Genomic DNA, 115,343 nt, shown 5'->3' on the forward strand with positions numbered 1-115,343 from the left:
TAGAAGATAATGATAACGCACCGACTATTGCTAGTGTGACTAGCGAATCAGAGACCGAAGGCACTGACTTAGTGCATACGGTTACCTTAAGTAATGGGAGTTCAAGTATCACTAACTTCCCGTTTAGCATTACTGATGTTACGGCTACAGTGACAGCTGATTATGATACCCCACCTACTTTTAGTAATGGTGTAACACTTAATGTTGCCGGAGATGGAGTTATTATCCCAACTGGAGTAACGAGCTTTACAGTAACGAATGGCGGAGAAGAAGATACCATTGATGAGGCTGATGAGACCTATACCCTCAGTGTTGGGGGAACAACAGGTACCGGAACGATAGAAGATAATGATAATGCACCGACTATTGCCAGTGTGACTAGCGAATCAGAGACCGAAGGTACTGACTTAGTACATACGGTTACTTTAAGTAATGGGAGTTCAAGTGTGACTAACTTCCCGTTTAGCATTACAGATGTTACGGCTACAGTGACAGCTGATTATGATACCCCACCTACTTTTAGTAATGGTGTAACACTTAATGTTGCCGGAGATGGAGTTATTATCCCAACTGGAGTAACGAGCTTTACAGTAACGAATGGCGGAGAAGAAGATACCATTGATGAGGCTGATGAGACCTATACCCTCAGTGTTGGGGGAACAACAGGTACCGGAACGATAGAAGATAATGATAATGCACCGACTATTGCCAGTGTGACTAGCGAATCAGAGACCGAAGGTACTGACTTAGTACATACGGTTACTTTAAGTAATGGGAGTTCAAGTGTGACTAACTTCCCGTTTAGCATTACAGATGTTACGGCTACAGTGACAGCTGATTATGATACTCCACCTACTTTTAGTAATGGTGTAACACTTAATGTTGCCGGAGATGGAGTTATTATCCCAACTGGAGTAACGAGCTTTACAGTAACGAATGGCGGAGAAGAAGATACCATTGATGAGGCTGATGAGACCTATACCCTCAGTGTTGGGGGTACAACCGGTACCGGAACGATAGAAGATAATGATGGAGTTCCAACCATTGCCAGTGTGACTAGCGAATCAGAGACGGAAGGCACTGACTTAGTGCATACCGTTACTTTAAGTAATGGGAGTTCAAGTGTGACTAACTTCCCGTTTAGCATTACTGATGTTACGGCTACTGTGACTGCAGATTACGATACTCCACCTACTTTTAGTAATGGAGTAACACTCAATGTTGCCGGAGATGGCGTTATTATCCCAGCCGGGGTAACGAGCTTTACAGTAACGAATGGCGGAGAAGAGGATACCATTGATGAGGCTGATGAGACCTATACCCTCAGTGTTGGGGGTACAACAGGTACCGGAACGATAATAGATAATGATGAAACATCTTCATTGTCTCTAATAAAAACAGCGATAACAGATGGGTTTTTAGCAGGGGATGTGATTACATATACATTTACTGTAAGAAATACCGGAAATACTATAATAAGTAATATAGTTATTGATGATGTTTTGACACAAAGTGTAAATCTGCCGGTTGTACCAAGTACATTAGCTCCTAATGAAATAGGAGTGGTAACCGCAACTTATGCAATTACTCAAGCTGATATTAATTTAGGAGAGGTAATTAATAGTGCCACGGTAATTGGACAAAACCCAAGTAATGATGATGTTGTAGATGTATCAGATAGTGGAGATGAAACTATTGATGAAGATGGGGATGGTGATCCGACAAATGATCCAACAATTACCATAATAGAACAATTACCAAACCTTGCATTAACTAAGTTAGGAGTATATGTAGATGCAAATGATGATGAAGTACCTAATGTTGGAGATGAAATCAGATATACATTTACTGTAGAAAATACTGGAAATGTGGACATTAATAATATAATATTAGAAGATCCATTACCAGGAGTGGTGATAGAAGGAGGACCGATTGACTTATCAGTGGGGCAAGCACCAGATACAGCTACTTTTACAGGAGTATATATTCTAACAGAAGAGGATATCTTAAATGGGAGTGTGACAAATCAGGCAACTGTAACAGGGCAAGATATAAATGGTAATGATGTCATAGATGCTTCTGATGATCCATTAAATGATACTGATATTGACTTAGATAATGATGGGGATGCAGAAGATGAAACTATTACTCCGATTGGTGATATATTCGATTTGGAAGACGATATTGTAATATATACCGGAATTAGTCCTAATGGGGATAGTGTTAATGACGAATTTAGAATAATTGGCTTAGAGGATTTCCCAAAAAACACATTACAAATATTTAACCGTTGGGGAGTTAAGGTGTTTGAACGCGATGGCTATGAACAACCAGGTGTTAGTTATTTTGTTGGTATTAGTGAAGGAAGAACAACAATAAGAGAAAAAGAAGAACTGCCTGTTGGAACCTATTATTATGTGCTACAGTATGAAAATAATAATGGAATAAGTAAGTCTAAAGCGGGTTACCTTTATATAAATAAATAAATGTATTTGGAATATTATATATTTGTTATTCCCTAAATCGAATTAAATACTTATGAATAAACTATTAACAATATGTATACTGGTGGCTTTTGGTTTCTCCATGACTACCGTTAGTGCTCAACAAGATGCACAATATACACAGTATATGTACAATACTATTAGTGTTAATCCTGCATACGCAGGTAGCCGAGGTGTACTTAGTATAATGGGATTGCATAGAAGTCAATGGGTAGGTTTAGACGGTGCCCCACGTACACAAACCTTAACTCTCAATACTCCAATTGGAGACAGCGAACGTTTAGGTCTGGGGTTATCTATAGTAAACGATGAAATTGGACCAACTGATGAAACATATTTTGATATTGACTTTTCTTATACAATACCAACATCAGATACTGGTAAACTAAGTTTTGGAATAAAAGCAGGAGGTCATCTTTTAAATGTAGATTTTCAGCGATTAACGCAGTTTAATGGTAATGATGCTTTGTTTGAGAATAATATAGACAATAAATTTAGTCCTAATGTAGGGGCTGGAGTTTACTATCATACAGATCGTTTTTATGTTGGTTTAAGTGCTCCAAACCTTTTAGAAACAGATCACTTTGACGAGAGTACAACAGATAGTAATAGTACTGCGGTAAGTTTCTTAGCCGAGGAAAGAATAAATTATTATTTAATAGCAGGTCATGTTTTTGATATAAATCCAGATGTTAAGTTTAAACCGGCTGTTTTAACTAAATTAGTCTTTGGAGCGCCATTACAAGTAGATCTTTCTGCTAATTTTTTATTGTATGATCGTTTAACCTTAGGAGCAGCATATCGATGGAGTGCTGCAGTAACAGGTACAATTGGTTTCCAAATATCTGACTCAATGATGATAGGTTTTGCATACGATAGAGAAACTACACAGTTAGGGCAAACACAGTTTAATGATGGAAGTTATGAAGTTATGTTGCGATTCGAGCTCTTTAAAAAATACAATAGAATGTTAACCCCACGTTTCTTTTAATGACGTTTTAAATGTAAATAGTAAATCATGGTCAAATATTTACTTAAACCAATATTGGTTTTTATATTTCTTTTTTTTGTGAGTAATACTCTTATTTCTCAGGAGAAAAAAATGCAAAAAGCCAAAAGTCAATATGATAGATATCAATATATTGATGCTCAGCAAACATATCTTAAAGTTGTTAAAAAAGGATATAGAAGCGCAGATCTTTTTATGAATCTAGGTGATAGCTATTATTTCAATAGTCAATTTGAAGAAGCATTAAAATGGTATGGAGAGTTAGTCGATTCTTATCCAGACCAGGTAGAACCAGAATATTACTTTAGATATGCACAAACCTTAAAAAGTGTAGAAAGATATACAGACTCAGATAAATATATGCAAAAATTTACTGAGCTTAGTGATACTGATCTTCGTGCTGAGTTGTTTAGAAATGGATCAGATTATCTGGAAAAAATTGAATTTCAATCTGGAAGATATGAGATAGAAAACTCATCTGTTAATTCCTTGTTTTCTGATTTTGGAGTTGCTTTTTTTGGTAAAAAGATAGTATTTAGCTCTTCTAGAGATACTTTAGTTTTTAATAAAAATGTTCATCAATGGAATGATCAGGCTTTTCTGGATTTGTTTGAAGCAGAATACGATTCTGTAAATAATACACTTTCTGAAGCAAAAAAGTTCGGAGGAAAATTGAATTCGAAATTTCATGAGTCAACACCAGTTTTTACAAAAGATGGGCGAACTATTTATTTTACAAGAAACAATTTTGAAAAAGGTAGGTTTGGAAGAGATCAAAAAGGAACGAATAAATTAAAAATCTATCGTTCATATAAAAATTCAAACGGAGGATGGACTACCCCACAAAATTTACCATTTAATAGTGATGAGTATTCTGTTGCTCACCCAACTTTAAGTTTGGATGAAAAGACATTATATTTTTCTTCTGACATGCCAGGAGGTAAAGGATTGTCTGATTTGTATAAAGTTGATATTAATGCAGATGGTAGCTTTGGTACTCCAGAAAACTTAGGAGAAAGAATAAATACAGAAGGTAAAGAAACATTTCCTTTTATTAGTGTAAACGATGATTTCTACTTTTCATCAAATGGACATCTTGGTTTAGGTGGTTTGGATATATTTGTTACACGTCTTAACCCAGAAACTAAAGAAGAAAAACTAGTAGTTAATATAGGAAAACCTGTAAATGGTTCAAAAGATGATTTCACCTTTATTGTCAATGATATTTCAAAAAGAGGGTATTTTGCATCTAATCGTCAGGGAGGAAAAGGAGGAGATGATATCTATAGTTTTGTACAGACAGAGGATTTAAAAGATTTTTGTGAGATTACTATAGCAGGGTTAGTTACTGATAAGGATACTAATGAATTGTTACCAGGGACTAAAGTTTCTATTTATGATAATAACAACACACTTATTGAAAGTTTTGTGGTTGGTGATGATGCAGCTTATTCACAAATTGTAAAATGTACATCTAAATATTTTGTACGAGCCGAGAAAGAAGAATATGTGACTTTAGAGAAACTTGTGAATACTTTGGATAAAACACAGACTTTGGATACCCCACTTGCTTTAGAAAAGAAGATCAAATCGGCTGATATTGGCGATGATTTAGCAAAAGTCTTATCTCTGAAACCTATTTATTTTGATTTTGATGGAGACTATGTACGAGAGGATGCCGCGATCGAACTGGCAAAGGTTATAGAAGTCATGAATCAATATCCAGAGATGAAAATAGAAGTAAGATCACATACAGACAGTCATGGTGATGATGCATACAATTTGGATTTATCAGAAAGAAGAGCAAAATCAACAGTGAAGTATATGATCAGTAAAGGAATATCATCTGATCGATTAGACGGTAAAGGATATGGTGAAACCAAACCAATTAATGATTGTGGTAATGATACTAATTGTAAAAAAGAAGAATATCAGTTAAATAGACGAAGTGAATTTATTATTGTAAAATAATTTATAACTTTTATCCTATTGTTTGTAATATAAACGTCTTACTATTGTAAGGCGTTTTTTATATTGTATATCAATTATCAAATTAGGTTTGATATATCATATAGATTATGAATTACAGGTATGATTTCGTAATTTTGGGGTAATAAAATACAATGAAAGAAGAAGAAAAAGTTATTTTAGTTAACGAAAATGACGAGCAAATTGGGTTGATGCCCAAATTAGAAGCGCATCAAAAAGCAGTATTACACAGAGCTTTTTCAGTGTTTATTATTAATGATAATAATGAATTAATGCTTCAGCAAAGAGCTCTTCATAAATATCACTCACCTGGACTATGGACAAATACATGTTGTAGTCATCAAAGGAACGGTGAAAGTAATATCGAAGCAGGAATACGGCGATTGCAAGAAGAAATGGGATTTACTACAGCGTTAAAAGATTCTGTTTCATTTATATATAAAGCGCCTTTCGATAATGGATTAACAGAACATGAATACGATCATGTACTAATCGGAAAATATAAAGATGATCCTATTATTAATCCAGATGAAGTTGCGGATTGGAAGTGGATGCCTATTGAAGCCATAAAACATGATATTTCAGAACATCCTGAAGTATACACAGAATGGTTTAAAATTATTTTCGAAAAATTTTACTCACATATAACCTTATGAGGATTAAAGCATGTAGAAAAGCGCATTTTAATGCAGCACATCGACTGTATAGAAAAGATTGGAGTGATGAAAAAAACCTTGAAGTATTTGGTAAATGCAGTAATCCAAGATACCACGGTCATAATTATGAACTTATTGTAGCATTAATAGGTGACATTGATCCAGAAACAGGGTATTTGATGGATCTTAAGATTCTTAAAGATTATATCAAAACAGAGGTTGAAGAGTATATGGATCATAAAAATCTTAATGAAGAAGTAGAAGAGTTTAAAGATACAAACCCTACCGTAGAAAATATTGCTGTTGTAATATGGAATAGACTACGAAACAAGATTAATTTAGTATATGATTTGGAAGTTACATTATATGAAACTCCTCGTAATTTTGTAATATATGATGGTAAATAATTATGGGGTTAAAAGTAGGGGATAAGGTTCCAGAATTTAGTGCAGTTAGAGATAATGGAGAAGATTTTCAGAGTTCTGACATAATAGGTAAAGAAGCTGTAGTGATTTATTTTTATCCAAAAAACTTCACTCCAGGTTGTACAAAGGAGGCTTGTGATTTTAGGGATAGTTATGCCGATTTTAAATCATTGGGAGCAGAAGTAATTGGAGTTAGCTCTGATGGAATAAAATCACATACAAGGTTTAAGAAAAAATATAATCTTCCTTATACTTTTTTATCAGATTCGAAAGGAAAATTAAAAAGACTTTTTGGAGTTAAATCAGAATTATTAGGTCTGTTACCCGGAAGAGAAACTTATGTTATAGATAAAGAAGGAATAGTACAATTAAAATTTAATAGCATGAATGCTTCCAAGCATTTGGGTAAAGCAATTGCCAAAATTAAAGAAATCATGGCAGTGTAGTCCATAAAAGAGATAATTTAATCACTAAAGGAGTTTTTACAAACTGATATTAAATTGAAAACACTAATTTTGCATAAAACAAATTTGAAATGGCAAACAAAAGAGATCTTAAGAAAGATATAAACTACGTTTTAGGAGATATTATAGAAGAAGTTTATGTGTGGGAACTAAATAACCCTGGAAAAGACAATGCATCAGGAGAGGCTATTATTGATGAAGCAATAACGTCATTTGATGGATTTATGGCAAGAGCAAACGAACGTAAACTTGAAAATCCAGCAAAACATTTTAAATCGCTTCGAGAAGATTTAGAAAAAACAGCTAAGGCTCTGGTAGAAAAAGTAAATTCTTTATAAAATTTTATTAAAAAATATTTGTAAAAACGGTTGTAGAAATTATATTTGCAACCGTTTTTGCCGATATAGCTCAGCTGGCTAGAGCAGCTGATTTGTAATCAGCAGGTCGTGGGTTCGAGTCCCTCTATCGGCTCTATAAAGTTCTAAATGTAAAAGTTTAGAACTTTTTTATTAATAAACTATCCGCTTTTGAGGACGAGAAGTCTATCCTGAGCATAGTCGAAGGGTTAGTTCTATATAAAAAAGTCCTGAATATATGTATTCAGGACTTTTTTTATCCGATTGATCTTTAGATTTCTCTGTTTTAGGAAAACTCAATGTTAAAAAAACAAAGTGAAATTCTAAACATTTTTTAAATACAGCAACCGTTTGATGCGTGATATGAACACCCTGGAGTATAAGTAGCTCCACAACTAGGGTTGTTTAATGCAACATGAGTTGTTGTACAGCATTGTAATGCCGGGTCACAACATCTTCGAAGTATTGGTCTAAGACCTCCATTAATGGCTTTTTGCTGATCCTTTTTCAGTTTTTTTGTTCCTTCTAAATTTAAAATGGTTTTTAACATGATTCTTAGGTTTTAAGTTTCAATGTTAAATTAAGAAAAAAAGTGATCAATGAGATACTGGAATACCTCAATTAACAATTTATAACAAAGACTTATAAAATTTACTTAAAAAAAGGTTTCAGAAATTAAATTGGATTATTATTTTAATGAATCGTTTTGAGCTTCAATCAATGCTTCTTTTGCTTTTCGATCTTTGATATATTTGATCAATTGCTTCCCATAAAGTGATTTCTTTACTTTTGGACTTAGTGATTTTGCAATAGTATCCAAGAATTTTATATTAGCATCATAAACCTCATTAAGCGTTATATAAGGAGCTACTTCTAGTTTTCTGTTGTTTACAGCAAAATTAATGGTATATAGATACTTTTGGCGTACTAACTTTTTGTATGCCTCATCATTTTCCATTAGTTTTTCCTCGTCTTTTTGCTTACTAGCTTCAAAATCCTCTTTAATTAGCCTTAGATTTCGTTCATTAAATCGTTTAAGCATTTTTTTATACTCAAGAAATTTCATCTGATTTTTACCACCAGTTATTTTTATATCATTTTCAAAATCATTGAGAGAAGTAGTAATGGTAATCTCTCCAGGTTCTGCAAAGAAATCAATACGGTCATTATATTGTGCTCCATCATCTTTGTCAAGATATAGATAATGAATTTCTGGTTCTTCTATTTCAGATGTAAACATAAACTCAGAATTTCCTTCTATTACAATAGAATCTATATTTACTAAAATTGTATCCTGGATTCTCTGTAAGTAAATAGTACCTTTTTTTAACCCTTTTATATTACCTGTAATGGTAACGTTTCCTTTTTTAGGAGAACTACAATTCATTAAGAAAATGAATGAAAATAATATGATCGAAAAATACTTCATTTATAATTTTTTGGTTTTTTTAATTGGGATCACAAATATGCTACAATTTAGATTGAAATACTAACTTCCAGAAGCGATTTGCATCAATATTGTACATAAAATAGCACCATAAGTACCTACTACATATCCAAAAACTGCTAATAGTACACCAACAGTTGCTAATGAAGGATGAAATGCAGCGGCAACTACTGGAGCAGAAGCGGCTCCTCCCACGTTAGCCTGACTACCAACTGCAAGGAAAAAGTAGGGAGCTTTTATCAATTTGGCTACACCTATAAGTAATACAGCATGAATAGTCATCCACACTAAACCAATGGCAATAAGTCCTGGGTTTTCGAAAATCATACCTAAATCCATTTTCATACCAATTGTAGCTACCAAAATATAAATACAAATACTACCTAATTTACTAGCTCCTGCACCTTCATATTCCTTGGCTTTGGTAAATGATAATACAATACCAATAGCCGTTGCAATTGTAATCATCCAGAAAAATTTAGAAGTGAATGATGCTAATGCAGAGGTTCTATCATTAAAGATTTCAAAGTTATTAGATAAGAGATTAGATATTCCGTCAGCTCCCCAGTGTGCTAGTCCTACAGTCACAAATGCTATAGAAAGCATAATCATATAATCCGTTAAGGATGGGTTTCTTGTAATACTATCAGCATAAGTTGATACTTTTTGTTTAAGAGCTTCAATAGCACTATTGTCTGCCTTTAACCAACGATCTATGCGATTACTTTTTCCGATACCAATTAATAGAATAGCCATCCATATATTAGCTACCACAATATCTACTAATACCATACCTCCATACTTGTCGGGATTGTATTCATAAATTTCTAGCATTGCCGCTTGGTTAGCACCACCACCAATCCAACTGCCAGCAAGCGTAGATAAACCTCTCCACACTGCATCAAATCCTGCTCCACCTACAGTTTCTGGAGAGAATATAGAGATGAGTAGTATAGCCAAAGGGCCTCCAATGATAATACCAATTGTTCCTGTAAAGAACATAATTAATGCTTTTGGACCTAAGTTAAAGATACTTTTAAGATCTATACTTAATGTCATTAATACCAATGAAGCAGGGAGCAAATATCTACTGGCGATGTAGTATACATTAGAAGACTTTTCGACTAAACCTCCATTTGCATCTAATTCCTTCCAGTCTGGAGAGATGATACCTAATGAATTAAAAATTGCAGGAAGTAAATAACATAATAGCACTGTAGGAACAAATTTATAGAATATGGTCCAGAATTTTGTTTTAATAGAAGAGGTGTAAAATACCAACCCTAAACAAAGCATTATAATTCCAAAAACAATAGTGTCATCTGTAAAAAAAGGTGAATTCTCCATTATGAGGTATTTAATTTTAAATGATATTGTTTATGAAACAGATTAATTTAGAAATTATAACTTTTAGTCATTAATCCATTTCTTTAATACTATTTTTTGTTGTTCAGAAGCGTTTGGGTTGAGCTCAATTATAATTTTTTCTACAGTAGGTTCGATTACTTTGGATTTAAGAATTATGACCTCCTCATTCCTTTTGATCTTAAACGTTATTTGATCCCCTATTTTCCATTTATTAGAATCACCAAATAAGTCATAGATATTCTTAAGCTTATATTTTTTCTTATTAATACTTAGTAAAACATCGCCTTGAGTAACTCCAAGCCCTTTTAAAAAACTATTAAAAGGGGTGTCTGAAGTAAAAATAACTTCCTTGGTCGCTTCCAATCCTGTTACAAATGGCTGTTGTTCAAAGATGAAATAGGAAGATGGGATATTTCTTATTCCGTATTTTACCCCAGCTTTTTTCAAATAGAATTCATAATCAATAGGAGTGTTTCCCACAACGTGTTGCTGTAAAAATGTACTAATTTCTGGGTAAGATACTTTTTCTATGGTTTTGATCAATTCATCATCATCAAATGGAACATCAATACCATATGTAGTCGATAGACTTTTGATCAAATCTAATATACCATAAGAACCATTACTTTTTTCGCGCATGATAATATCAATACACATAGAGATTAATGCGCCTTTTTCATATACATTCCTATAATTTTTCCGATACGGATCTTTAAGAATGTTTTTACTCATTGTAGTAAAAGACATGGTGTTGTCAAATGCTTTAGAAGCTTCTATTTTCTCATAGATCCTTTCAAAAAAGTCTTCTTTGGAGATCAGGCCTTGCGAAATTTGAAATAATAGGGAGAAGTATTCTGTGGTGCCCTCGTATAGCCATAAATGTTTAGACATTTTAGGTGTATTATAATCAAAATCACGAATTTCCTTAGAATGTATAGTCAAAGGTGTTACAATATGAAAAAACTCATGTGACACGACATCGGTAAGGGATTTATTAAGTCTATCATATGAAAGCGACTCAGGAAGGACAACCACTGTAGATGTATTGTGTTCTAATGCTCCAAAACCTCTCGCATCATTTGATTTTGAAGAAGAAAGATACAGTAAAATACTATATTTTTGGGTCGAATTAATATTGCCAAGAAAATTCTTTTGTGCCCTGATCACACGTTCGATCTGGGGCATTAATCTCTCTGCTTTATGAGTCGAATTATTAGAGTAGACGCTTAGTAATACGTTTATTCCATTTACAGTAAATGTAACTGTATTCTCTGCATTAGAATACATAATTGGATGATCTGCAACTTCTGCATATCGGTCAAAACTAAAGAAATCAATCTTATCTGAAGCTGGGTTAGCTTCAGCATTTTTTATGATGTTTTTTTCAAGTGAAGTAGAAGCCTTTAAAGATTCAGGGTGTTTTATAAATAAATTGTATTTGTTTTCTTTCATTCCATCAAAATAACCAATGAATGCGTACAGATTTAAAATGAAATTTTTGTCTTTCAAAATATTAGAACCTGTAGGCGAGAAAACATCGTGAGTAGTTTCAGAATCAAAAGTATCATTGACCCAATATGTTATTTTGCTAAGTTTACTTGCATTATTTATTTTCCAACGATTATCACCAAATTTTTGTGTATATATTGGATTACCTAAAGCATCATAGGCTTTGAAATCTTCAACATATTTTCCATAGCTATTATTTTGATAAGTCCCGGGAACGATTTTTGGAAGATAGTAGCTTAAAGTATCTGCATCCAGATTGTTTACTTTGATTTCTACTTTTACTTTATCATCTACTACATTAATAAGATCTATTGAAGCAATAATGGGCAAAGTATTTATTTGGGCTATAGGCTGCTCTGTTGTTTTACAGCCCGAGGACAGGTTAAATATAGCAAATGCAAATACTAGTGTTGTTATTTTTTCAATCGTTCTTTGCACAGTTATAGAATATTTTTTTTAATATAGGTTGCTACTCCATCTTCTTTTCCAGAAAGGGTAATACTATCTGCTATTTGTAATGTTTCTGGTTTTGCATTTGCCACAGCCACACCAGTACCTACTGCTTTAAGCATAGCAATATCATTATAATTATCTCCAAATGCAACTGTATCTGCGATAGGGATATTAAAATGAGAGTTGAGCAAAATTTCAATTGCTGTTAGTTTTGAAATACTTTTATGTGCTATTTCAATGTATGTAGCTTTAGAACGATAGAGATGTAATATATCTCCAAAATTTTGTTCTAAAAACAAATACGCTTCGTCAATGTAAGTTTCTTCACCCATACACATAATTTTATGTGCGCCTATATTACGATCTTTCCATTCCCGAATTACACTTTTTGTAGGTTTTACAGTGGGATTGACTTTTGTATTATTTGCTTCTCGATTAGCCCAAAAATCCATTTTTGGAACATACCAATCGTCATTGTGATATAAACTAATATGAAATTTTTGCTCGCTATTAAAATCATTAAGCTTTTCAATAATATCTGGTGTGATAAAAGTTGAATGAATAGGTTTATGATCAACTAAGATTAAACCACCATTATAGCATATTATAGGTTCTGTTGTAATATCTAATTCTTGTTGTAGGTGAATCATTGCGCTGGGCATACGAGAAGAAATCAGTATTACAGGTATTGTGTCTTTAATTCTTTTAATTTCTGAAATCGTGAATTCTGAAAGTTCTCTTTCAGCGTTTAATAACGTTCCATCAATATCAGAGAATACAATGCGATGTGGCATTAAGCGTTTTGGGATTTGGTTAAATAATTTTCTAATACACTATTGATTTACAAAGTTAGCGATACTGCTGATAACTTCGGGCATAATTTTTCGCCAGGATTCATTATAAGATTTATGATTTTCTAATCTATTTCCTTTAATTTCTTTTAAAATATGATTCATGTTCTCTACAATAGTATACTCTGCCTGGGGAGCAGATTCTTTTAATTTTTCTGCTTGTGATAATTCTACTTGTATATCTTTATCTCCATGAATAATTAATATTGGTATTTCTAATTTTGAAATTTCCTCTGACGGATCATATTGTATCCATGATCTCATAAAAGGTTGTAGATTATATCCAAAAATAGATTCTAGAGCAGGATCATAACCTGTAGCTCTTCCGTTTTCTTTTAATTGCTTAAATGCTACAGATGCACTTTTATCTAATCCAGGTGCTTGTCTTGCTATTTGTTCTATAATTACCTGATCGATAGATAAAGCATTACCAGCAATCGAAATGAAACCATCAACATTAGTTTGAGCAGCTATCATTCCTACTAGTGAACCTTGACCATGACCCAAAAGAATAATTTTCTTATAGTTCTTGTTTTTGGTAAAATAGTTCACCACAGATTTAGCATCTTCAATATAATGATCAAGAGAGATTTCATGCTCCCGGATGCCTAGAGCGTCTATTCTAAAAAGTCTTTTGTCATATCGATAGGTTGCTATTCCTGACTTAGCTAATTCATACGCCAATCGCTTAAATGTATCATTTTTAGACATTCTATCGTTGCCATCTCTATTAATAGCACCAGAATCCATTATAAAAATAACCAAGGGGACATCCTGATCAGAATAGGGGGTTACCAAAGAACCTTCTAAAAACTTGTTTATTTTAACTATTGCAGAATTAAATTCTTTCTCTTGAGCCATGCAGGTAAAGGTCATCAGGATAAGAAATAGAAAGACTTTGTTTTTCATGGTTCCATAGATTTATTATGAGGTAAATAAGAAATAAGTGTTTATTATAATTGACACTAATAAATGAAACGATAAACTGGGTGGCATATTTTGATTTGGGTAAATTGCTTTTTTATAGTTTTCAATTCTAAGAGTTATTATCTCATTATTTTTTAACGTAACACTAACATACCCTTTTTTATCTTTGCTTCAAAATTATAAATAATGAAATGAGTATGGATGTGATTTTTTGAGGTTTCGAAAATAATTTCTATACAAATTATCCTATCAAAGAACTAAAAACAATAAACAATACATGAAACATCAATATAAGATACTTCTTATTCTATTAATAATTACTACTTCTGGATTTTCTGCAGAATATGATTGGGGTAAAAAAGGACATCGAGCTACAGGTCAGATTGCAGAAAAATATTTAAGTAAGAAAGCAAAACGCAATATAAATAAGCTTCTAAAAGGACAAAGTTTAGCTTTGGTTTCTAATTTTGCAGATGATATTAAAAGTGATAAGAAATATAAAGGATATAGCCCATGGCATTATGTCAATTTTTCTTTTGATAAAAAATACGGAGAAGATACCCCTAGCGAATTTGGAGATTTAGTACAAGGAATAGAAAAATGTATTATGGTACTTAAAGATGAACAATCATCTGAAGCAGATGCAGCATTTCATTTGAAAATGTTAGTGCATTTTATTGGAGATTTACATCAACCTCTTCATGTAGGTAGAGGAGAAGATAAGGGTGGAAATGATATTCAGGTGCGTTGGTTTAGAGATGGATCCAACTTGCATCGGGTTTGGGACAGCGAGATGATAGAGCATTACGGGATGAGTTATACAGAATTATCTGTTAATACAGATATGTTGTCTAAAACTCAATTAGAAGCGATTCGGGATGGTTCGGTTTTGGATTGGGTTCATGAATCGCAAGCGTTAGCAAAACAAGTATATAACTCAGCAGAAGTAGGTGAAAAGTTAGGATATCAGTACATGTATAACTATTTCCCATTGGCACGTAAACAACTACAAAAAGGAGGAATACGATTAGCAAAGGTTCTAAATGAAATTTTTGGTTAGAGAACACAAAAAGAAACAATAAGAGTTTGTGTTGATCACTAGCTAATAGTGATTTCTTTACGATATTGTTTTGGGGACATAGAAAAATGTTTCTTGAAGGTCTTAGTAAGGTGACTCTCATCCGTATATCCTAATTGATATGCAATTTCTGCAATGGTAAATTCGGTATGTTGTAAACGATATTCTACCAATTTCATTTTATATTTTGTCACATACTGATGGATAGACTCTCCTGTTTTTCTTTTAAAATAAGTGCTAATAGAGCTTTGGGACATGTTAAATTTATCAGCCAGAAAACCTATCTTAGTAAGATCATTATCATAAACATGTTGTCTGATATGACTTAAGATTAAATCAATTTTGCTATGTCCAACAGGAACATCTCTATGATTAGAATTATATTTTTCAGAAATATTACGAACAATTATGCTTAAAATAGTACTTATTGCATTTGAGATAATCTCTTGGTAATATATTTTTTCATTTTTAAATTCTTCCAAAACAACATTATGAATATCCCAAATAATGCTTCTGTCTTCTTCATGAGATATAACATCTCCGGGAATGATGTTAGGATGATGAAGCAGTTGTTCAATACGCTGTAACCAATATTTTCTATCGGGTAAGTTGATTTTACCAGAAAATAAAAGCTCAGTGAATTTAAAATATGTGAAATTAGTACGTTTTTCGATTTCGAAGTGATGAGTATCTTCTGGAGCTAATAAAAAAATATCATTTTCTTTATATGAAAATCTAATATCATTAATGGTATGGTAGCCATTTCCTTTATCGATAAAAATGATTTCAAAATAATTATGATTATGAGGTTCTGCTTCCCATTCATCAATAGAATATTGATGTACCACAAAAGTCTCATGCAAGGTATAACGGTTCATAACATTTTTTTAACATTTTAAAGTTACAAAAATAAAATCAATAAAATCAGAATTCTTTTTTACTTGTATTTTATAACGAAAACGTTGGAGTGTGTTGATAACTAGTGAGTTGTTGGCGCTTTGTACAAGTTATAAATAAAATTATACAAGTATGAAAATTGAATTAGAATCTAAATTTGCATTTTAAAATTTAACACAAATCCGCATGAAACATAAAATTTTTATATATCATGTTATCAGGGTAGCTTTTGGAATGTTTTTGGTCTTGTATAGTATATATAATGTGATCAAATATTCAGAATTTTTAGAGCGATTAGATCGATACTTTAGTAATGTTACCGTATTTGATACGACTATAATAGAGAGTTTGGCTCCATTAGTTCCTTTTGAAGAGTTTATTATTGGATTTTTTATCACTCTAGGAATCTTTACAAGAAAAGCTCTAATGGCGGCTATTATTTTATTTGGGTTTTTTGCACTGTTTTTGCTCGATGCAAATTATATAAATTGTGCAACTGTTCATTTATTATTTAGTCTATTAGCTATACTACTATTAAAGAAAGATAATTATGATTTAAATACTGTGAATTTTGATAAAGATTCACATCAAATTATACAATAATATAAAGATATTAGCCTCGTTGCAGCGAGGTATTTCATAAATTGATTTTGTTTGAACGTAAAAAACCTTGTTGCCGCGAGGTTTTTTTTATTTAATTACTCTAAAGGTAATATTGATTCTAGGACGAATGACTTTTTTTGTTTTTGGTATCTGATGAAGCCAATATTCTTGTGTTTTTCCTTTCATTAAGAGCAGGCTCCCATGCTGTAATTTGATTTTGTGTTTTTGGTTTTTATCTTTTTTATTTTTAAAATGAAGCCATCGTTCTTCACCTAAACTTACAGAACCTATAACAGGGTGTTTTCCAAGTTCTTTTTCATTATCAGAATGCCATCCATTACTATCTTGTCCATTACGATATAAATTAAGTAAACAAGTAGTGAATGTAATCTGACTTATAGGTTCAATTTTTTCCTTTATCAAAACTAACTCCTTAGTAAATGGTTTGGGATACATAGTGATGTTAGAATAACTATAGGATTGATCATTGTTAGAGTAAAGAGCTGTAAGACGTGGTTGAGGATATGTTTTTCCAAAAACAGTAATATTGTCTTGTTGCCAGCCTATTGTTTTTAATAAGGTTTCAAAAAGGACGTCAGATTGATTACGGCTAAAGAGTTCAGGATAATATACCACATCTGCATCTGGTATATCTAGCTTTATGAAATCGTTTTCTGCAGAAAATAAATCTAAATTCATCGAATTAAAGGAGAAAAACTAAAGATAGGAATATACCCAATAAATCAACACAAATTGAAGTAATAATCTAAAGATTAAAACAGGTTTTGGAAGATTTAATCCAGCTTTTTTGTTGATAAGCATATGAATATGTACAGGAAAAAATAAAACTAGCATTATGATGATACTCCAAATAGAAATCGTTCTGGTTTGTTCAAATAATACTCCAATACCTACAAGAATTTCGGCAATACCACTTAAATAAACGAGGAGCTTGTGATAAGGGATATACAGAGGCATTATTCTCATAAATGCTTTTGGACGAACTAAATGAAAAATTCCTACTAGACTAAAGATAAAGGATACGATATATAAGTGCCAACTCATTAAACTCCAGATGTTTTTTCTTTACCCGCTTCGCTAAGTGCAAAATCTTTACTACGGGTCATTTTTTTAATAAAACTCACTTTTCTAAAACGCAAAGCAGACCAATCATTATCTATAGAAACTTGTCGAACAGGTTCTAAATTATAATCCCCGAGAACCCCCCAGCCATAATCACGATTAATTTCTGAAGTATATTTTTTAGAGGTTTTCTTTGGATAAGCAAACCACAGAATTGCATCCCCAACAAGTTTGGGATATACAGTTTCTATGCGATTTTCAATTTGTGTTTTTTGAGTAACAAAAACAAGTGCAAAATCAACCTCTGAAACCTGAATAAGTGATTCTTTGATGATAACATCCTTAAGGCAATCTAATTCTTTACAAAACCCTTCAGGTTCATTTAAGATCAATATCTCATCCAATAAAGGCGGTAGCTGTAATTTTTTAAAAAGCGGAGTCATGAGAAAGAGTATTTAGAGAAAAAAATGTGCCTCTTAAAGATACAAAAAAAAGCTGTCACTTAAAGAGTATAAAATTTAAAAGATAGAATTTGTCTTTTCAAACTCTACTTTGAATAAATAATCTAAGATGTAAATATTTGTTTGAAATATTGACTTTTTAGATCCAGGTATTTTTGAAGATTAGAATTCGATACACCCAAAAAGAATAATTGTTTTTACCTAAAACAATAAAAACCAAAATACTACAGTTAACACTATTACAAACTTAAATATATTAATTATGAAAACAACTTTTAGAAGCTCTCTAGTAGGGGCTTTAGCATTTGCTGCGTGCATGACATTCACCTCGTGTGAAGATGAGCAATTAGACAATTCTCAGGAACAATTAGATAATCAATTAGTCACAGGAAAAGACTTCCTTCAGGAAGTAGCTTACCCTGACACTACAGGAAAATTGGTTACAATCCAACTTAACGGGGAATCTGTCGAAGTAGAAAAAATTGGAGATGAATATATCATGCAGGGAGATATGCATGTTATCCCTGATGATATGTTACCAAAAGACGCAAAAAGTACAGGGCGTACTACGCGTCGTTGGCCAAATAACACGGTATATTATGATATACAAAGTAGTTTGCCTAATCAAGCAAGGGTTACGAATGCAATTGCGCATTGGGAGGCAAATACAGACCTTACCTTTGTAAGAAGAACAAACCAAACTGCTTATATCTATTTTAGGACAGGTAGTGGATGTTCATCTTCTGTGGGGCGTACAGGAGGAAGACAAAACATTAATCTTGCTAATGGGTGTTCTACAGGAAATACAATTCACGAAATAGGTCATGCGGTTGGATTATGGCATGAACAAAGTAGAAAAGATAGAGATCAGTATATCACTATTAATTTTCAGAATATACAATCAAATAGAGCATTTAACTTTCAAACTTATGTGCAACAGGGTATTGATGGAGATGAGTATACTAATGCATTAGATTTCAACTCTATTATGTTATATGGCTCTTTTGCTTTTTCGGCAAATGGACAACCAACAATTGTAAGAAAAAATGGATCTACGTATAACGCACAAAGAAATGGACTTTCTGCTGGAGATATTTCTGGAATTAGTGTTATGTATCCAGGCAATGGTGGAGGAGGTAATGATATCTGTGAAGGAGTTGCTCCTTGGTCTAGTTCACAAAGTTATCAGCCTGGAGATCGTGTAACCTATAGAGGTTATTTATTTGAGCGTACTACATCTGGTTGGACTAGAATAGGACAATGTGGTACTTCTAAATCTGCATCAACTCAAGATTTACCAGATCTTAATGATGTAGCAAAGAATTAGTAAATCTAAATCTAATTTGGATGTAATTAATAGATATTAGAAATTAAAATCCCTCTAAAATTCTTAGAGGGATTTTTATATTTTCTAATGACTATAAACATCAAAGCATAATCTCTTTAGCGTTTTCTGGAGTCTCAAATATTGTACCTTCATCTTCGAGAAAAGTAATATCAGTAAGGGTAGCTTCCCCAATTTTATCAGTGGAACCTTTTTCTTCAGACCATCCATAGAACTCCCACTTGGTTGCGAATGGAATCCCATCTATTATTTTGAACTTTTTATACTGAATTATATGAGGATCCCCTTCTGCTTTTGATGTATCATCTTGATTTCCAAAAGTAACAATATAAGCAGCTGCTTTTAAAGTATGATCATTAGGATCAGAATAGATAATATACCAATCTTCTGATGAATCACCTATTCCTTTTTCAAAAGTAAGCTTTGCCGTTTGATGTTCTACTTCATTCAAAGTCTTAACGTTTTGTAGCTCCCATTGAGTACCCGGGTCATCTAATTTATATGGAAATCCAAAGAAATACGTCCATGTAAACATATCAAAACGTGCTCCTTTATCATTTGCCTCTTTAGGGCACAAATAAACCTTTTGATTTGTATAGATTAATTTGCTATCATCTTTTTTATCAATTCTGATTTTGGTAGCATTGGTTAGCATTGTAATTTTTCCATCTAAGCGTTGTTTTCCTCCAAAATAAATATCTATATTAAAACTAACAGCTTTATGTTTTAGAAATGCTGTTTTTTGATGTGCTTTTTCAATTTGTAGAATATAATTATCCATTATAGATAGAGCGCCATCACCAATACCACCATCTGGTTCTACAGGAATAGCCTCTGGAGTATTATCCTTAGGATCGATAGATTCATTTTCTTTTTTTGTGCTTTTATTACAGCCAAGAATAGTAATTGTTATAATTAAAATCCATAAATTTTTCATATAAAATAGTTTGTGTTACGAATGTTAAAATTACTAAAACCAAATGCATGAAAAACAATAATTATGAAAACTTAACAGATACAGAACTATGTGCTGAGCTCTATAATATGCTATATGGCTCAGCGCATAGTTCAAATAAATTTTATTTTTTTCGCTTTGCAGGTATCTTTTGACCTCCTTGATGTAAAATAACACTGGTGGCTTTGCCGTTTTCTTTTATGAATTCTAGTGCTGCTGGAAATTCTTTAACAAAGAATTTAGTTTCTGTCTCTGGATGTATTTCAAAAACTTCTTGTCCCGTAGCTTGAGAAATTAGTTTTCCATTTTTTAATGTTATATTAAGATCAAATCCAGGTTTGATTTCGTAAATACCAACATATTGTTTCAAGATTTCTTCTTTGATTTTGATTTCGACCTTTTCAACTGGAATTGGTTTGTTTGTCTTTATTCCTTTAGAGATTCTATTTGAGTCTCGATCTGTAAATATCACTTTTACAGAGTCGTTAGAGATATCGAATTCATATTCAGAAAAATTATCTTCAAAGAAAAATGAAGTCTTGTTTTTAGGAAAAATTTTAAAAGCAGTACTTCCTTGTCGTTTACTGTATAATTGATTGTCTTTTAGTGTGATAATTCTAATTACTTTGTCTTCGAATTCATAAACACCAACAAATTTTTCTAATTCTTTTGGAGATATATTAGTATTTTTTTTAGAAGTTTTATACGGTTTTCCAATTGCCATTGCTGCAATTTTTTTAGTAGGATTACCAGGGCTATTGCAATTGCAATTAGTAAGCGTGGCTACATAAACATCTTCTTCGGGAATATATATTGCATAAGAAGTATATCCAAAAATACCTCCACCGTGTTGAATAGCAGGTACTCCATTAACATCATATGTTAACCAACCATATCCATAATTAGTATACTCACCATTTGCAATAGGATAGTTAGTATGTGCTTTTTGTAATGTTTCTTTTTTAATTAAAATATTTTGATTTAATGCAGTTTGCCATTTAAATAAATCCTCTGTAGTACTCATTAAAGAACCAGCAGCATATGGTAAAGTCATACTGATACGATCAGAATTGATATAACCTTCTCGAGTTTGATATCCCGCTGCGCGATTCATAATTATTTCGTTTTTATGGCCATATCGAGAGTTGTCCATTTTTAATTTTTTAAAAATATGTTGCTCTATAAAATCTTCATAAGTTTGTGAAGAAACTTTCTCTATAATATGTCCTAAAATGATATATCCAGAATTATTATATTTCCATTGTTGTCCTGGATCAAAATCCATGGGTTCATTTTTAAAGTAATTAATCAATTCTATCGGAGTCATATCTTTTGATTTGATCTCTGAAAGATTCATTTCAGTGTAACTTTTGATTCCAGAAGTGTGATTTAAAAGATGGTGTAGTGTGATTTTTTTTCCATGAGTCGGATAATCCGGAATGAATTTGGTGATTTCATCCTTGACGTTAAGTTTACCCTGCTCGACTAGCATTAGAATAGCTACTGCTGTAAATTGTTTGGTGATAGAACCTATTTCAAAAACATTATCTGTTTTCATAGGGACATTAAGCTCTATATTAGATAACCCAAAAGCTTTATGATAAATAACCTTTCCTTTTTTAGCAACCAATATTGAAGCTCCCGATCCATTGGGTTTATATCGCTCGATTAAAAGCTTATCGAATTTTTCTTCCAGATTTTGTGAAAAAGAAGGACGAGATATTATAAAAATTAATACCAGTAGAAAAGAATTGATTTTAAATGTATGTTTTGCAAACTTCATGATATCTGTTTTTGATTGATATCAATGTATGACGGCTATTATTATTTCTGGTTACAAATGATTTTATGTTGTTGATTTATATTTATTAGTAAATCAATACTGTTTTATAAAACCATAATATCTGTATACCTCAATCTTTAAATTGAATATTTGAATCCCTTTCTTGTTCATTATCAGATTCATGTTCTATATAATCACTATTACCATATAATCGTGAGAAGAGTGAGATGTATGTATTAAATTCCTCTACCTTAATGTCTGCAAAATTATTGTCTTTGGAGATAAATAAGATATCTATTAAATTTCTATAATACTCTATTTGTGTAACAATCTCCTGCGCATATTCATATTGTTCTTTAATTGATAAATTTCCATAATAGATTAATTGTTCCTGGTATTTTTTAGTGATAGTAGTGTAAAGATCTCTTGCTTTTTCTTTCTCATTGATGCTATAGTAACTGGATACAAAAGGGTGTAGTAAGGTATAGTACCCGTAATACTCAACTGGGGTTTTTTGTATCCCAAGATCTAAAATTTCTTTTGCCTTATTTATTTTATTTTCTTCAATTAACTCTTCTGCTAATCTGCTTATACTACTTCTATAACTAATACCATTTCTGCGGGTTTGAGGATCATGATATATAGTTGCACTTTCTCCATTGCCCCAATCCCAATTTTTAACTATTGGGTACATTGTTTCAGTATCAATTCTACCCATTTCATATGGATTTTTAGGATCTATTTTGGTTTGTATAGGAACAAGTTTATAAACCAATCCATCTAACTGTAAATACTCTTTCATCCATATATAATCATCATCACCAAAGCTACCTCCAGAAAAATAAATAGGTCGTTCCCAGTTATTATTTGCTAGAATATCTAACATCAATAATCTATGTTTTAGCAGATAATCGCCTTTTAAATGAATATCGATATATGGAACAATTTTATCGGCATCTTTACTAGAGACAATCCCATTTTTTAATACGGCTTGTTTATCTACAGGAATTCGTATATGTTGTGTAGGGAATGTGTTTACTCTTTTTCCACTTTGCAAATCTCCTTTGGTTCTTGGATCGTCAGATACTATCCACTTTAACCAATTTTTGATCAGCATGGTGTCTTTTGTAATGGGTTTATGATAAATCACATCATTATTGCCATAAGCATAAAATTTATGTGTAAGTTGTGATGAGATAGGTTTACTTTTATATGCGGCTTTTTTCATTTGATCAGTATACCAATCTGTTCCTAAATATGCAGAGATTATGACTCTTATGTCAGTTCTGTATTCTTCGATATCCTGAACATACCATAAAGGAAAAGTATCGTTATCACCTATAGTAAATAGAATTGCATTCTCTTGACAAGAGGATAAGTACATTTTTGCCATAGATTGGGCAGTATATCGATTAGAGCGATCGTGATCGTCCCAATTTTGAGTAGCGAGCATAATAGGTCCGGCTAACAGACAAAGAATAAGTATCAGTGGAGTTGCTATTTTTGGTTTTATAAAATTCTTCATTGTATTAAATAAAGCATATAACCCAATTCCGATCCATATGGCAAATACATAAAAAGAACCTACCAAGGCATAATCACGTTCTCTAACTTCAAAAGGTTTTTCGTTTAGATATATCTTAAGTGCTAGTCCCGTAAATAAGAAAAAAACAAATAGAACCCAGAAATTCTTTTTATCATGTTTGATTTGGTAAACAAGCCCTATTAAACCCAATAAAAATGGCAGGAAATAGTATGTGTTTCGTGCTTTGTTTTTTAAAACATCACTAGGTAATTTTTTTTGAGATCCTAAATGGATTTCATCTATGAATTGTATTCCACTTAGCCAATTTCCGTTTTGATTAGTTAATTTTCCTTGAATATCGTTTTGCCTTCCTGCAAAATTCCACATAAAATACCTCCAATACATATATCCCATCTGATACGTAAACATAAATTTTAAATTATCCCAAACTGATGGCCTCTCTATATCGAGATAATTTCCAAAAGATTTAAGAAATTGATCATAATCTTCGTCATCTAGTTTACCATTAACGTACGCTTTACTAAAATCATTTACGGTATTAAGTATCTCTTTTTCTTTATGAAATTCTGGCTTTATTGTGAATTTAATAGGGCCGGTAAATTTCATATAATTAACTATATGTTCTGTGCTCCACATTCTCGGAAAAAATGTTTTGTGGCGATCATCAAGATTTTGTTTAGCGTTTTTCCAATCATTAACTATGTTATATTTTCTGGTTTTTTCATCTTTTTCATATTTTGGATTGTCGTCTTCATATGGATTATTTTCATCAAGGTGAGCATAAATTTCAGTGAACAAAGGACCATAAAACAAATGAGTTTTTGGATATTGTTCTAAGTTATAATATGCTAGTAGTTCTCGAGCATTATTGGGATTATTTTCATTAATTACCGTACCTGCATTAGCGCGAATTGGAATCATTACCCAACTAGAGAAACCAATCAGGATAAAAAGTATGGATAGTACTATGGTATTTAGGAAAGGATATTGTTTTTTTCGAGTATGCTTAATTCCCAGATAAAAAAGAATAGCTACTATACCTCCTGCGATAATAGTCCCAGAATTAAAGGGAAGTCCCATTACATTAATAAAGAAAACTTCAGAAAGACTAAAAAACTTTAGTGTGTATGGTACTAGTAGCTTAAAGATGAATAGTAATATGGCTACTGCTATAAAATTACCAATGATAAAATTTTTTGGAGTAATGTCTTTCCAATTTTTAAAATAATACAATAATCCAATTGCTGGGATAGATAATAATCCCATAAAATGAATACCAAATGACAATCCAACAATAAAGGATATTAAAATTAACCACTTATTTCCTCGTGCTAAATGCATGTCTCTCTCCCATAATAAACCGAGATAAAACAACAATGCCAAAATACATGTTGCCATAGCATATACTTCTGCTTCTACTGCGTTAAACCAAAAACTATCGGTAAATGTATATGCCAATGAACCAACAAACCCACTACCTAAAATTATAATAGCTTTGTTATTGTTTAAGGCACTATCCTTTGATTCTAGCTTACGAACAAGGATAACGATGGACCAAAACATAAATAAAATAGTAAATGCACTAGCGATTGCCGAAGTACAGTTAAGTGTCATAGCAATCTCTTTGGGGTTAGAAGTGAAAACCGATGCAAAAGCACCTATTATCTGAAAAAGTGGAGCCCCTGGAGGATGTCCTATTTGCAATTTTGATGAAGTAGCAATATACTCTCCAACATCCCAGAAACTATTTGTAGGCTCTATTGTAAGTAAATAAACACTTAAAGAGATGATAAAAACTACCCACCCTAATATTTTATTCCACTTTTGAAAACTAAGTTCATTCATTTATTTTGATACCATTTTATTATGGATCAAATAAATATGATAATTGATGTAGTGTCTAGTTTTTTGTGGCTGAATAAGGTACTAGTACGGGTCTGATTTTACTTTTTAAGTAATAAATCCTGTCTGCTGGAAATGTTTAGCTTGCTGTAAATGTTAGTAATATGAGTTTTTACAGTGCTAAGACTAACAAATAGTTCATTGGCAATTTCTTTGTTGCTTTTTCCTGAAATGATGAGGTCCTTTATAATTTTTTCTTGCTTACTTAGTGGAGGGATAACTACTGCTTGTATTTTTCTTTTTGATTTTATGATAAATACAATTAATGCGATAATAATTAATAAGGCAATACTACCAATCCATAAACTCATTTTATAATCCTGATTCTTAATTTCTTTGGTAATGAATGAGAGTTTATGTTCTAGATATGCATATGCAGATGGATCAAGGTCACTTGATTTTAATTCTTTAAGCAAATCCAAATAATAACGTGGATTGGCAATAACATCTTTTTCTAACAAGTCCTGATCATCAAGTTTTTTAATACCTATAAGTTTAACCAAAAGTATCTGTAAAGAATCTTTTACGTATCCTTTGGTTTCCAGAAGGTATTTTTTGGTATCAAAATCGTCTGTCAGATTTTGATAAGTAGCCTCGAAGTTTTTTAGTTTTTGCCATTCTTGATCTGCTTCATTATTTGTTGCATACTTCCCAAATAATAATTCTCCTTTTGTAAAATGTATGGTGTCCTTTTTGGATAAAATAAAGAACTTGAAGTTTTTAATTTTGCTTAAAAGGACATCTTTGTCATTCGAGGATATTGGATTCAGTTGAACTTTATAAATCTCATCTTTTGAAGTAAATAAACTTTGATCGAAAGCAAAAAAACCATCTTTGTTAAGTGATGAAGAAGCAATAGTAGTTGCATTATAAGTAGTACTGTTTTCTTCAAGTTTGATATGACTTAAATATACTTTTTGTTCCCATTGATCAGGGTTTTTAATATGTACATATCCAGAAACAGAATTTTGCCCCAAGAGGCTTATGCTACTAAATATAAAGAATACAAAAAAGTAATTTAAGTTCTTCATTTTGGTATTGTATTGAAGATCATTACGAATGTAAAAGTTTTGAAGTTTAAAACAAAAGTATACGATAAAAAAACCGCTTTAACTATTTATGAATAGCAAAGCGGCCTATTAGTTTTAAATAAAAAAATATTTTTTACTTGATCATTTCGTAACTACGTTTAATAAAATCAGTCAATTCTTCTCCTTTTAATAAATTTTGAGAAAGTCTTGCAAGATCCAGAGATTGTTTTATCAAACGCTCTTTTTTCTTTTCTGTTTTAGTACTGGCAATTTGTCCAATCAATTCGTGATTTGTATTGATGACCAAATTGTACATTTCTGGCATATTACCCATACCAAACATTCCGCCACCACCGCCAGTTTGTTGCATCTCCTTCATACGACGCATAAACTCTGGTTGAGTGATCATAAAAGGAGAAGCATTACTATCCATTGCTTCTAATTGTACAGTATATTTTTCTTTAGGAACAACTTTTTCTAGATCAACTTTTAGCGCTTCTTTTTCTTCATCAGATAATTTAGAAATCGTTTCTTCATCTTTTTTGATAAGATTGTCAATATGATCAGCATCAACTCTGGCAAAAGAGATATTTTCTTTGCTTGTTTCTAATTTTTGGATTAAGTGAGAAACAATAGGAGAGTCTAAAAGCAATACTTCATACCCTTTATCTTTGGCAGCAGTTATATATGCATGTTGCTCATCTTTATTAGAGGCATATAATATTACAGTTTTATTATCCTTGTCTGTTTGACTGTCTTTGATTTTTTCTTGTAACTCCTCAAAAGTTAGATAGGTATCATCTACTGTTGGGTAAAGAGCAAACTTATCTGCTTTTTCAAAGAATTTTTCTTCAGAAAGCATTCCGTACTCGATTACAATTTTAATATCATTCCATTTTTGTTCAAAATCTTCTCTATTGTTTTTAAACATAGAGTTAAGCTTATCTGCAACCTTACGTGTGATATAACTAGAGATTTTTTTTACATTACCATCTGCCTGTAAATATGAACGAGATACATTAAGAGGGATGTCAGGAGAGTCAATTACTCCGCGAAGCATAGTAAGAAATTCAGGAACAATACCCTCTACGTTATCAGTAACAAAAACCTGGTTCTGATATAATTGAATTTTATCTTTTTGCATTCCCATATCCTGACCTAATTTTGGGAAATATAAAATCCCCGTTAGGTTAAATGGATAGTCTACATTTAGATGAATGTTAAAAAGAGGTTCCTCGAATTGCATAGGATACAATTCTCTATAAAAACTTTTGTAATCTTCATCCTGTAGATCAGCTGGTTGCTTTGTCCATGCTGGATTAGGATTGTTAATAATATTGTCTACTTCCTGGGTAGGAGCAGGATCTTCTTCTTTAGCATCTTCTGGCTTTGGTAAAGTTTCAGTCTTGGTTCCAAACTTTATAGCTACCGGCATAAATTTATTATACTTTACCAGTAATTCGTTTATTTTAGAATCTTCTAAGAATTCTACATCATCTTCACCGATATGAAGAATAATTTCTGTTCCTCTATCAGTTTTGTCATGTGCTTCTATGCTATATGTTGGTGATCCGTCGCAAATCCAATGTGCAGCAGGCTCATCTTTATAAGATTTAGTAATGATTTCAACTTTATCGGCAACCATAAAAGCAGAATAGAACCCAAGTCCAAAATGTCCAATAATTCCTGAGTCTTTTGCACTATCTTTATATTTTTCAAGAAATTCTTCTGCTCCAGAAAAAGCTACTTGATTAATATATTTTTCTACTTCTTCTGCAGTCATACCAATCCCTTGATCGATAATATGCAATTGCTTCTTATCTTTATCTATTTTAACTTCGATGGTTGGATTACCATATTCTACATTAACTTCTCCAATACTAGTTAAATGTTTTAGCTTTAAAGTAGCATCTGTTGCATTAGAAATTAGTTCTCTTAAAAAAATCTCATGATCAGAGTACAAGAATTTTTTTATTAAAGGAAAAATGTTTTCTACAGATACATTAATACTTCCTGTTGCCATTTTTATAAATTTTTAATTTGATTATCATCTTCTGATTGGATGTAGTCAAAAAAAATACCAATACAGCATATCTGACAAACTGACACAGAAAATAGTTTTTTAAGATATGTTGTAATGATTTCTTGACATTTAAGACTAAGATCATGTTGGATTAGAATTTCATTTTTTTTGAAACAACTTTAACATATTTTTTGTTTAACTTATTTATAAAAAAGTTGAACAATTAGTATATTTACATACTAATTTAAAGTGTGAAATATGGCTACATCAAAGAATAAAAAAGTTACCAGTCAGACTATTATATCAAAATATATGAATTATGTTTTGGAAAATGACGGATATCCTAAATCTGTATATAGATTCTGTAATGATATCAATATAAAGGAAGAAGAGTTTTATGCATTTTTTGGAAGCCTGGAGAGTTTAGACAGAGCAATATGGAATGCTTTTTTTACCACTACGATTGATGCAATGAATAATAATGAAGATTATGGAAGTTTCTCTACTAGAAATAAATTTCTGACATTCTTTTTTACTTTTTTCGAAATGCTAACCTTAAATCGTAGCTATGTTCTTTTTGCGCTTAAGCGTTATGATATGCCTTTCGAAAACTTAAAACAATTAAAAAGTTTGAGAGACCATATAAAAGGTTTTGCCACCGAACTAATTGAAGAAGATAATGATGAAAAATTATTCAAAGTAACTAAGAATCCTGTTAAACTATTTTCTGAAGGAGCTTGGTTTCAGTTTTTGTTCTTATTAAAATTTTGGGTAGATGATGAATCTGCAGGGTTTGAGAAAACCGATGTTGCTATAGAGAAGTCGGTGAATACCGTATTTGATTTATTTGATAATACTCCTTTAAATAATGTGTTAGACTTCGGGAAGTTTCTATGGAAAGAAAAAACGATGTGGAATTAATGAAAGAACGAATTTAGAAACTGTATGAAAACAATTGACAAAATACCTACTACCAAATTAGGTAGAACCGCAGAACTCGTAAAAACGGGAGTGAAGGTAGGTGGGAATTATCTAAAATACTACGGTAAAAAGGCTGTAAATCCTGATTTAACTAAAGAACAGTTAAATGAAGATAACGCTGCTGATATATACAATGGATTGAAAAATTTAAAAGGGAGCGCTCTTAAAGTAGCACAAATGCTTTCTATGGAAAAAAACATTCTACCCAATGCCTATGTAGAAAAGTTTTCTTTATCACAGTTTAGTGTACCACCTTTATCTCCTCCATTGGTTAGAAAAACATTTAAAAAATATCATGGGAAATACCCAGAAGATCTATATGATTCGTTTGCAACTCAATCTGTAAATGCTGCAAGTATCGGTCAGGTACATAAAGCTATTAAAGACGGGAAAAAACTTGCTGTGAAAATTCAATATCCTGGAGTTGCAAACAGTATAAGTTCTGATTTGGCGATGGTAAAACCCATCGCCATCAGAATGTTTAACTTAAAAGGAAAGGACTCCGAAAAATACTTTAAAGAGTTAGAAGGAAAATTACTTGAAGAGACGGACTATATATTAGAAGTTAAGCAAAGTAAGGAAATAACAGGGTCTTGTGCTAAGATTCCCAATTTGCGATTCCCAAAATACTATGAGGCACTATCTAGTGAACGTATCATCACTATGGATTGGATGGATGGACTTCATTTAAGCGAATATGCAACACAAAATAATGATCAGGAAAAAGCAGATAAAATTGGTCAGGCATTGTGGGATTTTTATATGTATCAAATGCATATTCTTAAGGCAGTCCATGCTGATCCTCATCCAGGAAATTTTTTAGTTGATAAAGATGATAACCTTATCGCGATTGACTTTGGATGTGTAAAGAAAGTGCCATTAGAATTTTATACTCCTTATTTTGAATTAGCAGAAAAGAAAAATATTGATAATCCGGAATTTTTTAATAAAAAAATGTTCCAATTAGAAATCCTCAGACAAGATGATTCCCCTGAAGAAAAAAGATTCTTCTCAGAGTTGTTTCATGAAATGTTGAGTCTTTTTACAACACCTTTTAATGTAGAGGAATTTGATTTTGCAGATGAGACATTTTGGAGAAAGATAACAGAATTAAGTGAAAAATATTCTAAAGACACAGAGTTAAGAAAAATGAATGGGAATAGAGGAAGTAAACATTTCTTATATATCAATCGTACGTTTTTTGGCTTGTATAATTTGTTACACGATCTAAAAGCAAAGATCCAAGTAAGGAATTATGAAAAGTACCTATAGTCGGTCATTCGACTGACTTGGTTTGTTTATTTATTGGTTAGGTTGTTAGAAAGATGTGCTGTGGTTGGCACATCTTTCGCTTTTATTAGTGAAACTATATTTTGAAAAATTGCGGAGCAATGTATTTAAAATAGATAGTTGAACTCATCCCGATTTTTCAGCAGAATCTCAAGTTTACCACCTCGAAGCTTATTTACTACATGTTTTTAGCTTAAATAAATTGGAATATAGCTGTTCTTTATATGATTTCTATTTAAATTATTGTCATGAATCTATTAAATATTAAAAAATGATAGTAATGAAATACGTTGATATAATTTAAAAATACATTTATCGTATCTTCACATCTTAGAAAACCCCTAAAAATGTTTAGAAGTAAAATATACACATTTACTCTTGTTGTTGTGCTTCACTATTGTGCATTTTCGCAGCAGAAAGAGGTCATAGTTGATTTAATAGATAAAGTAGAAAATGCAACCAACAAAAATGAAAAACTTCAGTTGTTGGACTCCTTATCTGGAGAAATTGGTAAAATGCATGATAAAGATTTTGAATTTTATAAACAAAATTTTTCCAAATATACGCTTCAATATATAAATCTAGCTAAACAATTGGATAGTATTGATTTAGCTGCTTTTAGGACCTCTAAACTCACTTATCATTATCTTCAAGTGATAAATAAACCCGATTCTGCTCTTGTTATTGTAAATAATATTCTCGGGGATAGTAATAAAATTAAAAATAGAATTAATTTGGGACACCTGTATGTGAAAAAAGCAGGGGCAAACTACCAAATTGATGATTTAGAAAAGGCAATAATAGATTATAATAATGCCGAAAAAGTTTATCACGAAACAAAGGATACCATTTATGAAGCTGATGCGGTATATTTTAATGGACAAGCAACAGAACGATTAGGTAGACTTTCTCAAGCAGTGATAAAATATCAGACTGCTAATACATTGTATACTGCGATGAAAGATACAGCGTATATGGCATATAGTGGATTGGCGATATCAGGGATTTTTAGTCAACTTTATCTTTTGGAAAAATCTTTTGAAGAAAGAAAACGGATTAGAGCGTTGCTAAATAGTCAAAAGAATAAAGACTATAGAGCTCTTTCAGAGTTAAGTATAAATGATGCTCGTGATTTTGTAAAAACAAAAGAATATAAAAAAGAAGGCGAAGCATATCTCAAAGCCCTTGAATTAGCACAAAAGGGTAAGTTAAGTGTTTTTGATTTGTTTAGGATAAGAGCCTATGTATCTGGATTTTATTCAAAACATGATAAAACTGAAATTGCTCAACGATATTTAGATACGCTAGAGTTGACGCCAGAATTAGTGAAGAATCCGTATGATCGAATGTTTTATTTAAAAGCTTTAGGAACACTTAAAAAAGCTCAGGGAAAATATAATGAAGCTATCCCCATATTTGAGGAAGAACTAGAGATTTTCAAAAAATCTAATGATTTACAAAGTCAAGTACACATCGAAAAAGAACTTTATGAGTCAAATAAGGGAGCAAATAATTTTTCTGATGCTATCATTCATTTAGATAGACATCTATTATTGAAAGATTCTTTATATAATATTACTCGTTCTAATAGTGTTATTTATTATCAAACACTTTATGAGACTGAGAAGAGGGATAGTAAGATTGCTATCCAAAAAGCTAACATCGATATGTTAGAAGCAAAGGATAAAGCGAAGAAAAATTTATTAATATTTGGAGGTATAGGTTTAAGTCTATTGTTCATATCTATATATTTATATAGAAATAGAATGTTATTGGTAAAGAATAAAAAATTACAACAATCCTTTTTACAAGAACTTCTACAAACACAAGAACGGGTTGGTAAACGTATTTCTAAAGATTTACACGATAGTGTTGGTCAAAGTTTGTTGTTGGTTAAAAATAAGGTTCTTCAAAATAAGGATCAAAAGACAGCGAGTATTGTAGATGGAGTAATTGATGAGGTACGTGCAATATCTAGAAGTTTACATCCGTTTAAGCTAGAAGAACTTGGCCTCACAGTAACACTACAAAGTAGTGTAGAGATGATTGATGAGAACTATGATATATTTATTTCAGCAGAAATTGATAATATTGATACGGTTTTTGATCAAGAAAAAGAAGTTAATATTTATAGATTAGTGCAGGAGAGTTTTAATAATATTCTCAAACACTCTAATGCAAGATCTGCAGAAATTATAGTAATCAATAAAGAAACTGATGTAGAGATAATTATCAAGGATAATGGTAAAGGTTTTGATGTTTCTAAAGAAAAGTCATCTGTTTCAAAAATTGGCCTTAAAACATTAAGTGAACGATCAAAATTCTTGAAAGCCAGCTTTAAAATACTTTCAGAGATTGATCAGGGAACCACACTTATATTTAATATACCAAAGCATGTTTAAACCTAATATACTTATCGCAGATGATCATCCTTTGCTTTTAAGGGGGTTAGAAGAGTTTTTAAAAGAAAAAAAATATAATATTATTAGCACTCATGCTGATGGACTCTCTGCGTATAATGCAATTATAAAAGACAAACCAGATATTGCTATTTTAGATATTGAAATGCCTAACCTTACCGGGGTTGATGTTGCAAAAAACTGTAAGCGGCATGGTATGGATACCAAGGTTATTTTAATAACTCTTCACAAAGAGAAAAAATTCTTTGAAGAAGCAGTAAAATATAATATTCATGGGTATCTGTTAAAAGAATTTGCCTTAAGTGAAATAGAAGCCTGTATAGCAAGTGTTTGTAGAGGAGAACCTTATTTTAGTGAAAAAATATATAAACGATTTACCCATATAGGAGAAGGAAATTCTGATATAGAAAAGTTAACTCCATCAGAAATAAAAATTTTAAAGCGTATAGCAGAAGAAATGACTAGCACTGAGATAGCAGAGCTATTGAGTATTTCGGTAAGAACTGTAGAAAAACATAGAGCAAATATTATTAGGAAACTTACCCTGGAGCAAAAACCTAATGCTTTGCTCATCTGGTCACAGAAAAATAAACAGTTATTATTGTGATGTATACACATATATTCTGATGTAAGATTACGTAGAGCTACGTATGTTATAGTGCCTCATGTATTTATATCTTTGCTTATATAATATTTAAAGAGAAAACAGATTAATGTAATGTTGGATGTTAATACTGAAATATATAGTTCTAGAGGTAGTACTTTTTTAGTGTATCCAAACCCAATAAAAGGAGAGATTTATATTGATCGCACAACTGATTTGTCTACTGCTCGATGTAGCATTTTTGATCCAAAAGGGCATTTGGTTAAAGAAAATAAAAAATTATCAATCAGAAATACAATCTCATTTGTATCGTTCCCAGCAGGGATGTATACGATTAAGATATGTGATGAAAATGGAACAGTTATTAAGAAATTTCTAAAACTCTAGTTTTTAGGAAGATTGGGGGAATGGGGACTATCGACTTTAGTTGGTGGTCTCTTTTTTTTTGTTGATCTATTTGTTGTTTTCTAGGGTATTATATAACAATATGTACTTTACAGTATTTTTTAAGCTCAGATTTTAGAAAAATTGCTTAGAACTCTTAGTAAATTTTAAAGTTCATTTTCTTTATATCGCTACTATGTGGGTATTTATAATTGTATTTGTTATGCGTGCATATAATATAATTGCTGTTTCTTTTATCAAGATGCTAAGAATACATATATTGTCCGCCAGTTTTTAATTAAGCGTAAAATAAAGCACAATACACAATAATTAACTATATGTATACTTCAAAAATATCTGGATTGGGATATTATGTTCCTGAAAATGTGGTGACAAACGATGACCTTTCTAAAATAATGGATACCAATGATGAGTGGATTCAGGAGCGAACAGGTATAAAACAAAGACGTCATATCAAAAAAGGTGATGGTAATAGTACTTCTGTAATGGGAGTTAAAGCTGCAAAAATTGCAATAGAAAGAGCAGATATTTCTAAAGATGATATAGAATTAATAATTTTTGCTACACTTAGTCCTGACATGTATTTTCCAGGAGGAGGAGTACGGGTTCAGGATATGATGGATATGAAAACTATTCCGGCATTGGATGTTCGTAATCAATGTAGCGGATTTGTATATGCAATATCTGTTGCAGATCAGTTTATAAAAACCGGAATGTATAAAAATGTTTTGGTTATTGGAAGTGAAAATCACAGTGGAGGTTTAGATATGACTACCCGTGGACGAGGAGTTTCTGTTATTTTTGGTGACGGCGCAGGCGCAGCTGTATTGACAAGAAGTGAAGAAGAGGGTAGAGGAATTTTATCGACACACTTACATAGTGAGGGGGCACATGCAAAAGAATTATCTTTAGAAGGGCCAAGTACAGAACATTGGGTTCCTGAGATTATTGCAGAAGACCCACAAGAGAATATTCCTTATTATCCATATATGAATGGTCAGTTTGTTTTTAAAAATGCTGTAGTGCGTTTTTCAGAAGTAATTAATGAAGGATTACAGGCAAATAATCTTACGGCGGCAGATATTAATATGTTAATACCACATCAGGCAAATTTAAGAATATCTCAATTTGTACAAAGACAATTTAAACTATCTGATGATCAAGTATACAATAATATTCAAAAATATGGAAATACTACAGCTGCTTCAATTCCGATAGCACTTACTGAGGCATGGGAAGAAGGCAAAATCAAAGAAGGAGATTTGGTGGTGTTGGCGGCCTTTGGAAGCGGATTTACATGGGGTAGTGCTATTATAAAATGGTAGTATTGTAAACCGATGACTAGGCTAGATGATAAATTAAAACGAAAAACGCGAAGCAATTAAGCTTCGCGTTTTCTTATCTAATAACTCGGTTATTAATTTTTTAAAGGCTAATTCAAATAAATCATAACCATGATTACTATATTAAACGTAACAAATTGCAATGTGTTACAGAATTTGTTGTTTTTTTACATTTTTTTAACGTTAATTTAGTTTTTGAGGAATCTGTATTGAATTTAACACATTTGTTAAGCATTGTTTTTCTTATTAACATATTTATTAAAAAAAGTACTGTTAAAGTATGCCTCCACCTGATTTTTCGTTATTATCTCTGCGTTTCCTAGATGCCTTTCTGTTTTTTCCACTTCCAAACCTATAGGATAGCCCTAAAAAAACAGTTTGTGTTTCTCCTTGAAATTGCCCATTTTGTGGGTAAGGATTGTCTCCAGAAAATCTAAAACGCATTGTATTAAAAATATCATTAAAGTTAATACTAGCCGTTCCTTTGCCTTTCATGAAGTTGTATCGAGCTCCTGTATTTACAAAGTAAAACGGTTTAGTTTTAAATAATACACCTTCTTGTTCTCCACGGTAAAATCCAAAAACTTGAAAAGTTAAATTTTTAGTAGCTTTAAGACTATTGTTAATTCTAAAATTATAGATTACGGCATCAACTTCACGGTTTACATTTTCTACTACTCCTTTTTGAGTTTGCCCATAAAGATCAAAACTTGCATTAAAACTCCACCAATTGGTTACTTTATAATTACTTGAGATTTCTATACCATAGGCAGAATTGTTTTCAAAATTATCAAAAGTTAATATTTGACCTTCTTCTACATCTGGATTCTCTATTAGTACTTGATTGATTTCATCATTGATTAATCGATAAAATACTCCTCCAGTAACTGAGCCTTTTTCTAATTTCCGTGTATAATTAGCTTCAACAGAATTAGTAAATTGTGGATCAAGAGACGGGTTTCCTAAAGAAACAATTCTTGGGGTGCTCCATTCTCGTATTGGGTTTATTTGATTTAAACCAGGTCGATCAATTCTACGACTATAACTTAACTGATAGCTGTTCTTTTCTCCAGGAGTATAATTAAGATATCCTGATGGGTATACAGTAAAAATATCGTCTTCAAATATTTTTTCACCATTAAATACAGCTTCTACTTCATAGTTCTCTATTCTAGCACCTAATTGATATGACCATTTTTCAAAATTCTGACCAAATGTTGTGTAAAATGAATGGATATCTCTATCATAACTGTATTTTGAATCCTGAAAAAGAGTAGATTCATAATCATTATCGGTTCTTCTTAATCGAGTCTCATATCCTATTTCTAGTTTGGTCTTTTCTGATAAAGGGTTTACATAGTCCAAGTTAATTGTCGTATTTTTCCTTTCGTTGTTAATGAGATCATTATAGTTTGGTAGTGAATTGTTTCCTCCAATAAAAAGAAAATCATCATCACTATCACTTTCAAAAACATTATAATCGACTTCAAGTTCTATATTATGTCCTTCTTTCTTAAAGTCATGTTTATAGTCAAAATTATAAGTAGAGCCTAAATTATCACTATCACTTATTAAATCTTGTGTTAAGTTGCTTTGATCATTATTTAAGAAAATAATGTCTGTGGATCCTTTTGTTAAACCATCAAATAGATTTTGATTGGTATATACAGAGACAGTATTGTTATCATTAATAAAGAAATCCATCCCGAATTTAAAGAGATGTGATTTATTATTATCTAAAAATTGAAAATCTGTTCTGTAATTTTGATCCTCTCTAAAAACAAAACCTGCATTTAGGTTTTTGGTAATATTATTACCATAGTTACCATAAAAATTTATTTTACCTGTTCTATAATTTAAATCGACAGAACTATTAAAACGAGCATTTTTATCATAATTAAGCCCTAGATTAACATTACCATTAAATCCTATGTTGCTATTTTTATGTAATACAATATTAATAATACCACTCATTCCCTCTGGATTATATTTGGCAGAAGGATTTGTAATTAATTCGATTTTCTTAATAGAAGTTGACGGAATTTGCCTTAATAGTTGAGAAGCGTCAATATTAGTGGGCTTACCATCAATAAGAATACGAACATTTTGATTTCCTCTTAAAGCAATATTACCATCTTGGTCTACATTAACCGAAGGTATATTATTCATGATTTCTGCAGCACTACCTCCAGTTGTGGTTAAATCTTTACCAACATTAATAACTTTACGATCAATTTTTTGTTCGATAGTAGTTCGTTCTGCTACTATAGTTACATCGTCTAAAGCTTCAGCGGCTTCCTCTAGTGTAATAGTACCTAGGTTAAGATCTTTGTTCTTTTTTGAAATCTCGATACCTTGGGAATATGTTGTGTATCCTATAAATTGAACTTTTAAAGTATAATTTCCTTTCGGAATATCGGTAATTAGGAAATCTCCGTTTTCTGTTGTAATTCCGCCTGTTATTACTTTACTAGCTCCATCATTAATTACAATTGTGGCATAGGGGATAGGTTGGTTTAAGTTCTTGTCGATAACTTTTCCTTGGATAGTACCTACCACAGCTTCATTACTGGGTTGAGCAGAAAGCAGAAGGCACCAAAATGAGAAAAGTAATAAAACAGTTTTTTGATTAAGTGTTTTCATTTGAATGTTTATTTGATTGATATATGCAATGCATTGTACTTTGTATAACATAATACAGATGCGAATTTTTTACTAAAATTAGCACGGTGATTAATCGTGTATAAAGGTTAGACGACCTTGTCTAAGTTCTGTTACATCTAATTTTAGACTTTAACATTATATTAAATAATTAAAAACCGCCCTTTGAAAAAAGGGCGGTTTTCTATAATAACCAAATAGTAACACTAACCATCAACTATGAATAAAATTTGATTATTATTTAAGTAACTAACTAACTAAATTTATGAAAATTCATATCTTTTATAAGTAAGACGTACCACATAGATTTGTGTTACACTCATCTTTTGTTTTTAACATTTTTCAAGTCATTTTTAACGTTTTTTACTACATTTGAAGCCTTAAAAGATACCTTTCGTTCAAAAAAACAAATACTATTTTATGCAGAAAAAAACATTAGTTCTTGGTGCTTCTTTAAAGGAAGATAGGTATTCAAATTTTGCAATTCATAAATTAGTAAGTCATAACCATAAAGTTATTGCTGTTGGTTTGAGAAAAGGAGAGGTAGCAGGTGTTCAAGTTGATACAGATATACAGAATATAGATGATATTGATACCGTAACTTTGTATTTAAATCCTAAGAGACAACAACCTTATTATATTCCTATTGTTAACCTACATCCAAAAAGAGTGATTTTTAATCCGGGGACAGAAAATCCAGAATTTTATAAAATTCTTAGAGAAGCTAATATAGAGATAGAAGTGGCTTGCACTCTTGTGTTACTTTCTACGAATCAATATTAATCCAAAAAATGTAATTAGACCATTAAGAGGTAGTAATTCATAACCTATTTCATATCCTCCAATTAATTCGGGAGGAATATTAGATATTCCGATTATAATCAAAACTGAAGCTAAGGCTACTATCCAGCTATATTGGTCATGGATTTTATATTTTGTAAAAATCCCAAAAGAAAATAAACCTAACAGAGGTCCATAAGTATAGGTTGCTACGGTTAATAAGTTACTTATAACATTTTCTGTAAGTACATGTTTAAAAACAATAATGACCAAAATCAATAGTATACTCATACCAACGTGAGTCCTTTTACGAATTCCGGTTTGTAACTCTTTGTCTTTTTTCTCGATGTTTAGAAAATCTACACAAAATGATGTGGTCAATGAAGTTAGTGCACTATCTGCACTACTATAAGCTGCTGCTACCAAGCCAAGAATGAATGATATAGCTAATATAATTCCCAATCCTCCATTTATAGCTATTTCTGGGAATAACAAGTCTGTTTTGGCTTTTCCATCCATTAGGGGGGTACTTACATCAAATTGATCTGAATAAATAAATAACAGAGCACCTAAAAGAAGAAAAATAAAATTAACTACTATTAAAACCAGACTAAAGGAAACCATATTTTTCTGAGCTTCTTTTAAATTACGACAAGTAAGGTTTTTTTGCATCATATCCTGATCTAATCCAGTCATACAGATAGTAATAAACATACCGCCTATAAACGATTTTAAAAAATGCCCTTTTGCCAGAAAATTATCTAAGAAAAATATTTTATTATAGTTGTCTAATTCGTCAGAGTTTAAAAATTCTGAAAAAGACCACCCAATTTTATCATTGATGTAAAAAATAGCCATTCCAACAGCTATCAACATGAATAATGTTTGCAAAGTATCCGTCCAGACTATGGTTTTAATTCCACCTCTAAACGTATAGATCCAGATAAGAATGATAGAAAGTATTACAGTGATTTCAAAAGGTATATTCCATTCATCAAAGATATATTTTTGCAGCACTATAGCTACAAGATATAGCCTGAAAGATGCCCCTAGGACTCTGGAGATAAAAAAGAAAAATGCTCCGGTTTTATAACTTACAATACCAAATCTCTGTTCTAAATATTGATATATTGAGGTTACATTTAATCTATAATATATTGGCATCAATATGTATGCAATGACAAAATACCCAAATAAATACCCCAAAACCACCTGCATATAGCCAAATTGTGAAGCTTCTACCCATCCAGGTACAGAAATAAAGGTTACTCCGCTTAGGGAGGCTCCGATCATTCCAAAAGCAACAATATACCATGGTGATTGTCTATTGGCTTTAAAGAAAGCATCATTTCCTGAATTTTTCCCTGTAAAATATGAGATAAGAAGGAGGACCCCAAAATAAGCCGCAATAAGGAGTAGAATGTGTAAAGGTTGCATGAATTTCGGTTAAAAATGATTCCCAAAATACAAATTAACCAGAAACCCTAGAGTATAAATTTAAAACTATTTATTTCTAACATCACTTTCGATCATACCATCTCGCAAACGAATTACTCGATGTGCGTGTGCTGCAACTTCTTCCTCGTGAGTTACTAGAATAACGGTGTTGCCTGCAGCATGGATATCGTCAAAAAGCTGCATAATCTCTAATGAAGTTTTAGAGTCTAAGTTACCGGTAGGTTCATCTGCTAATATTATAGAGGGTTTATTAACTAATGCCCGTCCAACAGCGACACGTTGTCTTTGCCCTCCTGATAATTGATTAGGTTTGTGATCCATACGATCAGAGAGTCCAACATCTGTCAATACTTCTTCTGCTCTTACTATTCTATCTTTTTTAGAAGAGCCGGCATATACCATGGGCAGCGCAACATTATCAAGAGCAGTAGTTCGAGGAAGTAAATTAAATGTCTGAAAAACAAAACCAATTTCCCGGTTTCGGATATCTGCCAATTCATTATCTGTCATTTGGCTAACATCATTTCCATTTAAGTTATAAGTGCCATCGGTCGGCGTGTCCAGACATCCCAAAAGATTCATAAGAGTAGATTTACCAGAGCCTGATGGCCCCATAATTGCTAGGTATTCTCCACGTGCAATATCCAGGTCAATGCCTTTTAATACATATACAGTTTCTTGACCCAGTTGAAAGTTTCTTATAATTCCTCTGATTTCTATGACATTTCCCATGTAGTATTATTTACAAATGGTTAAGATACAATTTTAGACTATATGACGCAGTAGGTAAAAAGTTGTTACATGATGAAGTGCAAAATATTCTCGCTTCTGATAAGATTTAAGCATAGGCTTAGCGTTAAAGCTGAGTTAAAACCTGATAGCCCTTTATTTTCTGATTATTAATATGATTTTTGTCATTTTTCATGGTGAAGCTTAAAATTAGTTTTGCGCAAAACATAACTAACATAAATAAATATGAAAGCACTTAAACGCCCTGAGCCTATCAATGTAGAAATTGCCTTAGATCCTAATGAAACTATAATGAGTAAAACCAATCCTAAAGGAATTATAGAATACGCGAATGACTATTTCATGCAAATTTGTGGATATGAAGAACAAGAACTAATTGGTCAGCCTCATAACGTGATACGTCACCCCGATATGCCTAAAGTGATTTTTAAATGGTTATGGGAACATTTATTAGCAAAGAAAAATATACATGCTTTAGTGAAAAATTTAGCAAAAGATGGAAGGTATTATTGGGTGATTACCGATTTTGATGTAAAAGTAGATGATGAAGGGCAAATAGCTTCATTTTTTGCAAGAAGAAAAGCTCCACCTAGAGATACAATAACAGCAATAGATAGTCTGTATAAAAAACTATTATCAATAGAGCAGGCAAGCGGTGTCGAAACGGCAGAAAAATATTTGATTGGTTTTCTCGAAGAAAAAAATATGACCTATGGTGAATATATAGAAGAAATTTGTTTACCCGAAGAGAAAAGCACGTATGATCCAAAGGACTTACAATACCACAAACGTAGAACTGTATTTTCAAGAATGTTTAGGTAGTATTAATGGTATATGATATAGAATTATATTTGATTTAAGGTTTAATACCTTTTAATTCGTAAGGCCCAAACTATCATAAAATAGCTTGGGCTTCTTTTTAAGAGACTCTTTATGAATTTCAATACACTTATTTAATATCTCTACTGGATAATACTTCTATGATTTTTTGTGCAACAATTTCTGAGGATAAATGATTCTGACCTGTAATAAGATTTCCATCAACTTCTATATGAGGTGTATTTCTTGGTGAAAACTTAAATGTTCCTCCTCTTTTTTCAATAGTTTTTTGAATAAAAAAAGGAAACTGTTTATAGTATTCTTTATTAGGATTTTCATAGCCGTCTGGATAACCATTAACACGTTTTCCTTGCACAAGATATTTTCCATCTTTTGTTTTTAAATTTACAATTCCAGCAGTCCCATGGCATACAGAAGATATGATACCGTTATGTTGTTCATATATTTCCATTGCTATTTCCTGAATATTCTTATTTTCTGGAACGCCATACATAGCGCTACCACCACCAACATAATAGACAGCCTTATAGTTTTTTGCATCTATTTGTACAGGTTTTTTTGTATTTTCTAATGCTGCCATAAAATCATTATTGTATAAATATTCTTTTTGTAACTGATCAGAAGTGTTGATATATGCAAGTGGTATTGCGCCTCCTTCAGGACTTACAAAATCAATAGTATAACCAGCCTTCTGAAAGGTGTGATATGCATTAACAATTTCAGAAAAACTATTACCTGTGTTAAGTTTAGAGTTTCCATAGAAATGAGCATTTGATACAATGAATAAAATATGATCAGCATTATTTTTGTCAAATGTTCTTTTAGAAGCTGATTTACTCATGATCACCCATGATCCTTCTAATTTTTTCATTAAAAAAAGATCTGTAAGACGTAGTTCTCTCTCAGGAATTAAAATTTCTACTTTGGCAACGGCAATATCGTTTTCTCGATCGATGTTGAGTATTCTTCCCGTTCTTCCGCTAAATTTGTTTTGTTCTCCTTTTTCATACCAACTAATATACTCACTTGAGGGTACTACCCAAAGTTCATCATTTTTGTTATTTAGATACAACTTTGCATCTTTATAAAATGCTTTACTTATTTGTTCAGGTCTTCTATAAGAAGTTCCTTCTATATAATGAGTCAAAGCGTCAGCAATGAGTTTTTCTTCAGATTGAGCTTGGGTTGTACCAAAAAATGCTATGCAGGCTATTGTGCAAAAAAGATTCTTCATGTTTTTATTTTTTTGAAAGAACCACAATAGTATAGGCTATCGTTATAAAATCAGTAATATTTTATAATTCAGGTGTACGGTTTTATAATATTGGACTTAGAAAATAAAAAAAACAGGGTTTGTTTACTAGTTAAGACTGTGCAGATTTGTACTGTGTAGGGGTCATGCCTGTGAGTTTTTTGAATGTAGAATAAAAAGTTGATTTAGAATTAAAGCCACATTCATAACCAATGGATTCTATAGTAAATTTATCCTTATTTGATAATAATATTTTAGCTTCATGTATTCGATATTCGTTAACAAATAAAGAAAAACTTTTATTCAAATTATCATTTATGAACTGAGATAAAAGATGTGTTTGTATATGAATTTGTTTTGCCAGATCAGGTAATTTAAGATTAGGGTTTTTATATAGTTTTTTGGACTTCATTGTTTCTTCTAATACTTCAAAAAGTCTTTTGGCTTCGGCTTCTTCTATTTTTTTGTCTGCATACTTTGACGGTTCTCTAAAGAGAATAGCGTATTTTTTTTTACGGAAGAATAATATTAGAAGTAATAAATAGAATACAAAAGAAAATGAAAGCGCACCTACAATATATGAAGTGTATGATACTGTTTTATAAGCAATCCAAATGATGAGGTTACCAAAGTAAACACTTGTTATCCATATTTCGGCACTGTTTAATTTATTGTGCTTTGTAAACATTTTTTTGATCACTTTTCTTAAAAGAAAACCTGAAGCTAAAATGTATCCCAGCCATTGATAATAAATTACTTTTACAAAATAGAACCTCCAAAGGTCAGGATAATCTTCATAAGGATAGCTATAACCAATAGCGAGTATAATAATAAACAAGAAAAGAAAGTGATATTTCCAGGAATGGTCGATCTTTTTTGAAGAAGGATTTAGTATAGATTTCAAATAAAAAAATAAAGAAGGACCGATAAGAAAACATGCAGATAACCCTATTTGAAGATAGATTTTAGAAAGCTCTCTATTAAAGTAATAAAATATAGATTTCCAAATTCTAATACTTAATACCGTTAATAATGTTCCCAGAAAATAATTAGAAATGTGTTTAGGCTTAGCATAAAAGAAAAAATATATAGCTAGAAGTGTACTATTAAAAACTCCAATTGCACTAAAAAAGAATAAAAACTGACTGTCGAAATTCATATATAGGAGACGATAAACTAATATTTATAGGAATGATAAAATTAAATAGAAAAACTAGTAAAAGAAAATGAGCTCGGTATTTATATATCAATTAGAAAACCTTTTATGCTCTAATGACAAAATGTTCTTTAGCCTGCTCTCTTCTAAAAAAAACAAAACCCAGATCAAAAATATCTATAGTTACTGTTACTTTTGGGTGATTCTTTATTTGCTCCCAGGTAGTTATGTTTTGTAAAGATAGATGTATACCATTAATGAGTAACAAAGAATCATTATGAATGTTTGAAAGTATAACTTCCAGACTATGGTTATTATATTCTTTTATATTCATATATATGAAATCATAATTGCTTTTACTTATATCTTTTGATATGGACAATGAATCGTTTAATAATAATGTTTGATAGGGAAGAGGAGAAGTGTTTTCAAGTATAGCAATTTGTTTATAGTTTAAATATGTGATTAATCGATCAATAAGTTTCAGGTTTTTGAAGCTTATGTTAGCATTTATATAGTTTTTTTTATAAATAGATTTGATTGCCGGGTATAGTGATTTGTGTTTTTTGTCATAAAAACATTTGGTAACCAGAGTATATACAAATGGAGAATGCACTCCGTGTTGATTTGTAGATTTTAAAAGGTATCTGAGGTATGTTTTTAGTTTAAAGTACATTCTAAATCAAAAACCTTATAATTTAAGATTTATATTTTTCATATTATCCTTCCATCTTTTCTGAAAGTTCTAACCAACGCATTTCCCCTTCTTCTATTTGTTGAATAATGTTTTTCAATTTCAATGATTCTTCATTAATCTTTTCTGCGGGTAACGTTCCTTCAGCAAATAAATTTTCAATTTCCTTTTTTTGAATTTCTAATTTTTTAAGATCGCGTTCAATTCTATTAAATTCTTTTTGTTCGTTATAAGAAAGTGCTGCTTTGTTATCTTTTTTCCAGGTGTTTTTTGCTTTTACTTCGGTATTTTCTGATTTTGTTACTTCTGGTTCTTTACTATTTTCATAGATACGATAATCTGTATAATTTCCTGGGAAATCCTGAATGATACCGTTACCTCTAAAAACAAACAAATGATCTACGATTTTATCCATAAAATAACGATCATGGGATACAACGATGAGACAACCAGGAAAATCTAATAAAAAGTTTTCCAGGACATTAAGAGTTACAATATCCAAGTCGTTGGTAGGTTCATCCAAAATTAAAAAGTTAGGATTTTGAATCAGCACAGTGCAGAGATATAATCTTTTACGCTCACCACCACTTAACTTTTCTACGAAGTCATATTGCTTTTTACGATCGAAAAGAAAACGTTCTAATAATTGTTGAGCAGAAATTTGTCTTCCTTTTTTTAAAGGAATATAATCTCCAAACTCTCGAATGACATCAATTACTTTTTGACCTTCTTTAATTGATATACCACTTTGGGTATAATATCCAAATTTTATAGTATCTCCTTTAACTATTTTTCCATGATCAGGAAGTATTGATCCTGTAATCATATTTAGAAAAGTAGATTTTCCGGTTCCGTTTTTACCAATTATACCAATACGTTCTCCTTTTTTGAATACGTATTCGAATTTATCAAGGAGAACTCTGTTACCAAAACTTTTGGATATTTTGTGGAGTTCCAGGATTTTACTTCCCATTCGCTCCATATTAATCTCGAGTTGTACTTCGTGGTCATTACGGCGTTTATGCGCTCTATCCTTGATTTCATAGAAGTCATCAATTCTGGATTTTGATTTTGTTGTACGTGCTTTTGGTTGACGTCGCATCCAATCCAGTTCTTTTTTATAGAGTTGTTTTGCTTTATCCGTACTTATCTGTTCATTAATGACACGAGCTTCTTTATTGTCTAAGTAGTATGCATAATTTCCTTTATAGCTGTATAATTGACCATTTTCTAATTCTAAAATTTCGTTACATACGTTCTCTAGGAAATAGCGGTCATGAGTAACCATGAATAATGTGAAGTTCTCTTTTGCAAAATATTCTTCTAGCCATTCTATCATTTCTAGATCCAAATGGTTAGTAGGTTCATCTAGGTATAGAAGATTAGGTTTGCTTAACAAAATATTAGCCAGGGCTAACCTCTTTTTTTGTCCACCTGATAATTCGCTTACTTTTTTACTTAGATCTTCTAATTTAAGTTTGAAAAGTATCTGTTTATATTGGGTTTCAAAATCCCAGGCATTTATAGCATCCATTTGTTCAAAAGCTTGCTGGTAACCTTCTACATCATCTGGGTTTAGTAATGCTTTTTCATAAGCATTAATCACTTGGAGAATATCGTTGTCTGAAGCAAAAATAGTTTCTTCAATAGTAAGATTAGGGTCCAGATTAGGTTCTTGAGGTAAGAAGGCCACTTTTAGGTTTTTACGATATACGACTTGTCCTTCATCAGGATCTTCATCTCCTGCAACAATATCTAATAATGACGTTTTACCTGTTCCGTTTTTGGCTACAAAACCAATTTTCTGCCCTTCATTAATTCCAAAAGAGATATTCTTAAAAAGAATACGTTCACCAAATCCTTTAGCTATATTTTCTACCGATACGTAATTCACTTATTGATTTTAAAATTGACGCAAAGATAAATAGAAATAGATTCTGTTTTAGAAAAGATTTTTGTGGTTTAATTACTTTTTGTGGATAAGAATTCTTAACTTTCATCGGTTATTATGAGCATTACATCGATGATGTGGTGGTGTTAACAAACCCCAAACCCCTACTTATGCGTTCTTATTTAATCATAATAGTACTATTTAGTACTATATTTCTGTTAGAAGCACAGGAAACGTATATCGATAATTTCGGTACGGTTTCTTATGCAAATAATGATGGGACTGCAAATTGGGCGGGCAATTGGGCAGAAATAGAGCCCTTTGCTACCGATGACGATCCATTTGGTGGATTTATAAGGATTACTGGTAATAGATTACGGTTTAGCTTTATATTTGCGGGAGATGAGCAAATTCAACGAACAGCTGACCTTACTGGTGCTGCCACTGCTACGCTTTCTTTTGATTGGGAAACATTTAGTCTAGAAGCTGGTGAGACAATTGATGTTCAAATATCAAGTACAGGAGGAGCTCCTTTTACTACCTTGGCTAGTTTTGGAAATGGAGTAAATACAACAGATACTTTTACTCAAGATATTTCAGGATTTATTTCAGCAAATACCACCATACGATTTATCAATACTAATAATGATTGGAATCAAGGAAATGATCGTTTTTTTGTAGATAATTTACAAATAGAAACTTTTGTAAATATGGCACCTGTTATTACAGTTTCTGGAGATCAACATTTTTGTCCAAACGCCACAAATTCTATACTTGTAGTACAAACGGTTAGTATTACTGATGTTGATGATACAGAATTGGATCAAGTAACTATACAAGTTTCTACAGGATATCAAAATGGACAAGATGTATTGACATTAACAGGAGTTCATCCAAATATTACTGATAGTTGGGATGTTGTCGAGGGTAGACTAACATTAACAGGTCCGGCTACTTTGGCTGAGTTTGAGGCTGCTGTTTTAGCAGTTGAGTTTTCTTCTACACCTCCAGTTGTAACTGGTTTACGAGAATTTTCTGTGGTTCTAGGTTCTCCTTTGTTTTTGCCAGAAACTGGCCATTATTATGAATTTGTTCCTTCTTTGGGCATTCGATGGGACGATGCAAGAGATGAGGCAGCACTAAGAACATTTTTTGGTCTTCAGGGATATTTAACAACCCTTACTAGTGCTATAGAAGCAACATTTGCAGGAAGTCAAATAACGGGAACGGGATGGATTGGTGCTAGTGATAATTTTGGAACAGGAGAAGGAGAATGGCGTTGGGAAACAGGACCAGAAGCAGGGACAGTTTTTTGGAATGGAAATCAAACAGGAGCTGTAGCTCCTGGTGAATTTGCATTTTGGAATAATAATGAGCCTAATGATTGTTGTTCGGGGACAAATGGAGAAGAAAACTATGCTCATATAACTGATAATACTATTGGTATTGAAAATTCATGGAACGACTTACCTATTACAGGAGGGGGAGGAGCATATCAAGCCCAGGGATATATTGTTGAATATGGTGGGCTTCCAGGAGATCCTGTACTTCAGATCTCAGGTGTTACTAGATTGCGAATAAGTTGTTCAGTCATTACAAATAGAAGTAAAACGTATCGTGTAAATAATTAGTGTTTATTTATAGTTGATTGATAGGTAAGAATATGTTGATTGATTTTATAAATACGTTTAGATAGTATCCTGATCAATTCTTAGTATTATTTTTTTTGCTTACGTCGGGTAACAGAAAATAGAAATATAAAAATTGAAAGGAAAATAGCAACTCTAGCAATATAGTTTCCTGCCTTTACATAAAATGTAATTTTCTCATTGACTTTTAATGTTCCTTTTAATGTTCCTTGTTTTTCATAACCCAAAGAGGAAACAATATCTCCTGTTTGATTAATTATTGCAGAAATACCTGTATTTGCACTTCTGGCAATACTTCTTCGGGTTTCTATGGCTCTTAGTTTTGCATAAGAAAGATGTTGTTTATGCCCTTGGGTATTACCCCACCATGCATCATTTGTGATAATGGCTAGAAAATCTGCTTTGTTTCGAACATAACCAGTTACATATTCTCCATATACGCTTTCATAACAAATAATAGGAGCTACCCCAATACTATCGTTTGTGAAAAATACTTCTCGATCTTCTTGAGTGGTTTTTTTTGCTACTGTTCCTCCTAGGTCAATCATAGCATCTCCGACGATTGGTTTTAATAAGCTTTGATATGGAAAATTTTCTACGCCAACCACAAGTCTGCTTTTGTGATATAATTCACTGCTTCCATTTGGTCTAACAAAAAAAGCTGAGTTATAATCATCATAATAAATACCTTCTTTATACGTATTGGTCTGCTTACGAATTTTATTTGGATTATTAAAAACGTCGATCATTGATATCCCCGATAAGAAATGAGCGTTAGGATAAGAGTCAAGTAATTTTTTACCAGTGTTTTTTGCAATAGATCTGGAGAAGTTATTTAACCTATTATTATCAGCAAAAACAGTTTCAGGTGCAATAATAAAATCTGTATTTGAAGTAGCAGCAGATCTTGTTAATGAGTCTAATAAAATACCGATACGAGTATCATTAGTATTGTATTTCTCAGTATATGGGTTGATGTTTGGTTGTAAAATTACAACTTCAACATCGTGCCCTTTTTCTTCATAGGTGTTTAGAATAATTATCGAAATTATAATAGGTATTGAAATGATTATCCCATTGCGAATTGCAGATCTATAGAGAATAGTTTTGTCCTTGTGCTCTAGGAAAAGTAAGATGCTTTTAAAAGTAATCATGTTTACAGTCCATATCCAAAGAGACCCACCAAAACTTCCGGTATATTCGTACCATTGGATCCATGAAGTAAAACTAGCAAATCCATTTCCTAAATTGAGCCATGGCCATGAAAACTCCCATCGTAAATGAAGATATTCAAAACTCATCCAAAGACAAACCAAAAAGATACTACTTATCATAAATGTGGTCCTTTTGGCTACAATATGGTATGTCAAAAAAACAAGAGACATGACTAAGCTATTTACTAGAACTGCAAACCACATTCCAAAGGCTGTAGAATTATAAAGCCATCCAGTAGAGATGATATTCCAGGTAAAGAATGTGAGATATGCCAATCCTAAAACCTGACTTTTACTATATTTATTTTTACGAATATTAGATTCAGCAATAAGTAGAGGGATAAATCCAAAGAATAAAAATAAAGGAAAACCATAAGTAGGCCATCCAATGGTAAGTAGGAGTCCGGAAATAATGGACAATACAATGTTTCTCATAAAAAAAAGACTTCCTTGTTAAAGACGAAATTAAACTTATTTAGTTACAATTAATAAAATTGAATACTTCTTTTTTGTTAAGCTTATTACTTCATATTTTAAATCTATATGAACAGACCAAAATAGTTTGCTATTTTTACACAAAATCAAATTATATGTGGATTAAAAAGCAGGTTCCAAATATCATTACATTGTTTAATCTTTTTTTTGGATGTATTGCGGTAATTTTTGCAGTCGGTGGTAATCTGGAGTTAGCTGCTTTATTTGTTGGATTAGGAATTTTCTTTGATTTTTTTGATGGTTTTGCCGCTAGAGCTCTAAATGCGCAAAGTGAATTAGGACTACAATTAGATTCATTGGCAGATATGGTGACAAGTGGAGTTGCGCCAGGTATAATAATGTATCAATTACTTTCTCAAGTTTTTGGAAAACCTTTTTATGTAGTTCCTAATTCCTGGGATTTTGGACAAACTTTTGCTAGTTTTGACTTGTCGTACATATCTTTAATAGGTCTATTTGTAACATTAGCTTCTGCATATCGATTGGCTAAATTTAATATTGATACTCGTCAAACTACATCTTTTATTGGTTTGCCAACTCCGGCAAATACACTATTGATTATGAGCTTACCTCTTATTCTTAAATTTCAATCAGACCCTTGGATTGTTGCAATTTTACTTAATAAATGGTTTTTAATAAGCTTAACTTTTATTAGTTGTTATCTTTTGAATGCTGAAATTCCTTTATTTGCTTTAAAATTTAAAACATGGGGATTCGCAGAAAATAAGGTTAGGTATATTTTTCTTTTGTGCACAATACTGTTAATTGTAGTATTGAAATTTATGGCAATACCATGCATAATATTCTTATATGTATTAATGTCTTTATTTTCTAAAGGAAAATCTGTAAGTGAATAGAGGCTAGGTAATATTTAAAAATCCAATTTCTTTTTACGAAGTTCAAAGTTTTGACCTAGATATACTTTACGCACCATTTCATCTTCTGCAAGCTCTTCTGGAATACCCGCTTTTAGAATACTACCTTCAAACATCAAGTAGGTCCTGTCTGTTATTGCAAGTGTTTCTTGTACATTATGATCAGTAATTAGAATTCCGATATTTTTGTTTTTAAGTTGTGCAACAATACGTTGTATATCCTCTACAGCAACAGGATCTACACCAGCAAAAGGTTCATCCAGAAGTATAAAGTTAGGATCTGTAGCTAGTGCACGAGCAATTTCTGTACGACGACGCTCTCCACCACTTAATAAATCTCCACGGTTTTTACGAATATGCCCCAGGCTAAATTCTTCAATTAGCGCTTCCATCTTATGTAACTGTTCTTTTTTACTAAGAGATGTAAGCTGTAATACACTCAAAATATTGTCTTCTATACTAAGCTTTCTAAATACAGAAGCTTCCTGAGCCAAATAGCCAATTCCATTTTGAGCACGTTTATACATTGGATATTTGGTAATATCGGTACTGTCTAGCGTTATTTTTCCACCATTTGGTTTTACCAAACCAACGATCATATAAAAAGAGGTTGTTTTACCTGCACCATTTGGTCCCAAAAGTCCAACAATTTCTCCTTGATTTACTTCAAGAGAAATTCCTTTTACTACTTTTCTACCTTTATAGGATTTTATAAGATTGTCTGCTTTCAACTTCATATTAGAATGACTTCGTTACAATAGGGGTGTTGCTAAAATGAGCTCGTAAATTTACATTATTCTTTTGAACCGTTCTAAACTTAAGATTTTTTTGCTTCTAGGGCATCCCAAAATTCATATGCACGGCGTAAATGAGGAATAACTATAGTGCCTCCAACTAAGGTAGCAATACTAAGTGCTTCAACTACTTCTTCTTTTGTTAGCCCTTCTTTATGACAAGTTTCTAGATGATAACGTACACAATCGTCACAGCGTAATACAGCAGAAGCTACTAACCCTAACAATTCTTTAGTTTTTACATTCAAAGCGCCTTCCATATAGGCATTAGTATCAAGATTGAAGATTCTTTTAATTACTTTATTATTATCTTCAAGGATGCGAGAGTTCATCTTCTCTCTATATGCGTTGAAATCATCAATTAAATCACTCATTTATGCGGTTTTTTGAAGTTTTTGCTTTTCTTTTTTTATAACAACTTTAGAAATTATAATACTAACTTCATATAATATTAAAATGGGTATAGTTACAATAACTTGACTCGCGATATCAGGAGGCGTAATTATTGCAGATAATATTAACACAATTACTAAAGCAAATTTTCTGTATTTTTTTAAAAATTCTGGAGTGACCAGACCTACTTTGGTAAGGAAAAACATGATAACAGGTAATTCGAATATTAATCCGCATGCTATGACAGATGCTCTTACCAAGGCAATATAGCTATCAATATCAAATTCATTAAGCACTTCTTTACTTACTTGATATCCTCCTAAAAAATTAATAGATAATGGTGTGATTACATAGTACCCAAAAAGTACACCTAAGAAAAATAAAGAAGAACAAATGATAATAAAACCTTTAGAAGTTTTTCTTTCATTGTCATATAATGCTGGTGCAATAAATTTCCAAAATTCATAAAGTACGTAAGGAAATGCTGCAATAAACCCGGCAGTTATAGAAGTCCAGATGTGAACAGAGAATTGTCCAGCTACTTTTCTACTTTGTACACTAAATGGTAATTCTTTAAAACATAGGCTTTCATCTAGACCTAATAGTTTTGATAAATTGCAGAGTCCATTATAGGTTGGGAAATCTGCTTTTTTTGGGCCGAAAATTAATACGTCAAAAATAAATTCTTTAGCCATAAATGCTGCAATTGCAGCAATTAATACAGCTACAGTAGCTCTAATTAAATGCCAACGTAACTCTTCTAGGTGATCTAGAAAAGACATGGATTGAGGGTCTTTTTGAGTGCTGTCTTTCATTATAAAATGCCTTCTCTCATTAGATCATGAATGTGAATAAAACCAGCATATTTTCCATTTTCTTCGGCTAATAATTGGGTTATCGAATTTCCTTCCAATTGTTCTAGAGCATCTACAGCCATAGCTTCATTATTAATACGTTTGGGGTTAGGAGACATAATATCTTTAGCAGTCAAACCTTCAAAAGAAGATGTATTTGTTGTAAGCATTCTACGTAAATCACCATCAGTAATAATACCTACGATAGTACCGTTTTCTGTAACTGCTGTAGCTCCCAGCCTTTTCTCTGTCATTTCTACAATTACCTCATTTATATTTGAGCTAGGAGATACTTCTGGTTTTTCGTTTCTAGAGGTAATATCACTTACTCGTAAATATAGTTTTTTCCCCAGAGCACCTCCAGGATGATATTTAGCAAAATCACGGCTAGAGAACCCTTGTAGATATAATAAGCAAACAGCAACAGCATCTCCCATAACAAGTTGTGCCGTAGTACTAGTTGTTGGAGCTAAGTTGTTTGGACATGCTTCCTTTTCAACAAAGGCATGTAATACATAATCAGCTTCTGTACCTAAAAAAGACTTTTTATTCGAAGTAATACCTATCAATGTATTTTTAAAACTTTTGATTAAAGGTACCAATACTTTTATTTCTGGAGTATTTCCACTTTTAGAAATACAAATGACAACATCATCTTCAAGAATATTACCTAAGTCTCCATGAATAGCATCTGCGGCATGCATAAATACGGCAGGAGTACCCGTAGAATTCATCGTGGCAACAATTTTTGAAGCAATAATAGCGCTTTTGCCTATTCCTGTAATTATGACTCTACCTTTAGAGTGAAGAATACTTTCAACTGCGTTAGAGAATTCTTCATCAATTAGTTCTTCTAAATGGGCTATTGCACGGGCTTCTTCGGCAATAGTTTTTTTGGCATATGAGATTATAGTATCTTGGGTGTTCAAAATTTAAAAAATTTGCGTGTTATAAATAAAGATTTTATTATCTTTAATTTACGCAAAGGTATACAATACCTTATTAATTTTAAATACTGTCAAAAAAAAGCATGTTAAATTATACATTGTTTATCTTTGACATTCTAAAATTGAAACGAAAATATCCACTGGATCTGTATTGGGGAAACAGATTTTAGTGATAGTTAATCTTTATTTAATTGGTATATAAAAGTTAAAAAGTTTAATGAATTTGAGCGAAACTGACCTACAAAGTGCTTTAAAAAAACATTTTGGGTTTAGTCAATTTAGAGGACTACAGGAAAAGGTAATACAAAGTGTATTAGAGAAACAAAATACATTTGTTATAATGCCTACAGGCGGAGGGAAATCCCTATGTTACCAACTGCCTGCTTTGATGTGTGAAGGAACTGCTATCGTAGTTTCTCCGTTAATTGCACTAATGAAAAATCAAGTCGATGCTATTCGAAGTATTTCATCGGTTGAAGGTATAGCACATGTACTTAACTCATCTCTCAATAAATCAGAGGTGAAAACGGTAAAAGGAGATATAATGAACGGTGTTACTAAGTTATTGTATGTAGCTCCAGAATCATTAACCAAAGAAGAATATGTAGATTTTTTAAAATCCCAGAAAATTTCTTTTTTAGCCGTTGATGAGGCTCATTGTATCAGCGAATGGGGTCATGATTTTAGACCAGAATACCGTAATCTACGTAATATTATTAGAAGAATAGGGGAAGATATTCCTATTATCGGTCTTACTGCTACGGCTACCCCAAAAGTGCAAGAAGATATTCTTAAAAATTTAGCGATGAGTAATGCCAATACATTTAAGGCATCATTTAATCGACCAAATTTATTTTATGAAATACGACCTAAAACAAAGAATGTAGATGCTGATATTACTCGCTTTGTAAAACAAAATAGCGGTAAAAGTGGTATTGTATATTGCCTTAGTAGAAAACGAGTAGAAGAACTTGCACAAACATTAGAGGTTAATGGAGTAAAAGCTGTTCCTTATCATGCTGGATTAGATGCTAAAACCAGGGCAAAACATCAAGATATGTTTTTGATGGAAGACGTGGATGTAGTAGTAGCTACAATTGCTTTTGGAATGGGAATTGATAAACCCGATGTACGTTTTGTGATCCATCATGATATGCCAAAAAGTATAGAGAGTTATTATCAAGAGACCGGCCGTGCAGGACGTGATGGTGGAGAAGGGCATTGTCTTGCATATTATGCTTATAAGGATATCGAAAAACTAGAAAAATTTATGAGCGGAAAACCTGTTGCAGAACAAGAGATTGGTCATGCTCTGTTACAGGAAATAGTTGCTTTTGCAGAAACCTCTATCTCCAGGCGTAAATTTATATTACATTATTTTGGAGAAGAATTCGATGAGGTCAATGGAGAAGGAGCAGATATGGATGATAACATCCGCAATCCAAAGAAAAAACATGAAGCGCAAGACGAAGTAAAATTACTTCTAGAAGTGGTTAGTAAGACAGGAGAAATTTATAAATCCAAAGATCTGGTCAATACACTTATTGGTAAAAGTAATGCATTGATTATCTCTCATAAAACACACCAACAACCTTTCTTTGGAAGCGGGAAATCTAGAGATGGGAAATATTGGATGGCTCTTGTACGTCAGGTATTAGTCTCTGGATATCTTCGTAAAGATATTGAAACGTATGGTGTCATTAGAATTACTAAAGAAGGTAAAGACTTTATAAAAAAACAGACAAGTTTCATGATGACAGAAGATCATATTTATGATGAAACTAATGATGATTCTATAGTAACAGCAGCAAAATCAGGAGCAAAAGGAGGTGGTGATGATAAATTAGCTGGAATGTTACGAGATTTAAGAAAAACAGTAGCTAAAAAATTAGGAGTACCACCATTTGTAGTATTCCAAGATCCTTCTATTGATGATATGGCTCTTAAATATCCAATTAGTGTAGAAGAACTAGCAAATGTTCATGGAGTTGGAGAAGGGAAAGCAAAAAAATATGGTTCTGCATTCGTAGAATTGATCGCAAAATATGTAGAAGAAAACGATATTATGAGACCTGATGATTTTGTCGTTAAAAGCACAGGTGCTAATAGTGGTCTTAAACTATATATTATACAAAACGTAGATCGTAAGCTACCATTGGATGATATTGCTGCCGCAAAAGGCATGGATATGACCGCTTTTATTAAAGAAATGGAAGCTATAGTTTATAGTGGTACAAAACTTAATATAGGATATTGGATTGATGAAATTCTAGATGAAGATCAGCAAGAAGAAATTCATGAATACTTTATTGAAGCAGAAAGTGATAAAATAGATACTGCAATAGAAGAATTTGATGGAGATTATGATGATGAAGAACTTCGTTTATATCGCATAAAGTTTATTAGTGAGGTGGCGAATTAATTATTCAGTATTTTTAATACTTAAAAGAGACAACCTTTTTAGATTGCCTCTTTTTGAATAATGATTTAAGCTTCATGATCTAATGGATTGCAAATAGGTAATCCATGGATGTTACAATAAAATGGCCCAGAAAAACAACCTGTTGATGGTCCTGCGCCACACTCTGGAGGTAATCCGCCATTAATTTGTTTCTGGACATTTTTCTTTATTGAATTAATACCTTTTAGATTTAAAATGTTTTGTAACATAGTTTTTAGGTTTTTAAGGATTAACGATTCTTTTTGATAAATTTTAGATATATACTTAAATTATATTAGTCTCAAAATACTCAAGTAAAAAATTAAATAACCACTTCAATTTATTTACAATATTTAGATTCTTTTTCTATAAACTGATAAGCGTTTGCAAGTAAGATGTGAACGCAGTAGAAAAATAAATAAAGGGTTATGTTTATTAGAGAGTTTTATTCATATAGATAGGATAAACTATTTTCTTAATTAAAAACGTATTAAGTTTTTTAACATGATGTAATCGTTTAATAATTAGTATGTTCCTTGAACACTTATAGGCACTCAAGGAATATGTCCGAGATTTAAAAAAGTTTTTAAGCAACAAACTACTTCTGATGGGTGGCTTGTGTTTTATTAAACTAATCTAAGATTAAACGTTTAATGACAGATCATACAAGTATTATTACCTAAATACACTCCGCCATATTGTGCACATAAAAAAGAACTTATATGAGTGCGAACCCTTCCTCCTGTATCACCACAAGGAGTATCAACAGATATTAACTCTTCTTTAAAACCTCCTTTGACTGATTTTTGTTCTTCTTTGTTTAATTTTTTTGCGTGATTTAATTCTAAAATGTTTTTTAACATGATGTAATTGTTTAATAATTAATATACTCCTCGAACATTTATAGACACTCAAGGCATATGTCTGATAAGCTTCTTTTTTGTTAATCGTTTCTAGAATGGAGCTATTTATAGGTAAGATGAATATAATTTGTAAATAACAAATAGAGGTTCTGGATATTCAGGAAGTTGAAGATTCAGAACGTATTTTTAGGTTTTTTATAAAAAATTAAACCCTTTCAAGAAGATGTTGATCTTTAAAAATACTAAGTTGGAAATAGAGGGAGTATTATAATAACCTTTTGTTTAATAAAAGAATAGCATTTACTTATCTTTGCAACTCAAAAATTAAAACGTTAAAAAAGATATTGCTATGCAAGACGGATTATACGCAAAATTTAATACAACAAAAGGAAGTATCCTTGTTAATTTAGAATACAAAAAGACACCGGGAACGGTTGGTAATTTTGTAGGCCTTGCGGAAGGAACTATAGAAAATGAAGCTATTCCACAAGGGAAGCCATATTATAATGGACTTAAATTTCATAGAGTAATTGCTGACTTTATGATTCAAGGAGGAGATCCACAAGGAACCGGTGCTGGTGGTCCTGGATATCAGTTTGATGATGAAATACATTCAGATCTTAAACATGACGGACCAGGAGTTTTATCTATGGCTAATGCAGGCCCAGGAACAAATGGGAGTCAGTTTTTTATTACACATGTAGAAACAGCATGGTTAGATGGAAAACATACCGTATTTGGTAAAGTTGTAGAAGGATTAGATGTGGTAAATGCTATAGAACAAGGTGATGAAATTGAATCTTTAGAAATAGAAAGAGTCGGTGCAGAAGCAGAAAACTTTAATGCAGTTGAAACATTTAGAAGTTTTAATGGAGCAAAAGCAGAGCGAGAGGCAGCAGCTAGAAAAAAATCTGAAGAATTATTAGAAGAACTAGCAGCAGGATTTGATAAAACAGAGAGTGGTTTACGTTATAAAGTAATCCAAAAAGGAGATGGAGTTAAGGCCGAAAAAGGAAAAACTGTTTCAGTACATTATAAAGGAAGTTTAACAGATGGCACGGTGTTTGATTCTTCTTATAAGCGTAACCAGCCTATTGATTTTGCATTAGGCGTAGGACAAGTGATTTCTGGATGGGATGAAGGAATTGCTTTGTTACAGGTGGGAGATAAAGCACGGTTTGTGATTCCACCTTATCTCGGATATGGAGAAAGTGGTGCCGGTGGTGTTATTCCACCAAATGCAACGCTCATTTTTGATGTCGAGTTAGTAGCGGTAAAGTAGATTTATATCTATCATAAAAAAGTTTTCAAAAGTCCCTGACTATTTCAGGGACTTTTTTAGTATTATCTTTTATGTAAAATGTATTTAAAGTTATGAATATTTATTTTTTATCAAAAAAGGCATGAAATTAACACAGTAAATTATTAAATTAATAGTAGATTTTAACAGTGAAAGCTTTATTTTTAACTTTTTATATTTTTTTTAACAAATTTTTTTTAATTATATTAAAAGTGTTTCTGTTAAAAAATAATATTTGAATAGTAAAATCCCCTAATTTATTTATATTTTAACCCCCAATTGCTAGACCCCCTAGATATGAAACAAGGACTTATCACATTTATTTTTCTCTGTACGCTCCAACTTGCCTTGGGACAGGGAAAAGAAGAAATTCTGGAAAATGTCAAAGATCAGATGGAGATCATTGATAGTTATATAGAATTTGAAACCTTTTATTTAGACCCTGAAGAGTTTTTAGATAAAATGGCTGACCATGGAGCAGAGCTTAATGGATATTACGAACATGAAAGACTTAAGAAAATTGTTAGAAAAGTAGGTACCAGAACAGCAGATGTTGTGACCGAATTTTATTTCTGGAATGATCAGTTAATCTATGTGAACTACAAACAAAGACCATATACAGAATCCAAAAATGCAAATGGTCAGAGGATTTTGGATTATTCTAATGCCTATACAAAGTATGAGTCAAAACATTATTTCAATAATGGTGAAGAGGTTGAAACAAAAAAAATAGGAGAATCTTTAGAAGAGATTACTACAGAAGAAGAATTTGTGAAGTATGCTAATAAAATGAAATCCTTATTGGACAATAAGTTTTATAATAGAAATATCTATGAAAACTTACAAGGGAAATGGATGTTTATTCAGAATACTGAAGATTATATAATCTTTGAAGGTACTATACGTTTCAATTTTTATAATGGTAAGTTTGCAAACCGTTTAAAAACAAGAATTGAAGAAGATGTCTTAATTTGTTTCTTTCCGATGGATGATAGAATTTATCGATATAAAATAGGAAGCATAGACAACAATGTACTTACTTTAATCGATCTTTCTTCACAAGAAGAGTTTGTATACGCAAAAGTAGATTAAATGTTAAAATTATGAATCTAAGATATCCTATAGGAGAATTTAAATGCCCAGAAATTATAACTCCTGATCACATACAAAAATGGATATCTGATATAGAAGAACTCCCAGGGAAGTTATCTAAGCTCGTTTCTGATTTTACAGAAGCACAATTAGAAACGCCCTATAGGGAGGAGGGGTGGACTGCAAGACAAGTTATACATCATATACACGATAGTCATCATAATGGGTACATAAGATTTAAGTGGGCTCTGACAGAAAATAAACCACTAATTAAGGCATATAATGAGCAATTATGGGCTGAATTATTCGACACTAAATCGGCACCAATTTATTTATCAGTAAATGTAATAAGTGCTTTGCACGCTAAATGGGTTTATTTTTTAAAGGGACTGTCTTCTGATGATATGAAAAAAGAATTTATACATCCAGAAGGAAATGTGAGTATCTCATTAGCAGAAGATATAGGTATATATGCCTGGCATGGAAATCATCATTTGGCACATTTGCAGATTATAGCAGAACTCTAAAGAGTTAATATCATTCTTTGCATTTCTCGATAATTATCCTTTAAACCAGGATAGTCTAAGTTGTAAAAAGAAATGGTCTGAAACCCTAATTTTTGATAAAATAATAATGCAGGACTTGTCGTCATTACATCAAGCCATATTACTTTTTTGTTCAAAGCTCTTGCGTAATTCTTAATGAATTCAATTCCTTTTTTACCAATCCCTAACCCTATAGATTCTTTTAAGAGGTAAATTTTTTCTAATTGAAGAGCTTCAGAACCATCAAACCCTTCAACGTTTTCATGGGTTCTGATTTTTAACATGCCAAGTGTTTTGTTTGCTTGTTCAATTAGAAAATAAATGATATTATCAATTTTAAAATCTTCTCGAAAAGCATTTCGATTAAAACTTAAATTGATGTAATAGCTTGGATCATCGTTTTTCCAGATGTGGGTATAATGTTCTGGGTAAAACTGTTGACTTACTGAAACTAAACGTTCGATATCATGTTTGGAGCATGTTTTAAAAACAATTTCTGAAGGCATAAACTATTCTTTCCATTTGATATTACAACCAATACTTGGTTTTTGATTTTCAGAAACTTTAGCATTACGAAGCACAGCATCCAATGCTTGACGCAAATCACGACCATTTACGGGAATGCCATTTCCAGGTCTGGAATCATCAAGTTGTCCTCGATAAATTAGTTTTAATTCAGCATCAAACAAATAAAAATCAGGAGTACATGCTGCATCATAAGCTTTTGCAACATCTTGAGTATCATCAAATACATATGGGAATGTGTAATTGTTTTTACGTGCTGTCTTCCACATTTCTTGAGGAGCATCCTGCGGATATTTTTCAATATCATTACTGCTAATGGCAATAAAACCAAACCCTTGAGCTCGATAATCATTTGCAATCCTAACAATTTCCTCATTCACATGAATAACAAAAGGACAATGATTGCAAATAAACATTACAACAGTTCCTTTTTCTCCTTTAATATCTTTTAAAGAAACGTTGTCGTTAGTAATGGTGTCAACAAGCGTGAAATCTGGTGCTATTGTGCCAAGAGGGAGCATATTTGAAGGAGTACGTGCCATAATATTTTTTATTTTTTGAAAGGATCCAAATTACAATTTTCTATACTAATAAGTCTAAAAAATGGTATCTTAGTTACAACTGAACTGAACTTTATGCAATAAAATATTGTACCCGTTTAGGTGATTCAAAAAATGTTTGGTAAGAAATAATATGACACTACAAGATTGGAAAAATTCAGGGACTCATTTTTTGTATAAAAAAAAACACAAAATATTCTATAAAGTAGATGGAGAAGGAGAACCTTTATTGCTTATTCATGGGTTTCCAACATCATCCTGGGATTGGTGTAAAATGTGGGAGTCTCTTATCGAAAAATATGAAGTTTATACCTTGGATATGATGGGGTTTGGTTTTTCTGCAAAACCAACAAATTTTGAGTATACAATTTCGACTCAGGTAGACTTATGGGAGTATTTTTTGAAGGAAAAAAAGCTTACTTCATTTCATATCCTTGCTCATGACTACGGAGATACTGTTGTGCAGGAGATGCTAGCAAGGTTTAAAGAAAATCCGACATATGAGTTTGATATTAAATCCGTTTGTTTTTTAAATGGAGGCATGTTTCCGGAGACCAACTTTCCAACCTTTACTCAAAAATTATTATTGACACCTTTGGGGAGTGTTCTAAAACATTTTATGGGTAGAAATACGTTAGCTAAGAATTTTAAAAAAATATTCGGAAGAGAAACACAACCCAGTGAATTAGAAATCGACGAGTTTTGGGAAGTAATAGATTACAATTCTGGCAAAAATATTATTCATAAATTGATAAGATACTTAAAAGAAAGAGATATTTATAAAATTAGATGGAGAGAAGCTATACAGCATACAAAAGTACCAAAGCGACTTATAGATGGTGGTGTTGATCCGATTTCTGGAAAACACATGGCAGAATTTTATCAACAGATAGTTCCCGATGCAGATGTGGTTATGTTAGAGAAAATAGGACATTACCCACAGGTTGAAGCTCCTGATGAAGTATTGTCCCATTATTATTCTTTTAGAGAACAGCTATAATTTATTCTTTTTGTATCTTCTTTACATTTCGTCACTAAAGAAGATGGCATTCATTAGTAGCTTATTTGTACCGTACCAAAACGCTCTGAAATTAGTGTTGTCAGTAAATAAAATTACATTTCCTTTTCCAAAATTGTTATGTCTGAAAGGTACTGTGCCTGATAATGAATCTAGATTCTTTTTGCTGATATATCCACTTAACAAAGGCTTTTTTGTATACTGAATCGGATTATTATAGCTCTGTTTATCTGGTTTTATGAATAGTTTTGTATTTCTAAACAGTGAAATTCTATTGCTTTTATATCCAAAATTAATAGGATGAGAGCGATCGATTTTCGCATCAAAAATAGCCCCACCAATTACTTGAGCCCCTCTAAAGTCTCGCTTTTGCTCAAAAGAGATGTTTTTGGCATCATTTTCGGGTGTGGTAAATTCAATTTTCATAAACTCGTTATTCTTAAAGAATTGAGCAGCATTTCTGTATCCTATTAATGTTCCCCCATTTCGAATCCATGTTTTAAGTTTTTCTGATTTTTCTTTATTAAAACTTTGTCTCCAGCTATTAGGAAGTATGAGATGCGTATACCTGGATAAATCAGTTCTTCCAAAATTATCTGTAGTTAATTTTGTAATTGGAATATCATAACGTTGATCCATTAAGTGCCAGATTTCACCAGAATCATAGGGCGTGATCCCAGTACCTGTAAATAAACCAATCCTAGGTAAAGATAATGCTCTAAATTGATTACTCCCCAGATCTATACCTTTAGTTAATCCTGTAGAAACACCAGTGATATCAATGTGATTATTTGTGGATACTTTTTGTAAAAATGCATGTAGTTCTTCTTTGTTTAGTTTCTGATTTTGAACAGGAACTAGTATTGTTCCATAGTCATATTTCTTATTTTCTAAAGAAAAAGGGTTCATCCCAACTTTTGCTCGTAATCCTTTTGCTAATATTTGATATAATGCTTTTGGCCCATAGTATTCATGCCATTCTATTAAATATGCATAATTACTTTTGTTGACCGCATTTGCTCTTCGATGAGATAGGTTTGATACTTCAGTTCCTAAATTAGATACAGAGGCATTATCTGTATAATCAAGGTTAAAAGCAAGTGGAAATGTCCATGCAGAAATATCATAGAAAAGACTATCCTGAAAAGTAGTTCTTTTTTCAAAAATGGCTTTAAGTAATCGTTTTTGCTTTTGGTACTTTGGTATAATATAACTGTATCCTTTTTTAAATGTTTTGCCTTGAGTTGTTATATCTTGTTTAAGTTCATGTATTTTGATTTGATGTCTTTTAAGAATTTCTGCTAAGTGATAGGATGATGCAGCGTCCTTTTCATTACCAAAGATGTAAGCATCTTTTGACAATTCTTTTCTTGCATTATTATAGAAACTACGTTTGTAATCTAGTAATTCTTTACGCATCGTTTTTGCAGCTTCTAATGTAGAAAGTGTAGCCGTAAATTGATTTCTTATAGTAAAAGGAAAAGTAAGGAGTCCGTTATCGGTTTGTTGTGCATGACCTCGAGAACTACCTTGTTCAAATAAAATACCTATGCCTCCATTAATATCAGGAAAAGTAGATCCTTTACCATAGTAGAAGTCATCAAAATTTTCTTCTGTATAATACAATGAACCTATGTTATCTAATGCTTTAGCATGGTAATTGGCAATTTTTTTTGTTAATTCCTGATTTAGTTTAGGAGTCAATGGATGAGTTCTGGATTGTATTCCTGGTTGAAAAAAGAAGGTGCTATTTGATCCCATTTCATGATGATCAGTCAAAATATTAGGATACCACTGATGAAAAGTTTTAATACGAGCTCTAGACTCTGGTAATTGAACGGGTAGCCAGTCTCGATTCATATCAAACCAATAATGATTTGTTCTGCCTCCAGGCCATATTTCGCTATATTCGCGATCTTGAGGATCCGAATTAATATTTTTACTTTTATTCGTATTTGCCCAATATGCAAATCGTTGTAAACCATCAGGGTTTAATGAAGGGTCGAACAGGATGACAACGTTGTTAAGTAACTCATCGATTTCTGATCCTTGAGCTGCTGCCAAATGATATGCTGCTATTAGCGATGCATTAGAGCCGCTAGGTTCGTTGCCATGGATAGAAAACCCCTGGTATACAATAGCTGGAAGATTCTCCAGATTTAATCCTTCAGACCCATTTTCTGTGAGTTGAATATGTTTTTTTTGAATTTCTTGAAGATTCTGATGATTTTGTTGTGATGTTATAGTAAGTAATAGTATTGGTCTGTCTTCAAATGTACTCCCTCTATCTTCAATCGTGATTCTTGGTGAAGCTTTTGCTAAAGCTTTCATGTAGCTTACAAGTTTATCATGCGTTACATGCCATTTTCCAGGTACATATCCAAGAACACTTTGAGGAGTGGGGATTTCAGGATTATACGTTGTGTTCTTTGGAAGATAATACGCTAAAGAAATATCATTTTGAGAAAAAGATGATATACTGGTAATCGCAAAAAAAATCGTAAAGATATATTTCATTTGAGTTATTTTTTGATGCGTGAATATAAAAAAAACCGCTTCAGTGAATGAAGCGGTTTACATAACTTTAACTTAAGTAAGTTATATTTTTCTAGATATCATCAAAGCTTACATCTGTAAAGCTTTCTGTAGATGCAGTAACTCCTTCTCGGTTACTGTTATCTGTGTCTTTTTCATATGATTTTTGAAAATCTTTTTGGTGTCTTTCGCTGATAACTTCTTCTCCTTTTTCTTCAACAATGAAGCTAGTCATCTCTTCTAAGATTTCTGAAAAGCCAACAAAATCTTCTTTGTAAAGATAGATTTTGTGTTTCTTATAGTGAAAAGATCCATCATCATTGGTGAACTTTTTACTCTCAGTTATTGTCAAATAATAATCCCCCGCTTTAGTAGCTCTTACGTCAAAGAAATATGTTCTTCTTCCTGCTCGTAAAACTTTTGAGAAAATTTCTTCTTTATCCATCATTTCATTATCACTCATAATCCGTATTTATTAATTAATTAATATGTTATGATGGTTTCAAAAATCCAAAAAAATTGTTAATCGCACAAAAAAAACTCAAGTTTCTTTTTCGCTAAGTTGTTTTAGATAAAGTTCTTTATAGTAACCTTCGGTGCTTATTAGTTGATTATGAGTACCTTGCTGTGTTATTTTACCATCTTCTAATACAATAATTTTATTTGCATTTTTAGCAGTAGATACTCTATGACTTACTATAAATGTGGTCTTATCTTTAGAAATTTTGTTAAGATTATTCAAAATTTGCTCTTCTGTCTCGGTATCTACAGCAGATAAACAATCATCAAAAAGCAATATTGAAGGGTTTTTAATTATTGCACGAGCTATAGAAACCCTTTGTTTTTGACCTCCAGAAAGTGTTATTCCTCGTTCTCCAAGTACAGTTTGATATCCTTTGCTAAAATCTATTATGTTTTTATGTACCACGGCATTTTTTGCGGCTTCGTGAACTTCATCATCAGTGGCATTTTCATTACCGAATTTAATATTGTTCTGTATGGTATCACTAAACAAAAAAGCATCCTGTGGGACATACCCAATATGTTTTCTTACATCGGTTAAATTTAGGTTTTTTATGGGAGTTCCGTCGATACGTATTTCGCCAGAAGAAACATCATATAATCTGCCTATAAGATCTAATATTGTCGATTTTCCAGAACCTGTTTTACCAATTATACCTATTGTTTCTCCATTTTTAATTTCAAAAGTTAAGTTTTGTAATGCTGTTATATTGGTATCATCATAGGTAAAAGAAACATTATCAAAACTAATATCTCCAATAATAGGAGTATTTTGTGAAACTGTATTGGTAATTTCTGGTTCCTGGCTTAGAAATTCATTAATCCTTACTTGAGAAGCTTCAGCTTGTTGCACAATAGAGCTTACCCATCCAACAGTCGCTACTGGCCAAGTTAACATATTTACAAATATGATAAATTCTACAATTACCCCTAGATCTTGTATAGTGCCATCTATAAATTGTTTTCCTCCAATATAAATAACCAAAATATTACTAAACCCTATTAATAAAACCATTAGTGGAAAAAATAACGCTTGAACTTTAGCCAAATCCAAATTTTTATCTTTGCTGGTATTAGATAATTTTGTAAAATTTTCTTGAGTTTGAGGTTCAATACCATATGCTTTGATTACAGTAATACCACTAAATGATTCTTGAGTAAAAGTGGTTAATTTCGATAAAAACTCTTGTACAATTGTACTACGTTTATGAATAGCAACACTTAATTTATAGATTGATATTGATAATATAGGTAACGGTGCTACAGTATATAATGTAAGTTCTGGTGCAATACTAATCATATATCCAATTACTACGACAAATAAAGTGATCGTATTTACACTGTACATTATAGCAGGGCCAACGTACATTCTAACTTTAGATACATCTTCACTAATTCGGTTCATTAAATCACCCGTTCTATTTTTCTTATAAAAATTAAGTGATAATTTTTCATAATGTTGAAATACTTCATTTTTTAAGTCAAATTCTATAAATCTTGATACAACAATAAAAGTCTGCCTCATTAGAAATGTGAAAAAAGCAGAAATCAGTACAGCCCCAATAATTAAGAGAATATTAAGGATTAATCCGCTTTTTACTTCGGCAATATCTGTTATATCATTATTTATATATTGTTCTACAACATCTACAGAGTCACCAACTAAGGTAGGAACCATTGTAGCAAAAATTCTTGCAATTATGGTAATTACCAAGCCAATAATAAGTCTGTATTTATATTTTAAAAAGTATTTGTTTAGATGGCGTAATGCGCGCATAAAGGAGAGGTGTTTTGAGATCTATTTATTAATAAATTCGTAAAGTTTAATAGCTTTAGGTTTGAAATTGATAAAAATATGCTATTTTAGCATCCTGATTTTGAATATAATATAATCATAACGTTTTAAAATTCTCATAACATGATAACAGAAGTGTTTACTGCAAACCAATTAAAAAAAGAAGCTCCTGTATTTGGTCAACTATCTTTTGATGATCACGAACAAGTTGTTTTTTGTCAAGACAAAGATACAGGATTGAAGGCAATAATTGGTGTGCATAACACAATTTTAGGACCTGCATTGGGAGGAACCAGAATGTATGATTATGCAACAGAATGGGATGCTCTTAATGATGTACTAAGATTATCTAGAGGTATGACCTACAAAGCGGCAATCACTGGTTTAAATCTTGGAGGAGGAAAAGCAGTTATTATAGGAGATCCTAAAAAAATAAAAACTCCTGAGTTAATGAAGCGCTTTGGGAAGTTTGTGCATACGCTAGGCGGAACATACTATACTGCTGAGGATGTAGGTATGGAAACTTCTGATATGGATACCGTAAGAGAAGTTACACCATATGTAACAGGAATTTCTGAAGCAAAGGGAGGTGCAGGTAATCCGTCTCCAGTAACTGCTTATGGAGTGTATATGGGAATGAAAGCAGCTACAAAATTTGCATACGGTACTGATGGATTAGAAGGAAAAAGAATTTTGGTTCAGGGAATAGGTCATGTAGGTGAAGAACTTGTTCGTTTAACATCAGAAGAAGGTGCTAATGTGGTAATAAGTGATATTAATCAAGAAAGATTAACAGAAGTTAGTAGCAAATATGGTGCAGATATTTATAGAGGAGACGATTTATACGCCGAAACAGCTGATATTTATGCGCCTTGTGCTCTTGGAGCAACGGTAAATAATGATACTATAGATAAACTAAAAGTAAAGGTCATTGCAGGTGCAGCAAATAATCAATTGGCAAATGAAAATATTCATGGCTCTTTATTGCAAAAGAAAGGAATAGTATATGCTCCTGATTTTTTGATTAATGCTGGAGGGATTATAAATGTATATGCAGAGATTGAAGGATATGGAAGAGACCAAATCATGGCTAAAACACAGAATATCTACGATACTACTTTGGATATTTTGAATAAAGCAAAAGCTACTAATATGACTACAAATGCTGCAGCAATCAGTATTGCCGAAGATAGAATTACTGCCGGAAAAAATAAACAGTAAATGTATTTATAATGGTTAGATAGATTTAAAGAGATCTTGTTCTGACCTATTAGTTATAAGACAAAGTAAAATATTAAAAATATTACTGGATAAAAATAAAATTTTACGATTGGTAGATTAAAAATAATAGTATTTTTGCAGGGCAAAAGTTAAAATGACTTTTGCCCTTTTTTAATATAAAGTTCTTTGTAATTTTCTATGTTAACCAGAAGACATATTAGAGTAAAAGTTATGCAGTCTCTCTATTCGATAGAGCAGACGCAAAGTGACAACCTAGGAAAAGAAGAAAAATTTCTTCTTTTCAGTATTGATCAGATGTATGAATTATTTCTTATAAATATTCAACTACTGGTAGAAATTAGAAAACAAGCTACTGACTTTTTAGAAAAAAGTCAAAAAAAATACCTTGCTACTTCCGAAGAAAAAAATCCAAATACCAAATTCATAAACAACGAAGTATTATTGTTGTTAGAGAAAAATATTGAGCTCAAAACAGAGCTTGAGAAGAAAAAGATGAATTGTTGGGAATTGGATGATGAGTATGTAGCTATATTATGGAAAGAAATTAAAGAAAGCGATATCTACAAAACATATATGAGTACAAAGCTTACTTCGTTTAAAGAGGATAAGGATTTTGTACTAGATATTTTTAAGGAAATCGTAGCGCCCAATGATAAACTCTATGAATATATAGAGGATAAAAAATTAACATGGGTAGATGACTTACCTTTGGTAAATACTTCAATTATCAAAATGCTACGCAAAATCAAAGCCTCGCATGATGAACATATGGTATTGCCAAAACTATACAAGGATGTAGATGATAAAAAGTTTGCTATCGATATTTTTAGAAAAACAACACTTAATGGAGCAGAGTTTGCTAAGGAAATTGATGGTAAGACCCCAAATTGGGACCAGGATCGTATTGCAGAACTAGATAAAGCAATTATAAAAATGGCCATTTGTGAGTTTGTAAAGTTCCCGTCGATCCCTGTAAAAGTAACAATTAACGAATATTTAGAAATAGCAAAAGAATATAGTACTCCTAAAAGTAGTATTTTTATCAACGGGATTTTAGATAAAATCTCCAAAGAGTATAAAGAAAACGGCAAATTAAACAAAGTAGGCCGTGGACTTATGTAATATTAGAAAAAATAGTATTTTTAACCTCAAATAATTAAAAACCCAAGTAATGAAAAAAGGAATCTTAATTTTGGCCGGAGCTTTTGCGATGACATTTGTTTCTTGTAAAGACAATGCGGCAGAAAAAGTTAAAGAAGAAAATGTAGAGATAGCAGCAGATCGTGATGCAAAAAACGCAGATTTTCCTGTAATGACTTTCTCAGAAATCGAGCACGATTTTGGAACTATCAATGAAGGAGACGTGGTAGAACACAAATTTGCATTTACCAATACAGGTAAAGCTCCATTGGTAATAGTAAGTGCAAAAGGTAGCTGTGGATGTACAGTTCCTGAATGGCCAAAAGAACCAATCGCTCCAGGAGCAACAGGAGAGATGTTGGTTAAATTTAATTCTAATGGAAAACCAAATCAGCAAACTAAGCAAGTTACTATAACTGCTAATACTGAGTCTGGTAAAGAAACACTTAAGATTAAAGCTATGGTTACTCCAAAGGCTAAACCTGTAAGTGGAACACCAGTAAGCGAATAATTTTATGGATCAAATTAAACAATTTCTACCTTTTATATTAATATTTGTGGTGATGTATTTCTTTATGATTCGCCCACAGATGCAAAAAGCAAAAAAGGAGAAAAAATTTGCTGAAGAGCTTAAGAAAGGAGATCGCGTAGTTACAAAAAGTGGTCTTCATGGAAAAGTCTTTGACTTCAGTGAAAAAAACAATGCTGTTATTATTGAAACAGGATCGGGTAAACTAACTTATGATAGGTCTGCAATTTCATTGGAGATGAGTCAAAAATTAAACCAACCGGCTGCGGATAAGAAGTAATAACTAGCCTACTTGTTAAAAGCGCGATAAAACTAGTATAGTCTTATCGCGCTTTTCTATTTAATAAAAAACAATTTTAAAAGGTTAACTTTTCATGGTGACAATTCGTTGTGGAAGAGGAGCGTCATAATTAGCCTTACCCAAAGCTTCAACGATTCTTTGCCTTGTATCCCAATATACATCCCAATAATCATCACAAGTCGAATACGGCAATGCTAATAGCTCTACACCATTTGGTCCCAGATTGTTTACAGCTACTCTGGGAGCAGGATCTTGCATTACTTTATCATCTTCTTGCATAACATCCAATACAATCTTTTTAGCCTTTTCTATATCAGACCCATATTGAATTCCAAAAGGCATATCGACTCTAAGATTCCCAATAGTAGTAAGATTGGTAATTGTTCCTGCAGTGATTGCTCCGTTAGGGATGATTTCAGTTTTGTTCTGAAACGTTTCTAAAATAGTAACAAATACAGAAATTTCTTTTACAAATCCTAATTTGCCTCCTGTCTCTATAAGATCTCCAACTTTAAATGGTCTAAATACAAGAAGCATAACACCAGCTGCCATGTGACCTAATGAACCATTAAAAGCTCCCCCGATTGCTAATCCGACAGCAGCTAATAGAGCCGCAAATGTTGCGGTAGGAATTCCTACTATACCAGCTATCGAAATAAATAACAGAACTTTTAATAAAAAATTGACTAGAGTTACAAGAAATGGTTTTAAAGTGTGATCTACTTTACTTTTATCAAACCCTTTTTTGATCGCTTTCATGATCATTTTTACAATCCAAAGACCAATAATTAGAGCAACAATTCCTCCGACAATTTTTAATCCATATTGTCCTACACCTTCTTGTATAGAATTAAAAAAACCGGTGAGAGAACCCATAATAGTATTTCCCGTTTCTGCAGTAACATCTGCTGCGGTATCCAAAACTTTTTCTGTACTTTGCATGATTTATATGATTAAATAGTTAATAAAATAAATCTACTACAATCATAAAATCACCTAAGGCAGGGTATCTCAATAAAAATGAATAAAATCGTCTAAAGTAAATAAAAACCGATAAATCGTTTTATTTTACTTATTAGTAGTTAACTCTGCAATTTTAACAATCACTTCTACAGCTTTGATCATACTTTCTACAGGGACATATTCATATCTTCCATGAAAATTATGCCCTCCTGCAAAGATATTAGGACAAGGAAGCCCCATAAAACTCAATTGAGATCCATCTGTTCCTCCCCGAATGGGTTTTATAAGTGGAGTGATGCCCAAAGCTTTCATAGCTTCCTCGGCAATATCAACAATATGCATTACAGGCTCTACTTTTTCTCGCATATTGTAATATTGATCTTTAATTTCTATAGATATCACTTCTTTTTCATGCTGTGTATTAATTTCTGAAGCGAGTTTATTCATTACTTCTTTTCTTGCTTCAAAATGTTTTTTATCATGATCTCTGATAATGTATTGTAATTGAGTTTCTTCCACATCACCTTTTATATTGTGTAAATGAAAGAACCCTTCTCGTCCACTGGTATGTTCTGGAGTTTCCATCCTTGGTAAGGAATTGATAAAATCCTGGGCGATATACATACTATTAATCATTTTTCCTTTAGCATACCCAGGATGTACAATCTTTCCTTTAACGGTTACTACTGCGCCTGCAGCATTAAAATTTTCATATTCGAGTTCACCTATTTGACTACCATCCATAGTATATGCCCAATCAGCTCCAAATTTGGTAACATCAAATTTATGCGCACCACGTCCAATTTCTTCATCTGGAGTAAAACCAATTCGTATTTTTCCATGTTTAATTTCAGGATGTTGGATGAGGTATTCCATTGCGGTTACAATTTCAGTAATCCCCGCTTTGTCGTCTGCTCCTAATAAGGTAGTACCATCAGTAGTAATCAATGTTTGACCCTTATATTGCTTCAAATCTTCAAAATACTCTGGTGAAAGGACTATGTTTTGTGATGAATTGAGTATAATATCTTTACCATCATAATTTTCTATAATCTGTGGATTTACATTTGCTCCTGTAAAATCTGGGCTAGTATCAAAATGAGATATAAAACCAATTGTAGGAACTTCATGATCTACATTAGAGGGTAAAGTCGCCATAATATATGCGTTCTCATCTATAGTTACGTCTTCAAGACCTATAGTTTTTAACTCTTCTGCTAATTTATTGGCGAGATCCCATTGTTTTTTTGTGCTGGGAGTGGTATTGCTTTCTGGATCACTTTCAGTATCAATAGTTACATAACTAATAAACCGATCAATGATATGTTGTTTTGAAATCATAACAATCAATATTTTATATATCTGAAGAATTCAAAAATACGTTTTTATTAGAACCTTGTATGACTTATTTTTGCGCAAAATTATATTTAATGTATAAATTCCTCATACGTCCTATATTATTCTTATTTGATCCAGAAAATGTGCATCATTTTACTTTTAAAATGATTAGAATTTTATCCAAAATTCCTTTAATGTCATCTGTTTTTAGAGGAATGTATAAGGTTAATGATCCCAGATTAGAAAGAGAAGTGTTTGGGTTAACATTTAAAAACCCCGTTGGGTTAGCTGCTGGTTTTGATAAAGATGCAAAATTATACAATGAGCTTCATAATTTTGGTTTTGGTTTTATAGAAATCGGAACATTGACTCCAAAAGGACAAAGTGGTAATCCTAAAAAAAGATTGTTTAGATTAAAGTCGGATAGTGCTATTATTAATAGAATGGGATTTAATAATGGAGGAGTAGAAGATGCAGTACAACGACTAAAAAAGAATAAAGGAGTTTTGATTGGTGGTAATATAGGAAAGAATAAGATTACTCCTAATGAAGAAGCAGTAGAGGATTACAAGATATGTTTTGATGCTCTTTTTGATCATGTAGACTATTTTGTAGTGAATGTGAGCTCACCAAACACACCTAACTTAAGAGCGCTACAAGATAAAGAGCCTCTAACAGCATTATTAAATACACTACAGGTAAAAAATAATCAAAAAGCTTCTCAAAAGCCCATTTTACTAAAAATAGCTCCGGATTTAACCGATGAGCAACTCATCGATATCATTGATATTGTCAAAGAGACCAAAATAGCAGGAGTTATTGCAACTAATACAACAATTTCACGAGAGGACTTAAATTCTGATGCTAAATTAATAAAAGAAAATGGAGGGTTAAGCGGTAAGCCATTAACAAACCGTTCTACAGAAGTTATTCGGTTTTTATCAGAAAAAAGTAATAAAGCCTTCCCGATAATTGGAGTAGGAGGCATACATAGTGCTCAGGATGCTATAGAAAAGATAGAGGCCGGGGCAAGTTTAATACAATTGTATACTGGTTTTATTTATGAGGGGCCCAAGCTGATAAAGGATATAAATAAAACATTGCTACGCAAAACCATATAGATGGATATAAACTACGACATTCTCTATACATTTATTATTGCGTCTACAGCATTAGCAATTTCTCCGGGTCCAGATAATATTTATGTACTCATGCAGAGTATCGTAAATGGTAAGAAATACGGATTTGCGACCGTCATGGGATTAATGTCAGGGTGTTTTGTGCATACTACTTTAGTAGCATTTGGAGTCTCAGCAATAATTAAACAAAGTGCCTTGTTGTTTTTTATCATAAAACTTTTTGGTGCTTTATATCTGTTTTTTCTTGCATTTAGAGTATTTCGAAGTGATGATGCTTTGAATTTGGAAGCTGAAACAGTAGAAAAAAAGAGTTTAAGTCAATTATTTAAACAAGGATTTATTATGAATGTTCTAAATCCAAAAGTCTCTATTTTCTTTTTGGCATTTTTTCCAGGATTCTTGTTCAGTAAAACGATAAGTAATGTAGTACAGTTTTATGTCCTAGGTATACTGTTTGTAATTACCGGAATTTTTGTTTTTGGATCTATAGCTGTCCTGGCTGGTGCAATATCCGGCTATTTAAAAAAGAGTTCAAAAGTTGGAGTGGTTTTAAAATGGCTTCAGATTATAGTATTTATTGGAATTGGAATTTTTATTCTTCTTTCTGAAAAATAAAAAATAGACTGTCTTAATTTTAAGAGAGTCTATTTTTTTCTAATAAGAAAGATTTCTTTTAAGCTTTATCGTCTTCGCTTTCATCCTCTTTGCAAGGGTGCAGTATTCCATTTTCCCAACAATACGCGTTAAAATCTCCAGCACCATTTCCTCCACCAGTTCCACCTCCTTTAAGAGTAGTTAATTGTTTTCTGTTTAATTCTTTTGCTCCTTCTAAATTTAAAATGCTTTTTAACATAATGGTTTATTTTTCGAAAATTAGATTATTTGCGATCCTTTAGAGACATTCACAATTATGTCTATCATAACCTACTGTCAGTTGTAAGATGATATTCAAAATTAGATTGAATTAAGGGTGAATAAATAAAGAAATAAATAAGTAAAAAGGATTTTAAGATAAGCGTATAGAGTTATTATTTAAGTGTATCTAAGAGATAAGATAATTGCTCCCTATTTCTAAAAGCAACTTGAATCTTATCCCCATTTGTCAAAATAATCGTTTCTTTCCTAAAAATGGAATCAATATGAGAAGTGTTTATAAGACAAGAACGGTTTACTCTAAAAAAACCACGACTAGACAGTAATTTGTCATAATGCTTCAAGATATTGTTTGCTAAGATTTCTTTTTTGTCTTTTAAGACAATGGTTGTATAGTTTCCGTCTGCTTTACATGAAATTATTTCTTCAAGAAATACAGATTTATAATATTGACCACTTTGTATAAGAATTTTTGAGTTCTGCTCTCGTATAAATTCTTGAAAGTGAACGTATTTATTGTGATTACTATGGCGAGACTTGACTTGCTCATATCTGCTAATTACCTTTTCAAGAAGTATAGGATCAATTGGTTTTAACAAATAGTTAAAGGCAAAATGCTCCATAGCTTTTTCATAATAACTATCATATGCGGTAATAAAGATAACCTCAAAATCTTTAGAGTGTATCGCATCTAGAATTTCAAAGCCCATGCCATCGTCTAAATGTATATCTAGAAAAACCAATTCTGGAGAAGAAGAAGAAATAAGAGAAATACCCTCTTTAACAGTTGTTGCCGAACCTACAATATTTAGCTCTAAAACATTTTTTTTCAGAAGTTTAGAGAGATAATTTGATGCATCAGTATCATTTTCAATAATAACAACATTAATCATAAAAATAAATGTAAATTCGTGCACTAAATTTATGTTTACCGCGCAAATAATACAACCTTGAAACGACTTTTTTTTATTTTTGTTTTTGTATTCTTAAGTTTTGATTCTTATTCCCAAGAAATACTTTCTCAACATACTATTGATACTATGTCTTTTGGAAAATTTAATCGAGTTTATCTTGACTCGATTAAATATAGCTTAGAAAACAACAGGTCTCTTAAGGGATGGACAAAGTATTATACCTTTAAAAGCTATGTTCATTTGTTTAAGCGAGAAAATGATTCTGCTCACTCAGATGCAAAAAAGGCTATAAAAGTATATGATTCTCTTGAAGTTGGGTACCTTGGATCTGACGAAACCATTCATAGAGCATATTATATAAGAGGTTTGCGAGAGTACTTCACTAAAAAACCAATTACTGCATTAAAAACCTTATACAAAGGTTTAAGCTATGCTACAAAGTATCCAAAACCACTCGACCAAAAATCATGGGAATTTTACATTCTAGAACGTATTTCTATCATACATGTTGAATTAGGGGATACTGAGTTGGCTCTTAAAGCTATGCAGAAAGTTGCAAGTGACAAGACGGTTCTGGGTCGTAGGTATGAAGGGGGTAATAATCGAAACTACATTGGTGTTTTGTTTAAAGATTTAAAAAAATATGATTCTGCAAAGGTTTATTTAAAAGAAGCTTTAAGAATGTATAATGATACATCATTACTCGATAATGATAATTATGATAAAGACTATTTTTTTAGAAGTCAAATTGTAGCGCTAGATGCTCTTGGTGATATTGCGTTGTATCAAAATCAAAAAGATTCGGCATATAATAATTTTTTAAAAGCGAATAAAATTTTTTCTGACCAAGAGTTAGTCAATTCTGATTTATTACCTAGCATCGCTAAACTAGAATCGCTGACAAGCTATGGCTATATTCTTTTTTATCAAAATGATCTCAATAAGTCTGAGGCTGTATTAAACCAGGTACGGGATTCTCTGAGAAAAAATTATAGTTATAGTAGAGATGAAAGGGATTTATATGTAAGAGTATGTGATTTTATGAATAAAGTGTACCTTAAACAAGGGGCATACGAAAAAAGTACATCTACTTTAAGCGAACTGAATGAATACCTTATTGCCCATAATGAAAAAAGTATAGCAAAGCAACTACAACTATATGCTTCTGAATTTGAATTAGAAGAAAAAGATGAATCGATATCAAAACTAGAGGAATTAACAGAGCAACAAACCACCATCGTACAACAAAAAAATATAATTAATTGGGTGCTTGGAGGATTGTTTCTTTCATTTCTAATATTAGGCGTTGTATTGTTCAGACAAAATAAATTAAAAAGTAAATATAAAACTACAATTTTAGAACAACGTTTACTTCGTTCACAGCTTAATCCACACTTTTTGTTCAATTCATTGGGTACAATTGTTTCTTTAACCTCAAACGAATCTAAAAATGTAATACCTTATACTTTAAAATTGAGTAATCTATTACGATCCATATTAGAAAATTCCAGAGAAGAGTTTGTTTCTTTAGAAGAAGAAATACAAACGGTGAAGGATTACTTAGAGCTGCAATCTAATTTTTCTCAAAAATTTGATCATGTAGTAGAGATCGATCCAGGGTTGAATGTTCAGAATATTTTGGTGCCTCCTATGTTTATACAACCCTTTGTAGAGAACGCGATAGAGCATGGTATTGCAGCTGTTAAGGATGGTGAAATAACATTAAAGATTATCATGGATGATAACGAAAAACTAATAAAAAGTAGTATCATAGATAATGGGGTTGGTTATGCCAAAGGACAGGAAATAAAAGCTAAAAACTCGGGATATGAATCACTATCAGGTTCCATCTTAAAAGATAGATTTAAAATATATTCAAGATCTTTTAAGGTTGATGCGAGGTTTGATGTTATTGAAAACACCGATAATAAAGGGTCTAGGGTTGATGTTTATCTTCCATATATTTTGGAATGATCTTATGTAAAGATTGTTGTCTAAAAAAAGACTAAAAGGTAGGAGTAGTTTTAAAACGGCTTCGTATTATTGTTTTTGTTAGCATAGGAATTTTTATTCTGTTTTCTAGGAAATAGGAATAACGAAATAAAACCAAGACATCGCAGCCTTGGTTTTATATAGATAATGTAGTGTAATAGGATTCTATTAAATGATCAACAAGTTGCTAATATTATTTTCCCTTATCAAAGTGTTTCATCACAGCATAATAATCATTAATGTAAATCCCTTTTGACTTAAGTTAATTTTTTAGATTGTAATATTCTTTGACCTCTAGAAAATTGGAAAAATCTACACTATTTACATTACTGCTCTCGACCAATATAAACCTAAACCTTAGATTTTGAGCAAAAGTAGAGCGTAAGGTAAGTTGTCCAACTTCAATTCGGTCAATTTCTAAAGCTACATCCGTAGCAAGGGAAAGTGGTAAAGTTTCCCAAAAAGTATTACCAGGTACTGTAACATAACCATAAACAAAGCCTGTGTCGAATATTTCTTGTGTTAATTCTGGAATATCAATGACATTATTTCCTATTTCTAGATCAAAATCATCAATTGTAACATTAACTACGTTGGCATTACCATCTTGTCCGTTAACTCCTTGTTCACCTTGTGGACCAACTGGTCCAATGGCACCATCTTCTCCGTCTGAACAACTAAATGTGAATAAAACAATAAGGATTAAAAAAATGTACTGTGATTTTACTTTTTTTGTTTTCATGATGTAGAATTTTAATTATTTATATTAATTGATTTGATGTAAAATACTCCTGGTAACTAATCTTCCGTTTGATTTTCGAGTTTCTTCTTTGACCATACCCACACCTTCTGAAATCCACTGTTTAGAATAAAAAGTTTTAGCCATGCCCATAGTCAAGGTATTTGTATAGGTAATGACATAACAATCAAAAGTTCCCGCAGGAGTGGTAATCTCCTCTTTGGCAATTACTTTTCTGTCAGACATAGTTGTGGTTGTATTGATATTCATAATACCAGCATTTACTGACATATGTACAGATGCATTAGGAAGCTCCTGGTCTACTTCAAGATGATTGGGGATGGAGATATCATCACCTGTGATACTATATTCCATATCACTATATTGATCCAGTATTCCTGGTGCAATAAAAGATTCTGGATCCAAGTGAGTAGTTCTGCCCGAACAACGAGCTTTAAATGATGAAGAAATGATGTGTTTATTATTTCTACCATCTGTTAAGTCCATTGCAATAGTAATGATACTTTGCCCCCCAGTACTTTCTACTTCTTTGACTCTATACTCGCTAATGATTTCAAGATTTTCTCTTTTGTCATACTGGTATATGGTTAATTTTTTACCTTCTTGAGTAGCATAAAATTTGCTACAGTTATCCTGGGCATATGTCGATGTTAACATCAACAATGCAATTAGTATTAAAATGTTTTTCATGAGTTTATATTATTGATGTAATGTGTTTAAAGAGATTTTTCTCTCTTGAAGTTATCGGTTAAAATAGATTGAAATGATCTCATTACTTTGATCAAAAATATCATAGGTTCTATCGATTGAACTTTTGATATAATCTTCATAACCATTGTCGTTTGCTAAATCAATTATGTCGGCAGAATGAGAATCGAATTTAGAAGTGTCCTCAAAATAGTTCTCAAAACCAGAAAGACTTTCGGGAAGTTGAGGTACAACAAAAGTCTTATCTTCATTATTTGGAATTGCAATAAACCATTCTAAATCTTTTTCTCCTTCTCTAATCATTTCAGTATATATATTGCTAAAAAGGTAATTCCCAGATGTCTGTAATTGTAAATTTTCTGAGCTCGAATCATAGTTAAAATCCCAATCTGGTCTTGTGATAGATATATCATCGGGAAAAGTGCTTGATCGTAATGTTTTACTATGATTTGAATTTGGGTACTCTCCGTCATAGTTAACAATGTACTCATCAATACCTGTTGTGATTTGTAGGCGTTCAGAAAAATTACCTCTTAGATTTACAGTATAATTATTTTCATAGATACCAAGCACCCTAACAGATGAGAAATCGGCTTCATCATCTACAACTATTGGCATGCTCGAAGCTATTGTAAAATCTTCGAGTGTTAATGTCACATCATCTGTTTCTTTATAATTCTCTAACCATTTGTAGGTAAAGGTTGCAGGAGTTGTACTCGTTCTATACTCTATTTTAAAAAAAAGTTTAGAGGCAGAGGCTTCTTTGTTGTATGCAAATGTTCTTGTTATTGTTCCTGAAGAAGGATCAATATCGTTAGTGCTATCAGAAATACCTCTTAATCCATCAATAAAAAAACTGTTTACCTGTATATCAGATGTTAGAGATAAGGTGACCTTTAAAGTACCATTTGAAGTAAGGCTTCGATTAGGAGCAGTACCTTTACTGCCAACAGGTACATTTTTGATGGTTGAGAGACTTTTATAGCGATCTGTTTCTAGCAATGTAGTCAGCATAAAACTACTCGCTGAATATCCTTTTGCGGTCAGTTCATAAACCCCTGGAATTTTATTGGTTTCTATACTAGTTAATAACTCACCATTAGCATCGTTGGCTATAATCATATTGGGTAAACTGTTTACACTAAGATTAGAATAATCAAATGTCGCTAATACGATTTCTTGATTTAGATCTATTCCAGGGTTGTTGTCATCGCTAGAACAAGACAGGAATGTACTTATTGATAAACAAAATAATAAGGTGTATACAATGTGTTTTGACTTCTTCATGAGTTAAGTTTAAAGTTTTACAAATTCGACTCTTCGGTTTTTTGCTTTTCCTTGTGCTGAATTATTATCTGCAATTGGATTTGCTTCCCCTTTTCCTTCTATTTGGATTCGACTAAAGCGTATATCATATTGCTCAACAAGCATCATTTTAACAGCCTTAGCCCTTTGTTCAGATAATGCTTTGTTCGTTTCAGCATTTCCATCTGAATCTGTATGACCTATAATTTTTATTTGCATATCTGACACACTTTGTAAGGCTTTAGCGACTTCTTTGATGACAGTTTCAGAGCCTCCAGTGATGGTAGCAGACCCTGTTTTAAAAAGGATTGCATTGGTAGATAATCGTCCTTCTGTGACAAGTTTACTTCGATTGTCTTCTCCACTTTTGGCAATCTTGAAATTAGAAATGTATACTTCGTCTTTGTCATTGGCATCTCTCAGTCCTTTAGTATGAATTTTAAATACATTAGCCCCTTGCGGAACCAATCTTGGGACATCCACTATTTTGTTTTCGTTCATCCAAACCCGCATACGTGTTTTATTAATAGCGATAGCAATATGTGATTTTCCATCTATTTGAGTACGATAATCTTTGCCTATAGCATTGCGAATTTGACGTTGTCCATTTGCTACTTTTTCTACAACTCCTGGGGATTCTATAAATTGGCAAGGCGAAAGCTCTACCATACACCAGTTTTTTGATCTTTGAAAACCTGTATTATCTTCTAAAAGAAGTCTAATCCAAGCCTGAGAACTGGTTTTTTTATCTAATCCTTGGGTAAGAAGATCAAACTCGATCGTATAATCCTCTGGTAAAGCTTCTTTAGTTGTTGGAACATACTTGGAATTGCCACCTAAACGAAACCATTTACTATTATTGATGATTACAATTTCGCCTGAACCATTTGTATCCCATTTGACAGGGAAATCACCTTGAAGATCGTTTGTGAAATTATCTTGAAAAACAATAGTATTCCCGGTTACAAAATCCGAAGCTCGATTAATTTTATACCCTTCTGAACTTATGATCGGAGCTTTATCTTTTGTTTCTTTTTGTTTTTTGTTTTTCTTCTTTTTTCTTTTCTTTTTAAAAATTCCGTCAAGACCTTTATCGGTTTTTTTTTCTGTTTCTCGCTCTACACGTCTTTCAACAGTGCGTTTTGCAGCTTCTTCGGCCTTTTTACCTAGCCTCTCTAATAATTGGGCATTACTTGTTGTAATGCTCAATAGTGCAACAAGAATGCAAAGTGTTTTTGTAGTGTTCATCTTTTTTTGTTTTTTATTCCCCCTATAGTTTTTAATGATCTCTTTGAGCTTCTAATATTTTTTTCTCAATTGCTTTGCCTAATGAATCTTTTTGTTTTTGAGTAAGTTCTTTAGCTTGTAAGTAATACATGTTTTTATATTCTAATTTTTGTTCTGCAGGGAGGTCTGTCTTTTCTAGTAGTTCTAAAAAACCTATCGTTTTCCCATTCGTTTTTCCATCCAAATTTTCCCCAAACAAACCCGATAATACGTTTGTTTGCATATCCAAAAGGTTATCTTGCTTTAGATTATTCTTTTCTGTTTTGGTAGTGCTTGTTTGTTGAGCATTTGTTAATTGGATAGTGAAAAAGACTATTCCTAGTACTAAAATTTGTATTGTTTTCATGTTTTTTACTTTTTAAATTCCACTTTCTTAATTACTTTGTTTTTATGTATAATTTTTAACGTGTAGGTTCCAGTTTCTAAATGATTAATATTTAAGTATATATTGTTATTAGGGATGCGATTTATGTTGCCTTTATAGTTTTTTGATTTCTTATTCATACAAACACGATCGATACATCAGGTTTGGGATTTAGATGTGATGGTAAAACTAGAATATGTAAAAGCAGTTGATTATGAGGTATGTAACAAAGGCTATGAATTATGTAACATAGCCTGAATAGGGTGAATACCCCTTGTTTTCATAAAGGTTTTATTGCATTATGTTTTACTAAAAAGAGGAATAATAGCTATTAGCTATCTTTTATAGCGTACTCTGTTGGCGTACAAGCATACATTTCTTTAAAGCATTTAGTGAAATATGAATGATCATTAAAACCAACAGCATAGCCAACCTGAGATATATTGGTATCAGAACTTTGAAGTAGTTGAGCTGCAAGTTTGAGACGTTGAGATCTTACAAACTCTGAAGAGGTAAGACCTGTTAATGCTTTTAGTTTTCTATGCAATTGCATGCGACTCATGCCTATAGCTTTGCTAAATTCTTCTACACTAAAAGAAGATTCTATAAGCTGTTTGTCTAATACTTTCTGTACTTTATTTAAGAAATTCTCATCTATTGGAGTAATTGCTATATCCTTAGGAGTTAAAATAACTTCCTGGCTATAGCGCAATTGTAGTTTCTTTCTAATGGTTATAAGATTAGAAGCTTTTGTAGTGAGTATTTTTTGGTTGAAAGGTTTTGTAATGTACTCGTCAGCTCCAATCTGTAATCCTGATAATTCATTTTCTTCACCGGCTTTGGCGGTTAGTAAAATAATAGGAATATGACTGGTGCGTTCATCGTTTTTTAGCTCATTTGTAAGTTCAATACCATCTTTTTTGGGCATCATAATATCAGAAATGATAATATCAGGAATGTACTGCAAAGCTAATTCATACCCCTCCAAACCATCTTGTGCACTAATGACTTTATAGTGATTTTTGAAATTTTCCTGTAGTAAATGATTAAGATCTTTATTGTCTTCAACAATTAATGCGATAGGAAGTTCTTCATTGGTATGATCGGTATCAGTTTTGTTTGAAGAGGTATTAGTGACTTCATAATGATTCTGATATGGAGATGTATTATCTATATTCGTATTATCTTCTATAACTTTTGCATTTTTGATTGATTTCTTATCCAGAGATATAGATAGGTTAAAACTTGTCCATTCATTTAGTCTACTATCTACGGTTATATTTCCTTCATGCAATTTGATAAGTTCATTAACCAAAGCTAAGCCAACACCCGATCCTGATTGTTCACTATGCGTTTGATAAAATCGTTTAAAAACTAATTGACGTTGTTCTTTGGTTAGACCATCGCCTGTATTTTTTATATCGATAAAAAGTTTATGTTTCTTAATATGTGCATTAAATATAATGGATCCGTTCTCTGGAGTATATTTTATGGCGTTCGAAACTAAATTTGTTACAATTTTGTGTACTGCATCCCGGTCCAACCATCCTTCCTCTTCATGGTTATTAATATAGGTTAGGAAATTAATGTTTTTTAGGCCTGTGGCATATTCAAAATCTTTAATAATAGCATTTATTTGTTGCATGGGATGTACCTTTTGTAGGGATAAAGTCATACTACCAGCTTCAATTTTGGAAATGTCTAATAATTGATTGACAAGCTCAGAAATCCTATTACTATTATTCAATACCAATTCAAAATCAGATCGATCTTTATCTGTGAGGTTTTTATCGTCTAATTTATTTTGTATGGGACCAGATATTAAGGTAAGTGGAGTTCTAAGTTCGTGTGATATGTTTGAAAAAAAGTGTGACTTTGCTTTGTCAAGTTTCTTTAATTTCTTGTTTGTTTTTTGTCGATTTCGATATAATACAAAGAGAAAGATTCCGACTAAAGTAGTAATGCCCATTCCTCCCATATACAGATTACGCTGACTCTTTTTTTGTTGTTCGGCAAGTTCTTTTTGTGATTTTAACAGCGCTATTTCTTGTTCTTTTTTTTCTGTTTGATATTTGGTTTCTAACTCTTCTACTTTGTTTCTCTTGTTTATACTTACAGCAGAGTCATTGTAGATCATTGCTTTTTTTAGAAAGTCAAAGGCTTTTTTATAATCTCCTGTCTTTTCATAAGATTTATATATTACATCACTAGCTCCGGCTAATCTCCCAAAATCCTTATATTTCAAGCTTTCATATAATTTGATACTTAATTCATGATGATGGATGGCTTGTTTGTAATCTTCTATCATGAATAATAAATGACCATGTACCCAATTAGCATGGGCTTTTGCATTAGTTTCTTTTTTGTCTTTAACCAAATTATACCTTTTGTAAATATAATTGCGACTATTAACTTTGTCATTTTTTTTGGCATAAACATTTGCCAAAGCCCAATACAACTTGGCAAGAGAGGTAGAATCATTATTTTTTGTTAGTAATTCTGCCTTGTTATAATAGGTTAGAGCTTTGTCATATTCATTTTTAGATACATGTAGATCGCCTAATCGAATATGAGTATTAGACTGTTGTATTGTATCTTTTAATTGTATAGCAATATCCAGAACTTCCGTAAAATATTTTTTTATTTTGGTTAAATCTAATGAGTCCTGAACCTCTCTATATAATAAATTTCCAATATTATATTTTGATTTAAGTAATGTGATATTGATTATGTTGTTCTTAAAAAGTACAGAATCTACTTTTTGATAATATGCAATAGCCTCTGGAGCTTTCCATTTTATATAATTGATGTTACCAAAATTAAGATAAGACTCAGAGATAATGATAGGATTACTAATTTTTATCCCCACAGAAAGAGCCTGATGAGCATATGATTCAGCAGTATCAAGCTCTCTTATACGGATATGTTCCGTTGAAAGTTGATTTTGAATAGTACCTTGACTATCAGGATTGTTGACGATGTATAGTTGTTCTTTTAAAGAATCAATTTTATGATTTTGAGCGGCTATATGCGTATAATGAAATAAAAGAAGAAAGAAAATAAAGAAAAAGCGCATTGTCATGTATTTGATTGGTTTAGTTAAATATAGCAATTATAGGTAAATGAGGAGCTTAGGGGTGTGATATATGTAACCAATTGGTGTTACATATGCTTTAAGAGAAATATAGAAATACCTAATTACTTTCTAGTAATAATGGGTATGTTTTTAGGGCCGAGTATTTATCTGGAAAATATTCTTAGAGAGTTCAGTTTATTTTAATGCTCTGGATTCTGAAAAATAATCATACTTTTATACTCAGAATTGAATATTTCTTAGTTTGCTATTCTAAAATGACAGAAAATGTAAAAATAATTGAATGCCCACGAGATGCGATGCAGGGTATAAAAGAGTTTATTCCTACCGAGAAAAAGGTTCAATATATTCAATCTTTATTAAGATGTGGTTTTGATACTATTGATTTTGGGAGTTTTGTATCTCCAAAAGCAATCCCTCAAATGGTGGATACAGCAGAGGTTCTGTCTAGGCTGGATCTTAGCGATACAAAAAGTAAATTGTTAGCTATTATTGCAAATGTTAGAGGTGCAAATGATGCAGTACAACATGAAGCTATTGATTACCTGGGATATCCTTTTTCTATTTCTGAAAACTTCCAGATGCGTAATACACATAAAACTATTGCTGAGTCTGTTGCTACGTTACAAGAAATACTCAATATCGCTGATAAATCAAATAAAAAGGTTGTAGCATATTTATCTATGGGGTTTGGTAACCCATATGGAGATCCATGGGATGTAGATATCGTAGGTGAGTGGACAGAAAAACTTAGTAAGATGGGAGCAAAAATCCTTTCTTTATCTGATACCGTAGGAACATCGACTCCCGAGATTATTGAGTACTTGTTTTCCAATTTGATTCCTAAATATTCAGATATAGAATTTGGAGCACATCTTCATACTACTCCAACGACTTGGTTTGAAAAAGTAGATGCTGCATATAAAGCTGGATGTAGAAGATTCGATGGAGCTATACAAGGATTTGGAGGATGTCCTATGGCAAAAGACGAATTAACAGGTAACATGCCTACAGAACGTATGGTTTCGTATTTTACAACGGTAAAGGCAGATACTAATGTCAGACCGTTAAGTTTTGAGTCCTCTTATAATGAAGCAACAAAGATTTTTAGTACATATCATTAAACAACGAATTTTTAGAATGAAAAAAAGTATCAGAATTGTAGGTTTATTAGCATTATTGGCATTAGTTATTATGCAGTTTATCAGGCCTGATAAAAATGAGTCTGATTATGCAACAGCCGTAGCTTTTTTTGAAAAAGAAACTCAACCTAATGAAGAGGTAAAGTCGATATTAAGAAATAATTGTTATGACTGCCATAGTAATCATACCAAATACCCTTGGTATGCAGAAATAGCTCCTGTGTCATATTGGTTATCAGATCATATTGATGAAGGTAAAGAACATTTTGATGTTTCGGGTTGGGAGCAATATTCTAATAAAAAGAAAGATCATAAACTAGAGGAACTAGTCGAGGAAGTAGAAGAGGGAGAAATGCCTCTTTCCTCATATACCTGGCTTCATGGAAACATAAATGATCAGGAAAAGGAAATTCTAATCAATTGGGTTAATACATTAAGGACTCAATATACTGCAGAATAAGCGTTTACTTTATGTAAATGTTATTTCTTTAATTTTATTTAGATTTATTACAAATAAAGTTTGTCAATTCTATTTTGATGAATATATTTGCAAACTTATTAGTTATTGATATTAAGTCTAAATAAAAAGTGATGAAAATTAAAAGTTTACTAAAAGTAGCATGTATATCAGGAGTCTTTGTATTAGGATCTTGTTCTTCAGATGATGATAGTACTCCACCTGTAGATAATTCTGTAGTAGCTCCTGCTACTTATGTTTTTGAGCGTAATGGAGAAAGTTCTATCAGTTTTAGTGGTCAAACAACTCGTATTGCCATGGCTGAAGAAATTATAAGTGCGTTAAAAACAGAGACAAATACAGAAGCTACTTTGGATGCTATGTTTGCACATGTTGAAGGTGTCAACGATTTTTCTGATGCTGATTTAAATGCATCTGATAAAAGTGTAAGAAGTAAAACAGCAGCATCTAGAGACTATTTTTTTTCTAATACGACCGATGCCAATGCTATAAAAGAAACATTTGATGGTTGGATAACAAGTCAGGTAGATGATGTGTTTCCAAACTGGGGAACTACAGCGACACCTGGTGTTGCCGGAGTTATTCAAGAAGCAGGAGGAGGATCAGACAGATATGTAAATGCAAAAGGATTAGAATTAAATCAAGCGTTTGGTAAGAGTTTGATAGGAGCTTTAATGACAGATCAAGCATTAAATAACTACTTAGGAACTTTGATTCTTGATGAAGGTAGTAATGTAGAAAATAACAATAATGATGTTGTTGCAGATGGTAAGAACTATACAACAATGGAGCATAAATGGGATGAAGCATATGGATATCTATATGGAGCTTCTGCTGATAAAGCAAATCCTAATGCAACGATTGGAGATGATGATAGCTTTCTTAACAAATATATTGGTAGAGTAGAAGGAGATACCGATTTTGCAGGTATAGCAAAAGAAATATTTGATGCATTTAAATTAGGAAGAGCGGCAATAGTAGCAAAGAACTATGATGTTCGTGATGAGCAAGCAGCCATTATTAGAGAAAAAATATCACAAGTTATTGCAGTACGAGCTGTATACTATTTACAACAAGGAAAAACTGCATTAGAAGCGCCTGCAGCTACAATTGATTATGCTAGTGCATTTCATGATTTATCCGAAGGATTTGGATTTATATACAGTTTGCAGTTTACCAGAAAGCCAGATAGTAATGCACCTTATGTGACAAGATCAGAAGTTCAAGGATTGATAGATCAATTGATGGAAGGTACCAATGGACTTTGGGATGTTACTCCTGCAACTTTGCAATCTATTTCTGAAGCAATTGCTGCAAAATTTAGTTTTACTGTAGCACAGGCAGGAAGTTAAAACAATAAACAATTTATAAAGTTTGAAAAAAGAGGTTAGAAATTATATCATTTCGACCTCTTTTTTTACATTTGCAAAACTTTATTAAGAATAAATAAAAATAAGATGAAGAAGTTATTGTTCTCAGTTTGTGTTATAGCATCGATTATAGCAGGCTGCTCATCAGGTGATGATGCCAATGAACCAGGAGGTACTACAGATAGTTTTGATAGAAAGGCATTGTTAACTAATATTGCGGATAATATAGTAATTCCGGCATATCAAAGCTTTTCTAACGATATGACCGCTTTGAAAACAGCAACCTCTGATTTTGAAACTACTACAGATGAAGCAAACCTTGTAATTTTAAGAAATGCATGGATAAAAGCTTATACCTCATGGCAATCTGTTAGTATGTTTGAAATAGGAAAGGCAGAGGAACTTTCTTTACGAAATTTTATGAATGTATATCCGATTGCAGCAGCTGACATCGAATCTAATATAGCTTCAGGAACATATGACCTTGCTTCTGTAACAAAGCAAGATGAACAAGGCTTTGGAGCGTTAGATTATTTGCTAAATGGATTATCAGATACAGACATGGGAATTGTTGAATTTTATTCTACAAATGCAAATGCTGCAAATTATAAGAAATACTTATCAGATGTAGTAGATCGTATGGATGATCTTAGTGATCAAGTTGTAAATGACTGGAATGGAAGTTATAGGGATACTTTTGTGAATAATAGTGGATCTTCTGCAACAAGTTCATTAGACAAATTGGTTAATGATTTTATTTTTCATTACGAAAAGCATTTACGAGCTGCCAAAATAGGAATTCCTGCTGGACTATTTTCAGGATCACCTCTGGATAGCAGAGTTGAAGCTTTTTATAAAGGAGATTTGTCTAAGGCTCTTTTTAATGCTAATCTTGATGCATTACAGGACTTTTTTAATGGTAAACATTTTGGAAGTACTGCCACAGGAGAAAGTTTGAAAACTTATTTAGATTTCTTAAACACTATTAAAAATGGAGATGACTTAAGTACACTCATTAATAATCAGTTTAATACTTCGAGAACGACGGCATCAAATTTAAATGATGATTTTTCATCTCAGGTACGTACTAATAATAGTTTGATGACAATGACGTATGATGAATTACAAAAGAATGTAGTTTTCCTCAAAGTAGATATGCTTCAGGCGATTTCTGTAACTGTTGATTTTATGGATACAGACGGAGATTAAATTAGTACTCATTGTTAAATGACTTTTACACTTAACGAATATTTGAAAAAAACAACGGAGGCTGCACCACTTGCAGTCTTTCGTATTTTTTTTGGAATAATGATGCTCATCAGTATTATTCGTTTTTGGAGTTATGGGTGGATTGATAAATTGTACATTCAACCAAAGTTTTTCTTTTCATTTTATGGTTTTGAATGGGTGAAGCCTCTGGGTATATATACCTATATAATTTTTATTATCTGCAGTGTTTCTGCAATTTTTATAACATTAGGATTCAAATATAGGATCGCTATCATTACTTTTTTTCTCAGTTTTACTTATATAGAACTAATGGATAAGACGACATATCTTAATCATTACTATTTTATAAGTTTATTAAGCTTTGTAATGATTTTTCTACCTGCGAACGCATATTATTCATTAGATGCAAAAATAAAAAGAACATCTTATCAATTAATTCCCAGCTGGACAATAGATGTTTTAAAATTACTTTTAGGAATTGTTTATTTTTATGCAGGTTTGGCAAAACTTAATTCTGATTGGTTAGTGCGCGCTATGCCTCTTAAGATTTGGCTACCTTCTAAGTATGATGTTCCTCTTCTGGGAGATCTTATGCAAAAAGAATGGATGCATTATCTATTTAGCTATTCGGGTGCGATTTATGATCTTACAATTCCGTTTTTATTATTGTATAAAAAAACAAGACCTTTTGCTTTTGCAATGGTAGTTGTATTTCATGTATTAACTCGAGTACTTTTTCCGATAGGAATGTTTCCTTATATAATGATCATAAGTACATTGGTATTTTTTGATACAGGTTTTCATCATAAAGTATTAAGTTTTATATCTAAAGTATTTAAGATAAATAAATCACAATTTGATACTTATAAGATATCTCAGTTTGTTCCGGGAAAGAATAAAATTCTATTCACCTTCATCGCAGTATTTTTTATAATTCAGTTACTTTTGCCGTTTAGATATATGTTATATCCAGGAGAACTATTCTGGACAGAAGAAGGATATCGATTTTCTTGGAGAGTGATGTTAATGGAAAAGGCAGGATATGCTAATTTTAAAATTGTTAATAGCAAAACAAAAGAGAGATTTTATGTTGATAATGACGACTTTCTTACAGCTTTTCAACAAAAACAAATGGCGTCACAACCAGATTTTATATTAGAATATGCGCATTATCTAAAAGGACATTTTGAAGATCAAGGGCATCAAAATGTACAAGTATTTGTAGAAAGTTATGTGGCACTTAATGGGAGGTTAAGTACTCAATATATAGATCCAGAAGTGGATTTAGGGAAACAAAAAGAATCATTTAAACATAAAAAGTGGATTATTCCATTCGAAGATGAAATTAAGGGATTATAGAATATTTTTAGGGGCATTACTTATGGTAACCTCTGTTTTTGGACAGTATCAATTAAAAGGAACCATAACAGATCTTAATAATCAACCTGTTGTAAATGCCGAGGTATATAACAGAACAACAGGTAATCAGACAATCACAAATACTGATGGTGAATTTGAATTTACAGACCTGAAGGAGGGTGAATATTTGATTACTGTTTTTAGTTTTGACTTTGAAATTCAGGAACAATTGATCAAAATAGAAGGAAATGATGTTTCAGAGAACTTTACTTTAAATCCTTTGGGAGAAGAACTTTCTGAAGTTTTGATTACACAACGAAAGGAGAAGATTTTTGGATTAAAACAACTCAGACCTGTTGAAGGAACGGCTATTTTTGCTGGTAAAAAGAGCGAAGTAGTTTTAGTGGATCAAACGGTAGGTAATTTGGCTTCTAATAATGCGAGGCAAATTTATGCGCAAGTTGTAGGACTAAATATCTATGAAAATAGTGATGCAGGTCTTCAATTAAATATTGGAGGACGAGGATTAGATCCTAATCGTTCTGCTAATTTTAATATTAAACAAAATGGGTATGATATAAGTGCTGATGTTTTAGGGTATCCAGAGAGCTATTATACACCTCCTGCAGAAGCGTTGAGCGAAATACAAGTTGTTCGAGGTGCGGCATCTTTACAATATGGAACCCAGTTTGGAGGATTGGTTAATTTTAAAATGAAACAACCAAATCCAAATAAAAAAATAGAGTTGATCTCCAGACAGTCTTTAGGATCATTTAATCTGTTTACAAGCTTTAATAGCATTAGTGGTACTTTGGGTAAGTTTAGTTATTATACTTATTTTAACTATAAAAAAGGAGATGGTTTTAGACCAAACTCAGAATTTGATTCAAAAAACTTCTATGCAAATATTGGATACGCTTTTACTGATAAGACAAAACTGACTTTTGAGGCTACATATCTGGATTATTTAGCACAACAACCAGGAGGGTTAACTGATACTCAATTCGAAGAAGATCCAGAATTTAGTAATCGAACCAGAAACTGGTTTGATGTAAATTGGAAACTATTTTCACTAAAACTAGAACATAAATTTTCTGAGAAAACTGATTTTAGCCTCAACCTTTTTGGTCTTGATGCTTCTCGAAAAGCAGTTGGTTTTAGAGGAAATCCTTTTGTGTTAAATTCTAATCCAATTACCGATGTGGATGAAACAGATGCTAATGGTAATTTTGTTTTTCCTAGGGATTTGATTGTAGGTAATTTTAGAAATTGGGGAGCAGAAGCTAGATTATTAAGTAGATATACACTATTAGGAAAAGAATCGGTTTTCTTAATAGGATCAAAATATTATCAAGCAAATAATGATTCTCGTCAAGGAGCAGGAAGTTTGGGAACTAATGCTGATTTTGATTTTGCTACACAAGCATTTCCAGACTATCCAAATCAATCAGATTTTGATTTCCCAAACCTTAACGTAGCTGTATTTGGGGAGAATATTTTTAATCTTTCTGATAGGTTTTCAATAACTCCAGGTTTTAGATTTGAATATATTAAAACCGAAAGTGAGGGAGTTTATAATCAAGTTAATTTTGATTTGGCTGGAAATCCTATATCAAATACTACGCTAGAAGATAATAGAACTCTGGATCGTTCATTTTTGCTCTTAGGTCTTGGAGCAAGTTATAAACCTAATACTGGGATAGAAGTGTATGCTAACCTATCTCAGAATTATAGATCAGTTACATTTAGTGATATTAGAGTGGTAAGTCCAACATTTATAATAGATCCAGATATTTCTGATGAAGAAGGTTTTACTGCCGACTTAGGGATTAGAGGTAAGATAGGAGGAAATAAATTGTCTTATGATTTAGGAGGGTTTGGATTGCTTTATGATGACCGCATTGGGATTGTATTAGATGACAGGGCTAATAGAGTTAGAAAAAATATAGGAAAAGCATTTATCTATGGATTAGAAACGTTTGTAGATTGGAATATTCTTAATACATTCTATACAGATAATTCAGATTTTCGATTTAACTGGTTTGTTAATGCTTCTTTTACAGAATCAGAATATATAGAATCAGAGGAAGCTGGTGTAGAAGGTAAAAAAGTCGAATTTATTCCTGTTGTGAATGTAAAAACAGGAATAAAATTTGGATATAAAAACTTTCTGGCTAATACACAATTTACCTACTTGTCAGAACAGTTTACAGATGTAACAAATGCAACTATAGCTCCTTCAGGAGATAGCCGTAGTGGTATTATAGGAGAAATACCTTCATATCATGTCCTCGATTTTTCGGTTTCCTATCGATATAAAAAGTTTAAACTGGAAACAGGAATAAACAATGTTTTAGACACTAATTATTTTACAAGAAGGGCTACAGGTTATCCTGGTCCAGGAATTATACCTTCAGAACCATTAACCTGGTATACAACTTTACAGTTTAAATGGTAGGAAATAATTATTATACTCTATTTATACGTTTATGTATAGAGATATAAAAGTATAAATAGAGTATCCTTAAACAAGGTTGTTTTTAATATCAGTCCAAAGATTACTTATCCATAAGAAATAGTTTTTTTGTGCCTTAGTTTCGTGAACTGGCAATTCTACATGACAAAAATTAACTTTTGTTTAATCAAAGAATTAACTTTTGTTCAATTACCATTCCTGTTTTAATTCAATATTTTTGAAAAAAATGTAGTTGTTATGAGTGAATTTTCTGTATATGACCATATGATGGCAGAATATTATAAGAAAATGTCTAATTATACTTTGCCTTTATTATCATGGGAATTTTATGGAGAGGACCATACAACACTCGGTTTTTTTAAAGATGATATCGGTACGTTAAAGAAAATTACCAAAAACTGGCAATTTGAACGTAATTATTATAAAGAGTTTGTAGAAGAACAATCCGTAATTGTTATTACAAATACAAATCTCAAAATTGTCTATGCTTCCCAGAACATAGAAAAAATGAATGGATATTCACCAGAAGAAGTTATTGGTAATTCTCCTAAAATGTTTCAAGGAAACGATACATGTGTAAAAACATCTTCAGAGGTTAGAGATGCGATAGATAGTGGTATTCCATTTGAAGTATCTATATTGAATTACAGAAAAGATAATACACCATATATGTGTTTGATAAAAGGTTTTCCTGTTCATGATAAACGAGGTAAACTAATCAATTACATTGCTTTTGAAAAGGCCGCTTAGATGGTGTTTTATTAAGACTTGAAAAATTCATTTTATTAACTATTGTTTTCTTTTCTTCTTTTTTTTATTACTCTTGTGATCATTTTATTTGAAGAGTAATAAATTTAATTCATATGGTAAAATTATGTAAAAAAGTAAGTGCAAGTAAATGGTTCCAAAATTCTGTTACTGTTGCTATTTTATTTGCAGGGGTTCTAGTTGGTATAGCAACGTATCCAGATTTCTCTAATAAACATGAGGGAATTTTAGAAATATTAAATAAAATTATTCTTGGCGTTTTTATTATAGAAATTGTGGTTAAAATCATAGCCGAAGGTAAAAAACCATGGATGTATTTTACTGACGGTTGGAACATTTTTGACTTCATTATTGTTGCAGCTGCATTTCTTCCTTTTGGTGGAAGTTCTGTAGCAATATTGCGTTTACTTCGCTTATTAAGAGTTTTAAAACTTATTAAAGCACTACCAAAGCTACAGATGCTGGTGAGCGCACTTCTTAAAAGCGTTCCCTCTATGGGATATGTTTCTATTTTATTAGGACTCTTATTTTATATATATGCTGTTGCTGGTGTTTTCTTTTTCTCAGAAAATGACCCTATTCATTTTAAAGATTTACAGACCTCTATGTTATCATTGTTTAGAATTGTTACTCTAGAAGATTGGACCGATATAATGTATATAAATATGTTTGGGTGTGAAAACTATGGGTATGATGGTAATATGGATTTATGCATAAATTCTCATGGAATGTCATCACTTTCCATAAGTTATTTTGTGTCTTTTGTTTTAATTGGAACCATGATTTTCTTGAATTTATTTATTGGTGTAATCATGAATGGTATGGATGAAGCAAAAGCAGAAATGTTGTTAGAAGACCAGCAAGAATCAGGAGGTGGAACAACTAATATTGAAGATATAGAAAACAAAATAACTGAATTACAAGAACTTTTGATATTATATAAAGTGCAGGAAAAAAAATAATCATAAAGCACTTAATAATTTAACCAGAAAATAACTTCATCAAATACCCTCTTTTTTACTTTTTTGTTAATTAAAAATGAACATTGGTATTTAATGAGCTAGTTTGTATAGGTATAAACTTTATTTTTTTATCGATAAAACTAATGATCTTCATGGTACTATGGATTCCTTAAATAGTCTGAATTTAAATAAGTGCTGAGGACTATTATAGCATTATTAAGTGTAATAAATTATGTACTTTAGTTATTAGGTTAAAAAACAACATTAAGAAATGATACCAGAGATAGAAAAATTACTAAATGATCAAGTGAAATATGAGGCTAAAGCCTCTGCACAATACCTTTCTATGGCAAGTTGGGCAGATACCCGTGGATATAATGGCATAGCAGATTTTTTTTATATGCAATCAGAAGAAGAACGAGTACATATGACCAAATTGGTTAAATTTATTAATGAACGAAGTGGTCATGCTATTATTCCCGCAATTGATCAACCAAGAGATGATTTTAAATCATTAATGGAGCTTTTTGAAACATTTTTAGAGAGTGAAGAATTTGTTACTGCAAAAATTAATAATGTAATATATGAATGTTTGCAATTTAAGGATTATAACGTGCACAATTTTATGCAATGGTATGTAGCAGAGCAATTAGAAGAAGAAGCAGTTGCTAGAACATTATTGGATAAACTCAAGATCATCGGTGATGACAAATCAGGGCATTATTTATTTGATAGAGATATTAATACTTTTCAGGCGCCAGAGACAGCTAAGTGATTGTTAATAAGTTACAGTAGATAATTTAAAGATTTCTTTTTAGAAGTCTTTTTTTTATTTATTTTCGCACTTTATTTAGATTTAATAAAAATTAAAATAGTGCAAAATTCAAGTATCCCATCATTATATTCTCCTTGCTCTGCTATAGATTGTGAAATAGCATGTGGGGGAAAAAAGAAGAAATGTTGCAAGAAATATAAAAAGAAAGGAAAAAGTAACTGTAAACGATGTCCTAAGCTTTAAAAGAATATAGATATCAAGTTGATAAATACTCTTTGTATTTGATTATCGACTTAAAAAAGCGAATGTGTTGGTAAAATACATTCGCTTTTTTTGTTTTTAAGAATAAATGAGCAAGTTCTGGGTTTTGTAACAATGATAAGAATAGTAATTTTATGTTGTTTTAAAAGCAGATAGAGATGAATGAGCAAAAGATAATTCATTATAATCGTATCGCAGATGCAATAACGTATATCAAACAAAATTTTAAAGATCAACCCAACTTAGATGAAATAGCTGAAAACGTACATGTGAGTCCATTCCACTTTCAACGACTTTTTACAGAATGGGTAGGGGTAAGTCCTAAAAAATTTTTACAATATACTAGTGTTGAATATGCTAAACAAATTTTAAAAAATCAACAAGTTACCTTATTTGATGTCGCCTATCAAACAGGGCTTTCTGGCACAGGGAGACTTCATGATCTTTTTGTAAAAATTGAGGGAATGACTCCGGGAGAATATAAAAACGGAGGAGAAAATCTAGTCATTAATTATAGTTATGCAGAAAGTCCGTTTGGCAAAATTTTAGTAGCATCTACTTCAAAAGGTATTTGTCATATGGCATTTGCAGATAATAGAGATGCTTTTGAAGAGTTACAAAAACGTTTTCCTAGAGCAAGCTTTATTCAGATTGTAGATAGATGTCAACAGGATGCTTTATTTATTTTTACGAGAGACTGGAAAGAATTAAAACAGATAAAATTGCATCTTAAAGGAACTGATTTTCAATTAAAAGTTTGGGAAACACTACTTAAAATACCTAAAGGTGGATTAACTACATATGGAGCGATTGCTAATCACATAGGTAATCCTAAAGCATCCAGAGCTGTTGGAACTGCAATCGGTAATAACCCCATAGCATTTTTGATACCATGCCATAGAGTGATTCAATCTACAGGAGATTTAGGGCAATATCATTGGGGAAGCACGAGGAAAACAGCTATTATTGGATGGGAAGCTGTAAAAATGGACTCATAAAAAAAGGAGTATTCGACTAAAGAATACCCCTCTTCTGCCATTTACGTTATAGATAAGTTATGGGCATATTTTTATTATAAAACGATGTAAAGCAATAATACCCTACCTCTTGTTCATTTTATTTGAATTCATACATTGGGTCTTTGTAATATTTATCATATCAAAGGATTATGTTTTTTTTATGAATATGATCAAAAATCTTTTTCTAAATTAGACCGATTACGCTCTTGTTTTATATTAGAATCATATAGTAAGTACTACCCCAAAATAATACAAAAGGGGATAAAAGTGATACATTATAAATAATTTAAATTTCTTATAAAATGAAAAATATCAACTTTTTTGGAGTATTGGTACTAATATCTTGTTTGGGTTGTACTCCAAAAAATAATCAATTAAGTGATGGTGAACAAAGTAGGGTTATAAAAAAAATGATTGAAGCTGTTAATGACAAAAATGCTGAAAAGTATGTAAATAATTTTGCTGAAGATGTACAAGTTTATGTGGATGGAAAACAAAAGATAATAGGGAAGAAAGTATTACAAGAAAATAGAGCCAAACACTTTAAGAGGTATCCAAAAGTAAGTTCAAAAATAGAATATTTATTAGAGATTGATAATAAGGTAATTATGCATGATAAAGTATGGCTAGATGATGTAGAAGGAGAGGGAAAGGATATTGTAGAAATATTTACCTTTAAGAATGGTCAAGTATACAGAGTAGATGTTGTTCAACCAAACGATTTATTTGCGAAATAAAAATAAAGAGTGTTGTGATGAAATTTGGTTACCCTCTGGATGTATATGGTACTTTTGTTAACCCCTTGTTTTAATAATGATTCATTAACTATACAGAAATTAATGAAAAATTTCGAAAAAGTATATTTTGTGGATAGAAATGAGTGGCGTAATTGGCTTCGGAAAAACTTTAGGAAAGCGGATGAGATTTGGTTGATATATCCTAAAAAACCTTCAGGAAAACCACGCATTCTATATAATGATGCAGTTGAAGAAGCCCTCTGTTTTGGATGGATAGATAGTATTGTTAAAAAAGTAGATGATGAGCATACTGCTCAAAGGTTTACACCAAGAAAAGCCAATAGCATATATTCACAACCTAATAGAGAGCGATTGCATTGGCTTACTCAACAAAAAATGTTACACCCTTCAATACAAGAAATTAGTAAAAAAATACTTCAGGAGGATTTTGTATTTCCAACAGATATTATGGAAAAAATCAAAAAAAATAATATAGCTTGGAGTAATTATCAAAAATTATCTATATCCTATAGAAGGATTCGTATTGCTTATATTGACTCAGCCAGGAAACGTCCTGAAGAATTTGAGAAAAGATTGACAAATTTTATAAACAAAACCTCCCAGGGTAAATTGATAGCAGGCTTTGGTGGGATAAAAAAATATTATTGATGAGACATTTATTTTTTATTATAGTAATGCTTTGTATTACATGTAAAGCTGAAGCACAAAAATCACATTTATATCTAAAACAGACTCCACCTTCTACTACTCCAGAAATTTTTGCTCCTGGTATAATTTCTAAAGAAAATGAATACGAGTTTGGTTCGGTTTTTTCAAAAGATGGTACTGAATTTTTCTATGGAGTGGATACAGGAGAAAACTCTGAAATAAGATATTCAAGATTAGATAATGATTTCTGGACAACTCCAATAACTATTATTTCTCACGATATATATGGTTTTAATGATCCTTTTTTATCTCCAAATGAAGATGAATTATATTATATATCAGATATGCCTTTAGATGGAACTGGAGAGAGGAAAGACCATGATATTTGGTATTCCAAAAAAGAAAAAACAGGATGGTCAAAACCCATAAACGCCGGAGAAAATATTAATACTAATAAAAACGAGTATTATATTTCTTTTACCAAAACAGGCACGATGTACTTTAGTTCTAATAAAGTTGGTAAGGAGAATCATAATTTTGATATTTATGCCTCAGAAAGAATATCAGGTCATTTTCAGAAAGCCGTAAGGTTACCAGAAACAATAAATACAAATGCATATGAAGCAGATGTATTTATAGCTCCTGATGAATCTTATATTATTTTTTGTGCTACTCGAAAAGAGGGACTAGGACGAGGTGATTTATACATAAGTTTTAAAAATAACGATGGTACTTGGACAGAATCAAAAAATATGGGAGCTTCAATAAACACCAATGGCCATGAATTGTGCCCTTTTGTAAGTAGAGATGGAAAATATTTCTTCTACACCAGCAATAAAGATATTTACTGGGTGGATGCTAAAATAATTTATTCCTTAAAAGAATAAGGTGTTGATAGTTAATAAATAATTAAGTTTATGTATACAAATAAAATAATAGCATTCCCTTCTAAGAAGGAATACCCTGTTTATGCAGAAATGTATATGGATCATATAAAAAAGGATGGAAATCTTTTGACACAGTTATATGATAATTTTAATGCTATCAAGAAATTTGTTGCTTCATTATCAGAAAAAGAATTGAATTATAAATATGCAGAGAATAAATGGTCAATAAAAGAAGTATTGGTTCATATTATTGATGATGAAAGAATTTATGGATATAGGGCACTTACTTTTGCTAGAAATGATAAAACCTCTCTGCCTGGATTTGAGGAGAAGGACTATACACGATATGCTGATACCTATACTAGGACGATAAAGAATATTATGCAGGAGTATGAGGCAGTTAGAATGTCTACAATAACACTCTTTAATGGCTTTTCTGACGATGCATTATTACGAATAGGTACCGCTAATAATAATAAAACTAGCGTGAGAGCATTAGGATATCATATAGCAAGACATGAATTGCACCACATTAATATCATAAAAGAAAGGTATTTAACAAAAAAAAATAAAGCATAACATTAAAAAAAGTGTTAAATTTAGGCTTGTTTAATACCCAAAATTATGCAGTCAAAGCACGCCCTTATCATTCTTTTGTTTTCTATAACAATATTCACAAGTTTTAAAAATACTCCTGGTTATCAAGAGTCTACCTTAAAAAGCGAAAATGTAACGCCAAATAGTAATGATCCTGATGGATTGGTAGGGAAATGGATGATGGAAGGTGATCCCGAGACCTATATTGATCTACGCTCAAATGGTGCTGTCATAGAGAAATCTATAGGAGAACCATTAGAACGATATTGGTCTATAAAAGAAAAAAAACTCTGTTTAAAAGCAAGTTTAGCAAGTGATTCAGAAGTATGTATAGAATATGTGTTAGAACAAGATATACTTACCCTCACAATAAATAAAATGAGACTTCAGTATATAAGAGCAAAGAAATAGAATACTGGTATAAACTTTGTTATATAAGATATAGTATTAGTTCTGATATTCTTTTTTGATATACAAGAATGCCCAAAAACCTAAGGTTACCAAAAAAAAACTTAAATTTATACCCTTAATAAAATTTAAATTATGAAAAGATCCCAATCTATCACCGTAATTTCTGCTGTATTTCTATTAGCGATGTCTCTTACAAGTTTTTCAGGAAAACAAGATAATATAACTGTTAATACTGTAGAAACTCTTGAAATCCAAAAAAGTTATGGATTAATAGGGACATGGACTCAAGAGGACAATCCAGAAACAGTTCTTATATTTAAATCTGATTTTACAGTTACAGAAAAATCAAAAGATCAGACAAAAGAAAATAAGTGGTCTGTAAATGAAAAAAGCCGTGAAGTTTGTATTGGAAATGAAAAATGTATTTATTTCGAAGCTACCGAGACTGCCCTTTTTCTTCTTGTTAATGAAAAAAGAGTGAAATACAATAAATCGATGAATCAATAATATATTGAAGTTTTGTTTTTTAATACTTTTTGTATAAGTTTCATATGAACTTATATAGAGTAATTGTTGTTATAACCTGTTTGAAAATTAGCCCCTTATAGGTGTGTGTCTAAATGAATAATATAGCCAAAACCTATGTTTTTGATATAAAATTTTAAGCCATAGGTTTTGCTCTTATCCTTAAGAGCTGGTCCTTCCACAATTATATTTTATACATTTTATATTGTATTTTTTTGTATTCTAAACTACATATTCTATTCTTAAAATAGAAGATAATATGTAAAAGAGAATACTTTATTCTTTATTTTTAATAATTAAATTCATGTCAATCAAATAACTTTTATGCTACTGACAATCTTGATCAAAAGGATATGTAATTGCTTAATGTCCATAAAATAAAAATAAGGGATTAAAAAAATAAATTTGAACTGTCCAAATATTAAAAGTGAATTCGTTATAGTAGTGTGAAAAATAAATAAACAATTAAAAAAACAATCACATGAAAGAATTTATGTTCCTTTTTAGAGGAGGAGACGAAGTATGGAATACAAAGTCACCAGAAGAGCAACAAGAGCACATGCAACATTGGCAACAATGGATCGAAGGGATTGCCCAACAAGATAAATTTATTAGTGGAGAGCGCTTACATTATTATGGCAATACCGTTATGAACGATGGAAAAGTGATTGACCGTCCTTTAACAGAAGGCAAAGAATTGGTTGGTGGATATCTTAGAATAAAAGCCGATTCATTAGATGAAGCTACTGAAATAGCTAAGGGTTGTCCTGGATTTGAATGGGACAATAAAGCAGTAGAGGTTCGTGAAATTTGGCCAGAAAACTAGAATAAAGGAAGTAATCAATTAAAATCGAACTTATGAAAGAGTTTATGTTTATTATCCGCGGTGGACAGGAAGAGTATAATGCCAATTCTCCAGAAGAAATGCAAAAGCATATGGAACATTGGCAAAGTTGGATGGGAGGGTTGGCAGAAAAGAATCAATTGATTGGAGGACAACCTCTAATGAATGAAGGAAAAACACTTACAGAAGCAGGTGAAAAAGTAATTGATCGACCATTTGCAGAAGGCAAAGAATTAGTAGGAGGATACTTGATTATTAAGGCAGATTCATTAGAATCGGCAGCTCTTATTGCCAAAGAATGTCCGAGTTTTGAATATAAGTGTAGTGTAGAGGTTCGTGAAATAAGCCCATTAGAATAGTTTTTTGAAAAAAAAGAACTCTATAGATCATACGTTAAACCATCTTTTTAGACAAGAGTCTGGAAAGATGGTTTCTGTATTGATTAAAATATTTGGAACTGAAAACATCGAAATGGCAGAAGATGTAGTGCAAGATGCATTAGTTAAGGCTTTGGAAACATGGAAATATAGAGGAATGCCCGATAATCCAAGAGCATGGTTATATCGTACTGCAAAAAATAAAGCTATTGATATCATAAGACGTAATAAGCATAGTCGTGTTATTGATTTCTCAGATCCCCAGAAACAACTTTTAACATCAGGATACACTCTTACAACGACAATGAATAATTATTGGCAGGAGGAACATATTAAAGATGATTTTCTGGGAATGATGTACGCATGTTGCCATCCTGATATTTCTCAAGAGAATCAAATTACCTTTATCTTAAAATCATTATGCGGATTTAGTACCAAAGAAGTTGCAAAATCTTTTCTAACAAGTGAAGATACTATTTCAAAGCGTTTATATCGTACCAAAGAATTTTTTAGAAAACATAAAATAAAACCAAAAATCCCGGCTTCTGAACAAATCTCTTTAAGAACACATACAGTATTAAGTGCTATTTATTTGATGTTTAATGAAGGATATAACTCTACGCATAACGATCAACTAATTCGTAAAGATTTAATCAGCCAGGCAATGTCACTTTGTAAGTCATTATTATCTGTAAAACGAACTCAGTTACCAGAAGTTTATGCTTTAATGGCTCTCATGTGTTTTCATACTGCTAGAATTAATAGTCGGCTTACAGAAAAAGGAGAACTGATTTTAATTACAAAACAAGATCGATCCAAATGGGATAAAGAATTTATAAATTCGGGACAGAAATATCTAAATAAAGCTGCTTTTGGAGAAGGATTAACCACGTATCATTTGGAAGCAGCAATCGCATATGAGCATTGTAATGCTAAAGAATATAAAGATACAGATTGGAATAAAATACTTGAGTATTATAAACTTTTGTTGAAGATAGGAAATGATCCTATTGTATTTTTAAACCAGTGCTTAGTTATTTTAGAACTGAAAGGGCCTAAAGAAGCCTTAATTGCTCTCAAAAATGTCGAAAACAATACAATGCTTAAAAAATATTATGTATATCACGCTACATTAGGAGAAATTCAACAACGTTTAGGACATAATACCAAAGCTATAGAGCATTATCAAAAAGCAGTACAACTCACTCAATCAAAACCAGAAAAACAATTTCTAAAAGATAAAATTGCACATATTTTAAATTGAAAATGATCAAGATTTAAAACTATAATTCGATTGTTTCAGAAAATCTTTATACCTTTTCAGGATGATATAGTACCTGTTTTGATACTTTATATAAGATTAATTATTAGGTTTCACGGGAAACCGGGTAGTATAAATAGGAAATGTCATAGATATTTGTAAGCTTTTAAATGCGATATTTTACTTTTGATAATATAGATTCAATAGGACAAGTTTTATGTGATTATTATTGTCAATGGTATAAAGTAACTAAATAACTAATCAACCTATGCCTGTTTTGTGACAACGGGGTATTTGGTAAATGAGAATACAATAATATGGGAGACAATCAAGATCAGATACATCAACTTCTGGAAAAACTTGAGATCTTACTAAAAAGACAACAAGATTTCTCAACACAAATACAAAATCTCAAAGATGAGATCTATCAATTAAAAACTTCATCCTTAGAGCAGCAAAACGAGGTAGAAACAGAAATTGTACCCGAGGTTTCACAAGTCATAGAAGTAGTCGATGAGGTAAAAGAAGAAAAAATCCCTGTTGTCGATATCATTAAGGAAGAAGAAGCGGTACAAGCAACAACAAAACCTTTATCAAACCCAGTATCAAAGGTCAATACTCCAAAAAAGAAATCTAATCTGGAAAAATTTATCGGAGAAAACCTTATCAATAAGATTGGTATAATAGTTATCATAATTGGTGTGGCAATAGGTGGTAAATATTCCATAGAGCATGATCTAATAAGCCCATTAACCAGAATTGTATTGGGATATTTAATGGGAGTAGGGCTTTTAGGAGTTGGTATGAAGCTTAAGAAAAAGTACAAAAACTTTAGTGCTGTATTGGTGAGTGGTGCGATGGCTATTATGTATTTTATAACTTTTTTAGCGTATAATCTATATGGCCTCATTCCGCAAACACTTACGTTTGTACTTATGTTACTATTTACCGCATTTACCGTAGTAACAGCATTACATTATAATAAACAGATTATTGCTCATATAGGATTGGTAGGAGCGTATGCTGTTCCATTTTTGTTAAGTGATGGATCTGGCAGAGTGGTAATACTTTTTAGTTATATGGCTATAATTAATGCAGGGATACTAGCTATAGCAATAAAAAAGTACTGGAAAGCTTTATCGTTCTCATCCTTTTTCCTTACCTGGATTATTTTCTTTACATGGTATGTCGGACAATATGATATTGAGGAACATTTTACGCTTGGTTTATTATTTTTATTTATCTTTTTTATAACATTTTATCTGATGTTCCTCATATATAAACTGAGAAAAAAAGAAAGCTTTCGGACTAGCGATGTTATTTTACAATTAAGTAATTCATTTGTTTTTTATGGCATTGGTTTTTCAATGTTAAAAGACCATGAGACAGGAGAACAATTACTTGGAGTTTTTACCTTAGGAAATGCAGTAGTTCATTTTGTAGTTAGTGTTATTATTTACAGATTAAAGTTGGCTGACCGTAACCTGTTTTATTTTGTGTCAGGAATGGTGCTTATTTTTATTACAATAGCTTTTCCTGTACAATTAGATGGAAATTGGGTGACATTATTATGGGCAGGTGAGGCTGCATTATTGTTTTGGATAGGGCGTACTAAAAAAGTGCCTATTTATGAAATTTTATCCTATCCATTATGGGGATTAACTTTTTTTAGCCTTATTCACGATTGGTCAATGGGATACTATAGATATGAACCTACGTCTGAAACTGCATTAACACCGGGTCTTAATATTTATTTAATGACATCGGTATTGTGTGTTTTATCTTTCGGATTTATCTATTGGACTCATCGTAAAGAAAAACTTTCTTTCCCTTGGCCTAAACAATCCTGGTTATATACAATGCTTACCATAGGACTTGCATTATTATTGATATGTACAAGTTATTTTTCATTCTGGATAGAAATAGATAATTATTGGAATCAAGCTCGTTTGGAGACACAACAATTACTTTTTTCACAAGATAGTAATACCTATGAGTACACTATAGTATCAAATATTAGAAACTTTGGATCTATATGGCTAATTAACTATACCCTGTTTTTCCTTGTCTTGTTATCTTTTGTAAATATTAAAAAAATCAAAAATAATATTTTTGGATATATTACTATTGGATTTATGATGCTTGCGCTCTTTGTTTTTTTAACCAGAGGGTTGTATGTATTAAGCGAATTTAGAATGGCTTATCTCGAGTTAAAAGATACAGAATTTAGTGTTGGACTATGGTCTTATCAAGGAATACGATATGTGTCATTTTTATTTATAGGAGTGTTTTTATATACTTTCTATACCTATGTACGTCAAAAATTTCTGGATAGGACTTTTAAAATTGCTTTTGAGATAATATTACATGGTACGTTACTTTGGATAGTAAGTAGTGAATTAGTTCACTGGCTCGATCTTGCAAATTATGCAGGAACATATAAGTTAGGATTAAGTATTCTATGGGGAGTATATGCCTTGCTGCTTATAGTTTTAGGAATCTGGAAAAGAAAAAAATATTTACGTGTCCTGGCGATCATACTTTTTGGAATTACACTTATAAAACTATTCTTCTATGATATTTCGCATTTAGGCACTATTGCAAAGACTGTCGTGTTCTTGTCTTTGGGGATACTTCTTTTGGTAATTTCATTCTTGTATAATAAATACAAACACATTATTACAGATGAGACCGATATTAATACACAACAATCAGATGAAGAATAACATTAAGGTTTTTATATATACGATTTTATTAGGATGTTCTATTACATATGCACAAATGCAAGATTACTCTTATAAGAGTAAATTGACCGGCGTTAAAGATGTTTGGCATTCTATAGCTTTACCTGATGAGGTGTTTAGTAAAGTTTCTCCCGATCTTTCAGACGTTAGAGTTTTTGGAATTACTTCTAAAAATGATACTATAGAAGCTCCTTATATTTTGAGATTAAAAAATGAAAAAGTATCAAGAGAGAGAATCCCGTTTACCATTTTAAACACAACCTATAATGATAAAGGGTCATATATTACTATGGAAGTCCCTACAAAACGATCTATCAATCAGATAACTCTTAATTTTAAGAAATCTAATTTTGATTGGCTTGTTACACTCGAAGGAAGTCAAGATCGTAAAGAATGGTTTACAATTACTGAAGATTATCGTATACTTTCTATTAAAAATGAGCTTACTAATTATAAGTTTACTACGCTACAATTTCCTAAAGCACAGTATAAATATTTTAGAATATTAGTAAAAAGTAACCAAAAACCAATTTTACAGTCTTCTGAAGTTATTAAATATGAAAAGAAAGAAGCAAGCTATCGTAATTATGAAATAACAAATTTTAATATCCAGAATCCAAAGGATACCAAGCAAACAATTATAGATGTAAAACTACAGAAAAAGGTACCTGTAAGCTACATTTATGTTGAGGTACAAGATACTTTTGATTACTATCGACCAATATCTATCCGATATGTTACAGATAGTATTCAAAACCCTAAAGGAGAATGGATATTTCGATATCGCGAACTCAATAGAGGAATACTCAACTCAATCGAAAGTAATGGTTTTGTAAACAAAAGTACTATTGCACAAAAACTTAGAATTGTAGTTGATAACCATGATAATCAACCACTAAAAATTAGCAAAGTAAAGGTGAAAGGATACCAACATGAGCTAGTAACACGTTTCACCGATTCTGCTGCATATTATTTGGTTTACGGAAATAATAAAGTAGAAAAACCCTTTTATGATCTCAATTATGTCACCACTAAATTACCAGAAGGAATAACAACTATATCTCCAGGAGTAGCTCAGACCATCAATTATGAAGAATCATCAGGAGTAGAACCTTTATTTACTAATAAAATATGGTTGTGGGCTATAATGTTGATTGTCATTTTACTACTAGGAGGGTTTACACTATCCATGATCAAAAAAAGTAAATAATACTATTTGATAAAACGTATTCTTTAATTCATCTATACTATTAGAAATACGATTTTTTAATGTACTTATGGAAACCCGTAAGTAATTTTTAAAATTATTATTTATGTTAGCAATCTCACACCCTCAATAAATTTTTAGGTCGCCAATATGTATTGTTTTATCTATTAAACAATATTGTATTTGTTTTACAGAATACTTTGATATAGTAAGATAATTACTATTTCAAAATAAGTAAAATAAGAAATTGATCAATAGAATAAGATGAATGAAAGTTTGAGGTTATAGGGTTTAATCAACCAGAATTAAGAATATATCCTTAAATATCTAAGTGTAAGTTTGTAAAGAATAGTTGTAATGATGGCTCAATTATTATCCATATTTAATGTTTTGTTTTCTAAAAATCAGCAAGAAAATCTAGTACATGATGATAGTAGAATATTTTTAACATCTACTCATACTACCTCAGGTAGGATATTAATGATAGAAGAAGAAGCATATGCAGTTTGGGCATATTTATTAAATCCAGATAAAGAAAGTATTGATTTTGATGGTTTTTTATGCGCTGTAGTCGATCCATTGTCTTCTGATATTCATCCGTATGAAATTACAAAAGGAAGAAGAGACGCGCCATTACCGGCAACATTTGCCAATAAATATAGCTATATCAAAAATCTAAAGAAAAAAGATATCAGGGTGCATTGGGAAAAAGAATGTGCAACTATCTCTATAAAGAAAAAAAAATACTTAGTTATGGATATCAACGCCAAGACAAGTTATTCAAAAGCATTAGTAAAGGATTGCACCTATGGAAAACATTTAGAATCTTAAATTAACAAGAGATTAGTATCCAAACAAGACATGATTTTCTTTTCCTAATGAGCGTACATCTTAGTTTTCTCTAAACGACATTATTACTTCGATCAAATACAAATACTTACCTTTTTACAGGATGTCGAGAATGACATATAACTTAGAGATATGATCATGTCGTTCAGCAAAAATATTTAGCTACAAGAATATGATTGTATTACCTTGATACATAGAACATAATTAATCACTGTTAATAAGAGTCATATGGTTTCATCAGGTAATACCCAATAAACATTAAAACAACCAATATAGTTTAAATCATTAATAATTCATTTGGTATAATTGATTCTTTTGTCAGTTAAAAAGTTAAAAATCAAAAAATAATGAACAGGAACATCATGCTTATAATTAGTCTTTTAGCTATGAATCATATATTTTCTCAACAAATACCAGATACTATTTATAACCCTGAAATACCAGCAAAAATGTATCCAAAAAACTCTGGTACTATGATACATATAGATCAAGGTCATCGTAATTTTCACACGAAGAATAATAGGTTTTTACCCTTTGCAAAACTATTGTCGAAAGATGGATATAGAGTAGCTAGTTTTGAAGGAGAATTCAAAAAAGATAAGCTAAAAAACCTTAAGATATTAGTGATTTCTAATGCTTTATCAGAGAACAGCAGGCCGCCTTTTGTAGCTCCTACAGAAAGTGCTTTTTCGACAAATGAGATACATAATGTAAAAGAATGGGTCAAAAATGGAGGCTCTCTTTTTTTGATTGCAGATCATATGCCTTTTGCTGGTGCCTCTGCTAATCTGGCAAAAGCGTTTGGTTTTAAATTTTATGACAGCTTTGTAATGGATCCTGATGTTAGAGGCATTTTTGATTTTTCTAGGAAAAATAAAATGCTTAGTCATAACATGATAACAAATGGTAGAACTGCTAAAGAGCAGGTAAATCACATAAGAACTTTTACTGGTCAAGGATTTGAAACACCTAAAGAAGCTATTTCAATTTTAAATTTAAAAAAGGAATATACTGTATTTATAACTGATACTATGTGGGTTTTTAATGAAAAAACGCCTAAGATTTCTGCAGAGAATTTATCTCAGGGAGCGGTTTTAGAATATGGAAAAGGTAGAATAGCCGTATTTGGAGAAGCAGCCATGTTTACTGCACAAATTGCGGGTAGAGAAAGGATTAAGGTTGGAATGAATTCTGTGGAAGCTGGTGAAAACTATCAACTGTTGCTTAATTTAATACATTGGTTAGATAAGGCATATTGATCGAATAAATTAAGAAGTACCAGCATATAGAAATACTAAAAAAAATATTTATGAAAAAAGTATTGCAAAACAACCTCCTTTTAATAATTTCAGTTCTATCACTAACGGTATTGCATTTTCCTAAATCTAGTGCTCAACAAAATGTACAAGAAAAGTATTTTAGACATTTAAGATATAACCATGTATCACCTCATGTAGAATTAAGAGGGATTCATGAAATAAATTTTCAAGAAGCCCAACAAACATCGCACTATGTATTTAGATATAACAAAGTAAATCAACTGAAAGAGATTATTAATTATCACTATCACGATCAGCGCAGACATCCTTTGTCAACCATTGGGGCATACAGAACAGTTTTTAGGTATACAGATACTTCAGAAGTCCGCATTTTTTTCGATAAAAAAGGAGATCGAATGATGAATGATAGACAGGTGTATAAAGAGCAATATACATTTGATAAAAAGAAGTTTAAGTACAAATTAAATTTTTATGATCTCGATGATAACCCAATGGAGTCTAATTGGAAAATAGCAAGATATCAATGGAGTAAAAACAGAAAAATGGTTATAGAAAAAAGATATAACCTAAAAAATAGACATGTCAATATCTCACCTTACTTTGATTTTGGAATAACAGGGATTTTATACCAAAAAGATGGAGCTCCAAAAGGGAATTATAATCTTAATGAACAATTAGAAATTCAAGAAAATGATGTTGGAGTGGCTTCATATCAAGATGTATATGATGATATAGGAAATCATATTCAGTATTCGTATCATGATAAAAATGATAAGTTAGTAAAAAACCAATGGGGATTTGCAATAGGAAAAAATGATTATGATAACATCGGAAATAATACTAAAAGATCCACTTTTGATGAAAATAACAATTTAATAGATACCCGGGATTTGCCATCTAATAGGATTATTGAAGTGGCTTCTGCTGCTAGTAAAAAAGATACCTTGGAGATTAAAGAAAAAGCATTAGGGTACCTGATCGCTCTACAGGAATTAAAACCCGACCTAATGAAAAGTGTGTTTCATGAGGATTTAGCTAAAAGAACATTAGGGTATGATCCCAAAGAAAAACAACAAATAATAAGAGAGACCAGTTATAAACAAATGGTAAAATTTGCCGAATCATGGAATCAGTCAGGTGTTAAATTTCCTCCAAAACCAAACAACAAAGTCATTATCCTGGATATTTATAATCATGTTGCCAGTGTCAAACTTATATCTGATAATTGGGTCGAGTATTTACATCTGATTTATATAAATGATAATTGGCAGATTATAAATCTACTATGGCAACATAAAGATGTCCGAAGGTATAAAATGAAAGAGTAAATAGAAACAAGTTTTATTAGTTAATATAAATAATAGAAGTTATCAGAAATATGAAAAAAATGATCTTGTTAGCAGTTTTAGGAATTTTATCTAATACGCTTCATAGTCAAATTGGGCAGACAAAAAAGAAAGAATTAGATTCATTAAGAAATGAATTGGAAGTCCTTTTTATGAAAGATCAAACGTTTAGAAGAATTTATATAGAGGCAGAAAAGAAACTAGGTAAAAATTCTAATGAAATGGAATACTTCTGGGAAGTTGTCGAATCCCAAGATAAGGTTCTGGAAATACAAGTGATTAAAATAATTGAAAAATACGGTTGGTTAGGAATATCTCAAGTAGGGAAGTTGGCCAATACTGCTATATGGGCAGTTTTACAGCATGGTTCGGTTGAATCAAAAGAAAAATACTCTCCTTTGTTAAAAGAATCTGTTCTAAAAAAGGAATCACAACCTATGCATTATGCCAGACTCGTAGATAGGATGTTGATCAATGCCGATAATCCACAAATATATGGTACTCAATATAAGTATAATTCGAAGGGGAAAGGAACTTTTTTTACAGTAGAGCAACCAGAATACATTAATCAAAGAAGAAGAAAATTAGGACTCAAAACTATCCAGAAGTTTGCTAAACAAGTAGGTATTGAATGGAATGTTCCTCAAAAGAAATAAGTAACCAGTTTCAAATTTTTTTTCTGGATAGGTTTTTCTAAAACCTTGCTGAAAAATAATGATTTATGAAATTGTATAAACTATGAAAAAAATAAACCTAGTAGTTATAGCAGTTTTTTTTACTATAACCTTGTCATATGGTCAAGAAAAACGGCATAGTCAATATCTTATAAAGGTGTTAGATACGATTTATCATTTAGATCAAGATCCTATAGATGAAGCTAGAAGACTAAGGGAAAAATATGGGCTTGAATCAGAAGAAGTCAAAAAACAGAATAAAATATTTCTAAAAAATCAAATGATTACTTTACCCAAAGTAATGAATATTATTGATACTTATGGTTGGTTAGGAACTGATATTATTGGCGAACAAGGTAATACTACACTTTTTTTAGTAATTCAACATGCAGATTTAGATACTCAGGTAAAATATCTGCCAGTCATGAGGGAAGCAGCGAAAAAAGGGGATGTATACCCTAGAAATTTGGCATACCTAGAAGATAGGGTAGCGTCAAAACAAGGAAAACTTCAGATATATGGTAGTCAGGTAAAGTATTATCCAGAAACCAAGGTTTTTGATGTTTGGCCAATAGTAGATCCTATGAATGTAGATGAAAGAAGGAAATCAGTAGGATTAGGACCACTTGCAGCCCATTTGAAGACTAGATTTAAATTAGATTGGGATCTTAAAAAACAGCTCAAAAGAACTGCTGATTTTAAGGTGAACAGATAAAATTATACTAAGAAACATATAGTATTATGAATGCCAGAATATTAATATTGAGCTGTATCAGAAAAATATAATAAGTAAGTCCCAGTTCTTTCTATTTCCAAACCTTTTTTCCGGTTTGATAGATTTTTTCTAGAGCTTCATCTCGATATATCCGTCCGATTGGAATTATATGATCTTCTATTTCAATAACGTTTCCTTGGATTCCTTTTGCATGGTGAAAATTAATTATAAAAGATTTATGTACCTGTATAAATTGAGAAGAAGGCAATAATTCTAACATCCCAGAAAGTGTTTGATATGTAACAAAAAATCTATCTTTTAGAACCACTTTGATATAATCTTTTAAACTTTCGATAAATAAAATATCTGTGTAGTTTACCTTAATTTTTTTATTATCAACTTTAAAGAAAGCAGCATCAGTACTATCACTTGTTTTTTGAACATGATTAATCTGTTGTCTTACTTTTTCGATAGCTTGTACAAAACGATAAAAAGGAATTGGTTTTACAAGATAATCAATGGCATTAAGTTCGAATCCTTCTACCGCATAGTGACGATGGGCGGTAGTGAAAATAACTTTAGGAGATGAAGAGATCGCTTTTAGAAAATTAATCCCATCTAGCATCGGCATTTGTATGTCTAGAAAAATTAGATCAATGGTTTTTGTACTAAGAAATTCAATAGCAGAGAGCGCATCATCAAACTTTCCAACTTCTGATAAAAAATCTAATCTATTGATATAATCAGAAATTACATCTTGAGCCAAAGGTTCATCATCAATAATAATACATTTTATAGTACTCATCAGTTATATAATTGAATGCAAAGGTCTACATAGAATTTGTGGTTAAGCTCTTCTAATCTAAAGGTATGCCTTTGAGGGTAAATAATCTCTAATCTTTTAGATAAATTTTGTACTCCAATACCATGCTTAGTATTATCTTTTTTCGAATTAGCCACAGGGTTGATAGTTTTAATACATAAATCTCCTTTGTCGAATGCTATTTTTATATATATATCAACATCTCCTCTTTCATTTAGCGAACAATGTTTGAAAGCATTTTCAACTACAGGAATTAATATAAGGGGAGTTATCATAATGTTATTAAAATCACCGTCCATTTCCATTTTCAGATGAAGTCGATTTCCGAAACGTAATTTTTCTAATTCGATGTAATCATTAAGATGCTGTATCTCTTTTTCTAAAGAAATCTTGTCTTCTGCACCTTCATATAAAGTATAAGATAATAGATTCGATAATTGTAGCAGAGCTTCTGGAGTTTTTTTTGATCCTTTTAATGATAATGAATATAGATTATTTAAGGTATTAAAAAGAAAATGAGGATTAACCTGAGACCTTAGAAAGTTTAATTCGCTAGTTTTTTGTTCGTTTTGAACTTTTTCTAATCTAATCTTATTTTCATAATAATCTCGTAAAATTTTTATTGCGGTTGGAGGACCAAACCATAATAATATGGATCTGGCTAAACTTAATATTCTGGAAAATGAAAGATAATCATTAGGAAGATCAGATACGTTTAACAAAACAGGATAGATAAAATAGTATTGAGATAGTCTAACCAATAATGCGTTTATGAGTAAAAGAGGAATGAAAATTAAAAAATAAGGTAAGTAACGTTTATTACCGATATACTTGGGCCACAAATAATACATATGTACATAATAGAATGGAATTTCTATAAGACATCCTAAATAATTATAAAAAGCCTTAGTGAAAGGAATACCATACATCACATCCATTAATACCCATATTAGTAAATAGAATATCCAAAATAGAATATGTTTTAAGATTCGGTTTTTTAAAAAAAAGCTAGTAATCATAGTATGTATAAAGCATAATGCGATTCTTGGTAAATACTAGTTGTAATATCGCAAAAGTAAGGGGATTAGACTATTATTTTCTCTCAACTACATTTTTTACTCGATGAACTAAAATGAATACAAATGAATTTTGAGTTTCATCTGGTATAGTAGCATCTTTATAAAAATGCTATAAATAATTACATAATGATGTATAATCACCAACATATAAAAAAATAATTCTGCGTTTTATGACCGTAAGCAGTTTTTATTTCATTATCTAAGAAAAAACTATATTTGCCACTGAGTTATAATTGTAATTATAGCTTAACGTAAACCACTTTTTAAAAACGGAGTATGTTTTAAACGTACTCCGTTTTTTGTTTTGTAGCGATGATTCTATTTTATATATTAAATAATGAGGTGAAAAGATGAGATGTTTCAGGAAGCTAAAATTGTAAGTAAAATTCATTTAATTATATAGATTAATCTACCATCCATATGATCTGCGGTACGACCATAAGCAATTAATGATGCTCCGATGGTCCACCGGTTAGCAATACGATACCAAAGTGAATACCGTTGATACATCCAATTATCTTGTATGTTTCTAGGACGAGTTATATAAAATCCAAATTGTTGTAAGAAATAGAAATTTCCTACCGAGAAATGATGCCCTGCTGTAACAGCAGAGGAAAAAGAAGAATCATCTAGTTGACGCTGTTGCACCTGTTTACGATCAGACCAATCATACCAAAATTCTGTACCAAGATTAAAACCATTGATCCCAGAAAGTGGTTTTAAAGCACCTGCAGAAATACCAAAAAGAGGGTGGTTAGTAGATTCAGCTTCGCGATCTGCAGATCTTAAGCTAGCGAATGCTCCTAAGTAGTAACTCCAGGAACGACTAAATTGTTTTAATTCTGCGGGTTTTGGTTGAGGTGAGGTATAATCAATTATTCGATCTACTCCTATAGAAAGCGTAGGGAAATTCATTCCTTTGT

At 31.6% G+C, this 115,343-nt stretch carries 105 protein-coding genes and 1 tRNA gene (1 of these 106 running past the window's edge); 59 read left to right on the plus strand and 47 right to left on the minus strand.

The window, feature by feature from the left end; all coding sequences use genetic code 11:
• The 8 genes from DK442_RS21400 to DK442_RS21435 all read left to right on the plus strand — a co-directional run.
• The coding region (locus DK442_RS21400) for a gliding motility-associated C-terminal domain-containing protein (RefSeq protein WP_160114289.1) at positions 1 to 2,486 on the plus strand (2,486 nt) is incomplete at its 5' end.
• A gap of 52 nt (positions 2,487 to 2,538) precedes the next feature.
• Entirely contained in the window at positions 2,539 to 3,495 is a 957-nt protein-coding gene (locus DK442_RS21405; RefSeq protein WP_109437964.1) for a type IX secretion system membrane protein PorP/SprF, read from the plus strand.
• 27 nt (positions 3,496 to 3,522) lie between these two features.
• Entirely contained in the window at positions 3,523 to 5,484 is a 1,962-nt protein-coding gene (locus DK442_RS21410; protein WP_109437965.1) for an OmpA family protein, read from the plus strand.
• 152 nt (positions 5,485 to 5,636) lie between these two features.
• The gene (idi, locus tag DK442_RS21415; protein ID WP_109437966.1) at positions 5,637 to 6,158 is read left to right on the plus strand and encodes an isopentenyl-diphosphate Delta-isomerase; all 522 of its coding nucleotides are present in this window, start codon (positions 5,637 to 5,639) and stop codon (positions 6,156 to 6,158) included.
• Complete coding sequence (locus DK442_RS21420) at positions 6,155 to 6,565, plus strand: 6-carboxytetrahydropterin synthase (RefSeq protein ID WP_109437967.1); 411 nt, start codon at positions 6,155 to 6,157, stop codon at positions 6,563 to 6,565. Before idi ends, DK442_RS21420 begins: the two co-directional genes overlap by 4 nt.
• A 2-nt stretch (positions 6,566 to 6,567) precedes the next feature.
• The gene (locus DK442_RS21425) at positions 6,568 to 7,029 is read left to right on the plus strand and encodes a peroxiredoxin (RefSeq protein ID WP_109437968.1); all 462 of its coding nucleotides are present in this window, start codon (positions 6,568 to 6,570) and stop codon (positions 7,027 to 7,029) included.
• A gap of 89 nt (positions 7,030 to 7,118) precedes the next feature.
• The gene (locus DK442_RS21430) at positions 7,119 to 7,385 is read left to right on the plus strand and encodes a hypothetical protein (protein WP_109437969.1); all 267 of its coding nucleotides are present in this window, start codon (positions 7,119 to 7,121) and stop codon (positions 7,383 to 7,385) included.
• 59 nt (positions 7,386 to 7,444) lie between these two features.
• A tRNA-Thr gene (locus DK442_RS21435) sits at positions 7,445 to 7,518 on the plus strand.
• A 219-nt stretch (positions 7,519 to 7,737) separates the two neighbouring features.
• Here the strand turns inward: DK442_RS21435 and DK442_RS21440 are convergent.
• The 6 genes from DK442_RS21440 to DK442_RS21465 all read right to left on the minus strand — a co-directional run bounded on the left by DK442_RS21440 (position 7,738) and on the right by DK442_RS21465 (position 13,940).
• On the minus strand, positions 7,738 to 7,953 hold the full coding sequence (locus DK442_RS21440; protein WP_109437970.1) for a hypothetical protein: 216 nt from the start codon (positions 7,951 to 7,953) through the stop codon (positions 7,738 to 7,740).
• A gap of 138 nt (positions 7,954 to 8,091) precedes the next feature.
• A complete protein-coding gene (locus DK442_RS21445) occupies positions 8,092 to 8,832 on the minus strand; it encodes a DUF4369 domain-containing protein (protein WP_109437971.1) in 741 nt (246 codons plus the stop codon).
• Positions 8,833 to 8,892: 60 nt separating this feature from the next.
• Positions 8,893 to 10,197, minus strand: coding sequence for a DUF819 domain-containing protein (locus tag DK442_RS21450; RefSeq protein WP_109437972.1), 1,305 nt, complete (start codon positions 10,195 to 10,197; stop codon positions 8,893 to 8,895).
• 63 nt (positions 10,198 to 10,260) lie between these two features.
• Positions 10,261 to 12,165 (minus strand): peptidase M61, encoded by a 1,905-nt coding sequence (locus DK442_RS21455; protein ID WP_109437973.1) that lies wholly within the window; start codon positions 12,163 to 12,165, stop codon positions 10,261 to 10,263.
• Positions 12,166 to 12,167: 2 nt separating this feature from the next.
• The gene (locus tag DK442_RS21460) at positions 12,168 to 12,974 is read right to left on the minus strand and encodes a Cof-type HAD-IIB family hydrolase (RefSeq protein ID WP_109437974.1); all 807 of its coding nucleotides are present in this window, start codon (positions 12,972 to 12,974) and stop codon (positions 12,168 to 12,170) included.
• 39 nt (positions 12,975 to 13,013) lie between these two features.
• The gene (locus DK442_RS21465; RefSeq protein WP_109437975.1) at positions 13,014 to 13,940 is read right to left on the minus strand and encodes an alpha/beta hydrolase; all 927 of its coding nucleotides are present in this window, start codon (positions 13,938 to 13,940) and stop codon (positions 13,014 to 13,016) included.
• 295 nt (positions 13,941 to 14,235) lie between these two features.
• On the opposite strand from DK442_RS21465, the gene DK442_RS21470 reads away from it, so the two are divergent.
• A complete protein-coding gene (locus DK442_RS21470) occupies positions 14,236 to 15,018 on the plus strand; it encodes a S1/P1 nuclease (protein ID WP_109437976.1) in 783 nt (260 codons plus the stop codon).
• Positions 15,019 to 15,056: 38 nt separating this feature from the next.
• Here the strand turns inward: DK442_RS21470 and DK442_RS21475 are convergent, their stop codons facing one another.
• A complete protein-coding gene (locus DK442_RS21475) occupies positions 15,057 to 15,914 on the minus strand; it encodes an AraC family transcriptional regulator (RefSeq protein WP_109437977.1) in 858 nt (285 codons plus the stop codon).
• Between the two features lie 205 nt (positions 15,915 to 16,119).
• Between DK442_RS21475 and DK442_RS21480 the strand changes: the two genes are divergently transcribed.
• Complete coding sequence (locus tag DK442_RS21480; protein ID WP_109437978.1) at positions 16,120 to 16,536, plus strand: hypothetical protein; 417 nt, start codon at positions 16,120 to 16,122, stop codon at positions 16,534 to 16,536.
• 87 nt (positions 16,537 to 16,623) lie between these two features.
• Here DK442_RS21480 and DK442_RS21485 read toward each other — a convergent pair whose 3' ends face one another.
• Genes DK442_RS21485 through DK442_RS21495 form a run of 3 tightly spaced genes read right to left on the minus strand, consistent with a single transcriptional unit; the run spans position 16,624 to position 18,062 of the window.
• Positions 16,624 to 17,235 carry an alpha-ketoglutarate-dependent dioxygenase AlkB gene (locus DK442_RS21485; protein ID WP_109437979.1) on the minus strand — a complete coding sequence of 204 codons (612 nt, stop codon included), beginning with the start codon at positions 17,233 to 17,235 and terminating at the stop codon, positions 16,624 to 16,626.
• A gap of 18 nt (positions 17,236 to 17,253) precedes the next feature.
• Positions 17,254 to 17,601, minus strand: a complete 348-nt coding sequence (locus DK442_RS21490; RefSeq protein ID WP_109437980.1) for a hypothetical protein — start codon at positions 17,599 to 17,601, stop codon at positions 17,254 to 17,256.
• Positions 17,601 to 18,062, minus strand: coding sequence for a hypothetical protein (locus DK442_RS21495; RefSeq protein ID WP_109437981.1), 462 nt, complete (start codon positions 18,060 to 18,062; stop codon positions 17,601 to 17,603). The genes DK442_RS21490 and DK442_RS21495 overlap by 1 nt, the downstream gene beginning before the upstream one ends.
• Before the next feature lie 280 nt (positions 18,063 to 18,342).
• Between DK442_RS21495 and DK442_RS21500 the strand changes: the two genes are divergently transcribed.
• A complete protein-coding gene (locus DK442_RS21500; protein WP_235011004.1) occupies positions 18,343 to 19,407 on the plus strand; it encodes a M12 family metallopeptidase in 1,065 nt (354 codons plus the stop codon).
• A gap of 100 nt (positions 19,408 to 19,507) precedes the next feature.
• On the opposite strand, the gene DK442_RS21505 is transcribed toward DK442_RS21500, so the two are convergent.
• From DK442_RS21505 to htpG, 5 genes are all read right to left on the minus strand, one after another.
• Positions 19,508 to 20,362, minus strand: a complete 855-nt coding sequence (locus tag DK442_RS21505) for a DUF6503 family protein (protein WP_109437983.1) — start codon at positions 20,360 to 20,362, stop codon at positions 19,508 to 19,510.
• A 142-nt stretch (positions 20,363 to 20,504) separates the two neighbouring features.
• Positions 20,505 to 22,163 carry a serine hydrolase gene (locus DK442_RS21510; RefSeq protein ID WP_109437984.1) on the minus strand — a complete coding sequence of 553 codons (1,659 nt, stop codon included), beginning with the start codon at positions 22,161 to 22,163 and terminating at the stop codon, positions 20,505 to 20,507.
• Between the two features lie 130 nt (positions 22,164 to 22,293).
• Positions 22,294 to 25,554, minus strand: a complete 3,261-nt coding sequence (locus tag DK442_RS21515) for a DUF2723 domain-containing protein (RefSeq protein ID WP_109437985.1) — start codon at positions 25,552 to 25,554, stop codon at positions 22,294 to 22,296.
• A 98-nt stretch (positions 25,555 to 25,652) separates the two neighbouring features.
• Positions 25,653 to 26,642: a helix-turn-helix transcriptional regulator gene (locus DK442_RS28830; protein WP_109437986.1), complete on the minus strand. Its 990-nt coding sequence runs from the start codon at positions 26,640 to 26,642 to the stop codon at positions 25,653 to 25,655.
• Positions 26,643 to 26,775: 133 nt separating this feature from the next.
• Positions 26,776 to 28,665, minus strand: coding sequence for a molecular chaperone HtpG (htpG, locus tag DK442_RS21525; protein WP_109437987.1), 1,890 nt, complete (start codon positions 28,663 to 28,665; stop codon positions 26,776 to 26,778).
• A gap of 258 nt (positions 28,666 to 28,923) precedes the next feature.
• Here htpG and DK442_RS21530 point away from each other — a divergent pair, with 258 nt between their 5' ends.
• From DK442_RS21530 to DK442_RS21555, 6 genes are all read left to right on the plus strand, one after another.
• Complete coding sequence (locus tag DK442_RS21530) at positions 28,924 to 29,586, plus strand: TetR family transcriptional regulator C-terminal domain-containing protein (protein ID WP_109437988.1); 663 nt, start codon at positions 28,924 to 28,926, stop codon at positions 29,584 to 29,586.
• Between the two features lie 24 nt (positions 29,587 to 29,610).
• Entirely contained in the window at positions 29,611 to 30,918 is a 1,308-nt protein-coding gene (locus DK442_RS21535) for an AarF/ABC1/UbiB kinase family protein (protein ID WP_109437989.1), read from the plus strand.
• Positions 30,919 to 31,283: 365 nt separating this feature from the next.
• Positions 31,284 to 33,338 (plus strand): sensor histidine kinase, encoded by a 2,055-nt coding sequence (locus DK442_RS21540; RefSeq protein ID WP_109437990.1) that lies wholly within the window; start codon positions 31,284 to 31,286, stop codon positions 33,336 to 33,338.
• Positions 33,331 to 33,963, plus strand: a complete 633-nt coding sequence (locus DK442_RS21545; protein ID WP_109437991.1) for a response regulator transcription factor — start codon at positions 33,331 to 33,333, stop codon at positions 33,961 to 33,963. The genes DK442_RS21540 and DK442_RS21545 overlap by 8 nt, the downstream gene beginning before the upstream one ends.
• A gap of 111 nt (positions 33,964 to 34,074) precedes the next feature.
• On the plus strand, positions 34,075 to 34,347 hold the full coding sequence (locus DK442_RS21550; protein ID WP_109437992.1) for a T9SS type A sorting domain-containing protein: 273 nt from the start codon (positions 34,075 to 34,077) through the stop codon (positions 34,345 to 34,347).
• Positions 34,348 to 34,682: 335 nt separating this feature from the next.
• Positions 34,683 to 35,690 carry a 3-oxoacyl-ACP synthase III family protein gene (locus tag DK442_RS21555; RefSeq protein ID WP_109437993.1) on the plus strand — a complete coding sequence of 336 codons (1,008 nt, stop codon included), beginning with the start codon at positions 34,683 to 34,685 and terminating at the stop codon, positions 35,688 to 35,690.
• A gap of 291 nt (positions 35,691 to 35,981) precedes the next feature.
• On the opposite strand, the gene DK442_RS21560 is transcribed toward DK442_RS21555, so the two are convergent.
• On the minus strand, positions 35,982 to 38,351 hold the full coding sequence (locus tag DK442_RS21560; RefSeq protein WP_109437994.1) for a TonB-dependent receptor domain-containing protein: 2,370 nt from the start codon (positions 38,349 to 38,351) through the stop codon (positions 35,982 to 35,984).
• 438 nt (positions 38,352 to 38,789) lie between these two features.
• On the opposite strand from DK442_RS21560, the gene DK442_RS21565 reads away from it, so the two are divergent.
• Positions 38,790 to 39,152 carry a CoA-binding protein gene (locus tag DK442_RS21565; protein WP_109437995.1) on the plus strand — a complete coding sequence of 121 codons (363 nt, stop codon included), beginning with the start codon at positions 38,790 to 38,792 and terminating at the stop codon, positions 39,150 to 39,152.
• On the opposite strand, the gene DK442_RS21570 is transcribed toward DK442_RS21565, so the two are convergent.
• A complete protein-coding gene (locus tag DK442_RS21570; RefSeq protein WP_109437996.1) occupies positions 39,129 to 40,586 on the minus strand; it encodes a sodium:solute symporter in 1,458 nt (485 codons plus the stop codon). The two genes, DK442_RS21565 and DK442_RS21570, sit on opposite strands and share 24 nt — an antisense overlap.
• A gap of 66 nt (positions 40,587 to 40,652) precedes the next feature.
• Complete coding sequence (locus tag DK442_RS21575; protein ID WP_109437997.1) at positions 40,653 to 41,339, minus strand: ABC transporter ATP-binding protein; 687 nt, start codon at positions 41,337 to 41,339, stop codon at positions 40,653 to 40,655.
• Between the two features lie 243 nt (positions 41,340 to 41,582).
• Here DK442_RS21575 and DK442_RS21580 point away from each other — a divergent pair, with 243 nt between their 5' ends.
• Positions 41,583 to 42,179: a PAS domain-containing protein gene (locus DK442_RS21580; protein ID WP_109437998.1), complete on the plus strand. Its 597-nt coding sequence runs from the start codon at positions 41,583 to 41,585 to the stop codon at positions 42,177 to 42,179.
• A 127-nt stretch (positions 42,180 to 42,306) separates the two neighbouring features.
• Here DK442_RS21580 and DK442_RS21585 read toward each other — a convergent pair whose 3' ends face one another.
• From DK442_RS21585 to DK442_RS21600, 4 genes are all read right to left on the minus strand, one after another.
• Positions 42,307 to 43,431: a nuclear transport factor 2 family protein gene (locus DK442_RS21585; protein WP_109437999.1), complete on the minus strand. Its 1,125-nt coding sequence runs from the start codon at positions 43,429 to 43,431 to the stop codon at positions 42,307 to 42,309.
• A 130-nt stretch (positions 43,432 to 43,561) separates the two neighbouring features.
• Positions 43,562 to 44,608, minus strand: a complete 1,047-nt coding sequence (locus DK442_RS21590) for an AraC family transcriptional regulator (protein ID WP_109438000.1) — start codon at positions 44,606 to 44,608, stop codon at positions 43,562 to 43,564.
• Positions 44,609 to 44,711: 103 nt separating this feature from the next.
• Complete coding sequence (locus DK442_RS28535; RefSeq protein WP_200825157.1) at positions 44,712 to 45,221, minus strand: hypothetical protein; 510 nt, start codon at positions 45,219 to 45,221, stop codon at positions 44,712 to 44,714.
• 103 nt (positions 45,222 to 45,324) lie between these two features.
• Positions 45,325 to 47,193: an ABC-F family ATP-binding cassette domain-containing protein gene (locus DK442_RS21600; RefSeq protein ID WP_109438001.1), complete on the minus strand. Its 1,869-nt coding sequence runs from the start codon at positions 47,191 to 47,193 to the stop codon at positions 45,325 to 45,327.
• A gap of 167 nt (positions 47,194 to 47,360) precedes the next feature.
• Here DK442_RS21600 and DK442_RS21605 point away from each other — a divergent pair, with 167 nt between their 5' ends.
• Complete coding sequence (locus DK442_RS21605; RefSeq protein WP_109438002.1) at positions 47,361 to 48,821, plus strand: hypothetical protein; 1,461 nt, start codon at positions 47,361 to 47,363, stop codon at positions 48,819 to 48,821.
• An 86-nt stretch (positions 48,822 to 48,907) separates the two neighbouring features.
• Here DK442_RS21605 and lnt read toward each other — a convergent pair whose 3' ends face one another.
• Entirely contained in the window at positions 48,908 to 50,488 is a 1,581-nt protein-coding gene (gene lnt / locus DK442_RS21610; RefSeq protein WP_109438003.1) for an apolipoprotein N-acyltransferase, read from the minus strand.
• A gap of 155 nt (positions 50,489 to 50,643) precedes the next feature.
• Here lnt and DK442_RS21615 point away from each other — a divergent pair, with 155 nt between their 5' ends.
• Positions 50,644 to 51,405 (plus strand): phosphatidylcholine/phosphatidylserine synthase, encoded by a 762-nt coding sequence (locus tag DK442_RS21615; RefSeq protein ID WP_109438004.1) that lies wholly within the window; start codon positions 50,644 to 50,646, stop codon positions 51,403 to 51,405.
• Positions 51,406 to 51,419: 14 nt separating this feature from the next.
• Here DK442_RS21615 and lptB read toward each other — a convergent pair whose 3' ends face one another.
• The 4 genes from lptB to DK442_RS21635 all read right to left on the minus strand — a co-directional run bounded on the left by lptB (position 51,420) and on the right by DK442_RS21635 (position 54,393).
• Positions 51,420 to 52,160 (minus strand): LPS export ABC transporter ATP-binding protein, encoded by a 741-nt coding sequence (lptB, locus tag DK442_RS21620; protein WP_109438005.1) that lies wholly within the window; start codon positions 52,158 to 52,160, stop codon positions 51,420 to 51,422.
• Between the two features lie 80 nt (positions 52,161 to 52,240).
• Positions 52,241 to 52,591, minus strand: coding sequence for a carboxymuconolactone decarboxylase family protein (locus tag DK442_RS21625; RefSeq protein ID WP_109438006.1), 351 nt, complete (start codon positions 52,589 to 52,591; stop codon positions 52,241 to 52,243).
• Positions 52,592 to 53,425, minus strand: coding sequence for a twin-arginine translocase subunit TatC (gene tatC, locus DK442_RS21630; RefSeq protein ID WP_109438007.1), 834 nt, complete (start codon positions 53,423 to 53,425; stop codon positions 52,592 to 52,594).
• Positions 53,425 to 54,393, minus strand: a complete 969-nt coding sequence (locus tag DK442_RS21635) for an SIS domain-containing protein (RefSeq protein WP_109438008.1) — start codon at positions 54,391 to 54,393, stop codon at positions 53,425 to 53,427. Before DK442_RS21635 ends, tatC begins: the two co-directional genes overlap by 1 nt.
• Before the next feature lie 235 nt (positions 54,394 to 54,628).
• Here DK442_RS21635 and DK442_RS21640 point away from each other — a divergent pair, with 235 nt between their 5' ends.
• Positions 54,629 to 56,833 (plus strand): ATP-dependent DNA helicase RecQ, encoded by a 2,205-nt coding sequence (locus DK442_RS21640; RefSeq protein WP_200825158.1) that lies wholly within the window; start codon positions 54,629 to 54,631, stop codon positions 56,831 to 56,833.
• Between the two features lie 65 nt (positions 56,834 to 56,898).
• Here DK442_RS21640 and DK442_RS21645 read toward each other — a convergent pair whose 3' ends face one another.
• Positions 56,899 to 57,081, minus strand: coding sequence for a hypothetical protein (locus tag DK442_RS21645; protein ID WP_109438009.1), 183 nt, complete (start codon positions 57,079 to 57,081; stop codon positions 56,899 to 56,901).
• Between the two features lie 420 nt (positions 57,082 to 57,501).
• Entirely contained in the window at positions 57,502 to 57,714 is a 213-nt protein-coding gene (locus DK442_RS21650) for a hypothetical protein (protein WP_109438010.1), read from the minus strand.
• Positions 57,715 to 58,063: 349 nt separating this feature from the next.
• Here DK442_RS21650 and DK442_RS21655 point away from each other — a divergent pair, with 349 nt between their 5' ends.
• The 3 genes from DK442_RS21655 (at position 58,064) to DK442_RS21665 (ending at position 60,633) form a co-directional block, all read left to right on the plus strand.
• On the plus strand, positions 58,064 to 58,996 hold the full coding sequence (locus DK442_RS21655; RefSeq protein WP_109438011.1) for a peptidylprolyl isomerase: 933 nt from the start codon (positions 58,064 to 58,066) through the stop codon (positions 58,994 to 58,996).
• 315 nt (positions 58,997 to 59,311) lie between these two features.
• Entirely contained in the window at positions 59,312 to 60,106 is a 795-nt protein-coding gene (locus DK442_RS21660; RefSeq protein ID WP_109438012.1) for a hypothetical protein, read from the plus strand.
• An 11-nt stretch (positions 60,107 to 60,117) separates the two neighbouring features.
• Complete coding sequence (locus DK442_RS21665) at positions 60,118 to 60,633, plus strand: YfiT family bacillithiol transferase (RefSeq protein WP_109438013.1); 516 nt, start codon at positions 60,118 to 60,120, stop codon at positions 60,631 to 60,633.
• On the opposite strand, the gene DK442_RS21670 is transcribed toward DK442_RS21665, so the two are convergent.
• Positions 60,630 to 61,157, minus strand: coding sequence for a GNAT family N-acetyltransferase (locus DK442_RS21670; protein ID WP_109438014.1), 528 nt, complete (start codon positions 61,155 to 61,157; stop codon positions 60,630 to 60,632). The two genes, DK442_RS21665 and DK442_RS21670, sit on opposite strands and share 4 nt — an antisense overlap.
• A gap of 3 nt (positions 61,158 to 61,160) precedes the next feature.
• Positions 61,161 to 61,718, minus strand: a complete 558-nt coding sequence (locus DK442_RS21675; protein WP_109438015.1) for a thioredoxin family protein — start codon at positions 61,716 to 61,718, stop codon at positions 61,161 to 61,163.
• A 151-nt stretch (positions 61,719 to 61,869) separates the two neighbouring features.
• Here DK442_RS21675 and DK442_RS21680 point away from each other — a divergent pair, with 151 nt between their 5' ends.
• Positions 61,870 to 62,736 (plus strand): alpha/beta fold hydrolase, encoded by an 867-nt coding sequence (locus DK442_RS21680; RefSeq protein ID WP_109438016.1) that lies wholly within the window; start codon positions 61,870 to 61,872, stop codon positions 62,734 to 62,736.
• A 21-nt stretch (positions 62,737 to 62,757) separates the two neighbouring features.
• On the opposite strand, the gene DK442_RS21685 is transcribed toward DK442_RS21680, so the two are convergent.
• From DK442_RS21685 to DK442_RS21695, 3 genes are all read right to left on the minus strand, one after another.
• Positions 62,758 to 65,271 carry a M14 family metallopeptidase gene (locus tag DK442_RS21685; RefSeq protein WP_109438017.1) on the minus strand — a complete coding sequence of 838 codons (2,514 nt, stop codon included), beginning with the start codon at positions 65,269 to 65,271 and terminating at the stop codon, positions 62,758 to 62,760.
• 91 nt (positions 65,272 to 65,362) lie between these two features.
• Complete coding sequence (locus tag DK442_RS21690; protein WP_109438018.1) at positions 65,363 to 65,752, minus strand: PUR family DNA/RNA-binding protein; 390 nt, start codon at positions 65,750 to 65,752, stop codon at positions 65,363 to 65,365.
• A 78-nt stretch (positions 65,753 to 65,830) separates the two neighbouring features.
• On the minus strand, positions 65,831 to 67,588 hold the full coding sequence (locus DK442_RS21695; RefSeq protein ID WP_109438019.1) for an ABC transporter ATP-binding protein: 1,758 nt from the start codon (positions 67,586 to 67,588) through the stop codon (positions 65,831 to 65,833).
• 141 nt (positions 67,589 to 67,729) lie between these two features.
• Here DK442_RS21695 and DK442_RS21700 point away from each other — a divergent pair, with 141 nt between their 5' ends.
• The 4 genes from DK442_RS21700 (at position 67,730) to yajC (ending at position 70,797) form a co-directional block, all read left to right on the plus strand.
• Positions 67,730 to 68,827 carry a Glu/Leu/Phe/Val dehydrogenase gene (locus tag DK442_RS21700; RefSeq protein WP_109438020.1) on the plus strand — a complete coding sequence of 366 codons (1,098 nt, stop codon included), beginning with the start codon at positions 67,730 to 67,732 and terminating at the stop codon, positions 68,825 to 68,827.
• 231 nt (positions 68,828 to 69,058) lie between these two features.
• The gene (gene nusB / locus DK442_RS21705) at positions 69,059 to 69,970 is read left to right on the plus strand and encodes a transcription antitermination factor NusB (RefSeq protein ID WP_109438261.1); all 912 of its coding nucleotides are present in this window, start codon (positions 69,059 to 69,061) and stop codon (positions 69,968 to 69,970) included.
• 49 nt (positions 69,971 to 70,019) lie between these two features.
• Positions 70,020 to 70,499 (plus strand): DUF1573 domain-containing protein, encoded by a 480-nt coding sequence (locus DK442_RS21710; RefSeq protein ID WP_109438021.1) that lies wholly within the window; start codon positions 70,020 to 70,022, stop codon positions 70,497 to 70,499.
• A 4-nt stretch (positions 70,500 to 70,503) separates the two neighbouring features.
• On the plus strand, positions 70,504 to 70,797 hold the full coding sequence (yajC, locus tag DK442_RS21715; RefSeq protein ID WP_109438022.1) for a preprotein translocase subunit YajC: 294 nt from the start codon (positions 70,504 to 70,506) through the stop codon (positions 70,795 to 70,797).
• Between the two features lie 84 nt (positions 70,798 to 70,881).
• Here yajC and DK442_RS21720 read toward each other — a convergent pair whose 3' ends face one another.
• Both DK442_RS21720 and pepT read right to left on the minus strand, forming a co-directional pair.
• The gene (locus DK442_RS21720; protein WP_109438023.1) at positions 70,882 to 71,760 is read right to left on the minus strand and encodes a mechanosensitive ion channel family protein; all 879 of its coding nucleotides are present in this window, start codon (positions 71,758 to 71,760) and stop codon (positions 70,882 to 70,884) included.
• 126 nt (positions 71,761 to 71,886) lie between these two features.
• A complete protein-coding gene (gene pepT / locus DK442_RS21725) occupies positions 71,887 to 73,122 on the minus strand; it encodes a peptidase T (protein WP_109438024.1) in 1,236 nt (411 codons plus the stop codon).
• An 89-nt stretch (positions 73,123 to 73,211) separates the two neighbouring features.
• Here pepT and DK442_RS21730 point away from each other — a divergent pair, with 89 nt between their 5' ends.
• Both DK442_RS21730 and DK442_RS21735 read left to right on the plus strand, forming a co-directional pair.
• Complete coding sequence (locus DK442_RS21730; RefSeq protein WP_109438025.1) at positions 73,212 to 74,240, plus strand: quinone-dependent dihydroorotate dehydrogenase; 1,029 nt, start codon at positions 73,212 to 73,214, stop codon at positions 74,238 to 74,240.
• Entirely contained in the window at positions 74,241 to 74,873 is a 633-nt protein-coding gene (locus tag DK442_RS21735; protein ID WP_370444676.1) for a LysE family translocator, read from the plus strand. It begins immediately after the preceding gene.
• 58 nt (positions 74,874 to 74,931) lie between these two features.
• Here DK442_RS21735 and DK442_RS21740 read toward each other — a convergent pair whose 3' ends face one another.
• Together DK442_RS21740 and DK442_RS21745 are read right to left on the minus strand one after the other, a co-directional pair.
• Positions 74,932 to 75,111 carry a hypothetical protein gene (locus tag DK442_RS21740; RefSeq protein WP_109438026.1) on the minus strand — a complete coding sequence of 60 codons (180 nt, stop codon included), beginning with the start codon at positions 75,109 to 75,111 and terminating at the stop codon, positions 74,932 to 74,934.
• 175 nt (positions 75,112 to 75,286) lie between these two features.
• Positions 75,287 to 76,024 carry a LytTR family DNA-binding domain-containing protein gene (locus DK442_RS21745; protein WP_109438027.1) on the minus strand — a complete coding sequence of 246 codons (738 nt, stop codon included), beginning with the start codon at positions 76,022 to 76,024 and terminating at the stop codon, positions 75,287 to 75,289.
• 57 nt (positions 76,025 to 76,081) lie between these two features.
• Between DK442_RS21745 and DK442_RS21750 the strand changes: the two genes are divergently transcribed.
• Entirely contained in the window at positions 76,082 to 78,019 is a 1,938-nt protein-coding gene (locus tag DK442_RS21750) for a histidine kinase (RefSeq protein ID WP_109438028.1), read from the plus strand.
• Between the two features lie 280 nt (positions 78,020 to 78,299).
• Here the strand turns inward: DK442_RS21750 and DK442_RS21755 are convergent, their stop codons facing one another.
• From DK442_RS21755 to DK442_RS21780, 6 genes are all read right to left on the minus strand, one after another.
• Positions 78,300 to 78,779, minus strand: a complete 480-nt coding sequence (locus DK442_RS21755; protein WP_109438029.1) for a hypothetical protein — start codon at positions 78,777 to 78,779, stop codon at positions 78,300 to 78,302.
• A gap of 24 nt (positions 78,780 to 78,803) precedes the next feature.
• The gene (locus DK442_RS21760; protein WP_109438030.1) at positions 78,804 to 79,487 is read right to left on the minus strand and encodes a hypothetical protein; all 684 of its coding nucleotides are present in this window, start codon (positions 79,485 to 79,487) and stop codon (positions 78,804 to 78,806) included.
• A gap of 51 nt (positions 79,488 to 79,538) precedes the next feature.
• Positions 79,539 to 80,792, minus strand: coding sequence for a hypothetical protein (locus DK442_RS21765; RefSeq protein WP_109438031.1), 1,254 nt, complete (start codon positions 80,790 to 80,792; stop codon positions 79,539 to 79,541).
• A gap of 9 nt (positions 80,793 to 80,801) precedes the next feature.
• Complete coding sequence (locus tag DK442_RS21770; protein ID WP_109438032.1) at positions 80,802 to 82,058, minus strand: OmpA family protein; 1,257 nt, start codon at positions 82,056 to 82,058, stop codon at positions 80,802 to 80,804.
• Positions 82,059 to 82,089: 31 nt separating this feature from the next.
• On the minus strand, positions 82,090 to 82,443 hold the full coding sequence (locus DK442_RS21775) for a hypothetical protein (protein ID WP_109438033.1): 354 nt from the start codon (positions 82,441 to 82,443) through the stop codon (positions 82,090 to 82,092).
• Positions 82,444 to 82,792: 349 nt separating this feature from the next.
• Entirely contained in the window at positions 82,793 to 85,537 is a 2,745-nt protein-coding gene (locus tag DK442_RS21780) for a response regulator (RefSeq protein WP_160114290.1), read from the minus strand.
• Between the two features lie 275 nt (positions 85,538 to 85,812).
• Between DK442_RS21780 and DK442_RS21785 the strand changes: the two genes are divergently transcribed.
• The 26 genes from DK442_RS21785 (at position 85,813) to DK442_RS21910 (ending at position 112,518) form a co-directional block, all read left to right on the plus strand.
• The gene (locus DK442_RS21785) at positions 85,813 to 86,679 is read left to right on the plus strand and encodes a hydroxymethylglutaryl-CoA lyase (RefSeq protein ID WP_109438035.1); all 867 of its coding nucleotides are present in this window, start codon (positions 85,813 to 85,815) and stop codon (positions 86,677 to 86,679) included.
• Positions 86,680 to 86,695: 16 nt separating this feature from the next.
• Positions 86,696 to 87,157, plus strand: a complete 462-nt coding sequence (locus DK442_RS21790; protein WP_109438263.1) for a heme-binding domain-containing protein — start codon at positions 86,696 to 86,698, stop codon at positions 87,155 to 87,157.
• Positions 87,158 to 87,288: 131 nt separating this feature from the next.
• Entirely contained in the window at positions 87,289 to 88,527 is a 1,239-nt protein-coding gene (locus tag DK442_RS21795; protein ID WP_109438036.1) for a DUF4856 domain-containing protein, read from the plus strand.
• A gap of 105 nt (positions 88,528 to 88,632) precedes the next feature.
• The gene (locus tag DK442_RS21800) at positions 88,633 to 89,754 is read left to right on the plus strand and encodes an imelysin family protein (RefSeq protein WP_109438037.1); all 1,122 of its coding nucleotides are present in this window, start codon (positions 88,633 to 88,635) and stop codon (positions 89,752 to 89,754) included.
• Between the two features lie 18 nt (positions 89,755 to 89,772).
• Positions 89,773 to 91,134 carry an HTTM domain-containing protein gene (locus DK442_RS21805; protein WP_109438038.1) on the plus strand — a complete coding sequence of 454 codons (1,362 nt, stop codon included), beginning with the start codon at positions 89,773 to 89,775 and terminating at the stop codon, positions 91,132 to 91,134.
• Positions 91,115 to 93,592 carry a TonB-dependent receptor domain-containing protein gene (locus DK442_RS21810; protein ID WP_109438039.1) on the plus strand — a complete coding sequence of 826 codons (2,478 nt, stop codon included), beginning with the start codon at positions 91,115 to 91,117 and terminating at the stop codon, positions 93,590 to 93,592. The genes DK442_RS21805 and DK442_RS21810 overlap by 20 nt, the downstream gene beginning before the upstream one ends.
• Positions 93,593 to 93,847: 255 nt before the next feature.
• Positions 93,848 to 94,360 carry a PAS domain-containing protein gene (locus tag DK442_RS21815; protein WP_109438040.1) on the plus strand — a complete coding sequence of 171 codons (513 nt, stop codon included), beginning with the start codon at positions 93,848 to 93,850 and terminating at the stop codon, positions 94,358 to 94,360.
• Positions 94,361 to 94,473: 113 nt separating this feature from the next.
• Positions 94,474 to 95,340, plus strand: a complete 867-nt coding sequence (locus DK442_RS21820) for an ion transporter (RefSeq protein ID WP_109438041.1) — start codon at positions 94,474 to 94,476, stop codon at positions 95,338 to 95,340.
• Between the two features lie 271 nt (positions 95,341 to 95,611).
• On the plus strand, positions 95,612 to 96,115 hold the full coding sequence (locus DK442_RS21825) for a ferritin (RefSeq protein WP_109438042.1): 504 nt from the start codon (positions 95,612 to 95,614) through the stop codon (positions 96,113 to 96,115).
• A 419-nt stretch (positions 96,116 to 96,534) separates the two neighbouring features.
• Entirely contained in the window at positions 96,535 to 97,374 is an 840-nt protein-coding gene (locus DK442_RS21830; protein WP_109438043.1) for a methylated-DNA--[protein]-cysteine S-methyltransferase, read from the plus strand.
• Positions 97,375 to 97,697: 323 nt separating this feature from the next.
• Positions 97,698 to 98,132 (plus strand): nuclear transport factor 2 family protein, encoded by a 435-nt coding sequence (locus DK442_RS21835; protein ID WP_109438044.1) that lies wholly within the window; start codon positions 97,698 to 97,700, stop codon positions 98,130 to 98,132.
• A gap of 102 nt (positions 98,133 to 98,234) precedes the next feature.
• Entirely contained in the window at positions 98,235 to 98,801 is a 567-nt protein-coding gene (locus DK442_RS21840; RefSeq protein WP_109438264.1) for a YdeI family protein, read from the plus strand.
• The gene (locus DK442_RS21845) at positions 98,801 to 99,688 is read left to right on the plus strand and encodes a hypothetical protein (RefSeq protein WP_235011005.1); all 888 of its coding nucleotides are present in this window, start codon (positions 98,801 to 98,803) and stop codon (positions 99,686 to 99,688) included. Before DK442_RS21840 ends, DK442_RS21845 begins: the two co-directional genes overlap by 1 nt.
• Positions 99,689 to 99,718: 30 nt before the next feature.
• Positions 99,719 to 100,267 (plus strand): DinB family protein, encoded by a 549-nt coding sequence (locus tag DK442_RS21850; RefSeq protein ID WP_109438045.1) that lies wholly within the window; start codon positions 99,719 to 99,721, stop codon positions 100,265 to 100,267.
• 45 nt (positions 100,268 to 100,312) lie between these two features.
• The gene (locus tag DK442_RS21855) at positions 100,313 to 100,696 is read left to right on the plus strand and encodes a hypothetical protein (RefSeq protein WP_109438046.1); all 384 of its coding nucleotides are present in this window, start codon (positions 100,313 to 100,315) and stop codon (positions 100,694 to 100,696) included.
• A gap of 132 nt (positions 100,697 to 100,828) precedes the next feature.
• A complete protein-coding gene (locus tag DK442_RS21860; RefSeq protein WP_109438047.1) occupies positions 100,829 to 101,203 on the plus strand; it encodes a hypothetical protein in 375 nt (124 codons plus the stop codon).
• Between the two features lie 499 nt (positions 101,204 to 101,702).
• A complete protein-coding gene (locus tag DK442_RS21865; RefSeq protein ID WP_109438048.1) occupies positions 101,703 to 102,047 on the plus strand; it encodes a YciI family protein in 345 nt (114 codons plus the stop codon).
• Positions 102,048 to 102,079: 32 nt separating this feature from the next.
• Positions 102,080 to 102,424 (plus strand): YciI family protein, encoded by a 345-nt coding sequence (locus tag DK442_RS21870; protein WP_109438049.1) that lies wholly within the window; start codon positions 102,080 to 102,082, stop codon positions 102,422 to 102,424.
• A 4-nt stretch (positions 102,425 to 102,428) separates the two neighbouring features.
• The gene (locus DK442_RS21875; protein ID WP_160114291.1) at positions 102,429 to 103,706 is read left to right on the plus strand and encodes an RNA polymerase sigma factor; all 1,278 of its coding nucleotides are present in this window, start codon (positions 102,429 to 102,431) and stop codon (positions 103,704 to 103,706) included.
• Positions 103,707 to 104,020: 314 nt separating this feature from the next.
• Positions 104,021 to 106,429 (plus strand): DUF2339 domain-containing protein, encoded by a 2,409-nt coding sequence (locus DK442_RS21880; protein WP_109438051.1) that lies wholly within the window; start codon positions 104,021 to 104,023, stop codon positions 106,427 to 106,429.
• The gene (locus DK442_RS21885; RefSeq protein ID WP_109438052.1) at positions 106,419 to 107,657 is read left to right on the plus strand and encodes a DUF3999 family protein; all 1,239 of its coding nucleotides are present in this window, start codon (positions 106,419 to 106,421) and stop codon (positions 107,655 to 107,657) included. Before DK442_RS21880 ends, DK442_RS21885 begins: the two co-directional genes overlap by 11 nt.
• Positions 107,658 to 108,011: 354 nt before the next feature.
• Positions 108,012 to 108,485 (plus strand): hypothetical protein, encoded by a 474-nt coding sequence (locus DK442_RS21890; protein ID WP_160114292.1) that lies wholly within the window; start codon positions 108,012 to 108,014, stop codon positions 108,483 to 108,485.
• A gap of 365 nt (positions 108,486 to 108,850) precedes the next feature.
• Complete coding sequence (locus tag DK442_RS21895; protein ID WP_109438054.1) at positions 108,851 to 109,762, plus strand: hypothetical protein; 912 nt, start codon at positions 108,851 to 108,853, stop codon at positions 109,760 to 109,762.
• A gap of 50 nt (positions 109,763 to 109,812) precedes the next feature.
• The gene (locus DK442_RS21900; protein ID WP_109438055.1) at positions 109,813 to 111,111 is read left to right on the plus strand and encodes a nuclear transport factor 2 family protein; all 1,299 of its coding nucleotides are present in this window, start codon (positions 109,813 to 109,815) and stop codon (positions 111,109 to 111,111) included.
• Positions 111,112 to 111,161: 50 nt separating this feature from the next.
• Positions 111,162 to 111,785, plus strand: a complete 624-nt coding sequence (locus DK442_RS21905) for a DUF6624 domain-containing protein (protein ID WP_109438056.1) — start codon at positions 111,162 to 111,164, stop codon at positions 111,783 to 111,785.
• Positions 111,786 to 111,867: 82 nt separating this feature from the next.
• Positions 111,868 to 112,518, plus strand: a complete 651-nt coding sequence (locus tag DK442_RS21910) for a DUF6624 domain-containing protein (RefSeq protein ID WP_109438057.1) — start codon at positions 111,868 to 111,870, stop codon at positions 112,516 to 112,518.
• Between the two features lie 91 nt (positions 112,519 to 112,609).
• Here the strand turns inward: DK442_RS21910 and DK442_RS21915 are convergent, their stop codons facing one another.
• The 3 genes from DK442_RS21915 to DK442_RS21925 all read right to left on the minus strand — a co-directional run.
• Positions 112,610 to 113,323: a LytTR family DNA-binding domain-containing protein gene (locus DK442_RS21915; protein ID WP_109438058.1), complete on the minus strand. Its 714-nt coding sequence runs from the start codon at positions 113,321 to 113,323 to the stop codon at positions 112,610 to 112,612.
• Complete coding sequence (locus DK442_RS21920) at positions 113,323 to 114,279, minus strand: sensor histidine kinase (protein WP_160114293.1); 957 nt, start codon at positions 114,277 to 114,279, stop codon at positions 113,323 to 113,325. The genes DK442_RS21915 and DK442_RS21920 overlap by 1 nt, the downstream gene beginning before the upstream one ends.
• Positions 114,280 to 114,807: 528 nt before the next feature.
• Positions 114,808 to 115,343 carry the 3' end of an acyloxyacyl hydrolase gene (locus tag DK442_RS21925; protein WP_109438060.1) on the minus strand. 541 nt of this gene lie beyond the right edge of the window, so 536 of the gene's 1,077 nt are visible here — the last part of the coding sequence; the start codon falls outside the window, past its right edge; the stop codon is at positions 114,808 to 114,810.

Origin of the sequence: Aquimarina sp. AU119 (assembly GCF_900312735.1) — a bacterium.
GTDB classification, from domain to species: Bacteria; Bacteroidota; Bacteroidia; order Flavobacteriales; family Flavobacteriaceae; genus Aquimarina; species Aquimarina algiphila.

What these genes read in the sequence shown, in the direction of transcription:
- DK442_RS21405 (WP_109437964.1), top strand. Translation starts at nt 2,539, where the DNA reads ATGAATAAACTATTAACAATATGTATACTGGTGGCTTTTGGTTTCTCC.
- DK442_RS21410 (WP_109437965.1), top strand. Translation starts at nt 3,523, where the DNA reads ATGGTCAAATATTTACTTAAACCAATATTGGTTTTTATATTTCTTTTT.
- idi (WP_109437966.1), top strand. Translation starts at nt 5,637, where the DNA reads ATGAAAGAAGAAGAAAAAGTTATTTTAGTTAACGAAAATGACGAGCAA.
- DK442_RS21420 (WP_109437967.1), top strand. Translation starts at nt 6,155, where the DNA reads ATGAGGATTAAAGCATGTAGAAAAGCGCATTTTAATGCAGCACATCGA.
- DK442_RS21425 (WP_109437968.1), top strand. Translation starts at nt 6,568, where the DNA reads ATGGGGTTAAAAGTAGGGGATAAGGTTCCAGAATTTAGTGCAGTTAGA.
- DK442_RS21430 (WP_109437969.1), top strand. Translation starts at nt 7,119, where the DNA reads ATGGCAAACAAAAGAGATCTTAAGAAAGATATAAACTACGTTTTAGGA.
- DK442_RS21440 (WP_109437970.1), bottom strand. Translation starts at nt 7,953, where the DNA reads ATGTTAAAAACCATTTTAAATTTAGAAGGAACAAAAAAACTGAAAAAG.
- DK442_RS21445 (WP_109437971.1), bottom strand. Translation starts at nt 8,832, where the DNA reads ATGAAGTATTTTTCGATCATATTATTTTCATTCATTTTCTTAATGAAT.
- DK442_RS21450 (WP_109437972.1), bottom strand. Translation starts at nt 10,197, where the DNA reads ATGGAGAATTCACCTTTTTTTACAGATGACACTATTGTTTTTGGAATT.
- DK442_RS21460 (WP_109437974.1), bottom strand. Translation starts at nt 12,974, where the DNA reads ATGCCACATCGCATTGTATTCTCTGATATTGATGGAACGTTATTAAAC.
- DK442_RS21465 (WP_109437975.1), bottom strand. Translation starts at nt 13,940, where the DNA reads ATGAAAAACAAAGTCTTTCTATTTCTTATCCTGATGACCTTTACCTGC.
- DK442_RS21470 (WP_109437976.1), top strand. Translation starts at nt 14,236, where the DNA reads ATGAAACATCAATATAAGATACTTCTTATTCTATTAATAATTACTACT.
- DK442_RS21475 (WP_109437977.1), bottom strand. Translation starts at nt 15,914, where the DNA reads ATGAACCGTTATACCTTGCATGAGACTTTTGTGGTACATCAATATTCT.
- DK442_RS21480 (WP_109437978.1), top strand. Translation starts at nt 16,120, where the DNA reads ATGAAACATAAAATTTTTATATATCATGTTATCAGGGTAGCTTTTGGA.
- DK442_RS21485 (WP_109437979.1), bottom strand. Translation starts at nt 17,235, where the DNA reads ATGAATTTAGATTTATTTTCTGCAGAAAACGATTTCATAAAGCTAGAT.
- DK442_RS21490 (WP_109437980.1), bottom strand. Translation starts at nt 17,601, where the DNA reads ATGAGTTGGCACTTATATATCGTATCCTTTATCTTTAGTCTAGTAGGA.
- DK442_RS21495 (WP_109437981.1), bottom strand. Translation starts at nt 18,062, where the DNA reads ATGACTCCGCTTTTTAAAAAATTACAGCTACCGCCTTTATTGGATGAG.
- DK442_RS21500 (WP_235011004.1), top strand. Translation starts at nt 18,343, where the DNA reads ATGAAAACAACTTTTAGAAGCTCTCTAGTAGGGGCTTTAGCATTTGCT.
- DK442_RS21505 (WP_109437983.1), bottom strand. Translation starts at nt 20,362, where the DNA reads ATGAAAAATTTATGGATTTTAATTATAACAATTACTATTCTTGGCTGT.
- DK442_RS21510 (WP_109437984.1), bottom strand. Translation starts at nt 22,163, where the DNA reads ATGAAGTTTGCAAAACATACATTTAAAATCAATTCTTTTCTACTGGTA.
- DK442_RS21515 (WP_109437985.1), bottom strand. Translation starts at nt 25,554, where the DNA reads ATGAATGAACTTAGTTTTCAAAAGTGGAATAAAATATTAGGGTGGGTA.
- DK442_RS28830 (WP_109437986.1), bottom strand. Translation starts at nt 26,642, where the DNA reads ATGAAGAACTTAAATTACTTTTTTGTATTCTTTATATTTAGTAGCATA.
- htpG (WP_109437987.1), bottom strand. Translation starts at nt 28,665, where the DNA reads ATGGCAACAGGAAGTATTAATGTATCTGTAGAAAACATTTTTCCTTTA.
- DK442_RS21530 (WP_109437988.1), top strand. Translation starts at nt 28,924, where the DNA reads ATGGCTACATCAAAGAATAAAAAAGTTACCAGTCAGACTATTATATCA.
- DK442_RS21535 (WP_109437989.1), top strand. Translation starts at nt 29,611, where the DNA reads ATGAAAACAATTGACAAAATACCTACTACCAAATTAGGTAGAACCGCA.
- DK442_RS21540 (WP_109437990.1), top strand. Translation starts at nt 31,284, where the DNA reads ATGTTTAGAAGTAAAATATACACATTTACTCTTGTTGTTGTGCTTCAC.
- DK442_RS21545 (WP_109437991.1), top strand. Translation starts at nt 33,331, where the DNA reads ATGTTTAAACCTAATATACTTATCGCAGATGATCATCCTTTGCTTTTA.
- DK442_RS21550 (WP_109437992.1), top strand. Translation starts at nt 34,075, where the DNA reads ATGTTGGATGTTAATACTGAAATATATAGTTCTAGAGGTAGTACTTTT.
- DK442_RS21555 (WP_109437993.1), top strand. Translation starts at nt 34,683, where the DNA reads ATGTATACTTCAAAAATATCTGGATTGGGATATTATGTTCCTGAAAAT.
- DK442_RS21560 (WP_109437994.1), bottom strand. Translation starts at nt 38,351, where the DNA reads ATGAAAACACTTAATCAAAAAACTGTTTTATTACTTTTCTCATTTTGG.
- DK442_RS21565 (WP_109437995.1), top strand. Translation starts at nt 38,790, where the DNA reads ATGCAGAAAAAAACATTAGTTCTTGGTGCTTCTTTAAAGGAAGATAGG.
- DK442_RS21570 (WP_109437996.1), bottom strand. Translation starts at nt 40,586, where the DNA reads ATGCAACCTTTACACATTCTACTCCTTATTGCGGCTTATTTTGGGGTC.
- DK442_RS21575 (WP_109437997.1), bottom strand. Translation starts at nt 41,339, where the DNA reads ATGGGAAATGTCATAGAAATCAGAGGAATTATAAGAAACTTTCAACTG.
- DK442_RS21580 (WP_109437998.1), top strand. Translation starts at nt 41,583, where the DNA reads ATGAAAGCACTTAAACGCCCTGAGCCTATCAATGTAGAAATTGCCTTA.
- DK442_RS21585 (WP_109437999.1), bottom strand. Translation starts at nt 43,431, where the DNA reads ATGAAGAATCTTTTTTGCACAATAGCCTGCATAGCATTTTTTGGTACA.
- DK442_RS21590 (WP_109438000.1), bottom strand. Translation starts at nt 44,608, where the DNA reads ATGAATTTCGACAGTCAGTTTTTATTCTTTTTTAGTGCAATTGGAGTT.
- DK442_RS21605 (WP_109438002.1), top strand. Translation starts at nt 47,361, where the DNA reads ATGCGTTCTTATTTAATCATAATAGTACTATTTAGTACTATATTTCTG.
- lnt (WP_109438003.1), bottom strand. Translation starts at nt 50,488, where the DNA reads ATGAGAAACATTGTATTGTCCATTATTTCCGGACTCCTACTTACCATT.
- DK442_RS21615 (WP_109438004.1), top strand. Translation starts at nt 50,644, where the DNA reads ATGTGGATTAAAAAGCAGGTTCCAAATATCATTACATTGTTTAATCTT.
- lptB (WP_109438005.1), bottom strand. Translation starts at nt 52,160, where the DNA reads ATGAAGTTGAAAGCAGACAATCTTATAAAATCCTATAAAGGTAGAAAA.
- DK442_RS21625 (WP_109438006.1), bottom strand. Translation starts at nt 52,591, where the DNA reads ATGAGTGATTTAATTGATGATTTCAACGCATATAGAGAGAAGATGAAC.
- tatC (WP_109438007.1), bottom strand. Translation starts at nt 53,425, where the DNA reads ATGAAAGACAGCACTCAAAAAGACCCTCAATCCATGTCTTTTCTAGAT.
- DK442_RS21640 (WP_200825158.1), top strand. Translation starts at nt 54,629, where the DNA reads ATGAATTTGAGCGAAACTGACCTACAAAGTGCTTTAAAAAAACATTTT.
- DK442_RS21645 (WP_109438009.1), bottom strand. Translation starts at nt 57,081, where the DNA reads ATGTTACAAAACATTTTAAATCTAAAAGGTATTAATTCAATAAAGAAA.
- DK442_RS21650 (WP_109438010.1), bottom strand. Translation starts at nt 57,714, where the DNA reads ATGTTAAAAAACATTTTAGAATTAAATCACGCAAAAAAATTAAACAAA.
- DK442_RS21655 (WP_109438011.1), top strand. Translation starts at nt 58,064, where the DNA reads ATGCAAGACGGATTATACGCAAAATTTAATACAACAAAAGGAAGTATC.
- DK442_RS21660 (WP_109438012.1), top strand. Translation starts at nt 59,312, where the DNA reads ATGAAACAAGGACTTATCACATTTATTTTTCTCTGTACGCTCCAACTT.
- DK442_RS21665 (WP_109438013.1), top strand. Translation starts at nt 60,118, where the DNA reads ATGAATCTAAGATATCCTATAGGAGAATTTAAATGCCCAGAAATTATA.
- DK442_RS21670 (WP_109438014.1), bottom strand. Translation starts at nt 61,157, where the DNA reads ATGCCTTCAGAAATTGTTTTTAAAACATGCTCCAAACATGATATCGAA.
- DK442_RS21675 (WP_109438015.1), bottom strand. Translation starts at nt 61,718, where the DNA reads ATGGCACGTACTCCTTCAAATATGCTCCCTCTTGGCACAATAGCACCA.
- DK442_RS21680 (WP_109438016.1), top strand. Translation starts at nt 61,870, where the DNA reads ATGACACTACAAGATTGGAAAAATTCAGGGACTCATTTTTTGTATAAA.
- DK442_RS21685 (WP_109438017.1), bottom strand. Translation starts at nt 65,271, where the DNA reads ATGAAATATATCTTTACGATTTTTTTTGCGATTACCAGTATATCATCT.
- DK442_RS21690 (WP_109438018.1), bottom strand. Translation starts at nt 65,752, where the DNA reads ATGAGTGATAATGAAATGATGGATAAAGAAGAAATTTTCTCAAAAGTT.
- DK442_RS21695 (WP_109438019.1), bottom strand. Translation starts at nt 67,588, where the DNA reads ATGCGCGCATTACGCCATCTAAACAAATACTTTTTAAAATATAAATAC.
- DK442_RS21700 (WP_109438020.1), top strand. Translation starts at nt 67,730, where the DNA reads ATGATAACAGAAGTGTTTACTGCAAACCAATTAAAAAAAGAAGCTCCT.
- nusB (WP_109438261.1), top strand. Translation starts at nt 69,059, where the DNA reads ATGCAGTCTCTCTATTCGATAGAGCAGACGCAAAGTGACAACCTAGGA.
- DK442_RS21710 (WP_109438021.1), top strand. Translation starts at nt 70,020, where the DNA reads ATGAAAAAAGGAATCTTAATTTTGGCCGGAGCTTTTGCGATGACATTT.
- yajC (WP_109438022.1), top strand. Translation starts at nt 70,504, where the DNA reads ATGGATCAAATTAAACAATTTCTACCTTTTATATTAATATTTGTGGTG.
- DK442_RS21720 (WP_109438023.1), bottom strand. Translation starts at nt 71,760, where the DNA reads ATGCAAAGTACAGAAAAAGTTTTGGATACCGCAGCAGATGTTACTGCA.
- pepT (WP_109438024.1), bottom strand. Translation starts at nt 73,122, where the DNA reads ATGATTTCAAAACAACATATCATTGATCGGTTTATTAGTTATGTAACT.
- DK442_RS21730 (WP_109438025.1), top strand. Translation starts at nt 73,212, where the DNA reads ATGTATAAATTCCTCATACGTCCTATATTATTCTTATTTGATCCAGAA.
- DK442_RS21735 (WP_370444676.1), top strand. Translation starts at nt 74,241, where the DNA reads ATGGATATAAACTACGACATTCTCTATACATTTATTATTGCGTCTACA.
- DK442_RS21740 (WP_109438026.1), bottom strand. Translation starts at nt 75,111, where the DNA reads ATGTTAAAAAGCATTTTAAATTTAGAAGGAGCAAAAGAATTAAACAGA.
- DK442_RS21745 (WP_109438027.1), bottom strand. Translation starts at nt 76,024, where the DNA reads ATGATTAATGTTGTTATTATTGAAAATGATACTGATGCATCAAATTAT.
- DK442_RS21755 (WP_109438029.1), bottom strand. Translation starts at nt 78,779, where the DNA reads ATGAAAACAAAAAAAGTAAAATCACAGTACATTTTTTTAATCCTTATT.
- DK442_RS21760 (WP_109438030.1), bottom strand. Translation starts at nt 79,487, where the DNA reads ATGAAAAACATTTTAATACTAATTGCATTGTTGATGTTAACATCGACA.
- DK442_RS21765 (WP_109438031.1), bottom strand. Translation starts at nt 80,792, where the DNA reads ATGAAGAAGTCAAAACACATTGTATACACCTTATTATTTTGTTTATCA.
- DK442_RS21770 (WP_109438032.1), bottom strand. Translation starts at nt 82,058, where the DNA reads ATGAACACTACAAAAACACTTTGCATTCTTGTTGCACTATTGAGCATT.
- DK442_RS21775 (WP_109438033.1), bottom strand. Translation starts at nt 82,443, where the DNA reads ATGAAAACAATACAAATTTTAGTACTAGGAATAGTCTTTTTCACTATC.
- DK442_RS21780 (WP_160114290.1), bottom strand. Translation starts at nt 85,537, where the DNA reads ATGCGCTTTTTCTTTATTTTCTTTCTTCTTTTATTTCATTATACGCAT.
- DK442_RS21785 (WP_109438035.1), top strand. Translation starts at nt 85,813, where the DNA reads ATGACAGAAAATGTAAAAATAATTGAATGCCCACGAGATGCGATGCAG.
- DK442_RS21790 (WP_109438263.1), top strand. Translation starts at nt 86,696, where the DNA reads ATGAAAAAAAGTATCAGAATTGTAGGTTTATTAGCATTATTGGCATTA.
- DK442_RS21795 (WP_109438036.1), top strand. Translation starts at nt 87,289, where the DNA reads ATGAAAATTAAAAGTTTACTAAAAGTAGCATGTATATCAGGAGTCTTT.
- DK442_RS21800 (WP_109438037.1), top strand. Translation starts at nt 88,633, where the DNA reads ATGAAGAAGTTATTGTTCTCAGTTTGTGTTATAGCATCGATTATAGCA.
- DK442_RS21805 (WP_109438038.1), top strand. Translation starts at nt 89,773, where the DNA reads ATGACTTTTACACTTAACGAATATTTGAAAAAAACAACGGAGGCTGCA.
- DK442_RS21810 (WP_109438039.1), top strand. Translation starts at nt 91,115, where the DNA reads ATGAAATTAAGGGATTATAGAATATTTTTAGGGGCATTACTTATGGTA.
- DK442_RS21815 (WP_109438040.1), top strand. Translation starts at nt 93,848, where the DNA reads ATGAGTGAATTTTCTGTATATGACCATATGATGGCAGAATATTATAAG.
- DK442_RS21820 (WP_109438041.1), top strand. Translation starts at nt 94,474, where the DNA reads ATGGTAAAATTATGTAAAAAAGTAAGTGCAAGTAAATGGTTCCAAAAT.
- DK442_RS21825 (WP_109438042.1), top strand. Translation starts at nt 95,612, where the DNA reads ATGATACCAGAGATAGAAAAATTACTAAATGATCAAGTGAAATATGAG.
- DK442_RS21830 (WP_109438043.1), top strand. Translation starts at nt 96,535, where the DNA reads ATGAATGAGCAAAAGATAATTCATTATAATCGTATCGCAGATGCAATA.
- DK442_RS21835 (WP_109438044.1), top strand. Translation starts at nt 97,698, where the DNA reads ATGAAAAATATCAACTTTTTTGGAGTATTGGTACTAATATCTTGTTTG.
- DK442_RS21840 (WP_109438264.1), top strand. Translation starts at nt 98,235, where the DNA reads ATGAAAAATTTCGAAAAAGTATATTTTGTGGATAGAAATGAGTGGCGT.
- DK442_RS21845 (WP_235011005.1), top strand. Translation starts at nt 98,801, where the DNA reads ATGAGACATTTATTTTTTATTATAGTAATGCTTTGTATTACATGTAAA.
- DK442_RS21850 (WP_109438045.1), top strand. Translation starts at nt 99,719, where the DNA reads ATGTATACAAATAAAATAATAGCATTCCCTTCTAAGAAGGAATACCCT.
- DK442_RS21855 (WP_109438046.1), top strand. Translation starts at nt 100,313, where the DNA reads ATGCAGTCAAAGCACGCCCTTATCATTCTTTTGTTTTCTATAACAATA.
- DK442_RS21860 (WP_109438047.1), top strand. Translation starts at nt 100,829, where the DNA reads ATGAAAAGATCCCAATCTATCACCGTAATTTCTGCTGTATTTCTATTA.
- DK442_RS21865 (WP_109438048.1), top strand. Translation starts at nt 101,703, where the DNA reads ATGAAAGAATTTATGTTCCTTTTTAGAGGAGGAGACGAAGTATGGAAT.
- DK442_RS21870 (WP_109438049.1), top strand. Translation starts at nt 102,080, where the DNA reads ATGAAAGAGTTTATGTTTATTATCCGCGGTGGACAGGAAGAGTATAAT.
- DK442_RS21880 (WP_109438051.1), top strand. Translation starts at nt 104,021, where the DNA reads ATGGGAGACAATCAAGATCAGATACATCAACTTCTGGAAAAACTTGAG.
- DK442_RS21885 (WP_109438052.1), top strand. Translation starts at nt 106,419, where the DNA reads ATGAAGAATAACATTAAGGTTTTTATATATACGATTTTATTAGGATGT.
- DK442_RS21890 (WP_160114292.1), top strand. Translation starts at nt 108,012, where the DNA reads ATGATGGCTCAATTATTATCCATATTTAATGTTTTGTTTTCTAAAAAT.
- DK442_RS21895 (WP_109438054.1), top strand. Translation starts at nt 108,851, where the DNA reads ATGAACAGGAACATCATGCTTATAATTAGTCTTTTAGCTATGAATCAT.
- DK442_RS21900 (WP_109438055.1), top strand. Translation starts at nt 109,813, where the DNA reads ATGAAAAAAGTATTGCAAAACAACCTCCTTTTAATAATTTCAGTTCTA.
- DK442_RS21905 (WP_109438056.1), top strand. Translation starts at nt 111,162, where the DNA reads ATGAAAAAAATGATCTTGTTAGCAGTTTTAGGAATTTTATCTAATACG.
- DK442_RS21910 (WP_109438057.1), top strand. Translation starts at nt 111,868, where the DNA reads ATGAAAAAAATAAACCTAGTAGTTATAGCAGTTTTTTTTACTATAACC.
- DK442_RS21915 (WP_109438058.1), bottom strand. Translation starts at nt 113,323, where the DNA reads ATGAGTACTATAAAATGTATTATTATTGATGATGAACCTTTGGCTCAA.
- DK442_RS21920 (WP_160114293.1), bottom strand. Translation starts at nt 114,279, where the DNA reads ATGGATGTGATGTATGGTATTCCTTTCACTAAGGCTTTTTATAATTAT.